This is a genomic window from Nocardiopsis sp. NPDC057823, from assembly GCF_042797335.1.
Taxonomy (GTDB): Bacteria; Actinomycetota; Actinomycetes; order Streptosporangiales; family Streptosporangiaceae; genus Nocardiopsis; species Nocardiopsis changdeensis.
This window is the reverse complement of record NZ_JBHVLR010000011.1, coordinates 55,972-159,245: the sequence shown is the minus strand read 5'-3', so window position 1 is coordinate 159,245 and position 103,274 is coordinate 55,972. Positions and strand designations below refer to the sequence as shown.

At 73.6% G+C, this 103,274-nt stretch carries 85 protein-coding genes and 2 pseudogenes (1 of these 87 running past the window's edge); 31 read left to right on the top strand and 56 right to left on the bottom strand.

Features of this window, described 5'->3' with window-relative positions; genetic code table 11:
• Positions 1 to 160: 160 nt before the first annotated feature.
• The 4 genes from pstS to trxA all read right to left on the bottom strand — a co-directional run bounded on the left by pstS (position 161) and on the right by trxA (position 4,014).
• Entirely contained in the window at positions 161 to 1,252 is a 1,092-nt protein-coding gene (gene pstS, locus ACFVNO_RS19030) for a phosphate ABC transporter substrate-binding protein PstS (protein ID WP_220564290.1), read from the bottom strand.
• Between the two features lie 371 nt (positions 1,253 to 1,623).
• Positions 1,624 to 2,409 (bottom strand): response regulator transcription factor, encoded by a 786-nt coding sequence (locus ACFVNO_RS19025; protein ID WP_220565451.1) that lies wholly within the window; start codon positions 2,407 to 2,409, stop codon positions 1,624 to 1,626.
• Positions 2,410 to 2,467: 58 nt separating this feature from the next.
• A complete protein-coding gene (gene pstB / locus ACFVNO_RS19020; protein ID WP_355257761.1) occupies positions 2,468 to 3,340 on the bottom strand; it encodes a phosphate ABC transporter ATP-binding protein PstB in 873 nt (290 codons plus the stop codon).
• A gap of 299 nt (positions 3,341 to 3,639) precedes the next feature.
• The gene (gene trxA / locus ACFVNO_RS19015) at positions 3,640 to 4,014 is read right to left on the bottom strand and encodes a thioredoxin (RefSeq protein ID WP_220564292.1); all 375 of its coding nucleotides are present in this window, start codon (positions 4,012 to 4,014) and stop codon (positions 3,640 to 3,642) included.
• Positions 4,015 to 4,242: 228 nt separating this feature from the next.
• Between trxA and ACFVNO_RS19010 the strand changes: the two genes are divergently transcribed.
• A complete protein-coding gene (locus tag ACFVNO_RS19010) occupies positions 4,243 to 4,605 on the top strand; it encodes a YidH family protein (protein ID WP_220564293.1) in 363 nt (120 codons plus the stop codon).
• Positions 4,602 to 4,976 carry a DUF202 domain-containing protein gene (locus ACFVNO_RS19005; RefSeq protein ID WP_355257756.1) on the top strand — a complete coding sequence of 125 codons (375 nt, stop codon included), beginning with the start codon at positions 4,602 to 4,604 and terminating at the stop codon, positions 4,974 to 4,976. The genes ACFVNO_RS19010 and ACFVNO_RS19005 overlap by 4 nt, the downstream gene beginning before the upstream one ends.
• A 466-nt stretch (positions 4,977 to 5,442) precedes the next feature.
• On the opposite strand, the gene ACFVNO_RS19000 is transcribed toward ACFVNO_RS19005, so the two are convergent.
• The 3 genes from ACFVNO_RS19000 to ACFVNO_RS18990 form a co-directional block, all read right to left on the bottom strand.
• Positions 5,443 to 6,426 (bottom strand): NAD(P)-dependent oxidoreductase, encoded by a 984-nt coding sequence (locus tag ACFVNO_RS19000; RefSeq protein WP_355257753.1) that lies wholly within the window; start codon positions 6,424 to 6,426, stop codon positions 5,443 to 5,445.
• 104 nt (positions 6,427 to 6,530) lie between these two features.
• Complete coding sequence (locus ACFVNO_RS18995) at positions 6,531 to 7,244, bottom strand: PIG-L deacetylase family protein (RefSeq protein ID WP_220564296.1); 714 nt, start codon at positions 7,242 to 7,244, stop codon at positions 6,531 to 6,533.
• Positions 7,245 to 7,364: 120 nt separating this feature from the next.
• A complete protein-coding gene (locus ACFVNO_RS18990; protein WP_378894289.1) occupies positions 7,365 to 8,066 on the bottom strand; it encodes a WbqC family protein in 702 nt (233 codons plus the stop codon).
• A 394-nt stretch (positions 8,067 to 8,460) separates the two neighbouring features.
• Between ACFVNO_RS18990 and ACFVNO_RS18985 the strand changes: the two genes are divergently transcribed.
• Together ACFVNO_RS18985 and ACFVNO_RS18980 are read left to right on the top strand one after the other, a co-directional pair.
• Positions 8,461 to 9,948: a glycosyltransferase gene (locus ACFVNO_RS18985; protein ID WP_355257749.1), complete on the top strand. Its 1,488-nt coding sequence runs from the start codon at positions 8,461 to 8,463 to the stop codon at positions 9,946 to 9,948.
• Positions 9,949 to 10,093: 145 nt separating this feature from the next.
• On the top strand, positions 10,094 to 10,504 hold the full coding sequence (locus ACFVNO_RS18980; protein WP_355257746.1) for a DUF3817 domain-containing protein: 411 nt from the start codon (positions 10,094 to 10,096) through the stop codon (positions 10,502 to 10,504).
• Here the strand turns inward: ACFVNO_RS18980 and ACFVNO_RS18975 are convergent.
• The 3 genes from ACFVNO_RS18975 to ACFVNO_RS18965 all read right to left on the bottom strand — a co-directional run bounded on the left by ACFVNO_RS18975 (position 10,480) and on the right by ACFVNO_RS18965 (position 12,527).
• Positions 10,480 to 11,310, bottom strand: coding sequence for an SURF1 family protein (locus ACFVNO_RS18975; protein ID WP_378894160.1), 831 nt, complete (start codon positions 11,308 to 11,310; stop codon positions 10,480 to 10,482). The genes ACFVNO_RS18980 and ACFVNO_RS18975 overlap by 25 nt on opposite strands.
• A gap of 395 nt (positions 11,311 to 11,705) precedes the next feature.
• Positions 11,706 to 11,891, bottom strand: a complete 186-nt coding sequence (locus ACFVNO_RS18970) for a hypothetical protein (protein WP_255646955.1) — start codon at positions 11,889 to 11,891, stop codon at positions 11,706 to 11,708.
• Between the two features lie 123 nt (positions 11,892 to 12,014).
• Positions 12,015 to 12,527, bottom strand: coding sequence for a DinB family protein (locus tag ACFVNO_RS18965; RefSeq protein WP_220564302.1), 513 nt, complete (start codon positions 12,525 to 12,527; stop codon positions 12,015 to 12,017).
• Between the two features lie 142 nt (positions 12,528 to 12,669).
• Here ACFVNO_RS18965 and ACFVNO_RS18960 point away from each other — a divergent pair, with 142 nt between their 5' ends.
• Positions 12,670 to 13,434 (top strand): alpha/beta fold hydrolase, encoded by a 765-nt coding sequence (locus ACFVNO_RS18960; protein WP_220564303.1) that lies wholly within the window; start codon positions 12,670 to 12,672, stop codon positions 13,432 to 13,434.
• A 1-nt stretch (position 13,435) separates the two neighbouring features.
• On the opposite strand, the gene ACFVNO_RS18955 is transcribed toward ACFVNO_RS18960, so the two are convergent.
• Positions 13,436 to 13,828 (bottom strand): VOC family protein, encoded by a 393-nt coding sequence (locus ACFVNO_RS18955; RefSeq protein ID WP_220564304.1) that lies wholly within the window; start codon positions 13,826 to 13,828, stop codon positions 13,436 to 13,438.
• A 299-nt stretch (positions 13,829 to 14,127) separates the two neighbouring features.
• Between ACFVNO_RS18955 and ACFVNO_RS18950 the strand changes: the two genes are divergently transcribed.
• The 5 genes from ACFVNO_RS18950 to ACFVNO_RS18930 are packed head-to-tail and all read left to right on the top strand — an operon-like array spanning position 14,128 to position 17,369.
• The gene (locus tag ACFVNO_RS18950) at positions 14,128 to 15,099 is read left to right on the top strand and encodes an ABC transporter ATP-binding protein (RefSeq protein ID WP_378894155.1); all 972 of its coding nucleotides are present in this window, start codon (positions 14,128 to 14,130) and stop codon (positions 15,097 to 15,099) included.
• Entirely contained in the window at positions 15,096 to 15,953 is an 858-nt protein-coding gene (locus ACFVNO_RS18945) for an ABC transporter permease (protein ID WP_355257738.1), read from the top strand. The genes ACFVNO_RS18950 and ACFVNO_RS18945 overlap by 4 nt, the downstream gene beginning before the upstream one ends.
• Positions 15,943 to 16,224: a helix-turn-helix transcriptional regulator gene (locus ACFVNO_RS18940; RefSeq protein ID WP_355257735.1), complete on the top strand. Its 282-nt coding sequence runs from the start codon at positions 15,943 to 15,945 to the stop codon at positions 16,222 to 16,224. Before ACFVNO_RS18945 ends, ACFVNO_RS18940 begins: the two co-directional genes overlap by 11 nt.
• Before the next feature lie 37 nt (positions 16,225 to 16,261).
• Entirely contained in the window at positions 16,262 to 16,801 is a 540-nt protein-coding gene (locus ACFVNO_RS18935; protein ID WP_355257733.1) for a hypothetical protein, read from the top strand.
• Between the two features lie 31 nt (positions 16,802 to 16,832).
• Positions 16,833 to 17,369 (top strand): hypothetical protein, encoded by a 537-nt coding sequence (locus ACFVNO_RS18930; protein WP_355257730.1) that lies wholly within the window; start codon positions 16,833 to 16,835, stop codon positions 17,367 to 17,369.
• A gap of 242 nt (positions 17,370 to 17,611) precedes the next feature.
• Here ACFVNO_RS18930 and ACFVNO_RS18925 read toward each other — a convergent pair whose 3' ends face one another.
• Entirely contained in the window at positions 17,612 to 18,274 is a 663-nt protein-coding gene (locus ACFVNO_RS18925) for a class II aldolase/adducin family protein (protein WP_378894149.1), read from the bottom strand.
• A gap of 320 nt (positions 18,275 to 18,594) precedes the next feature.
• On the opposite strand from ACFVNO_RS18925, the gene ACFVNO_RS18920 reads away from it, so the two are divergent.
• The 6 genes and pseudogenes from ACFVNO_RS18920 (at position 18,595) to ACFVNO_RS18895 (ending at position 28,327) form a co-directional block, all read left to right on the top strand.
• Positions 18,595 to 20,118: an aldehyde dehydrogenase family protein gene (locus tag ACFVNO_RS18920; protein WP_355257724.1), complete on the top strand. Its 1,524-nt coding sequence runs from the start codon at positions 18,595 to 18,597 to the stop codon at positions 20,116 to 20,118.
• Positions 20,119 to 20,180: 62 nt separating this feature from the next.
• Positions 20,181 to 21,746, top strand: a complete 1,566-nt coding sequence (locus ACFVNO_RS18915; RefSeq protein WP_378894145.1) for a GMC family oxidoreductase — start codon at positions 20,181 to 20,183, stop codon at positions 21,744 to 21,746.
• Positions 21,743 to 22,918: pseudogene (locus tag ACFVNO_RS18910) on the top strand (glycine betaine/L-proline ABC transporter ATP-binding protein); the annotation flags it as partial. The gene ACFVNO_RS18915 and the pseudogene ACFVNO_RS18910, both read left to right, overlap by 4 nt.
• A 394-nt stretch (positions 22,919 to 23,312) precedes the next feature.
• Positions 23,313 to 25,310: an ABC transporter permease gene (locus tag ACFVNO_RS18905; protein ID WP_378894142.1), complete on the top strand. Its 1,998-nt coding sequence runs from the start codon at positions 23,313 to 23,315 to the stop codon at positions 25,308 to 25,310.
• Positions 25,303 to 26,262 (top strand): ABC transporter substrate-binding protein, encoded by a 960-nt coding sequence (locus tag ACFVNO_RS18900; RefSeq protein WP_378894139.1) that lies wholly within the window; start codon positions 25,303 to 25,305, stop codon positions 26,260 to 26,262. Before ACFVNO_RS18905 ends, ACFVNO_RS18900 begins: the two co-directional genes overlap by 8 nt.
• 163 nt (positions 26,263 to 26,425) lie before the next feature.
• Complete coding sequence (locus tag ACFVNO_RS18895) at positions 26,426 to 28,327, top strand: endonuclease/exonuclease/phosphatase family protein (RefSeq protein WP_378894136.1); 1,902 nt, start codon at positions 26,426 to 26,428, stop codon at positions 28,325 to 28,327.
• Here ACFVNO_RS18895 and ACFVNO_RS18890 read toward each other — a convergent pair whose 3' ends face one another.
• The 6 genes from ACFVNO_RS18890 to purS all read right to left on the bottom strand — a co-directional run bounded on the left by ACFVNO_RS18890 (position 28,328) and on the right by purS (position 33,595).
• Positions 28,328 to 28,582: a hypothetical protein gene (locus ACFVNO_RS18890; RefSeq protein ID WP_378894133.1), complete on the bottom strand. Its 255-nt coding sequence runs from the start codon at positions 28,580 to 28,582 to the stop codon at positions 28,328 to 28,330.
• 121 nt (positions 28,583 to 28,703) lie between these two features.
• Positions 28,704 to 30,998, bottom strand: coding sequence for a phosphoribosylformylglycinamidine synthase subunit PurL (gene purL / locus ACFVNO_RS18885; protein ID WP_355257712.1), 2,295 nt, complete (start codon positions 30,996 to 30,998; stop codon positions 28,704 to 28,706).
• A gap of 78 nt (positions 30,999 to 31,076) precedes the next feature.
• A complete protein-coding gene (locus ACFVNO_RS18880; protein WP_355257709.1) occupies positions 31,077 to 31,595 on the bottom strand; it encodes a hypothetical protein in 519 nt (172 codons plus the stop codon).
• A 46-nt stretch (positions 31,596 to 31,641) separates the two neighbouring features.
• Complete coding sequence (purQ, locus tag ACFVNO_RS18875; RefSeq protein ID WP_378894129.1) at positions 31,642 to 32,337, bottom strand: phosphoribosylformylglycinamidine synthase subunit PurQ; 696 nt, start codon at positions 32,335 to 32,337, stop codon at positions 31,642 to 31,644.
• Positions 32,338 to 32,624: 287 nt separating this feature from the next.
• Positions 32,625 to 33,119 (bottom strand): ATP-binding protein, encoded by a 495-nt coding sequence (locus ACFVNO_RS18870; protein WP_220564318.1) that lies wholly within the window; start codon positions 33,117 to 33,119, stop codon positions 32,625 to 32,627.
• 230 nt (positions 33,120 to 33,349) lie between these two features.
• Entirely contained in the window at positions 33,350 to 33,595 is a 246-nt protein-coding gene (gene purS / locus ACFVNO_RS18865) for a phosphoribosylformylglycinamidine synthase subunit PurS (protein ID WP_220564319.1), read from the bottom strand.
• 376 nt (positions 33,596 to 33,971) lie between these two features.
• Between purS and ACFVNO_RS18860 the strand changes: the two genes are divergently transcribed.
• The 6 genes from ACFVNO_RS18860 to ACFVNO_RS18835 all read left to right on the top strand — a co-directional run bounded on the left by ACFVNO_RS18860 (position 33,972) and on the right by ACFVNO_RS18835 (position 40,284).
• Positions 33,972 to 34,577 carry a sigma-70 family RNA polymerase sigma factor gene (locus ACFVNO_RS18860; RefSeq protein ID WP_220565453.1) on the top strand — a complete coding sequence of 202 codons (606 nt, stop codon included), beginning with the start codon at positions 33,972 to 33,974 and terminating at the stop codon, positions 34,575 to 34,577.
• A gap of 409 nt (positions 34,578 to 34,986) precedes the next feature.
• Positions 34,987 to 36,093, top strand: coding sequence for a pyruvate dehydrogenase (acetyl-transferring) E1 component subunit alpha (pdhA, locus tag ACFVNO_RS18855; protein ID WP_220564320.1), 1,107 nt, complete (start codon positions 34,987 to 34,989; stop codon positions 36,091 to 36,093).
• Between the two features lie 3 nt (positions 36,094 to 36,096).
• Positions 36,097 to 37,074: an alpha-ketoacid dehydrogenase subunit beta gene (locus ACFVNO_RS18850; protein ID WP_355257699.1), complete on the top strand. Its 978-nt coding sequence runs from the start codon at positions 36,097 to 36,099 to the stop codon at positions 37,072 to 37,074.
• Between the two features lie 14 nt (positions 37,075 to 37,088).
• Positions 37,089 to 38,483, top strand: a complete 1,395-nt coding sequence (locus ACFVNO_RS18845; protein ID WP_355257696.1) for a dihydrolipoamide acetyltransferase family protein — start codon at positions 37,089 to 37,091, stop codon at positions 38,481 to 38,483.
• A gap of 240 nt (positions 38,484 to 38,723) precedes the next feature.
• The gene (locus ACFVNO_RS18840; RefSeq protein WP_220564323.1) at positions 38,724 to 39,131 is read left to right on the top strand and encodes a YciI family protein; all 408 of its coding nucleotides are present in this window, start codon (positions 38,724 to 38,726) and stop codon (positions 39,129 to 39,131) included.
• A 7-nt stretch (positions 39,132 to 39,138) separates the two neighbouring features.
• Entirely contained in the window at positions 39,139 to 40,284 is a 1,146-nt protein-coding gene (locus tag ACFVNO_RS18835) for an RNA polymerase sigma factor (RefSeq protein ID WP_355257692.1), read from the top strand.
• Between the two features lie 263 nt (positions 40,285 to 40,547).
• Here the strand turns inward: ACFVNO_RS18835 and ACFVNO_RS18830 are convergent, their stop codons facing one another.
• The 4 genes from ACFVNO_RS18830 to ACFVNO_RS18815 form a co-directional block, all read right to left on the bottom strand.
• Positions 40,548 to 42,443, bottom strand: a complete 1,896-nt coding sequence (locus ACFVNO_RS18830) for a serine hydrolase domain-containing protein (protein WP_378894120.1) — start codon at positions 42,441 to 42,443, stop codon at positions 40,548 to 40,550.
• Between the two features lie 223 nt (positions 42,444 to 42,666).
• A complete protein-coding gene (locus tag ACFVNO_RS18825; protein ID WP_378894117.1) occupies positions 42,667 to 43,743 on the bottom strand; it encodes a CU044_5270 family protein in 1,077 nt (358 codons plus the stop codon).
• Positions 43,731 to 44,285, bottom strand: coding sequence for an RNA polymerase sigma factor (locus tag ACFVNO_RS18820; RefSeq protein WP_378894114.1), 555 nt, complete (start codon positions 44,283 to 44,285; stop codon positions 43,731 to 43,733). The genes ACFVNO_RS18825 and ACFVNO_RS18820 overlap by 13 nt, the downstream gene beginning before the upstream one ends.
• A gap of 120 nt (positions 44,286 to 44,405) precedes the next feature.
• A complete protein-coding gene (locus tag ACFVNO_RS18815) occupies positions 44,406 to 45,335 on the bottom strand; it encodes an AEC family transporter (RefSeq protein WP_355257683.1) in 930 nt (309 codons plus the stop codon).
• A 120-nt stretch (positions 45,336 to 45,455) separates the two neighbouring features.
• On the opposite strand from ACFVNO_RS18815, the gene ACFVNO_RS18810 reads away from it, so the two are divergent.
• On the top strand, positions 45,456 to 46,793 hold the full coding sequence (locus tag ACFVNO_RS18810) for a PQQ-binding-like beta-propeller repeat protein (protein ID WP_355257680.1): 1,338 nt from the start codon (positions 45,456 to 45,458) through the stop codon (positions 46,791 to 46,793).
• Between the two features lie 64 nt (positions 46,794 to 46,857).
• Here ACFVNO_RS18810 and ACFVNO_RS18805 read toward each other — a convergent pair whose 3' ends face one another.
• The 6 genes and pseudogenes from ACFVNO_RS18805 to ACFVNO_RS18780 all read right to left on the bottom strand — a co-directional run bounded on the left by ACFVNO_RS18805 (position 46,858) and on the right by ACFVNO_RS18780 (position 51,943).
• Positions 46,858 to 47,757, bottom strand: a complete 900-nt coding sequence (locus ACFVNO_RS18805) for a hypothetical protein (RefSeq protein ID WP_378894299.1) — start codon at positions 47,755 to 47,757, stop codon at positions 46,858 to 46,860.
• Positions 47,758 to 48,963: 1,206 nt separating this feature from the next.
• Positions 48,964 to 49,647, bottom strand: a pseudogene (locus ACFVNO_RS18800) (protein kinase); the annotation flags it as partial.
• Between the two features lie 41 nt (positions 49,648 to 49,688).
• Positions 49,689 to 50,000, bottom strand: coding sequence for a hypothetical protein (locus tag ACFVNO_RS18795; protein ID WP_378894111.1), 312 nt, complete (start codon positions 49,998 to 50,000; stop codon positions 49,689 to 49,691).
• 14 nt (positions 50,001 to 50,014) lie between these two features.
• Positions 50,015 to 50,311 (bottom strand): WXG100 family type VII secretion target, encoded by a 297-nt coding sequence (locus tag ACFVNO_RS18790; RefSeq protein ID WP_220564331.1) that lies wholly within the window; start codon positions 50,309 to 50,311, stop codon positions 50,015 to 50,017.
• Between the two features lie 36 nt (positions 50,312 to 50,347).
• Positions 50,348 to 50,596, bottom strand: coding sequence for a hypothetical protein (locus tag ACFVNO_RS18785; RefSeq protein WP_255646960.1), 249 nt, complete (start codon positions 50,594 to 50,596; stop codon positions 50,348 to 50,350).
• 222 nt (positions 50,597 to 50,818) lie between these two features.
• Positions 50,819 to 51,943 carry a hypothetical protein gene (locus ACFVNO_RS18780; protein WP_378894106.1) on the bottom strand — a complete coding sequence of 375 codons (1,125 nt, stop codon included), beginning with the start codon at positions 51,941 to 51,943 and terminating at the stop codon, positions 50,819 to 50,821.
• A gap of 753 nt (positions 51,944 to 52,696) precedes the next feature.
• Here ACFVNO_RS18780 and ACFVNO_RS18775 point away from each other — a divergent pair.
• Positions 52,697 to 53,239, top strand: a complete 543-nt coding sequence (locus ACFVNO_RS18775) for a hypothetical protein (RefSeq protein WP_378894103.1) — start codon at positions 52,697 to 52,699, stop codon at positions 53,237 to 53,239.
• Between the two features lie 544 nt (positions 53,240 to 53,783).
• On the opposite strand, the gene eccCa is transcribed toward ACFVNO_RS18775, so the two are convergent.
• Complete coding sequence (gene eccCa, locus ACFVNO_RS18770) at positions 53,784 to 57,737, bottom strand: type VII secretion protein EccCa (RefSeq protein WP_378894285.1); 3,954 nt, start codon at positions 57,735 to 57,737, stop codon at positions 53,784 to 53,786.
• A 288-nt stretch (positions 57,738 to 58,025) separates the two neighbouring features.
• Between eccCa and eccD the strand changes: the two genes are divergently transcribed.
• Positions 58,026 to 59,360: a type VII secretion integral membrane protein EccD gene (eccD, locus tag ACFVNO_RS18765; protein WP_378894280.1), complete on the top strand. Its 1,335-nt coding sequence runs from the start codon at positions 58,026 to 58,028 to the stop codon at positions 59,358 to 59,360.
• On the opposite strand, the gene ACFVNO_RS18760 is transcribed toward eccD, so the two are convergent.
• The 6 genes from ACFVNO_RS18760 to ACFVNO_RS18735 form a co-directional block, all read right to left on the bottom strand.
• Positions 59,357 to 59,875 (bottom strand): hypothetical protein, encoded by a 519-nt coding sequence (locus ACFVNO_RS18760; RefSeq protein WP_355257666.1) that lies wholly within the window; start codon positions 59,873 to 59,875, stop codon positions 59,357 to 59,359. The genes eccD and ACFVNO_RS18760 overlap by 4 nt on opposite strands.
• 158 nt (positions 59,876 to 60,033) lie before the next feature.
• A complete protein-coding gene (locus ACFVNO_RS18755; protein ID WP_378894100.1) occupies positions 60,034 to 62,043 on the bottom strand; it encodes an acyl-ACP thioesterase in 2,010 nt (669 codons plus the stop codon).
• Positions 62,044 to 62,090: 47 nt separating this feature from the next.
• On the bottom strand, positions 62,091 to 64,145 hold the full coding sequence (locus ACFVNO_RS18750; RefSeq protein ID WP_378894097.1) for a WD40 repeat domain-containing serine/threonine protein kinase: 2,055 nt from the start codon (positions 64,143 to 64,145) through the stop codon (positions 62,091 to 62,093).
• Positions 64,146 to 64,155: 10 nt separating this feature from the next.
• Positions 64,156 to 66,285, bottom strand: coding sequence for a WD40 repeat domain-containing serine/threonine protein kinase (locus ACFVNO_RS18745; protein ID WP_378894095.1), 2,130 nt, complete (start codon positions 66,283 to 66,285; stop codon positions 64,156 to 64,158).
• Between the two features lie 112 nt (positions 66,286 to 66,397).
• Positions 66,398 to 68,455, bottom strand: coding sequence for a protein kinase (locus ACFVNO_RS18740; RefSeq protein WP_378894093.1), 2,058 nt, complete (start codon positions 68,453 to 68,455; stop codon positions 66,398 to 66,400).
• A 664-nt stretch (positions 68,456 to 69,119) separates the two neighbouring features.
• The gene (locus tag ACFVNO_RS18735) at positions 69,120 to 69,482 is read right to left on the bottom strand and encodes a hypothetical protein (RefSeq protein WP_220564341.1); all 363 of its coding nucleotides are present in this window, start codon (positions 69,480 to 69,482) and stop codon (positions 69,120 to 69,122) included.
• A 596-nt stretch (positions 69,483 to 70,078) separates the two neighbouring features.
• On the opposite strand from ACFVNO_RS18735, the gene ACFVNO_RS18730 reads away from it, so the two are divergent.
• From ACFVNO_RS18730 to ACFVNO_RS18720, 3 genes are all read left to right on the top strand, one after another.
• Positions 70,079 to 71,353: an MFS transporter gene (locus tag ACFVNO_RS18730; protein WP_355257650.1), complete on the top strand. Its 1,275-nt coding sequence runs from the start codon at positions 70,079 to 70,081 to the stop codon at positions 71,351 to 71,353.
• A 64-nt stretch (positions 71,354 to 71,417) separates the two neighbouring features.
• A complete protein-coding gene (locus ACFVNO_RS18725; protein WP_378894090.1) occupies positions 71,418 to 72,200 on the top strand; it encodes a GNAT family N-acetyltransferase in 783 nt (260 codons plus the stop codon).
• Between the two features lie 65 nt (positions 72,201 to 72,265).
• Positions 72,266 to 72,625 (top strand): VOC family protein, encoded by a 360-nt coding sequence (locus tag ACFVNO_RS18720; RefSeq protein WP_378894087.1) that lies wholly within the window; start codon positions 72,266 to 72,268, stop codon positions 72,623 to 72,625.
• Here the strand turns inward: ACFVNO_RS18720 and ACFVNO_RS18715 are convergent.
• From ACFVNO_RS18715 to ACFVNO_RS18650, 14 genes are all read right to left on the bottom strand, one after another.
• On the bottom strand, positions 72,622 to 73,233 hold the full coding sequence (locus ACFVNO_RS18715) for a hypothetical protein (RefSeq protein WP_378894084.1): 612 nt from the start codon (positions 73,231 to 73,233) through the stop codon (positions 72,622 to 72,624). The two genes, ACFVNO_RS18720 and ACFVNO_RS18715, sit on opposite strands and share 4 nt — an antisense overlap.
• A gap of 94 nt (positions 73,234 to 73,327) precedes the next feature.
• Entirely contained in the window at positions 73,328 to 75,145 is a 1,818-nt protein-coding gene (locus ACFVNO_RS18710; RefSeq protein WP_355257642.1) for an acyl-CoA dehydrogenase, read from the bottom strand.
• Between the two features lie 210 nt (positions 75,146 to 75,355).
• Positions 75,356 to 77,107, bottom strand: a complete 1,752-nt coding sequence (locus ACFVNO_RS18705) for a thiopeptide-type bacteriocin biosynthesis protein (protein WP_378894080.1) — start codon at positions 77,105 to 77,107, stop codon at positions 75,356 to 75,358.
• A 97-nt stretch (positions 77,108 to 77,204) separates the two neighbouring features.
• Positions 77,205 to 78,629: a hypothetical protein gene (locus tag ACFVNO_RS18700; RefSeq protein WP_378894077.1), complete on the bottom strand. Its 1,425-nt coding sequence runs from the start codon at positions 78,627 to 78,629 to the stop codon at positions 77,205 to 77,207.
• On the bottom strand, positions 78,626 to 80,413 hold the full coding sequence (locus ACFVNO_RS18695; protein ID WP_378894074.1) for a TOMM precursor leader peptide-binding protein: 1,788 nt from the start codon (positions 80,411 to 80,413) through the stop codon (positions 78,626 to 78,628). The genes ACFVNO_RS18700 and ACFVNO_RS18695 overlap by 4 nt, the downstream gene beginning before the upstream one ends.
• Positions 80,404 to 82,128: a hypothetical protein gene (locus tag ACFVNO_RS18690; RefSeq protein ID WP_378894071.1), complete on the bottom strand. Its 1,725-nt coding sequence runs from the start codon at positions 82,126 to 82,128 to the stop codon at positions 80,404 to 80,406. Before ACFVNO_RS18690 ends, ACFVNO_RS18695 begins: the two co-directional genes overlap by 10 nt.
• On the bottom strand, positions 82,121 to 83,257 hold the full coding sequence (locus tag ACFVNO_RS18685; protein WP_378894068.1) for a hypothetical protein: 1,137 nt from the start codon (positions 83,255 to 83,257) through the stop codon (positions 82,121 to 82,123). The genes ACFVNO_RS18690 and ACFVNO_RS18685 overlap by 8 nt, the downstream gene beginning before the upstream one ends.
• Positions 83,254 to 85,950 (bottom strand): lantibiotic dehydratase, encoded by a 2,697-nt coding sequence (locus tag ACFVNO_RS18680; RefSeq protein ID WP_378894065.1) that lies wholly within the window; start codon positions 85,948 to 85,950, stop codon positions 83,254 to 83,256. The genes ACFVNO_RS18685 and ACFVNO_RS18680 overlap by 4 nt, the downstream gene beginning before the upstream one ends.
• Positions 85,947 to 86,825 carry an ABC transporter permease gene (locus ACFVNO_RS18675; protein WP_220564353.1) on the bottom strand — a complete coding sequence of 293 codons (879 nt, stop codon included), beginning with the start codon at positions 86,823 to 86,825 and terminating at the stop codon, positions 85,947 to 85,949. The genes ACFVNO_RS18680 and ACFVNO_RS18675 overlap by 4 nt, the downstream gene beginning before the upstream one ends.
• Complete coding sequence (locus ACFVNO_RS18670; RefSeq protein ID WP_355257618.1) at positions 86,822 to 87,808, bottom strand: ABC transporter ATP-binding protein; 987 nt, start codon at positions 87,806 to 87,808, stop codon at positions 86,822 to 86,824. The genes ACFVNO_RS18675 and ACFVNO_RS18670 overlap by 4 nt, the downstream gene beginning before the upstream one ends.
• Positions 87,809 to 88,124: 316 nt before the next feature.
• Positions 88,125 to 88,301 carry a thiazolylpeptide-type bacteriocin gene (locus ACFVNO_RS18665; RefSeq protein ID WP_073380607.1) on the bottom strand — a complete coding sequence of 59 codons (177 nt, stop codon included), beginning with the start codon at positions 88,299 to 88,301 and terminating at the stop codon, positions 88,125 to 88,127.
• 293 nt (positions 88,302 to 88,594) lie between these two features.
• Positions 88,595 to 88,777: a thiazolylpeptide-type bacteriocin gene (locus tag ACFVNO_RS18660; protein ID WP_220564355.1), complete on the bottom strand. Its 183-nt coding sequence runs from the start codon at positions 88,775 to 88,777 to the stop codon at positions 88,595 to 88,597.
• Between the two features lie 216 nt (positions 88,778 to 88,993).
• The gene (locus tag ACFVNO_RS18655; RefSeq protein ID WP_355257613.1) at positions 88,994 to 89,404 is read right to left on the bottom strand and encodes a hypothetical protein; all 411 of its coding nucleotides are present in this window, start codon (positions 89,402 to 89,404) and stop codon (positions 88,994 to 88,996) included.
• Between the two features lie 179 nt (positions 89,405 to 89,583).
• Entirely contained in the window at positions 89,584 to 90,129 is a 546-nt protein-coding gene (locus ACFVNO_RS18650) for a GNAT family N-acetyltransferase (RefSeq protein WP_378894058.1), read from the bottom strand.
• Between the two features lie 303 nt (positions 90,130 to 90,432).
• Here ACFVNO_RS18650 and ACFVNO_RS18645 point away from each other — a divergent pair, with 303 nt between their 5' ends.
• From ACFVNO_RS18645 to ACFVNO_RS18635, 3 genes are all read left to right on the top strand, one after another.
• Positions 90,433 to 91,218, top strand: a complete 786-nt coding sequence (locus ACFVNO_RS18645) for an alpha/beta fold hydrolase (protein ID WP_355257607.1) — start codon at positions 90,433 to 90,435, stop codon at positions 91,216 to 91,218.
• A gap of 185 nt (positions 91,219 to 91,403) precedes the next feature.
• A complete protein-coding gene (locus ACFVNO_RS18640) occupies positions 91,404 to 92,288 on the top strand; it encodes a LysR family transcriptional regulator (RefSeq protein WP_378894054.1) in 885 nt (294 codons plus the stop codon).
• A gap of 92 nt (positions 92,289 to 92,380) precedes the next feature.
• Entirely contained in the window at positions 92,381 to 92,836 is a 456-nt protein-coding gene (locus ACFVNO_RS18635; protein WP_378894051.1) for a VOC family protein, read from the top strand.
• Positions 92,837 to 92,930: 94 nt separating this feature from the next.
• Here ACFVNO_RS18635 and ACFVNO_RS18630 read toward each other — a convergent pair whose 3' ends face one another.
• The 7 genes from ACFVNO_RS18630 to ACFVNO_RS18600 form a co-directional block, all read right to left on the bottom strand.
• On the bottom strand, positions 92,931 to 93,827 hold the full coding sequence (locus ACFVNO_RS18630; RefSeq protein ID WP_378894048.1) for a macrolide 2'-phosphotransferase: 897 nt from the start codon (positions 93,825 to 93,827) through the stop codon (positions 92,931 to 92,933).
• Positions 93,828 to 93,929: 102 nt separating this feature from the next.
• Positions 93,930 to 95,576 carry a DUF6745 domain-containing protein gene (locus ACFVNO_RS18625; protein ID WP_378894045.1) on the bottom strand — a complete coding sequence of 549 codons (1,647 nt, stop codon included), beginning with the start codon at positions 95,574 to 95,576 and terminating at the stop codon, positions 93,930 to 93,932.
• Positions 95,577 to 95,714: 138 nt separating this feature from the next.
• A complete protein-coding gene (locus ACFVNO_RS18620) occupies positions 95,715 to 96,695 on the bottom strand; it encodes an arsenic resistance protein (RefSeq protein WP_378894042.1) in 981 nt (326 codons plus the stop codon).
• Positions 96,696 to 96,699: 4 nt separating this feature from the next.
• A complete protein-coding gene (locus ACFVNO_RS18615) occupies positions 96,700 to 96,864 on the bottom strand; it encodes a MerR family DNA-binding transcriptional regulator (protein ID WP_378894039.1) in 165 nt (54 codons plus the stop codon).
• 59 nt (positions 96,865 to 96,923) lie between these two features.
• Positions 96,924 to 97,346: a hypothetical protein gene (locus ACFVNO_RS18610; RefSeq protein WP_378894036.1), complete on the bottom strand. Its 423-nt coding sequence runs from the start codon at positions 97,344 to 97,346 to the stop codon at positions 96,924 to 96,926.
• A gap of 87 nt (positions 97,347 to 97,433) precedes the next feature.
• Entirely contained in the window at positions 97,434 to 102,422 is a 4,989-nt protein-coding gene (locus ACFVNO_RS18605) for a DNA repair ATPase (RefSeq protein ID WP_378894033.1), read from the bottom strand.
• 11 nt (positions 102,423 to 102,433) lie between these two features.
• Positions 102,434 to 103,274, bottom strand: partial view of a flotillin family protein gene (locus tag ACFVNO_RS18600; RefSeq protein ID WP_355257580.1) — the final stretch only. The gene runs 1,244 nt beyond the window's last position; 841 of the gene's 2,085 nt are visible here — the last part of the coding sequence; the start codon falls outside the window, past its right edge; it ends in the stop codon at positions 102,434 to 102,436.

Here is a 103,274-nt window from a genome sequence, read left to right as displayed (position 1 = left end):
CTTGTGTGGTGTTTTTTTTTTTTATTCCCCCCCCCCCCCCCCCCGGGGGGGGGGGGGGGGTGGGGGGGGGGGGGGGGGGGGGGGGGGGGGGCCCCCCCCCCCCCCGCGGAGGGTCTCCGGGAGGGGGAGGGGAACCTCGCGCCTCGGGGAGGGGGCCGCGCTAGTTGGCGGAGTTGGTCTTCTCCAGCTCGGCGACGACGCGGTCGGTCAGGGCCTCGCCCAGGGGGGCGTAGCCCAGCTCGCCGGCGAGGTCGCGGGCGCTCTGGTCGGTCAGCGCCCAGGTCCAGAAGTCGATGATCGCGTCGGCGTTGGCCTGCTCGTAGCCGCAGGTGTAGGTGAAGATCCAGTTGGAGCCGGCGATCGGGTAGCCGTCACCGCCGACGTTGTCGATCGCGAACTGGAAGTTGTCCGGGACCTCGACCTCCTCGGAGGCGGCCATGGTGGCCTCCAGGGTGGGCTCGATCGGGGTGCCGTCCTCGTTCACGATGTGGGCGACGGCCAGTCCGGCCTCCTGGGCGTAGGACTGGTTGACGTAGCCGATACCGCCGGGGTTCTGGGTGATGCCCTGGGTGACGCCGTCGTTCTGCTGGCCGCCGACCAGGCCGTCGGCCCAGTCGAGCTCCTTGCCCTCGCCGTACTCGTCGGCCCAGGACTCGACCTCGGTGGACAGGTAGTGGCTGAACACGTAGGTGGTGCCGGAGCTGTCGGAGCGGTGGACCGGGATGATCTCGTCGCTCGGCAGTTCCATGTCGGGGTTGAGCTCGGCGATCGCCGGGTCGTCGAAGGTGGTGATCTCGCGGGAGTAGATCCCGGCGATCGTCTCGGCGTCCAGGACCAGGCCGTCCAGGGCCTCGTTGCTGAACGCGATGACCACGGCGCCGAAGACCACCGGGAACTGGACGGCCTCGCAGCTGCGGGCCTCCTGGGCGGCGGCCAGGTCCTCGTCGTCCAGGGGCTCCTCGGAGGAGCCGAAGTCGACGGTCTGCTCCAGGAACTGCTCCACACCGGCACCGGAGCCGACGCTCTGGTAGTTGATCTGGACGCCGGGCTGGACGTCCTGGTTGTAGGTGTAGATCAGGTCCTGGAAGAGCGGGTCGGGGAAGCTGGCGCCCGCGCCGGTCAGCGAAGCGCTGAGCTGCTCGGCGGCAGCGTCACCGCCGGTGTCACCACCGGTGTCGCCTCCGCCGCCGCACGCAGTGGCGAGCAGGGGGATGGCCGCCAGGACGGCGAGCTTGGAACGCCCGTTGCGCATGTCGAAGTTCTCCTCGTTGAATCACCGCTGTCGGGGCTGACGTGAAACGACGTTAAACGCGGAGAAAGTCGTGTCGCCATCGAAATGGCAGACCTTCGGTGGAAGTCGGGTGAATGGAGGGTGAATGGTGGTCACATTCCGGTAACGAGCGGCGTGTGATGGTTCTGTGTCCGGGGTGTCGCCGTGGCGAATCCCACTGTGATGACCTGCGGGTATGCCAAGTAGAGCGGGGAGTGCGGGGTCATCGCGCCGATATTGGGGATTTTTCGATCATTCACTTTCGCGTGCGTCTTCGAGAGAAGTGACGCGAACATGAACAAGGGGTCGCCCCGGACGTGCCGGGGGACCCTTGGAGAAAGTTCAGAGCATGCTTATCCGCCGTTCGCAGTGTCCAATCGGTAGCCGATTCCGCGCACGGTGTGGATGAACCTCGGACGGGCCTCGGAGTCACCCAGCTTGTGACGCAGCCGGCGGATGTGCACGGCGATGGTGTTGTTCACCGGGGGCAGCGGCTTGTGCCAGACCTCGGTCCACAGCTCCTCGCGGCTGACCACCCGGCCGTGGTGGCGCAGCAGGAAGTCCATGATCCCGAACTCCCGAAGCGCCAGGTCCACCGGATGGCCGTCCACGAACAGCCGGTGCCCCAGGGCGTCCAGCTCCAGGGCGCCCGAGCGCAGCGACGTGCCGGGGCCGGAGACGTGCTCCAGGGAGTGGTGGCCGTCCACCCCCGGCAGCGAGCCGCGCAGCAGCGCGGCCAGCTCCGGGATGCGGTAGGGCCGGTTGACGCAGGCGGTGGCCCCGGCGGCCAGCGCGCGCAGCGCGCGCTGGGAGTCGCCGGGGCCCACTCCGATGAGGATCGGGATGTCGGTCGCGCGCCGGGTCACCCGCACCAGCGTCTCCAGGTCGACCTCGGGCGGGGTGGCGCTGGTGACGATCGTGTCCGGGCGCAGCAGCCCCACCCGCAGCAGGGCCTCGGCCCCGTCGACGCACACGGTGATGTCCACGTCGTGGCCGCTGAGCGAGAGCACCAGCTGGTGCGACTGCTCCGACTCCGGCTCCACCAGCAGGACCCGCAGCGGGCCTTCCGCGCGCTCCACCGCGTCGTCCGGGGCGCCCGCGGGACGGGGGACGGACGTGGAGGCGGGGAGCGCGGTCATGGTCATGGTTCCACTTCGTCGGGGAGGGCGTGTCGAAGAGGTCTGCGGGGCTTTCCGATCAGCCGAAGCGGCCGGAGATGTAGTCCTCGGTGCGCTGGTCGGCCGGCTTGCTGAAGATGGTGGCGGTCTCGTCGAACTCCACCAGGCTGCCGTAGCGCTCGCCCTTCTCGTCGACGCCCGCGGTGAAGAACGCGGTGCGGTCGGAGACGCGCGCGGCCTGCTGCATGTTGTGGGTGACGATGACGATCGTGTACTCGGCCGCCAGCTCGTACATCAGGTCCTCGATCTTGAGCGTGGCGATCGGGTCCAGTGCCGAGCACGGCTCGTCCATGAGGATGACCTCGGGGTTCACCGCGACGGTCCGCGCGATGCAGAGGCGCTGCTGCTGGCCGCCGGAGAGGGCGAAGGCGCTCTCCTTGAGCTTGTCCTTGACCTCGTCCCACAGGGCGGCCTTGGTGAGGGTCTCCTCGACCAGGTCGTCCATGTTGCCGCGCATGCCGTTGATGCGGGGTCCGTAGGCGACGTTGTCGTAGATCGACTTGGGGAACGGGTTGGGCTTCTGGAAGACCATCCCGATGCGCCGGCGGACCTCGATGGGGTCGACGTGCGGGGCGTACAGGTCCTCGCCGTGGTACTCGACCTTACCCTCGACGCGGGCGCCGGGGATGAGGTCGTTCATCCGGTTGAGCGTCCGCAGCACCGTGCTCTTGCCGCAGCCGGAGGGGCCGATCATCGCGGTGATCTGGCGCGGGCCGACCTTGAGGTCGACGTCGCGCACGGCCTTGTTGGAGCCGTAGTAGATGGAGAGGCCGGAGACGTCGAAGACGGGGTCTCCCAGCCCGGGCACCTCGCGGTTGTACCGGACGGTGTCGGGGGCGACTCCGCGACCGGAGTCGGTGCCACGAGTGGACGCGGTGTTGCTGATGGACATGGTGCCACTTCCGGGTCGGACGGTGCTTGCGGGCTCATGGGGGGTGAACCGCCGGGGCGCGGTCGAACCCATGCAAATATGTCCGGGTGAAGTGACGGTGAACGATCCCCGTGGCACGGATGAACGTGGGCGGTGGACTCGGATGTGTGATGACGCGGACCGTTGCCCGCCGGTCACCGAACCGCACGGATCGGTTCCGCGGAGTCGGATCCGGCCTGGTGAGCGGCCGGACGGGTCCGGACACGGCGGTGCCCCGGCCGCGGGGCCGGGGCACCGGTGCTCTGCGCGGGGCCGCCCGGTCAGGCGCCCGCTTCGCCGGACTGCTCGGCGATCTTCTGCCTGACCTCTTCCATGTCCAGCTCGCGGGCCTGGGTGATCAGGCTCTCCAGCGCCTCCGACGGCAGGGCGCCCGGCTCGCTGTAGATGACGGTCTGGTCCCGCACGATCATCAGGGTCGGGATGGACTGGATCTTGAACTCGAAGGCCAGCTCGCGCTGGGCCTCGGTGTCCACCTTGGCGTGCACGATGTCGGCGTTCTTCACCGAGGACTGCTCGAAGACCGGGGCGAACTGCCGGCAGGGACCGCACCAGTCCGCCCAGAAGTCGATGAGGACGAAGTCGTTGTCCTTCAGCGTGTCCGCGAAGTTGTCCTTGGTGAGTTCGACGGTGGCCACGGAATCTCCTGCATCTGTCGGTGTCGGACGGACCGGTCGGACCGGGCCGTCCTCCTCTTGGTGGACTACAGCGATCGTGCCCACTCGTTTGTTCCACATGCTCGCAGGGAGTACCCGGAGTCCGGACTGAACTGGAAGTTTCCTACACAACACGTGGTCAATACCTGTTTGGGTGGAAAGTGAAGATGGGGCTACGGTGGCGGGACAGGAGAGAAGAGGGGGACTCCGATGGGTGCTGACACGGCCGACGCGGACACCAAAGAGGGTGGAGACCCCGTCGACTACCGCTTCACCCTGGCCAACGAGCGCACCTTCCTCGCCTGGGTGCGCACCGCGCTGGCCCTGCTGGCCGGAGCGGTGGCCGTCCTGCACCTGCTCCCCCTGGGCTGGGACGCGGGGCCGCGCACGGTGGTCGGCCTGACCCTGGCCGTCCTGGCCGCGGTCATCACCGTCTACGCCCCGATGCGCTGGTACCGGGTCCAGCGCATCATGCGCGACGGCGGCACCCTGAGGATGAGCGTGCTGCCGCTGCTGACCACGTTCGCGGTGGGGCTGGTGTGCCTGGTGGTGCTTTTGGGGCATCTGTTGTGAGCAGTCCGATCGACCGGGAGGACCCGGGCCTACAGCCCGAGCGCACCCTGCTCGCGTGGCAGCGCACCCTGATCCTGCTGGTGGTGGTGGGGCTGCTGTTCCTGCGCGGCGAGCTGACCACCGGGGCGAACCCGATCCCCCAGGCGCCGCCCGTGGTCCGGATGGCGCTGATGATCGCCTTCCTGTTCGTCGCCGCCATCGTGGGCCTGCACCTGTGGCTGCGCTGGCGCCGCAGCCGCGAGGGCCTGCGCGATCCCGCCGGCACCGGCGGGCCGCCGCGCGCGGTGTCCGCGCCCTGGGCCATGGTCCTGCTGTGCGCGTCCGTCCTGGTGCTGGCCCTCGTCCAGATCGCGGCGGTGCTCGCCGGCTGACCGTGTCCCCGGTGCTCCCGTTCCGCGTGTCCGTGCCGGTGGCGGCCGGTGCCCGGGCTGCGACGGCGCGATGTGTGTCCCGGGTCGTGGCCGCGTCCTGCGCGTCCGCGCGCCCTCCGTGACCGGTGGCGGGTCGGCGTCAGTGTCAGTGTCTGCGGTCCGTCCGAGGACCGGACGGGGTCCCGGCGGGAGGGGCCACCGTCACGGCCCGTCCGCACCGCGGTCGGCCGCCGGTCCCGGAGGGCCGGGGCCCGTGCCTGCGGGCGGACGATCGTGTTCGCACGGTACGGGCGGTCGCCGCCCCCTGCGGGGCGCCGTCGTCTCTGCCGTCTCCCCGGGGCAGGGGGGAGAGCGGACCCCCTCGGCGGGGAGGTCTCCATGAGCGGGGATGGAGTGGGACGCCCTCGGCGGGCGAGAGGCGGGAGGTGTCCGCTCCGGACCCGGACCGGGCGGGAGCGGGCCGGTGCTAGGCGGGCTGCGGGACGGTGTCCTGCGCCCGGCGGTGCTCCACGATCGAGTTGATGATGGCGTTGAGGTCGCGGGTCGGCTCGTAGCCGATCAGGTCCTTGGCCAGCGAGGTGTCGGGGTAGCGGCGCTGCATGTCCTCGTAGCCCTCGCCGTAGGCCTCGTCGTAGTCGATGTAGACGATCTCGCTGTCCGAGCCGGTCAGCTCCACGACGCGGTCGGCCAGCCCCTTGATGGACACCTCCTCGTGCCCGCCCAGGTTGACCGCCCGGTTGTAGGCCGCCGGGGTGTCCATCAGCTCCAGCATGCCGGGCACCACGTCGAACACCGAGCCGAAGCAGCGGCGCTGCGTCCCGGTGCCGTAGACGGTGATGGGCCGGCCCGCGAGCGCCTGGTCGACGAACCGGGGCACGACCATGCCGTAGCGGCCGGTCTGGCGGGGCCCCACCACGTTGAAGAAGCGGGTGATCACGCACGGGACGCCGGACTCGGAGCCGTGCACGTAGGCCACCAGCTCGTCCAGCCCCTTGGCCGCGGCGTAGGACCAGCGGCTCTTGGTCGGCGAGCCGTAGATCCGGTCGTCGTCCTCCTTGAGCCCGTCGGCGTCGTTCTTGCCGTAGACCTCGCTGGTGGACGCGACCATGTAGGGCACCCGGTGGCGGACCGCGGCCTCCACCACGTTCTCGGTGCCGTGCAGGTTGATCCGCAGCGACCTCAGCGGCGCGTCGACGATGTTGTAGACGCCCACCGCCGCTGCCAGGTGGAACACCGTGTCGGCCTGCGAGACCAGGTCGTCGACCAGGTCCCGGTCCAGGATGTCCCCTTGTACGAAGCGGAACCCGGGTGAGCCCTCCAGTTGGACCAGGTTCTGTAGGGACCCGGTCGAAAGGTCGTCCAGGACGACCACCTCGTGCCCCTGTGCGACGAGGCGGTCGCACAGGTGGGAGCCGATGAAGCCGGCTCCTCCGGTGACCACAGCCTTCATGGTTTCCCCTCCATTTTCAGGCGTTGACTTGTTTCTTCACTGGGGAGATGACGCGAAATGGGATGGGTGGGGGGTTCCGGTGCCGGGGCGGGGCCCGGCGCCGCTCAGGCCAGACAGCGCAGGATGTGGAAGCCCTCGCCGAAGGCGACGCCGGCCTGCATGCCCCGCAGGACGGCCAGGCTGCGCAGGGTCAACTCCGAGCGGGTGTGCGGGTGCCGGTGGCTCTGCGACCCGTACAGCTCCATGCCGAGGAGTTTGTCCCCCACCTCCTTCTCGGACAGTTCCACGATGAGGTTGGGCGAGGGCGCCTGCTCCAGCCGCCACTGGTCGGCGGCCTCCTCGTAGGCGAGCACCAGGCGGGGGTGGTGGCGCAGCTCCCTGTCGGACGGGCGCAGGGCGGTGTGCACCGCCTCGGCCGTGGCCTGGTGGTCCTGGTTGTAGCTGGTCCGGTGGGGGGCGATGACCACGGTCGGGCGCAGCCGCGAGACGGCCAGCGGGCTGGTGCTCTCGATGATCTGGGTGAGCTCCACGCGGGGGACGGCGTCCAGCCTCAGGTGGTACTCGTCGCCGGGCAGCGCCATGTGCCAGTCGTCCCAGCGGAAGTGGTCGGCGACCTTCTTGATCTCCGCGTAGCGCTCCTCCGCGGTGGAGAAACCCTTCGGCGACTGGTCTGCGGTGTCCCCGACGGTCATGAACTGCACGAAGACCTCGGCGCCCTCGGCCTTGGCCTTGCTCATGAGGCCGCCGCAGCCGAGCGTCTCGTCGTCCGGGTGTGGTGCGAAGACCAGGATGCGTTCCTGGGACCAGTCCGTCGTCATGCTGGTTTCCCGTCCTTTACCGAGTGTTGGGGGCGCGCGCCCGCGAGCGGTGCGACTGCGGGGTGCCCCGGGTGACACGGCGGCCGCGGTGCCGCCACGGGGAGATCGGCTCGTGTGAGATCAGCTCTGTGCTCTCGCCCGACGGAGGATCTCCAGGGCGTCCGGACCCGCGTTGAGCAGCAGGTCGATCGCCGACAGCCGGGGGGCGAAGTCCTCGGGCTCCCGCTGGTGCTGGCGGTAGACCGGGTGCCGGAACCCCTGCCACTCGACGTCGATCCCGTAGCGGAGCAGGATCTGCGGGTCGAGGTAGCCCCGGGCCCCGTCGCCGGACAGCAGGACGTCCGCTCCGGTCTTCGCGCAGATCTGGGCCAGCAGCTCGGTCTTGCGGCCGGGGAAGTCACCGATCTCGCTCGCGCGCAGGACCGGCGTGTCGATGCCGAATCCGCGCATCACCATCCGCGTCGTGGCGATGGCCAGGGTCGCGAGGTCGTCCCACTCGGTCTCGTACAGGTGGGCGATTTCTTCCTTGTACTCGTTCCAGTAGGGCGTCTTGGGGTAACAGTGTTCTGCCAGTGCCTTGAGGTGCTTTGCCCTCCATTTCTGGTTGTTGTCAATCTCTTTGTCCAGAATGCGGTCGTCTCGACTGCCCTGGGTCACGGGAACCGTCAATAGCACCGGGCGGCCACGTCCGGCCACATAGTTCCGGTTCTGCCATCCGCGGCGCTCGAACTGCACCGTGTCGAGGAAGACGAAGAGGTCGCAACGGTCGAGTTTGTCGACCGTTCCCAGCCAGGGCAGGTAGTGCGGCTGGTGGATCGCCACCCGGACGCGTCGGCCCGGGGAGGTGTCCCGGCCGGTCAGCGGGCCGGAGCCGGGTTCTCGATCCGAGGCGGCGGGAGCAGGATCGGGTGATGGGGAAGCAGGGTCGCCGATCACGCCGGGCACTCTCCTTGTCTCCGTCCGTCTCGGAACACGTGGGCCCCCGCGTATCGGGGCCGTCCGGGGATAAACCGACGGCGCGTGCGCCCCCGGTCCCCGATCTCAAATATCTTCTAATGGGTACCACTTCACGCAAGCCCGTGTATACGATTTCCGTGGCCTACATAGGACGCGAACTCGGGTGAACCCCTCCAGGTGGCAGGGCGTCAACCTAACGCCGACTTAGCGGGTTATTGTCGGTCCGAAACCGCTGACTTTCGGGAGGGGTCCCAAGGCTGTGCGTATCGTGCGTTTCGTCGGCGGCCTGCTGATCGGGCTCATCGCCCTGGCACTTGCCGCCGCGCTCTTCGTCTTCTGGCTCGACTTCGCGACCGACATGGCCGCCGCGGCCGGACTCGGCCCCGTCGGGTACGTGTTCCTGTGGCTCGCCTTCGGCGCCAACCTTCTGCTCTGGACCGCCGTCGGGCTGCTGCGCCTGGGGGACGACTCCGTCCGCGCCGTGCTGCGGCGCGGCACCGCGGCCGACGAACGCCGGGCCGTCCGCTCCCGCGAGCGCGTCCTCGTCGGCGCCGGCGGCCCCTCCGGGGACGCCGGGACCGAGGGCGACCACGCCCCGGAGGCCGGGGACGGCCCCCGGGACGCCACCATCGCCGTGGTCATCCCCGCCCACAACGAGGAACCGGTCATCCACGGGGCCATCGGCTCGGCGCTGGGCCTGTTCCCCCGGTGGGACATCTACGTCGTGTCGGACTCCTCCAAGGACTCCACCGCCGAGATCGCCGCCAAGACCGGCGTCAACGTCCTGGAGCTGCTCACCAACCGCGGCAAGGCCGGGGCCATCGAGGCCGTCATCGAGGAGTTCGCGCTCACCGAGAACTACGACGGCGTGCTCATCCTCGACGCCGACACCGAGCTCGACAAGGGGTACGTCGACGGGGTCCGGCGCCAGCTGCGCGACCCCAAGGTCGCCGCCGTCGCCGGGTTCGTGGTGTCGGAGTGGAAGCCGCGGGAGCGGACCTTCGTCGGCCGGATGATCTCCGCCTACCGCGACCGCCTGTACTTCATGCTCCAGTACTTCATGCGGTTCGGGCAGACCTGGCGCGGCACCAACGCGTCGTTCATCGTCCCCGGCTTCGCCAGCGTGTACCGCAGCGAGGCGCTGCGGGAGATCGAGGTCAACCCCGAGGGCCTGGTCATCGAGGACTTCAACATGACGTTCGAGGTGCAGCACAAGCGCCTGGGGCGGATCTCGATGCGGCCGGACACCAAGGCCTACAGCCAGGACCCGTTCACGTTCTCCGACTACCGCAAGCAGGTGGGCCGGTGGACGCTGGGGTTCTGGCAGACGGTGCGCAGGCACGGGATCTGGCCCAGCACGTTCTGGGTGTTCCTCGGGCTGTACATCCTCGAGGTCGTGGTGGTCTCGGTCATCCTGCTGCTGACCACGGTCATCGCCGTGTTCGTCCTGATCGGCACCATCGCCGGGGAGGCGTTCGTGTCGGTGCCCCTCGTGGGGACGTCGTTCACGGCGGTCACGGCGTTCCTGCCGCTGACGGCGCTGGCCATGGGCCTGCTCATCCCCGACTACATGCTCACCTGCGTCATGGCCGCGATCCGGCGGCGGCCGTCGTACCTCGTGTACGGGCTGCTGTTCTTCCCGATCCGGGTGGTGGACGCCTTCATCACGCTCCGGATGATCCCGCGGGCCTGGACCGCCCGGTCGGACGGCCGGTGGGCCAGCCCCGACCGCGTCTCGAAGAAGTGACACCGTGCGGCGCGGGGGCGCCGCGCGGTGTGGGGGACGGCACGTGGCACCCCGGGGACGGCCGGTTTCGGACAGCGTTTAGCCTCGGGAAAGGGCCCCGGATCTCCGCGGGGTGCGAGACCGTCCGAGTGGGTGTGGAGCAACGGTGGACAAGAGCCGTGTGTCGTTGGGGTTGTACCGGGTGCTGGCCTATGTGACCGGTGTCTTCCTGCTGGGCCTGACCTTCGTGGCCATGCCCGCCAAGTACCTCATCGGGGAGACCGCGCGGTTCTCCCTGATGCCGGCGCCGTTCGGCCTGGACCACTGGTTCGGGCCCGAGTCGCCGCTGATGCTGTTCATCGCCATGCCGCACGGCTACATCTACATGGTGTACGTGCTGGTGGTGCTGTGGGTCGCCCTGGACCGCCGCTGGAGCGCGCCCAAGACGCTCGGTGTGGTGCTGGCCGGCACCATCCCGATCCTCGGCTTCGTGGTCGAGCACCGTGTCGTGAAGGCGGAGAAGGCGAAGGAGGCCGGGGCGGCCGCCCCGGCTCAGGAGCCCGCCGCCGCCGGCTGATCCCCGGGCCGTTCCCCCGGACCCGCGGCCTCCTCCGACCGGGCCCCCTCTGCCTCGGAGGGGGCCTTCGTGTCGTCGGACACCCGCGCGTCCGCCAGCTCGCGCCGCATCAGCAGGACCCAGAACACCAGCGCGGAGACGCCGAACATCGCCCACTGGAAGGTGTAGCTCAGGCTGCGCCAGTTGACCGTGAACCCGGTGGGCGGCTCGGGCGGCGGCACCGGCGTGAGGCCCTCGGCCGCCGGGTCGCCCTCGGGCAGGATGACGTACCCCTCGTAGAGGGGGTGGTCCCACTCGTTGACCAGCAGCGAGGTGGCGATCCGCTCCACCGTCCCGTCCTCGGTGGCGACCGGGGTGAACCCGCCGTCGGAGACCGGCGGCAGCAGCCAGCCGGTGACGGTCACCTCCCCGCCCGGGACCTCGGGGGCCGCGGCGCCCTCGGGGATCCAGCCGCGGTCGACGGTGACGGCCGCGCCGTCGTCGGTGACCAGCGGCAGGATGACGTCGTGGCCGCGGGCGCCGTCCTCGGTGCGCGGCACCAGCAGCGTCTCCTCGGGGGAGTAGCGTCCGGTGACGGTGACCGCCGTGTTGGCGAAGGTCTCCGGGTGCATGTACTCGCCGGGTTCGAGGAGGTCGTCCAGCGGCACGGCGCCGGCGAGGTCCTCCACCGGGTTGGTGATGACCTCGCGGTCCGGCTCGAAGGCGCGGACGAACTGCCAGGCGGTGCCGGCGACGCACACCGCGGCGACCAGGAGGATGCCGAGGTGGATGCCGAGCCATCGGGGACGGAGCAGCGGTGATCTCACCCGACCAGGCTATGTGCGCCTCCGGAGGAGTCGGTCATGACCCCGGGTTGACACTGCACGCGGTGGCTTGGGCCGGTATCGACGGAGGAATGGCGATCACTTTAAGTAAGTTCTCGTGACAGAGGGTTGTCTACCGAGGTCGGGGTGGGTAGTGTCTCTATCAACGCGGAACGACAAAGTCGCTCCGGGGCCCCAGGGCCGCCGAGCGCACCGAGCCGCCCGCGTGCGGACCTTCCAGGCCGCGACTCCAGGGGGGAGGAGTCGCAGGCCGCTTCCCAGGCGAGGGGCGCTTCCGTACTTTGAGGGGGGATGCGGAAGCGGCCCTCGCCGCCTTCGTGCGGCGGGGTGCGCCTTCGGGCGCACCCCGTACGCATGCCCGGGGTCACCGCCCGGGGTCACTGTGCGGCGGTCGCGGCGCGGCGGGCCTGGGGGAGCGTGTAGGCGAGGGCGACGCCGAAGCAGGCGGAGAGGGTGACGCCCAGCAGCAGGTCGGTGAGGACGGCGGCGAAGCCCATGCCGACCGCCAGTCCGAGGGAGAGTCCGAGGGTCCAGTCCGGGGAGGTGCTCTGTGTCTTCGTCATGTGCACCATCCTCGCCGCCGGGCCGCGGGGCCGGTAGGCGCCGTTGTCACCGGCCCGGGATGACGGTTGTCACCCCGGGCGCCGGCATCCCTCACATGTCCTGTTCGGGGGCGGTGCGGGGGCTCAGCCCATGGTCTTCTGGCCGTCGAAGGACTCGCGGATGATGTCGGCGTGGCCGCAGTGCTGGGCGGTCTCTCGGAGGATGTGCAGGAGCACGTCGCGGACCGACCAGGAGGCGCCCTGCTCGAACCACGGGGCCTCCGGGAGCGGGTGGCTCTTCTCCAGGTCGGGCAGGGAGAGGACGTACTCCTCGGTCGCGGCCGCGACGAGGTCGTAGCGGGCGAGGGTGCCCTCCAGGGTCTCGCCGTCCAGCAGGTTGAAGCTGTCGGCCTGCTCCTGCCAGGAGGCCGGGTCCTCGTAGTCGACCGGCTCGGCGGGCGGGCCGTCCTGGGCGAACCGGATCCAGTTCTCCTCCATCTGCGTCACGTGCTTGACCAGGCCCGCCAGCGTCAGCTCGCTGTCGGTGGTGCGCCGGGTGGCCTGGTGGTCGTCCAGCCCCCTGACCGCGAACCGCAGGAAGTCGCGCTGGTCCGCGAGCATCTTCAGGATGGAGGTGCGCTCGGTGTCCGTCGCCATCGTGGCCGCCTTCTCTCTTCGCCGTCTCGGTGGTACCACCCTAGAAAGCGTGGAGGTCAGGTTCTGTCCTCCACCGGCGGCGGATACCGGTGGCCTCCCGGCGCTTGCGGATACCCTGGCGTTCTGGCGACCCGGAGGCCCCATGACCATTCCGCTCCAGTACCGGATCGACGGACCGCGGCACGCGCCCGTCGTGCTGCTCGTGCCGCCGTTCGGCACCACCATGTCGGTGTGGGAGCCGCAGATGCCCGAGCTGACCCGCAACCGCCGGGTCCTGCGGATCGACCACCGCGGCCACGGCTCCTCGCCGGCCGCGGCCGGCTCGTGCGGCATCGAGGACCTCGCGCTGGACGTGCTGGCGCTGCTGGAGAAGCTGGACCTGGCACGGGTGTCGGCGGTGGGCGCCGGGTTCGCCGCCTCGCTGGTGGTGTGGATCGCCGCCAACTCGCCGCGCACCCTGGAGCGGATCGCCCTGCTGGCCGCGGCGCCGCGCACGCCCCCCGCGCACCGGTGGAGCCGGCTGGCGGATCGGGCGCGCGAGGCCGGGATGGAGTCGGTGCTGGCCGACGTGTCGCTGCCGTGGTTCACCCCCGACATGGGGCGGGAGCGCCCCGACGTGGTGGAGCGGTTCACCGACGAGCTGGGCCGGATCGACCCGGCGACGTTCGCCTCGGTGTGCGACGCGGTGCACGCGATGGACCAGCGGCACCTGGTCGCGGGCGTGCGGGTGCCCGCCCTGGTCGTGTCGGCCGCGCACGATCCCCTGCTGCCGCCCGGGCACGGGCGCAGGCTCGCCGACGGCATCGCCGACTCCCGGTTCGAGGTCGTCGCGGGAGCCGCGCACCTGCTCGGTGTGGAGCGGGCGGACCGGGTCAACGAGCTGCTGGTGGAGCACGTGGCCCCGTGACTCAGATGAGCGGGCGGCTGACCTCCAGCAGGTAGCCGTCCGGGTCGCGGAAGTGGGCGGCGCGGATCCCCCACGCCGTCCAGTCGCGCGGCGCCATCACCTGGCGCGCCCCGGCGGCGACCAGCCGGGCGGCGGTGGCGTCCACGTCGTCCACCTCGAACACCACGGCCATGCGGTCCTGGTGGGGCAGTCCGGGGTCGGCCGTGTCGGTCTCCAGCGCCTCGGCCATGACCTCGCGCTGGTTGAGCGCCAGGCGGGTGGTGGAGTCCACGTCGAACTCGGCGTAGCGGCTGTGCTCGTCACCGCGCAGCACGGGGAGCTTGAGCACGTCGGAGTAGAACCGGAAGCAGGCTTCGTAGTCGTCGACCAGTAGGCGGATGTAGCTGCAGCGCATCTCGGGGGCCTCCCAGCGGGGTCTGCGGTCGTCGGCACCAGTGTGGCGCCTCGGGGTGACGCCCTTCCTGAGTATCCGTACCCGGTTTCCGGGTCCAGGGGGGTGCCGACACGGTGGCGGGGGGATTTCCCGCTGCCGTCCGGATGCGGCCACGTCCCTGCGCCGAACTGTGCCTTCGCCGGGGATAGTCCATGTGCGGCGGTCCGTACCATCTCTACTTTCATATGTAGTGCTTGTTCTGTCTGATGTAGTACATGTACTATCAACCGCAGTAGAGAGACGATGAAGGAGGTGCGGCCATGGCGGAAGCCGGTGTGCGATCGGTGGCCCGAGAGGTGTCGTACGGGACCCCCGAGCCGGCCGCGATCACCGTTCGCGGCCTGCGCATGAACTACGGGGCCACCGAGGTCCTGCGCGGTGTCGACCTGACCGCCCGCCGCGGCGAGGTCGTCGCCCTGCTCGGCCCCAACGGGGCCGGCAAGACCACCACCGTCGAGATCCTGGAGGGCTTCCGGGCCCGTTCCGCCGGCGAGGTCGAGGTGCTCGGCTCGGACCCGGCCCGAGGCGACGAGCGCTGGCGGTCCCGGATCGGCGTGGTCATGCAGTCCTGGCGCGACCACGCCGCCTGGAGGGTGCGCGACCTCGTCGACCACTTCGGCCGCTTCCACGCCCCCTACTCCGAGCCCGGCCGCCCGCGCCCCTACGACACCGACGAACTGCTGGAGTCCCTGGGCCTGGCCGAGCACGCCCACAAGCGGCTGCGCACCCTCTCCGGCGGCCAGCGGCGCCGCGTCGACGTCGCTCTGGGCCTGGTCGGCCGCCCCGAGCTGCTCTTCCTCGACGAGCCCACCACCGGCCTGGACCCCCAGGCCCGGCGCGACTTCCACGAGCTGGTCCACCGGCTCACCGACGAGGACGACACCACCGTCCTGCTCACCACCCACGACCTGGCCGAGGCGGAGAAGCTCGCCGACCGCGTCCTCATCCTCGCGGGCGGGCGCATCGTCGCCGACGGCAGCGCAGACCGGCTCTCCTCCCTGGTCGGCATGCAGAGCGAGGTCACCTGGAGCGTCGGCGGGGAGCGCCACGTGCACGCCACCGACGCCCCGGCCCGGCACATCGCCGAGCTGTACCGGGTGCACGGGGACGGGATCACCGACCTCAAGGTCCTGCGCCCCTCGCTGGAGGAGGTCTACCTGGACCTGGTCCAGCGCTCCGAGTCCGGCGACGCCGAGCGCGCCGCCGCCGAGTTCGCCGAGGAGATCCGATGAACCCCACCGCCCACGCCGTCCGCACCGGGTTCTCGCGCGGCTGGACCGAGTTCAAGAACTCGTTCGCCAACGCGGGCGAGGTGATCGGCGGCTACTTCGCGATGCCCCTCGTCTTCGTCGCCCTCACCCTGTTCGTGGGGGACGACACGGTGGAGGGCGCGGACGTCCCGGTCGCCGCGATGATGATGACCGGCGGCGTGACGATGCTGCTGCTCATGCTCGGCACCGCCACGGTCGCCCAGGTCATCGGCAGCGAACGCGAGGACGGGACCCTGCTGCGGGCCCGCGTCGCGCCCAACGGGATGGTCGGCTACGCGGTGGCCAAGACCTGGCACCTCGTCACCATGTCCGCGGCCGCCATGGCGTTCATGCTGCTGCCCGGCCTCCTCCTCGTCGACGGGTTCGCCGTCCAGGGGGTGTCCGGCGTGTTCACCCTGCTCTGGGTGTCGCTGCTGTCCATGACCGCCCTCGCGCCGATCGGCGCGATCATCGGGGCCACCCTGAGCAACCCGCGCACCGGCGTCGGCGTGATCATGCTGCCCGTCATGGGGCTGACCATGGTCTCCGGGGTCATGTTCCCGATCTCGGTGATGCCCTCCTGGCTCCAGACGCTCGCCCAGGTCTTCCCCGTCTACTGGTCCGGCATGGGCGTGCGCGCCGCGCTGCTCCCCGAGGCCCACGCCGCAGCCGAGCTCGCGGGGACCTGGCAGCTGCCGCAAGCCGCCGGGGTTCTGGCACTGTGGTCCGTGGTCGGGTTCGTGGCCGCGCAGTGGGTGCTGCGCCGGATGACCCGCAAGACGTCGGGATCGAGGGTCCAGCAGGCCCGGGAGAAGGCGATGCAGCGTGCCTACTGAGGAGAAGAAGGGCGGGGGCGGCCGCCGCGGCAGGGCGGCGGCCGGACCGGCCGAGGCCATCTACAACCGCATCGCGATGCTGCGGGCGGAGCGGGACGTCTCGCGGCGCCAGCTCGCCGAGGCGCTCGGGGTGCACTACCAGACGGTGGGCTACCTGGAGCGGGGCGAGTACAGCCCCAGCCTCCACCTGGCCCTGAGGATCGCCCGCTACTTCGAGGTCCCGGTGGAGGTCGTGTTCTCCACCGAGCCGTTCCCCCGCATCGGCGGTTGAGCCGCCGCACCCGACCGCACCACCACGAAGGATCGCCATGTTCATCGGACAGCCGAACAGCCGGACCCAGGAGCGCATCCGCTCCATGATCGAGAACCCGCGGCGCCGGGCGTTCTGGGCGGCGCGCTCGCGCCGCCGCGCGGCGGTGGCCGTCTTCGTCGCCCTCACCCTGGCGGCGGCCCTCTTCCTCGCCCTGCCCCTGGTCGTCGGCGCCTCGCTGTCGTTCGCCGGGATCGCCGGGTTCGTCGGGCTGCTGCTCGTGAGCGCGGTGCTGTCGACCCACATCAACATCGCCGCCCGCTGGGTGGTGGGCTACCACGGCCTGGACGAGTTCCAGCGGGCGGAGATGGACCGGGCCACCCGCCTCGGCCACCACGTGACGGCCGCCCTGGCGACCCTGCTGGTCGCGGTGACCGCCGGGTTCGCCACGGCGGCGCCCGGAACGGACATGGGGGCCGAGCTGCCGCTGGCCGTGCTGGCGCCGCTGGTGGTGGTCACCACGATGGCCCACGCCGCGTTCCCGGCCTGCTACCTGGCCTGGACCCGCCCCGACGAGCTCCCCGACGACGAGGACTGACGGCCGGGACCCCGGCGCGAAAAGGAGCACCATGAACACCCCCCGCCGTTCTGCCGACCTGTCCGACACGATCCTTCTCGAGAAGCTCGAGGAGCCCGGTGCCCGGGCCGTCTGGGCCCGCCGTTCCACCCGCCTGCGCCTGGTCGCGCTGGTTCTGGCCCTGACCCTGCTCGGCACGGCCGCGTTCGCCGTCATGGTGACCGCGCGGACGGGCGCGCTCGTCATCGCTTCGGCGCTGGCGCTGATCGTTGTGCTGGCCCTCCACACGTCCTTCGCTCAGCGGTTGAACGCCGGAGCCCGCGTGCTCAGGGGCTACGAGCGGGTGGTGGACGAGCGCCAGCGCGCGGAGATCGACCACGCCCGAGCCCTGGGCCACACGGTGACCGGTCGGGCGATGGCGGCCCTGGTGATGCTGGGCGGGATCGCCCACCTGGTCGCCGGGGACGTCCTGGGCGCGGTGGTGGAGGTGCCGGTCGGCCTGGCCGCCGCAGTCGCGTGGGTCGTGCTGGCGCTTCACAACCTTTTCCCCGCCTGCCATCTGGCCTGGGTCCAGCCCGATGAGGAGTGACGGATTTCCCCGTCAGCGCCTTGCCGCGTGGCGCCGACCGGTAGAACGGGTGCTGTGCGCGTATTCACCGAGGCCGAAGCCTCGAAGTGCTTCTGGGACCTGCTCGCAGCGGTGGAGGGCGGGGAGGTTGTGACCGTCACCCGTGAGGGCCGTCCCGTCGCCGAGATGTCGAAATACCGTCGGTGTGCGCTCACCGCCGGATCCGCGGAGCGACCTGGCGGGGAGCGCACGGACGGGGCCGGTCACCAGATGTCGGGGCCGGCCCAGCCGTAGGTGTCGCGGTGGGAGACGGCGGCGAGCTCGTCCTCGGAGAGGACGCGGGGCTCGCCGAGCCGGCGGGCGCGCAGGTAGGCGGCGCACAGCCAGTCGAGCAGGCGCAGGTTCTCCAGGGCGTGCTCCAGGCCCCGGCCCAGGGCGACCCCGCCGTGGTCGGCCAGCAGCGCGGCGTCGCGGCCCTTGAGGGCCTTGACCGCCTGGTCGGCGATGTCGCCGCTGCCGTAGAGGGTGTACGGGGTCACCGCGATCGCCCCGCCCAGGGCCGCGGCGCGGTGGTGGATCGGCGGCAGTTCGGCCAGCACCGAGGACACGGCGACGGTGTCGGCCGTGAACGCGTTGACCACGGCGCTCGTCTCCCGCCCGTGGTCGGCGGTCCGCCGGTGCACGGCCATGTGCAGGGTGGTCTCGGCCGCCGGGTCGCGGCGGCCCTCCAGCATCCGGTCGTCCAGCGCCATCACCGGGCAGTCGGCGGGCTGGACCTGGTCCAGGGGGACCCCGTGCGGGGTGACGACGACCAGGTCCCCGTTGCGGACGCTGAGGGTGGCGGATTCGCCGGGGGCGATACCGGGGAGTGCGGCGAGGGTCCGGGCGGCCAGGCAGACGTCCCGTCGTTCCTGCTCCAACAACATCTGGCGACTTCCTCGAGGGTGCGCGGTCGGACCCTGGGCGGGCCGTCGGTGCCGGACGCCCGTGAGCCGGGCGAACCACTTAGGTACACCTAAATGTACGTCAAAGTCTCTTCCCCGTATTCCCCAGGCCCGGGCGTGGGCTCCGCCCCCGACCGCCGCGGCGTGTGGTTCCTTACGCCTGGGTCACGTGGTGCGGACCACGGGTGACGACGCCTCTTGCGGTCATTCGCGCTGTTCAGGGCCTGTTCGTGGGCATTGTGACGCAGGTGCCCCATGGGGAGAGGTTGTTTGTGACCAGCGAACGAGGGCACACCGGGCCCGTGAACGAACGGCATGACACCCTCCCCGAGGCGCCCTACCTGGCGCCCCCGGGCTCGACCCGCGCCACCAGCATCCACATCGACGGGCAGTGGCGGGCCGCCCGCGACGGCCGGGTGCGGGAGATCATCGACCCCGCCGACGCGTCGGTGCTGACCGTCGTCAGCGAGGGCGGCCGGGCCGACACCGAGGACGCGATCGCCGCCGCCGGGCGGGCCTTCGCCGGCCCGTGGCGCGGCACCGCGGCGGGCGAGCGCGCCCGCCTGCTGGAGCGCATCGCCGACCTCCTCCAGCGGGACCGGGCCGACATCGCCCTGGCGGAGTCCCTCGACACCGGCAAGACGGTGGAGGAGGGCGGCATCGACGTCGACGACGTCACCGGGGTCTTCCGCTACTACGCGGGCCTGGCCGACAAGGACGCCGGCCGCCTGGTGTCCGCGCCCGAGGGGGTGCAGAGCCGGATCGTGTACGAACCCGTCGGCGTCTGCGGCCTCATCACCCCGTGGAACTACCCGCTGCTCCAGCTCTCCTGGAAGCTCGCCCCGGCCCTGGCCGCCGGGAACACCTGCGTGATCAAGCCCACCGAGGTCACCCCCGTCACCAGCCTCAAGCTCATGGAGCTGGTGGTGGAGGCGGGCGTCCCCGCCGGGGTCGTCAACCTGGTCACCGGCAGCGGGCCCGAGGCGGGCGCGCCCCTGTCGGAGCACCCCGGCGTGGACCTGGTGTCCTTCACCGGCGGCCTGGCCACCGGCCGGCTGATCATGGCCGCCGCCGCGCCCACGGTCAAGAGGGTCGCGCTGGAACTGGGCGGCAAGAACCCCAACATCGTCTTCCCGGACGTGGACCTGGACACCGCCGTGGACCATGCCCTCTCCGCCGCGTTCTTCCACTCCGGCCAGGTCTGCTCGGCCGGGGCCCGGCTCATCGTGCACGAGGACGTCCACGACGCCTTCACCGCCGAGCTGGCCCGCCGCGCCGACGCCATCCGCATCGGTCGCGGCCAGGACGAGGGGGTGCGCTGCGGCCCGCTGGTGTCGGAGCGGCACCGCGCCAAGGTCGAGGCCGCCGTCGCCCGCGGCGTCGAGGAGGGCGCGCGCATCATCGCGGGAGGCAAGCGCCCCGACGAGCCCGGGCTCCGGGACGGCTACTTCTACCGCCCCACCGTGTTCGTCGACTGCGACCGCTCCATGGACATCGTGCAGACCGAGGTGTTCGGCCCGGTCGTCACCGTCGAGCGCTTCCGCACCGAGGAGGAGGCGATCGCCCTGGGCAACGACACCGACTACGGGCTCTCCGGCGGCGTGTGGACGGACGACACCGCGCGCGGCGAGCGCGTGGCGGCGGCCCTGCGCCACGGCACCGTCTGGATCAACGACTACGGCCCCTACTTCCCCGGAGCCGAGTGGGGAGGCTTCGGCCGCAGCGGCATCGGCCGCGAACTCGGCCCGTCCGGGCTCGCCGAGTACCGGGAGGCCAAGCACATCTACCGCAACCTGGCACCCGAACCGCAGCGCTGGTTCGGCTGACCGCGAAGGCACGGGCCGGTTTCCCCGCCATCCCCCGGCAGAACAACGAGAGGAATCACGCCGTGTCCCACGACCGGACCTACGACTACGTGATCGTCGGCGGCGGCACCGCGGGGTCGGTGCTCGCCGACCGCCTCACCGAGGACCCCGACACCACCGTCTGCCTGATCGAGGGCGGCCCCGACGACCGGGACCTGGAGCACGTGCTCCGCCTGCGCGACTGGCTGGGCGTCCTCGACGGCGACCTCGACCTGAAGTACACGACCACCGAGCAGCCCCGCGGCAACTCGCACATCCTCCACTCGCGGGCCCGCGTGCTGGGCGGGTGCTCCTCCCACAACACGCTCATCAGCTTCCGGCCCTTCGCCGAGGACCTCGACGACTGGGTGGCCGCCGGGGCCGAGGGCTGGGACAACGCCACCGTGCAGTCCTACGCCGACCGGATCAAGTGCAACATCGTCCCGGTCGCCGACAAGGACCGCAACACCATGGTCCGCGACTGGGTGGAGTCCGCGGCGAAGGCCGCCGGGGTCCCGGTCGTCGAGGACTTCAACGCGCTGACCTCGCACGGCGGTGGGTTCTCCGGGGGCGCCGGGTTCCTGTCCATCGCCTACGACCCCTACACCGGGTACCGCTCCTCGGCGTCGGTCGCCTACCTGCACCCGGTCATGGACGTGCGCGACAACCTCACCGTCCTATTGGAGACCTGGGTGGACAGGGTCGTCCTGGACGGGGACCGCGCCACCGGGGTGGAGGCGACGGACGGGGACGGGACCCGTGTCTCGGTGTCGGCGCGGCGCGAGGTGATCCTGTGCGCGGGCGCCGTCGACACGCCCCGGCTGCTGCTGCTCTCCGGCATCGGCGACACCGCGCACCTGCGCGAGGTCGGGGTGGAACCCCGCCACGACCTGCCGGGCGTGGGCGAGAACCTGCTCGACCACCCCGAGTCGATCATCATGTGGAGGACGAGCAGGCCGGTCCCGCGGAACACGGTGATGCACTCCGACGCCGCGCTGTTCGTCCGGCGCGACGGCTCCGATCCGCGCCCGGACCTGATGTTCCACATCTACCAGGTCCCCTTCGACGACAACACGAAGCGGCTGGGCTACACCTCCCCGCCCGACGGATACGCGGTCTGCATGACCCCGAACATCCCGCGCTCGCGCTCGCGCGGCCGCCTCTACCTGACCAGCGCGGACCCCCGGGACAAGCCCGCCCTGGACTTCCGGTACTTCACCGACCCCGACGGCTACGACGAGCGGACCATCGTCGACGGCCTCAAGCTCGCCCGGAGGGTGGCCGAGGCCGAGCCGTTCCGCTCCTGGATCGAGGCCGAGGTCGCCCCCGGCCCCGGGGTGCGGACCGACGAGGAGCTGTCGGAGTACGGCCGCCGCGCCGCCCACACCGTCTACCACCCGGCGGGCACCTGCCGGATGGGCGCCGCCGACGACCCGATGGCCGTGGTCGACCCGCGGCTGCGGGTGCGGGGCCTGCGCGGGCTGCGGATCGCCGACGCGTCCGTCTTCCCGACCCTGCCCACTCCCAACCCCATGGTCACGGTCCTGGCCCTGGGCGAGCGCGCCGCCGACCTGGTGCGCGAGGACCACCGCCGCGAGGAGGCCCGATGAGCGCCCCGACGACCGAACCCGCCACGCCGCCGGGCGGCGGGCGGGACGTCACCTTCTCCGTCCGCAACCTGTGGAAGATCTTCGGCAGGAACGCCGACACCGTCATCGGCAGCGGGCTGGAGCGGGCCGACCGGGACCGGATCAGGGAGGAGACCGGCTGCACCGTCGCTGTGCGCGACGTCTCCTTCGACGTCCGGCCCGGTGAGATCTTCGTGGTCATGGGCCTGTCCGGCTCGGGAAAGTCCACGCTCATCCGCTGCCTGACCCGCCTGATCGAGCCCACGTCGGGGCAGGTCCTGCTCGACGGCGAGGACATCGGCGAGGCCACCCCGCAGCGGCTGCGCGAGCTGCGCCGCCACAAGATCGCCATGGTCTTCCAGCACTTCGGGCTGCTGCCCAACCGCAGGATCATCGACAACGTGGCCTACGGCCTGGAGGTGCGCGGCATGGCGCGCCCCGAACGCTACGAGCGGGCCGAGCAGATGATCGGCATGGTCGGCCTGTCGGGCTACGAGGACTCCCGGCCGGGCGAGCTGTCCGGCGGCATGCAGCAGCGCGTCGGCCTGGCCCGCGCGCTGGCGGTGGACCCCGAGGTGCTGCTGTTCGACGAGCCGTTCAGCGCCCTGGACCCGCTCATCCGCCGCGACATGCAGCAGGAGGTCGTCCGGCTCCAGCGCGAGCTGGCCAAGACCTCGGTGTTCATCACCCACGACCTCCAGGAGGCGCTCAAGCTGGGCGACCGCATCGCCATCATGCGCGACGGCGAACTCGTCCAAGTGGGAACCCCGGAGGAGGTGGTGGGGCGGCCGGCCGACGCGTACGTCGCCGACTTCACCTCCGACGTCGCCCGCACCACCGTGCTCACGGCCCGCTGGCTGGTGCGCGACCCCTTCCCCGAGGAGAGCACCGACGGGCCGGTGACCGAACCCGGCACCGTGCTGGCGGAGGTGCTGCCGATGCTCGCCGCCAGCACCGCCCCGGTTCGGGTGGTGGAGGACGGCCGGCTGCTCGGCTACGTGGGCCGCGACGACGTGCTGCGCGCCATCGCCGAGGACCAGCTGGCCGACGCCTCCGTGGCCGCCGCCATCGAGGAGGAGACGGTGGGCGAGCTGTCCGAGGACCTCGTCGACCACGGCTCCGACAACCCCGCGGCCGACACCGCCCCGGACGGCCCGCATGGCCCCACCGGTCTTGGCGCCTCCGGTAGTCCTGTCGGACCCACCAGTCCAGGCGGGCCCGGTGGCCCAGGCGGGCCCGGTGGCCCCACCGATCCCGGTGGCCCCACCGATCCCGGTGGCCCCGATGACCCCCTTGGCTCTGGTGGCCTCACCGGCCCCGACGATCCTGGTGGCCCCGACCGCCTGGGAGGTCCCACCGACACCGGCGGCTCCGGCCGGTCGGGGGAAGGCGGTCCGGCAGGGGCCTCGGCGGTGCCGGCGCCTCCTGGGGCCCCGGCGGCCTCCGGCTCCCCGGACGGCCCGGAGGCCCCGGGCTCCCGGCGGGTCCCGCAGGCCCCGGCCGGGACCGACCCCGCGGGGCACGGGGGTCCCGCGCCGACCGGGTCGGGTGGCTGACATGGCCGTGACGACCCCGGCGGGGGGAGCCGGAGCGTCCGACCCGATGCTCCGGGAACGGGCGGGCCGGCCCCGGGCGTCCGCGCGCCGGGACCCGGCCGCGGCGCTGCGGTCCCCGTGGGTCCTGGCGCCGGCGGTGTTCGCCGTCCTGGTGGCGGGATACTGGGCGGCGCGCCTGGCCTGGGGCGGCGGACCCGGCTTCCCGACCGGCACCGGTGAGCGGTTCATGGCGTGGCTGGACGGGATCTACGCCTGGATCGTCGTCAACCGCAACGACAGCCCGCTGTTCCTGTACTTCTTCAACTACATCTCGGTGGGGCTGGGATCGGCCGTCGTGCTGATCAACCGGTTCCTGGAGTTCCTGACCTGGCCCGGGGTGACCGTGCTCGGCACCATCGTCGCCTGGCGGGTGGCCGGGTGGCGGATCGCGCTGCTGGTCCTGGCCACCTTCGGGGTGTTCGCCCTGACCGGGCTGTGGGACGAGTCGATGCGGACGCTGGCGCTGATCATCACCTCGGTGTCCATCGCCCTGCTGGTCGGCGTCCCGCTGGGCGTCCTGGCGGGGCGCAGTGACGGCTTCCACCGGGCGGTCCGGCCGGTGCTGGACTTCATGCAGATCATGCCGGCGTTCGCGTACCTGCTGCCGTTCGTGCTGCTGTTCGGCATCGGCGACCCGGCGGCGGCCGTGGTCACCGCGGTCTACGCGATCCCGCCCGCGGTGCGCATCACCGCCCTGGCCATCCGCGAGGTGCCCCGGGGCGCGATCGAGGCGACCACCTCGCTGGGGTCGACGCCCTGGCAGATCCTCACCAAGGTGCAGCTGCCCAGCGCCCGGCGCACCATCCTGCTGGGCGTCAACCAGACCATCATGCTGGCCGTGTCCATGGTCGTCATCGCGTCGGTCATCGGCGCGGGCGGCCTGGGCGACGCCATCTACCAGGCCCTCTCCAAGGTCAACGTGGGGCAGGCGCTCCAGGCCGGGCTGGCGATCGTCATGCTCGCCATCGCCATGGACCGGGTGACCGGCGCCGTCGGGCACGGCTCGCGGGGTGCGAACAGGCTTCCCGAGCGGTACCGGCTGCCGCTGCTGGGGGCCGACCTCGCCGTCCTCATCACCACCGTGGCGGTGTGCCGCCTGGTGGGGGTGGAGGGCTGGCCGCGCGACCTGTCCGTCGACATCAGCGGCCCGGTGAACGCCTTCGAGGACTGGCTCCAGGCGGTGGTCGGCCCGTTCACCACGGCGCTGGGCACGTGGACCCTGGACTGGGTGCTGGGCCCGCTGAGCGAGCTGCTGGGCGGCTCGCCCTGGTGGCTGGTGATCCTGTGCGCCACCGCGCTGGGGTGGGTCTTCGGGGGGTGGCGCGTCGCGCTGGTCTCCGCCGGGTCGTTCGCGGTCGTCGGCCTGCTCGGGGTGTGGGACAACGCCATGGACACGCTGTCCCAGGTGCTGGTGGCGTCGGTGCTCACCGTCGCGCTGGGCGTGGTCGTCGGGGTGCTGATGTCGCGCAGCGACGTGTTCGCCGCGATCCTGCGGCCCGTTCTGGACGCCATGCAGACCCTGCCGCCGTTCGTGTACCTCATCCCGGCGGTGGCGCTGTTCGGCATCGGGCGGGTGCCCGCCCTGGTGGCGGCGGTCATCTTCGCGCTGCCGCCGGTGATCCGGCTGGTCGACGACGGGATCCGGGGGGTGTCCCCGGCCTCGCTGGAGGCGGCCGCCTCCCAGGGCTCCACGCGGTGGCAGCTGCTGACCAAGGTCGAGCTTCCGCTGGCGCGCGGCTCGCTGCTGCTCGCCGTCAACCAGGGGCTCATCCTGGTGCTGTCCATGGTGGTCATGGGCGCCCTGGTGGGCGCCGGGTCGCTGGGCTTCGACGTGGTGTTCGGCCTGGCGCAGAACGAGCTGGGGCTGGGTCTGGCCTCGGGCCTGGCCATCGTGTGCCTGGGCCTGTTCCTGGACCGGGTCACCCAGGGAAGGAGGGTGCAGCGTGCGTAGGGGACCCCTCGTCAGGATCCTGGCGGCCGCGACCGCGGCGGCCCTGGTCTCCTCCTGCGCGGTGCGCACCGACCAGCTCGCCCGGGACCCGGGCACGGTGCGCATGGCGCTCAACGGCTGGGTGGGCTACGAGGCCAGCGCCGAGGTGCTCGCGTACATCCTCCGCGAGGAGATGGACTACCAGGTGCAGCTGGTCCGGGTGGACGAGCAGCCGTCCTGGCAGGCCATCGACCAGGGCGTCATCGACGTCATCGTGGAGAACTGGGGCCACGAGGACCTCATGGAGCTGTACGGCCCCGAGGGCAACGGCACCGCGGTCGACGGCGGCCCCAACGGCAACGAGGGCGTGATCGGCTGGTACGTGCCCGCCTACGTGGCGGAGGAGTACCCGGAGATCACCACGCTGGAGGGGCTGCGGGAGAACACCGACGTCTTCCGCACCGCCGAGACCGGGGACCGGGGGGAGTTCCTGGGCGGCGCGCCCGGGTTCGTCACCCAGGACCAGGGGATGATCAACGCCTTCGGTCTGGACCTGGAGATCGTGTTCGCCGGGTCCGAGCCCGCGCAGATCACCGAGGTGCGGCGGCGGTACGCGGCCAGGGAGCCGGTGCTCTTCTACTTCTACGACCCGCAGTGGCTCCAGGAGGAGCTGGACCTGGTCAAGATCGACCTGCCGGACCACGAGGAGGGCTGCGACGCCGACCCGGACTCGGTGCCCTGCGACTACCCGGCCTACGACCTGAACAAGATCTTCCGGGCCGGGTTCGTTGAGGAGAACGACCCCGCCTACCGGTTCCTCGACAACTGGACGTGGACCAACGCGGACCAGAACGAGGTGGCCCGGATGATCGCCGACGAGGGCCTGGACCCCACCGAGGCGGCCGAGATCTGGGTCCGGGAGAACCCGGACGTGTGGCGGCCGTGGCTCCCGGAGGGCTTCGGGAACCGCTGACCGCGGTGTGAGGGGCGGGTCGCGGTTGCGACGCGGCCCGGTCACGGCAGGCATGACGAGGGGTTTCGGGGGAATCGGGGTATTCGTGCCCCTTGCCCGTGCGAGCGCAGCACATGAGAATCATTCATGTTCGCTGGTGCGGGCGCCGACCCCCGGGAGGACCATGCGCTGGGACCGATTCGCCGTCGCGGTGGGAACGGTGCTGTTCCTGGACGCCCTGCGGGTGTTCCTGCCCTCGCTCACCACCCTCTTCGGGCGGGCGGGGGAGACCCCGGCCGAGCTGATGGGCCTGTACGCCCTCGCCTGGTTCCTGGCCCCCGTCCCCTTCGTCGCCGCGGCCCGGTACCTGGACCCCTGGCGTACCGCCCTGGCCGCGGGCGCCGTGCTCGCGGCCGGGCGCCTGGCCCTCCAGGCCACCGACGGCGGCGCGCCGCAGCTGTACCTGGCGTCGTTCCTGGTGGGCACCGGCACCGTGTGGCTGACCGCGTCCGCCATGACCGCCGTCGACCGGCCTCGGACCACCGGGCACGGGGTGATGGTCGGCGTCGTCACCGGCGTCGCCGCCACCGCCGTGATCCACACCCTCCTCAACACCGTCGACCTCGCTTGGCGCGACGGCCCCTGGGCCTGGGCCGGGGTGCTCGTCGAGGTCGCCCTGTTCGCCTGGGCCGCCGCCGGGACCCACCGGCACGGGTCGGGCCACACCGAGCCCCGGCCCGCACCCGCCCGGGCCTGGCTCGCCCTGGGCCCGCTGCTGTTCCTCTCCGGCCTGTACACCGCCAACCCGGCCGTGGGCGAGGTCATCGGCCAGACACCGGTGGCCGCCGCGCTCGTGGCCACCACCGCCGTCCTGTCCGTGATGGTCGCGGCCGACCCGCGCTGGTCCACCGGGCACCCGGCTGCCCCGTTCGCCGTCCTGGCCGGGGCACTCGCCGTCCTGGCGGCGTCGCCCACCGAGTTCGGCGGCGTCCCCGGAGTGTGGCCCGCCTGGGCGCTCGCCGCCCTGCCGATCGGCCAGCTCGCCCTGGCGGGCTGCGCCGGGTGGGCGGTCCACCGCACCGGCCGGCCGACGCGCGCGGCCACCGGGTGGGCGGCGTTCGGCGGGCTGTTCCTGCTGGCGGTCGCGGTCTTCGGGTTCTACGCCGCCTACGACCTGTACTACGACAACACCGCGGTGCCGTTCCTGGCCCTGGTGCCCCTCGCGATCGCCATGAGCGGCCGCGGCCCCGTCCCGGCCCGCGCCGGGCGCCCCTGGCTGACCGCGGGGGCGGCCGCGCTGGCCCTGGTGCTGACCGTCGCCGTGCCGTCCTGGCACGCGTCCTTCCGCGGCGGGGCGGAGCGGGCCCACGAACCCGTGTCGGGGCTGCGGCTGGCCGCCTACAACGTCCGCATGGGCTTCGGCATGGACGGGCGCTACGCCCTGCACGAGCAGATCGCGCTGCTCCGCCAGGACGTCCCCGACATCGTCGTGCTCAGCGAGGTCGACCGCGGGTGGCTGCTCAACGGCGGCCACGACGCGCTGTCCCTCACCGCCGAGCAGCTGGGCATGACGGCCTACTGGGCGCCCGCCGACGGGCCGCTGTGGGGCGACGCCCTGCTCACCTCCCGCGAGGTTACCGAGGTGCGCGGGCACGCCCTCACCCCCAGCGGGCCGACCGGCGCCCAGGCGCTGGAGGCCGTCGTGCGGTGGGACGGCGGCACCGAGGTCAGCGTGATCGCCACCCACGTGCAGCCGCGGACCTACGACTTCACCGCCGAGAGCGCCCGCGCCCAGCTGCACGACCTCGCGGCGATCGTCGAGGGGGCCCGGGCCGAGGGGCGGCCGGTGGTCCTGGCCGGGGACCTCAACATCGAGCCGGGGGACCCGGCGTGGTCGATCCTCACCGACGCGGGCCTGCACGACCCCTTCGACCGGCCCTTCAACACCATCCCGACCCTGGCGGGGGAGCCCGCCGAGATCGACCACATCCTCGTCACCGAGGAGTTCGCCGCGGCGAACCCGGACAACCCGGACGTGCCGTACTCCGACCACCGGATGGTCTCGGTCGACCTCGCGCTGGAGTGATCAGCGGTCGGGGCGCTCGTACCGCAGCCGCCGGGCCACCCAGTACACGTTCACGCAGGACGCCGCGAACCCGGCGGCCAGCACCACCACCAGCCACACGGGCGCGTCCATGACCACCGACGCCGCCGTGCCCGCCGCCAGCACCAGGCAGCCGAACACCGCCAGCACCAGCCGGAACCCCAACGCGCTCGCCGGGCGCTCCGGACTGCCCAGCGGTCCCTTCAACCGTCCCCGGCGCAACTTCTCGCGTCCCACGGCGACCACCTCCGGTCCTTACCACTACCCCTACCCCCGCCGGCCCCACACCCGGCCCCCGCACAACGCCGCGGGGGCGGGACACCGTGACGGTGTCCCGCCCCCGCGGGGCGAAGCGTTCCTACAGGTCGCCCAGGAGGGCGGGGAGGGCGGACTCGTAGGCCCCGCGCAGCTCGGCCAGCGGCACCTCCACGGCGCCGCCCGCGTGCGACACCACCAGGGCGTCGCCGCCCACGGTGCCGATCTGCTCCACCGGGACCCCGTGCCGGGCCGCCAGCGCCACGAACTCCTCCTCGTCGCCCGGGGCCACCGCCACGACCGCGCGGGCGCCGGACTCGCTGAACAGGGCGGTGAACACGTCCTCGGACACCGTCACCCGCACGCCCGTGCCGCCGCGCAGCGCCGACTCGGCCAGGGCCACGCCCAGGCCGCCGTCGGACAGGTCGTGGGCGGCCCGGGCCAGCCCGCGCTCGGCGGCCTCGGCCAGCACCTCGCCCAGCGCCGCCTCGGCGGTCAGGTCCACCCGCGGCGGCAGCCCGCCCAGGTGGCCGTGGACCGTGTCGGCCCACGCCGAGCCGCCGAACTCCGGCCGGGTCTCGCCGAGCAGGAACACCCGCGCGCCCTCGGAGTCGAACGCCGACTTCAGGCGGGTCCGCACGTCGTCGATGACGCCCAGCACGCCGATGACCGGGGTCGGGTTGATCGCCACGTCGCCGGTCTGGTTGTAGAAGCTCACGTTGCCGCCGGTCACCGGGGTGCCCAGCGCCTTGCAGGCGTCGGCCAGGCCGCGGGTGGACTCGGCGAACTGCCACATGACGCCCGGGTCCTCCGGCGAGCCGAAGTTGAGGCAGTTGGTCACCGCGAGCGGCCGGGCGCCGGTGGCCGCCACGTTGCGGTACGCCTCCGCGTACGCCAGCTGGGTGCCCGTGTACGGGTCCAGGCGGGTGTAGCGGCCGTTGCCGTCGGTCGACAGCGCCACGCCCCGGTGCGAGTCGTCGGCGATGCGGATCATCCCGGCGTCGTGCGGGGTCGACACCACGGTGTCGCCGCGCACGTAGCTGTCGTACTGCTGCGTCACCCAGCTCGGGTCGCCCACGCCCGGGGCGCCGAGCACCCGCAGCAGCTGCTCGCGCAGCTCCGCGTCGGTCGCGGGGCGGGGCAGGGCCCCGGCGTCGTCGGCCTGGAGCGCGTCCTGCGACTCCGGACGGGAGTAGGGGCGCTCGTAGACCGGGCCCTCGTCGGAGGCGGTCCGCGGCGGCATGTCCACCACGGTCTCCCCGTGCCAGGTCATGACCAGGCGCCCGCCGCGCTCGGCCTCCTCGTCGGTGACGTCGGTGACCTCGCCGATCTCGGTGGCCAGGATCTGCCACTTGTCGCAGATGGCCAGGAACTCGTCCATCTTGGCCGGCTCGACGATGGCCATCATGCGCTCCTGCGACTCGCTCATGAGGATCTCCTCGGGAGTGAGCCGCGGGTCGCGCAGCGGCACCCGGTCCAGCCGGATGTTCATGCCGCCGGTGCCGCCCGCCGCCAGTTCGGTGGTGGCGCAGGAGACGCCCGCCGCGCCCAGGTCCTGGATGCCCACGACCAGGTCCTTGGCGAACAGCTCCAGGCTGCACTCGATGAGCAGCTTCTCCATGAACGGGTCGCCGACCTGGACGCTGGGCCGCTTGGCGTGCGACTCGTCGTCGAAGGTGGCGCTGGCCAGCACCGACGCGCCGCCGATGCCGTCGGGGCCGGTGGTGGAGCCGAACAGCACCACCTTGTTGCCGGGGCCGGGCGCCTGCGCCAGCTTGATGTCCTCGTGCTTCATCACGCCCACGCACAGGGCGTTGACCAGCGGGTTGCCGATGTAGCCGGGGCCGAAGCCGATCTCGCCGCCGATGTTGGGCAGGCCCAGGCAGTTGCCGTAGAAGGAGATGCCCGAGACCACGCCCGGCAGCACCCGCTTGGTGTCGTCGGCGTCGGCCGGGCCGAACCGCAGCGCGTCCATGACCGCCACCGGGCGGGCGCCCATGGTGAGGATGTCGCGGACGATGCCGCCCACGCCGGTGGCCGCGCCCTGGTGCGGCTCCACGTAGGAGGGGTGGTTGTGCGACTCGATCTTGAAGGTCACCGCGCGGCCGTCGCCGACGTCGACCACACCGGCGTTCTCGCCCATGCCGACCAGCAGGGCGTCGCTCTGGGGGGCCTTCTCGCCGAACTGGCGCAGGTGCACCTTGGACGACTTGTACGAGCAGTGCTCGCTCCACATGACCGAGTAGATGGCCAGCTCGGAGGAGGTGGGGCGGCGGCCCAGGATCTCGCGGACCCGCTCGTACTCATCCTTCGCCATGCCCAGTTCGGCGTACGGCTGAGGCGTGTCCGGGCTGCTCTGCGCCACGGCGACGGTGTCGAGACGAGGTACTTCAGACATGCGTGGTTCCGTTCGGGATGTGCTGGTGTGAGCCGGGCCGCGGCGTCCGCCGACCGGCGCGGAAGGTCGTGGGCGGGGTCATCGGGTGAGGTCCGCGTAGCGGAGCATCAGCACCGCGGGGTCCCCCGCGTTGCCCGTGGAGGAGTCGGCGATCATGACGGTCTCGTCGGTCAGCACGGTCTGCTCCGGCGGCACGTCCTCGGGCGACTCGGCGCCCTCGGGGAGCATGATCTTCCAGTCCCGGTCCAGCAGGTGGTCGTAGACCTCCTGGACGGTGGCCCGGGCGTCCTCGGTGACCTCCTCGTCCTCGGTGAGCACGGTGACCAGCCGGGCGCAGCCCTCCTGCCGGCAGTACACGTCGGTCTCCGGGTCGGAGACGTAGGCCAGGCCGGGAGGAGGGTCGCCGAGCGACGAGGCCTCGGGCACGTCGGGCGCCTGGGCGGGCGGGGCCGTGCCCTCCTGCCCGGTCTGCTGCGCACCGGGCGGTACGGCGCCCAGCGAGTTGAACAGGCCGACGGCGGCCGACACCACCAGGCCCACGACGACGATGGAGGCGAGTACGTACATCGTGGTCCGGGAGCGCAGGAGCGCCATCATCGCGAGGATCGTCCCCTTGTCGGTGTGCGGTGGGACCGGGCCGGGCTCAGACGCCGGCCGGGCTCTTGGCGCCCAGGTGGGCGAGGATCGAGGTGAAGAAGCCCAGGCCCTCGGTGGAGGGGCCGGTCAGCGCCTCCACGGCGTGCTCCGGGTGCGGCATGAGGCCGACGACGTTGCCGTGCTCGTTGGTGATCCCGGCGATGCCGCGGCGGGAGCCGTTGGGGTTGGATCCGGCGTACCGGACCACGACCCGGTTCTCCGCCTCCAGGGCGTCGAGGGTGGTCTCGTCGGCGACGTAGCTGCCCTCGCCGCTCTTGAGGACGACCAGGATCTCCTGCCCCCCGGCGTAGTCGCCGGTCCAGGCGGTGGCGGTGTTCTCCACCCGCAGCCTCTGCTCGCGGTTGACGAAGCGCAGGGTGGAGTTGCGGGTGAGCGCGCCCGGCAGCAGGTGGCTCTCGCACAGGATCTGGAAGCCGTTGCAGATGCCCAGGACCGGCAGGGCCCCGGAGCGGGCGGCCGGGACGAGCTCGGACATCAGCGGCGCGAAGCGGGCGATGGCGCCGCAGCGCAGGTAGTCGCCGTAGGAGAAGCCCCCGGGGAGGACGACCGCGTCGACTCCCCTGAGGTCGGCGTCCGCGTGCCACAGGGCGACGGGCTCCGCGCCCGCCAGCGCGACGGCGCGCGCGGCGTCCTTGTCGTCGAGGGAACCGGGGAAGGTGACGACGCCCACACGGGCTGTCATGAGCACACTCCGAGTCGTTGGTCGGGTCCCTCCCCGCGGCTGCGGGGAGTTTCGGCGAGGAGGCTGGCGGCGCCTGTCCGGCCCCGAGGGGGGCACCGCGTCCGCACTTGGCAGCGTACCCGCTCACCTGTGCTCGGGTACGACCCTCACCCCTGTTCCGCGACTCCCGTTCGTACGATTCTCCCGATTCCAGCGGCTCGGGAGGGCCCGCGGGTGTACGACCCGACAGGTGCCGTGGTGTGCGACACAGTGGCGGCGGGGATGCCGGCGGGTCCTCCCGGGACCCCTCAGACCCGGTCCAGGGCCAGGGCGCCGAACTGTGCGGGGACGCCCCCGGCCGCGGCGCCCTCGGGGTCCGCGTCGCAGTTGGCCCGGCGTTTGCGCAGGAGCACGGTGATCCGCGGCTCCCCCTCGAAGGACACCTCGTCCATGAGGCGGCGCATCAACAGAATGCCCCTACCCGATTCTGAGTCCAGTCCGGGTAGGGGCGGCGGGCGTTCCGAGGCGAAACGGGCGGCGAGCGCTTCGGGGTCCGGCGCTCTCCCGGTATGGGAGATGCGGACCTCGCACCAATGCCGGTCGATCTCGGCGTCCACCCGGTAATCGGAGGAGGGACCCCCGTGCTCCACGGCGTTGGCGCAGGCCTCGGAGGAGGCCAGCAGGAAGTCGTCGACACAGTCCCGGCACATTCCGGCCCGGAACAGGAGTGTTCCGAGGATGTCGCGTACGACCGCGACCGTGTACGCCCGCCGCGGCAGGGAGATCGAGAAGACGGCGTCCATGAAATAACACCTCTCGTGCTCCGTCGTCGGTCATGGGCCCGGCACGTCAAGGAACCTTCCCGAGGGCGGCGGACGTAAAACGACCGGCGGCGCCCTCATGGGACGCCGCCGGTCTTTACATTGCACATCCGGCGCTAAGGGCACTTCTCGCGCTTTTGGGCGAAGGCCGTTAATCCGGCATCTCCGTCCGCTGCCGTGAAGCGCGGCGCGGGGCCGCGGGGCCGGGAGGGTCAGGAGGCCACGTGGACCCGGAAGTCCTCGATCACGGTGTTGGCGAGCAGGGTCTCGGCCAGGCGGCGGACGTCGGCCAGCTTGGCCTCGTCGACCTCCCCCTCGACCTCGACCTCGAAGCGCTTGCCCTGGCGGACCTGTTCGATCCCCTCGAAACCCAGGCGCGAGCAGGCGCCGGCGATCGCCTGGCCCTGCGGGTCCAGGATCTCGGGCTTGAGCATGACGTCAACAACGACGCGGGCCACAGGGTCCTCCACAAGAGAAATGGGTGTGCCGCCCTCCTCGTCCGCTCCCGGCTCCCCGGCCGGGCGGACGCCTCTCCGTACTGCTCGGAGCGGGCGACGCCAGAGTACGGCACGCGCGGGGGCCGCCGGTGCGGGTGAGTCCTTCGTCACCCCGGCCCGCCGCGTGGCCGGAACCGGCCGGGGAATACCCGGAGCGCCTGCGGGTAGTGGGATCCGGGGATGTTTACCGCAACCTGAACCCCGCAAGCGAGTGTTTCGGTACGTTCGTGACTCGGATCACCACGATTGATGTCATCATTGAGAGCACAAGGTGGCGTCTAACAGGGTGGAAGTGATCGTCCGGTCGTCCTGAGGGGGAATCTTGACGACTATCGAAATGGAACCGATCGCCGCGCGGAACAGTGACGGGCAGGAGCCCGAAGAGGCTTTGGACTTCGCCACCGCCGTCACGCCGTTCGCGGACCAGCTCTATCCCACGGCCCTGCGGATGACCCGCAATCCGGCCGACGCAGAAGACCTCGTCCAAGAGACGTTCGCCAAGGCCTTCGCCAATTTCCACCAGTTCCGCGCCGGCACCAATCTGCGTGCCTGGCTCTACCGGATCTTGACCAACACCTTCATCAACAGCTACCGCAAGAAGCAGCGCGAGCCGCGCCAGGAGACCACCGACGAGATCAAGGACTGGCAGCTCGCCGCCGCCGAGGCGCACACGTCCTCGGGCATGCGGTCGGCCGAGAACGAGGTCCTGGACCACCTGCCCGACTCCGACATCAAGCAGGCGCTCGCGCGGCTGCCGGAGGAGTTCCAGGAGGTCATCTACCTCGTCGACATCGAGGGCTACGCCTACAAGGAGGTGGCCGAGCGCATGGGCACCCCGCTGGGGACCGTGATGTCCCGGCTGCACCGCGCCCGGCGCCAGCTCCGCGAGATGCTGGCCGACTACGCGCGCGACCGCGGCATGCGGGTCCCCGCCGCCCGCTGACCGCGCCTCTTCGGAACGGCACCGCGCGGGAGGGCTGGAACCCCGCCCCCGCCCGGCGCCGAGGTCCGCGACCCCGCCCCCCGGAGGGTTTTCGGACCGACCGCTCCGCCACGCTCCGTGGCCGGACCCGGCCGCCCGTCGCTCCGCGGCCGGACGTTGCGCAAGCCGACGACAAAGTCGTCGGAAGACCTTGTACATGCTAGGAAGCCCTGCTAATCGGGCTGGTCCGGCATCGGGGAACATGGATCCGCGGCGTAAAAGGTGATGGCCGGGTCTTGCGCTCGCCAGGGTGAGTTCTGTCACCATATGGTGAGGTCCGCCGTACACCCATCACCCCGGGTGCACGTGCGGCGATCCGGCCGATCAGCGCCCACCCGCGCGAAACCGGCCCCGAGTACCGAGGAGCGACGTGTCGGACACCACCGTGCACGAGGAACCGGAGCTCATCCAGCTCCTGACACCGGAAGGGGAACTGACGGGGCACCCCGACTACCCCCTGGAGATCACCGCGGACGAGATCCGCGACCTGTACCGGGACCTGGTCCTGGTGCGCCGCTTCGACGGCGAGGCCGTCTCCCTGCAGCGCCAGGGGGAGCTGGGCCTGTGGGCCTCGCTCCTGGGCCAGGAGGCCGCCCAGATCGGCTCCGGCCGCGCCCTGCGCGGGACCGACATGGCCTTCCCCTCCTACCGCGAGCACGGCGTCGCCTGGTGCCGCGGCGTGGAGCCCAAGGAACTGCTCGGCATGTTCCGGGGCGTCACCAACGGCGGCTGGGACCCCCACGAGCACGGATTCCACCTCTACACGATCGTCATCGGCAGCCAGGCCCTGCACGCCACCGGCTACGCCATGGGCGTGCAGCGCGACGGCGCCGTCGGCGAGGACGGCACCGCCGTCATCACCTACTTCGGCGACGGGGCCACCAGCCAGGGCGACACCAACGAGGCGTTCAACTTCGCCTCGGTGAACAACGCCCCCGTGGTCTTCTTCTGCCAGAACAACCAGTGGGCCATCTCCGAGCCGCTGGAGCGCCAGGCCCGCGTGCCCATCTACAAGCGCGCCTCCGGCTTCGGCTTCCCCGGCCTGCGCGTGGACGGCAACGACGTGCTGGCGGTCCTGGCCGTCACCCGGGCCGCGCTGGACAACGCCCGCGAGGGCAACGGGCCCACCCTGGTCGAGGCGTTCACCTACCGCATGGGCGCCCACACCACCAACGACGACCCGACCCGGTACCGCAACGCGGCCGAGCTGGACGAGTGGAAGGCCAAGGACCCGATCCTGCGGGTGCGCCGGTACCTGGAGAACAACGGGCTGGCCGACGAGGAGTTCTTCGCCTCGGTCGACGCCGAGGCCGACGCCCTGGGCGAGAAGGTCCGCACCCAGTGCCGGAGCCTGCCCGACCCCGAGCCGCTGGACATCTTCCACGAGGTGTACGCCGAGCCCAACGTCCACATCGACCGCCAGCGCGCGGAGTACGCCGATTACCTGGCCTCCTTCGAGGCGGAAGGGGTCCGATAGGCCATGACCAACCTCACCATCGGCAAGGCCATCAACGCCGGCCTGCGCGCGGCCATGGAGCACGACCCCAAGGTCCTCGTCATGGGCGAGGACGTCGGCCGGCTCGGCGGCGTCTTCCGGGTGACCGACGGCCTGCACAAGGACTTCGGCGCCGACCGGGTCATCGACACCCCCCTCGCGGAGTCGGGCATCGTCGGCACCGCCATCGGCATGGCGCTGCGCGGCTACCGCCCCGTGGTGGAGATCCAGTTCGACGGGTTCTTCTTCCCGGCGGCCAACCAGACCTTCACCCAGCTCGCCAAGATGCGCCGCCGCTCCGCGGGCGCCCTCAGCGTGCCCCTGGTCATGCGCATCCCCTACGGCGGCGGCATCGGCGCCGTGGAGCACCACAGCGAGTCGCCCGAGTCGTACTTCCTGCACACCGCGGGCCTGCGCGTGATCAGCGTCGCCAACGCCGTGGACGCCTACTGGATGATCCAGCAGGCGATCCGCAGCGAGGACCCGGTGATCTTCCTGGAGCCCAAGCGGCGCTACTACGAGAAGGCCGAGGTGGACACCGAGGCGTCCATCGCCGAGGCCGCCCCCATGGGCGCGGCCCGGGTCGCCCGCCCCGGCACCGACGTCACCCTGCTCGCCTACGGGCCCATGGTCAAGACCGCCCTCCAGGCGGCCGAGGCCGACACCGACCACTCCATCGAGGTCATCGACCTGCGGTCGCTGGCCCCCGTGGACTACCCGACCGTCGTCGAGTCCGTCAAGAAGACGGGCCGCCTGGTGGTCGCCCACGAGGCCACGCTCACCGGCGGGCCGGGCGCGGAGATCGCCGCCCGGATCACCGAGGAGTGCTTCTACCACCTGGAGTCCCCGGTCATCCGCGTCGCCGCGTTCGACACCCCCTACCCGCAGTCGCGGCTGGAGGAGTACTACCTGCCGGACCTGGACCGGGTCCTGGACGGGGTCGACCGGGCGTTCGCGTACTAGGGGATCAGGGACACATGGCGATTCAGAAGAACGCCCCCGCGGTGGGCGGCGTGCACTCGTTCAAACTGCCCGACGTGGGCGAAGGCCTGGTCGACGCGGAGATCCTCACCTGGTTCGTCAAGCCCGGTGACGTGATCGAGGTCAACCAGAACATCTGCGAGATCGAGACGGCCAAGGCGGTCGTCGAGCTGCCGAGCCCCTTTGCGGGCACGGTCAAGGAGCTGCTGGTCGAGGAGGGGCAGACGGTGGACGTCGGCACGGTGATCATCACCGTGGACGACGGCACCGGCGGCGGTGACGACGCCGCGGCCCCGGCCGAGGAGGAGCGGGAGAAGCCGCTGGTGGGCTACGGCGAGAAGGCCGCCGCCACCCAGCGCCGCGCCCGCCGCCGCCCGGCCTCCTCCGGCCCGGTCTCCCCGGCCCCGGCGGCCAGGCCGGCCGCCGCCCCGGCCCCGCCGGTCGCGGTGGCCCCCGCTCCCGTGGCCTCGCAGGGCCGCCCGCTGGCCAAGCCGCCGGTGCGCAAGCTCGCCAAGGACCTGGGGGTGAACCTGGCGACGGTCGTCCCCAGCGGCGCGGGCGGGATCATCACCCGCGACGACGTCCACGCGGCGGCCCAGGGCGTGCAGGCCGCCCCGGAACCGGCCGCCGCGCCCCAGGAGGCGCCCGCGGCCGCCGCGGCGCCCGCCGGGTCGGTGGACCGGTCCGCGCGGGAGCGGCGGGTCCCGATCAAGGGCGTGCGCAAGGCGACCGCGGCGGCGATGGTGGGCAGCGCGTTCACCGCGCCGCACGTCACCGAGTTCCTCCAGGTGGACGTCACCCGCACCATGAAGGCGGTCGCGCGGCTGCGCGAGCACCCCGACTTCGCGGGTGTGCGGGTGTCGCCGCTGCTCATGGTCGCCAAGGCGCTGCTGCTGGCGATCAGGCGCAACCCGGACGTCAACGCGTCCTGGGACGAGGCGAACCAGGAGATCGTGGTCAAGGACTACGTGAACCTGGGGATCGCGGCCGCCACCGAGCGCGGACTGGTGGTGCCCAACATCAAGGACGCCGGGGCCAAGACGCTGCCGCAGCTGGCGGTCGCGCTCAAGGAGCTCACCGAGACCGCCCGCGCGGGCAAGGTGACCCCGGCGGACATGTCCGGCGGCACGGTCACGATCACCAACGTGGGCGTGTTCGGAGTGGACGCGGGCACCCCGATCCTCAACCCGGGCGAGGCGGCGATCCTGGCCTTCGGCCAGATCCGCGACATGCCGTGGGTGCACAAGGGCAAGCTGAAGATCCGCAAGGTCACGACGCTGTCGCTGTCCTTCGACCACCGGCTGGTCGACGGGGAGCTCGGCTCGAAGGTGCTGCGCGATGTCGGCGCCGCGCTGGAGGACCCGGAGTTGACCTCGCTCGCCTGGGGGTAGTCTCCTGTGAACCGCACCGTCGGGGCTGACGGTGCGACGTGGCCCCCGGGGGAGACCCCGGGGGCCGCACTGTTCTCCGGGGCCTCTTCCCGGGGCATCGCGGCGCACGGCGGCGGGGGCGGGCGGGTCCGGGGATTTTTTTCGGGAACGGTCCGCACGGGATGTCGAGGATCCGCGGGCGGCTCCGTCCCCGGGGCGGAGGCGGCCGGAGGGGCCGCACCGGAACAGAGGAGAGAGACCATGGCCAAGTACCTGCTGCTCAAGCACTACCGGGGCGCCCCGGCGGCGGTCAACGACGTGCCCATGGACCGGTGGACCCCGGAGGAGATCGCGGCCCACGTGCGGTACATGGACGACTTCGCCGCCCGGCTGGAGGAGACCGGGGAGTACGTCGACAGCCAGGCGCTCTCCCCCGAGGGCGTGTTCGTCCGCTACGACGGCGAGGGCCGGCCGCCGGTCACCGACGGGCCGTTCGCCGAGACCAAGGACCTCATCGCCGGCTGGATGGTGATCGACGTCGACAGCCACGAGCGCGCCGTCGAGCTGGCCGGGGAGCTGTCGGCCGCCCCCGGCGCGGGCGGGCGGCCGATCCACGAGTGGCTCGAGCTGCGCCCGTTCCTGGGCGCGGCGCCCACCGTCACGGAGTGACGCCGGAGTGGACGGGACACTGCTCCGGAGCCTCACCCCGGGCGTGATCGGCATCCTCGTCCGCCGCGGAGCCGACTTCGCGGCGGCCGAGGACGCCGTGCAGGACGCCCTGGTCGAAGCGGTCCGGGCCTGGCCGGACGACCCGCCGCGGGACCCGAAGGGCTGGCTGGTCACCGTGGCCTGGCGCAGGTTCCTCGACGCGGCCCGGGCGGACACCTCCCGCCGCCGGAGGGAGGACCTCGTCGACGGGGAGCCGGAGCCCGGGCCCGTGTCCGGAGTGGACGACACGCTCTGGCTGTACTTCCTGTGCGCCCACCCGTCGCTGACGCCGTCGTCCGCGGTCGCGCTCACGCTGCGGGCCGTCGGCGGGCTGACCACCCGCCAGATCGCCCGGGCCTACCTGGTGCCCGAGGCGACCATGGCGCAGCGCATCAGCCGTGCCAAGCGCACCGTCGCCGGCGCGCGGTTCGACCGGCCCGGCGATGTCGCCACGGTGCTGCGCGTCCTCTACCTGGTCTTCAACGAGGGCTACTCCGGCGACGTCGACCTCGCCGCGGAGGCGATCCGGCTCACCCGGGGGCTCGCGGCCGCGGTGGACCACCCCGAGGTGTCCGGGCTGCTCGCGCTCATGCTGCTCCACCACGCCCGGCGCGCCGCCCGGACGGACGCCGACGGCGCCCTGGTGCCGCTCGCCGAGCAGGACCGGGGCCGGTGGGACACCGCGCTGATCGCCGAGGGGGTGGGGATCCTCCAGGCGGCCCTGGCCCGGGACCGGCTGGGCGGGTTCCAGGCCCAGGCGGCCGTCGCGGCGCTCCACGCCGACGCGCCCACCGCCGAGGAGACCGACTGGGTGCAGATCGTCGAGTGGTACGACGAGCTCGTGCGCCTGACCGACAGCCCGGTCGTCCGCCTCAACCGGGCGGTGGCCGTCGGCGAGGCCGACGGGCCGCGCGCCGGGCTGGCGGCGCTCGCGGAACTGGACGACTCGCTGCCCCGCCACACCGCCGTGGCGGCGTACCTCCGCGAACGCGACGGGGACCTGGCGGAGGCGGCCCGCCTGTACGCGGAGGCGGCGCGGCGGGCGACCGATCTGGCCGAGCGGGACCACCTGACGCGCTGCGCGGCCCGGATCAACACCCGCCTGCGCGGCTGACGGGCCGGTGCCGGGGCGCGGTGGTCCGGGTGGTCGTGCGGGGCGCAGGGGGCTCCGGTTCCCGGGGGTGTGGTGGCGCGATGCTCCCGGTGGGAGAGCGGCAGTGGGGGCGGGACGCGCGGGGGGCCGGTGCGCCGTGCGCACCGGCCCCGCCCGCGAGGCGGGATCCGCCCCCCAAGGGGGAGGGGGGCGGATCCACTACTGCTGTTGTTCCCCGGCGTGTCGGCCCGGACACCTTCGGTTTCCGCGGTGTCCGGATCGGCTCAGAACGGGAGGGCCACCATCCCGTACACCGCACCGGTCGCGGCCAGCGCGAGCCCGGCCAGGGCCGCCAGCGGCAGGTGCACCCGGGAGAACGGCCGCAGCCACCCGCGCACCAGGCAGACGCCCACGGACACCGCGGACACCAGCGCCAGCACCGCCGTCACCGTCATCGGCAGCGTGAGGGCCGGGGAGCCCTCGGACAGCCAGACCTGGGCCCGGTTCAGGTCCGTCACCCCGTAGACCAGCAGCCCCGCCGCCGTGGCGGCGGCCAGCGCGGTCGAGGTCAGCAGCATACGCGTGGCCAGCGTGAACCCGTTCCCGGACCGCTGGACCGGGACCAGGACCGTGGCCAGCACCAGCAGCGCCACTCCGGCGACGACCAGGTGCAGGGAGGGGGAGCCCAGGGGGCCGGTGCGGGTGTACACGCTGGTCGGGTTCATGTCGGTGGCGATCGCCGCCACCTCGCCGTCGCGTTCGACGAACGCCAGGAGGTCCTCGCCGTTCTCGGCGGCGAACACCCCCTCGGACACCGGCAGCCAGCGGTCGTCCACGGCCAGGGCCCCGCTCACCGACAGCGTCCCGTCGCCCGCGTCGCGGACCGTCACGTTGTCGAACAGCGCCACCAGCCGGGCCGGGCCCGAGGCCGCCAGGCGGGAGGTGATGTAAGAGCCCTCGTAGGCGCCCAGGTCGGCGTCCGGGTCGGGCCGCCCCTCGGGGAGGGACTGGGGCGCGAAGGTGTCGGCGAACGCGCCGACCACCGCCATGCGCAGGTCGACCAGCGGGTTCGCCCCCGCCGCGTCGTCGCCGTTGACCGCGACGAACACACCCGCGTCGAGACCGGGCACCACCGCGTACCCCGTGTGGACCCCCGCCAGGTCGCCCCCGTGGCCGATGAGCGGGACCTCTCCCGCCCGCCACTGGTAGGTGCCGTAGCCCATCCCGGTGGTCTCCGGGTGCATCTCGGCGTGCCGCTCCAGCATCGCCTCGGCCACGCCCGGGGCCAGGGCCTGCTCCCCGTCGATCCGCCCGCCGTCCAGCAGCGCCTCCATGAAGCGGGCCATGTCGCCGACGGTGGTCACCGCCGCCCCCGCCGGGACGTCCCCGATGAAGGCGTCCCCGGCCGGGGTCCCGTCCGCCAGGTGCGAGGTCACCAGCGGCCGGTCGGCGCGGACGTCGGCGAGCTGCTCGAAGGAGGTGTCCTCCATGCCCAGCGGTGTGAACACGGTCCGCCGGACGTACTCCTCGAACGGGACCCCCGACACCTCCTGCACGACGTACCCCGCCAGCGCGATCCCGTAGTTGGAGTAGCCGGTGTACTCGCCCGGGGCGAACAGCCGCTCCGGGACGGCGGTGCGCACGACCTCGTCGAGGGGCGTGCCCTCCTCCGCGCCGAGGCGTTCGACCACCTCGGCGAACCCCGCGGTGTGGGTGAGCAGGTCGTGCAGGGTCACCGTGGGGCCGGTCAGGCGGGCCTCCTCGGGCAGGTACGCGTTGACGTCCTCGGTCAGGTCCAGGCGCCCCTCGCCGGCCAGGGTGAGCACGGCGGCCGCGGTGAACGACTTGGCCACGGACGCGGTGGGGAACAGGTGCTCCTCCGCGTCCAGCGGGGTGCCCTCTGCCAGGTCGGCGTACCCGTGGGCGGCGGTGGCGACCTGCTCGCCGTCCAGGACGACGGTCACGGCCGCGCCGGGGGAGCCGTACTCCTCCAGGAGTTCGGCCACACGGGTGTCGGTGAACTCGCGGGCGGTCTCCGGGGTCAGGGGAGTGGCCTCGACGGGGGCCGCCGGGGCCGCGGGGGCGGCGGCGCGGGCCGCCGGGGCGGCCGCTGCCGTGATGGCGGGCGCGGTGATCAGGAGGGCGGCCGCGCAGAGTGCGGCGGCGCTTCGGCCGGGCATGGTGACCTCTCGTCAGGGGGTTCCTCTCCCCTCGAAACTAGGGTTCGGACCCCTGCGGGCACACGGGCGCCGACCACCCGAACCGGGGTGGAGCGGGCTCCACCACCGGAGGGGGAGCCGGGGCCCGGAACGCCCCCGACGGGCCGGTTCCGGGCCGGAACCGGCGGCCGAGGCCCGCCCCCGCGGCGGGGGCGGGCCTCACGGTCCGGGGCGGTGCCGGGCGCTAGGGGCGGGCGCCGACCTCCCCGACCCAGCCCGACCAGACGTAGCCGACCTGCTCGGCGGTCAGCGGGTAGGACAGGCCGTAGTCCTCGGCGGAGCCGAGGGCGGGGTCCTCCGCCAGCAGGGTGGTGTCGCGGTACAGCAGCGCCCCGTTCCCGGCGTCGTAGAGGAAGCGGTACTCCGACACGGTCGCCCCGTCCTCCACCTCCACGGAGAACAGCTCTCCCTCACGGCCCAGCTGGTCGGTGGCGGTGCCCAGGTGCTCCAGACCGTCCAGCCCGGCGAGCACGCGCTGCACGGCCGCCTCCTCCGGGCCGGCCAGCGGCCGGGTCCCGTACAGGAACTCCACGGCGTTCACGATCCCGGCCGGGGAACCGTCCTCCGGGCCCTCCCCGAGCCCGGCGAGCACGTCCGCCAGGGCGTCCGGGTCGGTGGGCAGCTCGGCGGGCCAGACCAGGGAGGGGTGCAGGGTCTCCTCGGAGGACTCGCTCCCCTGCTCCAGGAACCGCTCGTGGTCGGCCTCCTCGCCGCCCTTGTCCAGCGGCGGCTGCGGGTGGGCGTCCGACCGGTGCTCCCCGCCCGGGCCCGTCCACTCGTTCCACTCGTAGGGGACGTACCGGTAGCCGTGGGTCTCGTCGGGGTCGTCGTCCCCGGCGTTGGCGGTGAGCCGGATCAGCTGTGTCCCCGTGGTGGAGACGAAGGCGACGTCCCCCGAGCCCGGGGCCGGGCCGCGCTCCCCGGCGACCTCGGCCAGGGCGAGCAGGGCGTCGGTCCCGTCGACCGGGTCGCCGCCGACGACCTCGATCGGCTCGGGCGGGGCGGCGTAGGCGGCGGGGATGCCGCCCGGCTCGTCGGCGGGCAGGAGCAGGGTTCCGGCGCCCACGGCCAGGGCCGCGGCGGCGGCTCCGGCGGCCAGGACGGGGATGCGGCGCCACAGGGGTCGGGACACGGCGGGGGACTCCTCGATTCGGGCGATGGCGTTGGCGCGGGCCCGGTGGCGGGCCTCGGGGGCGGGGGCGGCGCCCGCTGCGGGGTCGGCGCCGTTCAGAGCGGAGCGCAGAGCGGTCAGGTCGTCCATGCCGCCTCCTTCGGGGCGTGGTCGGCGGGGTGTTCGTTCATGTGGGCGGTGAGTTTCTTACGGGCCCGGTGCAGCCGGGCGCGGGCGGTGACGTGGGTGCAGCCGACGACCCGGGCCGCCTGGCGGCAGTCGAGCCCCTCCCAGGTCACGAGCATCACGAGTTCGCGTTCCGGCTCCGTCAGCCGGGCCAGGGCGGCCAGGGCCCCGGCGCGTTCGACCACCCGGTCGGCGTCGTCGGCGTGGACCGCCGAACCGGGTTGCCGGCCCAGGGACTCGGCGATCAGGTCCTGCCGGTGGTCCTTGCGCAGGTGGGCCAGGGTGATCCGGCGTGCGCAGGCGTACAGCCAGGGCAGTTCGCGCCCGGGCGGCAGGCGCTCGGCGCGGCGCCAGGCCACGGCGAACGCCTCGGAGGCGACATCGTCGGCGTGGTCCGGGCCCACCCGGCGCCGTGCGTAGCGGTAGACGGCGTCGTAGTGCTCCTCGAACATGGCGTTGAAGTCGCGCTGGCCGGAGTATGCGTCCCCGGCCGTGCCGCGTCTCATCGGCGTACCTCCCGTCCTCTCACCTGGATGTGTCGGGGGAGGGGGCGGGTGTTAGGGCGCGGTGCGGACTTTTTTCCGGCCGGTCCGGCGGGGGCGGTCCGGCAGGGGCGGGCCCCGGCGTCAGCCCAGCAGGAAGGTCACCGCGAAGAGCACCGGGACCGTCGCGAACGTGGAGATCAGCACGGTGTCGCGGACGGTGTCGACCTCGACGCCGAAGCGCAGGGAGTAGGTGAACACGTTCTGGGCCGTGGGCAGCGCCGCCAGCACCACCACCGCGAACAGGTCCGGGCCGGACAGGCCGAAGGCCAGGGCGCCCAGCGCCCACGCCACGAGGGGCTGCACGACGGATTTCAGGGCCACCGCGAACAGCACGGAGCCGCGCTGGGGGCCGCGCCCGGGCATGCCGGAGCCGTGCAGGGAGATGCCGAACGCGAGCAGCATCGCCGGGACCGCCATACCGCCGATCAGCTCGAACGGCTCCAGGAACGGGGCGGGCGGCGACCATCCCACCGCCGAGACCGTCACCCCGGCCAGGGAGGCCAGCAGCAGCGGGTTGCGCACGGGGGTGCTCAGGGCACGGCGCAGCACCGGGCCCGCGCCGCGGACGTCGCCGCCGGACAGGTCCAGCACGGTCACGGCGACCGGGGCCATGACCAGCATCTGCGTCAGCAGGATCGGGGCCACCAGGGAGGCGTCGCCCAGGACGTAGGAGGCGATGGGCAGGCCCAGGTTCCCGGCGTTCACGTAGGAGGAGGTCAGTGCGGACATGGTGGTGCGGGATACGCCCCAGCGGCGCAGCAGGCCGGCCGCGACCACGACGAGGACCACGGCCGCGACGCTCAGGGCGCTCACCACGACCTTGCCCGACCACAGCACCGACAGGTCGGTGTCGAGCAGGATCGTGAACATCAGCGCGGGGCCGGCCACGTAGAAGGCCAGGGCGCTGAGCACGTCGCGGGCGCCGTTGCCCAGGAGCGAGAGGCGTCCCAGCATGTAGCCGATGACGACGACGGTGGTGATGACGCCGAAACCGGTGACCACGCCGGACACGGCACCTCCAAGGGCTCGGGGACCTTTGGACGGTACCCCCGTACCGGGGAGGGCTGCCAGGGTGCGGGTCACACCGGCTACGCTCTACCGCACTCCCCACCCGTCCGGAAGGCGGTCCCCGTGGTCATCCGGAGAACCCGTGCCGCGGCCCTGTGCGCGGCCGCCGCGGCGATCGTGTGCGCCGCGGCCCCTTCTCCGCACCCGGACCCGGTGGACCGCGCCTCCCCTGGCGGGCCGGTGTACCGTCCCCGGGAGGTCGGCACGGTGTCGGAGGTCGCCTGGGAGTGGTCCGCTCCCGAGGGCCGGGGGCTCCACCGGGTGCTGGCCGGGGTCTCCGGCGCCCTGATGGTGCTCGACGACGGCGTCATCGCCCTGGCGGGGGACACCGGTGCGGAACTGTGGCACCACCGGGAGCGGGGCCGGCGCGTGGCGCGGGCCGCCGTCACCCCCGACCGGGAGACCCTGCTGCTGGCCTACGCGGGCCACGGCTTCCGGGACGTGCTGGCGCTGTCCACCGGGACCGGAGAGATCGTCGGCGCGTACCGGGAGGACGGGGGCCGGGGGGACGGGGGCCGCGAGGAGGGGGACCTCGGGGAGGAACACCTCACCGACGGTCTGCGGGTCTCGGTCCGGGGCGAGGGCGCGGCGGTCACGGTGACCGCGCGCTCCCTGTTCGACGGCGGGCGGGCCTGGTCCCACGGGGTGGACCCGCCGGTCCCCGACCCGGAGGCCTTCCACCACGGGGACGTCGCCGTCACCCCCGGGGCGGTGGCCGTCACCGGCACCTTCACGGACGGGGACGGGGACCACACGGCCGTCGCGGTCGCGCTGGAACCGGATACCGGTCGGGTCCTGTGGGAGCGGGAGCACGGGTTCACCGACCACACGGCGGCCGTCCCGGAGCTGACCGCCTCGCCGGACGGCGCGGTGCTGATGTGGGAGCTGCCGTACACCGACCCGGGCGGGCGGCTGCTCCACCGGCTGCTGGAACCGGCCACGGGGGAGGAGGTCCCGGGGACCTTCCTGCACGACGTGGAGCGCCGCCGGGTCGCCTTCGGGGCGGACGGGTACGTGGACCACGCCTGGGACACCGACACGGACGAGGTCGAGTACCGGTACGTGGGCTTCGACGGCACCGTGCGGGAGGAGGTCACCGCACCGGCCCGCCCGGGGGAGTCGGAGACCCACCGGGGGTGGCGGCTGTCCGACGGGGTGCTGCGCCTGCACTTCGTGGAGGGGCCCGACTCCGTCCGCGGGCCGGTGACCGCGGAGGTCCTCTCCTGGGACGGCGGGGTGCGCAGGATCCCGCTGGGCCCGGCAGCGGACGGGACCCGGCCGGAGCCCGGGCCCCACGCCTATCGCGCGGGCCCGGTCGCCGTCCGGGTACCGGGGGCCGTCCTGGTCACGGAGGACACCGAGCGGTGGCGCGGGCCCGGACGGGTCGTCGCGCTGCGCTGACCCGCACGCGGCGCCGCGCGGCGGGGCGGTGTGCGCCGGGGCGGTGCGTGTCCGCGGGGCACGCCTACCCGCGGGGCGAGGGCGGGGCCGAGGGCTCCGCCTCCTCTTCCTCCCGTGCCTCCTCCTCGGCTTCGCGCTCGGCCTCCTCCTCCGCCTCGCGGGCGGCCTCCCGGGCCGCCTCGCGCGCGGTGCAGACCTCGGCGGCGGGGGCGGAGGAGCCGTCCACCGCGATGACGGTGAAGCAGTACTCCATCACCGTGTCCTCGGTGAGGACCTGTGCGGACACCACCCCGGGGCCGGTGCGGGCCAGGGTCGCGGGGTCGTGTCCCCGGGGGCCGCCCAGGACGAAGAAGGACGCGGTGCCGCCGCTGTTGTCGGTCCAGGTGAGCATGACGTTGCCGAGGTTGTCCTGGAGGGCGACGGCGGTGGGGGCGGCCACCTCCGGCGGGGCGCTGGGCGAGACGGCCTCGTCGGCGGGCTCCTCGGACGGCCGCGGCTCCTCGGCGGGCTCCGCGGCGGCCGTCGTCTCCGCCGCGGGCCGCGGCGCCGCGGACGCGAACACGCCGGAGACGGCGGTGACCAGCAGGATGCCGCAGACCGAGACGGCGATGTGCAGGTGGCGGCGCCACCGGGAGGGGGTGTCGTCGAAGACGGCGGGGAGCCGGCCGGCGGTGTCCTCCTCCTGCTCGATCGTGTCGACGGGCAGGAAGGAGGCCCAGCCGTCGCCCGTCCAGCCCTCCAGCCGCGACCAGGCGCGCAGCGGTGAGATCTCCTCGCCGCGCAGCTTGGCCATCATGATCTCGGCGGTCCCGCCGGCATCGACGGCGGGCAGCCTGCTCCCCTCCAGGCCGGTCGGCGCGGCGGGCGGGGCGGGGTTCCACGCGGCCGCCGGGTGCGGGCCGGACGGCGGCGCGTACGCCGGATGCGGGCCCGTACCCGGGGCCGTGCTCTCGGGCGGCCGCACGGGGTACCCGCCGCCCGGGACGCCGGGAGGTGGGGGTGTCGCGGCGTCCCACGCGGCCGCCGGGTGCGGACCCGAGGGAGCCGCCGCGGGCGCGGACGGCGGGGTGTGGGACGCGCCGGAGGGGCCCGGCGGCCGTCCTCCCGAAGCCGGTCCGTGCCCGGGATGCGGGCCGGAAGGGGCTGTCGCGGAGTGCGGTCCGGACACGGGAGGCGCGGGCATGCCCGGGGCGGTGGGGGGCTCGGACCCCCACGCGGCCGCCGCGGGCTGCGCCCCGGAGGGGGTGTACGCGGGGCGCGCGCCCGAAGGCGTGTGCGCCCCGGGAGCGCCCGGCCCCGGAGGCTCCACGGTGTGGCCGGTGGCCGGTGCGGCGGTTGCGTCCCACGTGGCCGCTGGGGGCTGCGCGCCAGAGGGGCCGGGGGACGGGGCGGTGTGCGGCTGTGCCTCGGAGGGCGTACCGCCCGGGGCCGGTGTGGCGTGGGGTGCTTCCGAGAACCACGAGGCGGCAGTGGGGTGCGCGCCGGAGGGCGCGCCCGGTGCTGGTGGTGCGGGTGGCTGTGCCGGTGCGGGAGCGCCGGTGGGGGGCGTTTCGGGGTTCCATGCGGCGGCCGGGGGCTGTACTCCGGAGGGTGCCGAGGCGGATGCGTCCCATGCGGCTGCGGCAGGGTGCGCGCCGGAGGGTGCCGGGGCGGTTGTGTCCCATGTGGCTGAGGCGGGGTGGGCGCCGGAGAGGGAGCCCGGTGCGGGAGCACCGGTGGAGGGCATCTCGGGGGGCCACGCGGTGGCCGCGGGCTGTACCCCGGAGGGTGCTGAGGCGGTTGCGTCCCAAGTGGCCGCGGCGGGGTGCGCGCCGGAGGGGGCGGTTGGCTGTGCGGGTGCGGGAGCGCTGGTGGAGGGGAGCTCAGGGTTCCACGCGGCGGCCGGGGGCTGTACCCCGGAGGGTGCTGAGGCGGTCGCATCCCAAGTGGCCGCGGCGGGGTGCGCGCCGGAGGGGGCGGTTGGCTGTGCGGGTGCGGGAGCGCTGGTGGAGGGGGGCTCAGGGTTCCACGAGGCGGCCGCGGGCTGCACCCCGGAGGGGGTGGTGTGCGGCTGGGGCTCGGGGGTCGGGCGGGGGGATCGGGCCTGCTCGAAGGCGTTGGCGAAGGCCGCCGCGCTCGGGTAGCGCTCGCCGGGGTCCTTGGCCAGCGCGCGGGTGAGCACTCCGCGCAGCTTGCGGGACACGTCGTTCCGAGGGACCGGCCGCACCTCGTGGGTGAGCACGCGCTCCGCGTACGTGCGCGGGTCGAACGACCCCTCCGCGAACGGCGGCCGCCCCACCAGCAGCGTCCACACCGTGGACGCCAGCTGGTACACGTCCGACGCCGGGGTGCGGGGCTCGCCGCGCAGCGCCTCCGGCGAGGCGTGCAGGAACGACTCCGCCCGCGGGTCGGGCGGCGGCGGGGCCTCCCCCGGGCGGTGCACCGCACCGAACCCCGTCAGCACCGGGGTGCGCCCCGCGCGCAGCACGTTCCCCGGGCACACGTCCCCGTGCAGCATCCCCCGCCGGTGCATCGCCTCCAGCGCCTCCGCGATCCGGCGCGCGACCGCCGCCGCCTCCTGCACCGGCGCCGGTCCCTTGCTCGCCAGCAGCTCCGCGAACGAGCCGTCCGGGTAGAACGGCAGCGCCACGAAGAAGTTCCCGTCCGCGGTGCTCCCCGCGTCCAGCAGGGGCACCACGCCGGGCACGCCGCTGAGGTCGCGCAGCCGTTCGAGCTCGGTCCGCCCGCGGTTCGACGGCATCACCTTGAGCACGACGTCGGCCCCGCTGGTGGACCGGGTCGCGCGCACGATACGGGCTCGACGCCCCTGCGTCAACGGGACCGGCGTCTCGTACCCGGGCGCCCATGAGGACATGAGAGGAAGGACCCCCTAGGTGTGGGTGGACGGGCGGCGGGTCAGGGCCGCGCGGACGTCTCCTGGGCGTTCGCGCCCCACCCGCGTTCTTCGTTGACCTCCTGCTGTCTGCCGAAGGCCCCCACCAGGGCGATGACGCCGCAGATCAGCGCGACGAGGATGAGTCCGCCGATCACCGCGGGCCACACCTGCTGGCGCCGCCGCCAGTAGCGGCTGGACCCGTACAGCAGCGCCGACCGCAGCTGGCGGTGGCGCAGCGCGTCCGCCTGGAGGACGTACTTCTCCTCGTCGGGCGTGTAGTGGAACGCCTCGGGGAGCTGCGGCTCCGGGTCGGTAGGGGGAGGGGTGGACATCGTCGCCGAGCCTACTAGAACAGACCGTCCAGGTACCGGGTGAGCTTGCTGTAGTTGTCCGCGGTGTCACTGGTGGCCGCGATCAGCGTCGCGAACGCCGCGTTCACCTCGGAGAAGTGGGTGTCGAACTCCTGCGCCTTGCTCTGGAACTGCGGGCTGCCCGACCCCTCCCACTTGCTCACGGTGGACTCGGACTGCTCGTGGATCTGGCTCATGATCGCGGTGAACCGGCCCAGGTGCGCCTGCTGGTCCTCGGCCAGGCCCTGGATACCGGCGACGTCGCCGTAGACGTCGAAGTTGGAGGCTCCCATGGGGTACGCCCTTTCTCGGAAAAGAGGGAACGGGGGTCAGGCGTTGATCGGCCGGGAAAGCCCGCCGAGGTCGGCGGCGGACTGGCCGAGGACGTCACTCGATTCCTGGTCGGTGAGGTTGAACTGGCTCTGCCCCTCGTTCAACTTGATGCCGTTCTGGCCGCACCAGGTCATGAGCTCTTCGAAGCGCTCGGAGAGGGCCTGCTTGGCGTCGTTGAAGTCCTTGAGGGACTGGCCCTGGAGGACGTTGGCGTCCTGGCTCATGTCGTCGATGAGCTGCCCCATCTGGGTCCGGAGATTGTCGGATTCCTGTCCGAGCTGTTCTCCGCCGCTTGCGAGGGCATCGTGATTCTCAATACCGACGTGTGACATCGTGACCTTTCCGGTTGTTCGGGGGCGGGGGTTCCTCCGGGTGGCTTTTCGGCCACCGTGAGAAAGGAGGGGACGATACGGACGATAGTAAATTCCGGGCCTGAGGGTCAACGCGGGGCGGACATCCGAAATGTCTCATTCTGTGGGGCTTTCCGTGGGGACCGGAGTGCGCACCCACCGCACGGCCAGCGGCCACCCGTCCATGGACGCGTCGTGGAACCGGGGGAACAGCTCCTCGGTTCCGGCGACCTCCCCGTCCTCGCCCAGGTCGACCCGGAACCAGGCGGCGGGCGTCTGCACCAGGGCCGCGTCGCGCTCCGCCGGCAGCGCGTACTGCTCGACGGGCCCGTCGGCGTCCTCCAGGACCCGGGCGGCGGTGTGCGCCTGTCCGTCGACGGACACCAGGTAGGCGCCCGCGGCGGGCTCGCCGGCGGTGGCGGCGGACCGCAGCAGGGCGGTCCCCGAACCCCAGACGGGCGCGTCGTCGAAGCTCTGCCAGGGGACGCCGTCGATGGTCAGGGTCGCGTTGACGACGCTGCCGGAGGTCTCGCGCACCACGAGGTTCCCGCCGCCGCTCACGGTGCGGGTCTGCACGCTGTCGCGGATGTGCAGGGCCCCGTCCGGGGTGAGCGACCAGTCGCTGGGCCGCCGGTTCTCGCCCAGCGGCAGGCTGCCCTCCTGGTTGGGGGTGCCCGCGGGGGCGTCCAGGGGCACCGACAGCACCCGGGGCGGGTTGGCGTCGGCGGGGTTGTCGGAGACGAACCACAGGCGGTCGCCGTGCACGGCCGGCGCGGACAGCACCTCCCCGGCGGGCGGGGTGATGCTCTCCACCGGCAGGTAGAAGAACGCGGAGGGCTCCTCCCCCTCGGTGGGCTCGGCCGTGGGCGGGGTCTCCTCGGAGTCCGTGAGGACGGCGACGTGGACGGCGTTGGGCTCGCGGGTGGCGTACACGTAGTACGCCCAGTCCTCGGAGAAGCGCGCGTGCACGGGCGGCGCGGTGGCCATGGGGTCGACGGAGCCGTCGGGCAGGTCGAACCGGTGCAGGGGGCGCCCCGTCTCCGCGTCGTGGAAGACCAGGGCCTGGTCGGCCTCGGGATCGCCGCCCTCGTAGCCTCGGTGCACGAGGGCCAGGCCGACGGGTCCCTCCTCGGCGAGGTCCTCGACGGTCTCGGGGGTGTCCTCGCCGGGTTCGTCCGCCGCTGTGCCTGTGCAGGCGGTGAGCGCGAGCAGGCACACGGTCAGAGCCAGGGTGCGCCGCATGGGGGACTGCCTTTCGGGGGAACGGTGCCGGGTTCCGAGCGTGCGGGGGGTGGGATGCCCCTAGGAAGATTACGGTTCGACCGGTGACAAAACGTTCACCGGGGGGACTCGGAATGGAACGCGGTACCCGCGAGCACGAGGTGACGGGCCGGATCCGGTGCGCTCCGATGGCCGGTTCCGGCCACCGTCGGTGCCGGCGTCCCCTGCCCGGGGCGGAGTCCTGGGACTTTCAGCCGAGGTGTTCCACGGGCCCGTCCTCCTGTCGGAACGGCCGCCCCCTTCGGCCGCCAGAGCGCTCCCGGTACCCCGTCAGGCGGCCTCCCGCTTCCGTTCGTCGCCGCGCATCGACGGCGGACGACCGGGGTGGCGGGTCGAAGGGGCACCGAAGCGGCCTCCGCGTCGACCGTGGGTGCCCGGATGTGCCGACCGCCGCAGTCCGGCGGCAGTCCATCCCGGGTCGATGGGGGCCGGCCCGCCCGTGGGGCGGGTGCAAGGCGGAGGGTGGTGCGGTATCTATTGTCGAATCTGTTCAGAGGGAGGTCGTGTCCGGGATTTCCGAGCAAAGCATCGCCCGAAAGAATCACGGGGAGAGGTTCATATATTAAAACTATTAACTCTTTTTGAAGCGAATTCGAAAACGGTGGAAGTCGGTCCGTTTTGGAGGGCTGTCCGTTCTGGGGTGTCGATGATGATTTGACTGAAATTCTTTTGCTGGAGCTCCGCGGTTCATGGGGTGCTGTGAGAATTATGGTGATGGGAGGTTCGGTGGTGGTCAGAATGAGTCGGGCTCCTAGGGCGGGTTCTGTTGTCCTCGCTTTCTTTGTTCTGGCGCCTTTGATGGGATGTTCGAACTCCGTTGATACTTCGGCTTCCGAAGCGGCAGAGGATGCTGAGCCGTGGCATGGTCCGGATTGGGTGCATCGGGCGGTTCGTCTTGCTGTATTGGATCGCATGATCCTCGAGCAGGGTGAGGACGGAGTCCTCGGGTCTTCCGGAGAAGATTACGAAATTTTGGTCGAGCATGGAATCCTGACAGAAGAACAGGATGGATACCGGGTGGAGCAAGACCCTGGAAAGTGGTCTCCTTGGGAGGAGGTGTGGTCTGATGTGGACTCGATAGACGACTCCCTTGCCGGAATTTTGGAAGCCAACACCATTGATTGGTGCGGAGAAGAACAGAATGCGTTCGATTTTGCCCGATCATACAAGGATCGATTCTCTGGCGAGTTCGATTCGCAGGAGGAGTATCGCGAGAGTATCGCCGAATACGTCGACTGCGGTGATGGGCGCTTGTGAAATCCGCTGAACCGTGTTCTCTCGGGAATGGCCGAGGGCATGGCACATACTTCTTCCCGTGGTGTCGGCTCTCCTACTTCGTGCGTTGACGCTTGTGCTGCGTAAGGGGGAAGGGATTCCTCACGTGGGCCTGGCCGGATCGGATCGGGCGTGGTAGGCCGTGCGGGCGTTCACAGTAGAGCGGTTGTACGTCGAATGAACGGATGTGCTCCCGGGCGGGGCCGGGGCTCGGGCGAGGGGCGGGGCGATGAGCGGGGACGGTCAGTCCCCGCGGTGAAGGGTCGGACGACACGGGGCCCTGCCAGTGCGGGTGGACGACGGCTTGTACGCCTTCGCGCGGACGGACAGGGTGATCCGGTGTGCCGTGGCGCGGCCCCGGCCGCGACTTCGCCGGGGCCGTTCCGGTAGGGCCTGAGAGCCCTTCGGAGCCGGGGAGGCCGCGGGGAGGACACCACCGGATGCCGGCCTGCGGGAGCGGACGGACCGGAACCGTGGCCGGTTCCGGCCAGGCGGGCGCGGGGAGGCGGGGCCTCCCCGCGCGGGGTCAGGCCGGGGGTTCGCTCCAGCCGACCTGGAGGAGGTCGGGGCGCTGGCCGCGGCGGGCCAGCAGGGCGCGGCCCGGGGGGAGCTGGCGGGAGGCGGTGCCGTTGGAGAGGCGGCCCTCCATGCGGTCGCCGGAGAACAGCACGCCCGGGCTGGCCATGTCGTTGAGCGCCTGGAGCACCGGTTCGAACAGGGCGCGGGCCGCGCCGCCGGTGCGGCGGGCCGCGATGACGTGCAGGCCGAGGTCGGCGCCCTGGGGGATGAACGGGGCCAGCGGCGCCAGCGGGTTGGACCGCGACCCCGTCATGTCCATGTCGTCCACGACGACGTACAGGTCCAGGCCCTTCCACCAGCTGCGCTCGCGCAGCTGCTTGGGGGTGACGTCCGGGCCGGGCAGGCGCTCCTTGAGCGACCCGGCGAGGTTCCTGGCGACCGCGTTCGTCTGCTCGGTGGTGGTGCAGTACGCCAGCAGGTACTCCTCCGGCACCAGCTCCAGGTGGCTGCGCCGGAAGTCCACCATGACGATGCCGATCTCCTTGGCCGGCCGCCGCATGATCTGCTTGACCAGCCCGCGCAGCAGGGCGCTCTTGCCGCTCTGCGGGTCGCCGAACACCACCAGGTGCGGGTCGCGGGTGAGGTCGGTGGTGGCCGGGGCCAGGGTGCTCTCGGCCATGCCCAGCACCAGCTCCAGGCGGCGGCCCCGGGGGGCGCGGCGGCCCTTGAGCAGGTCGTCCAGCTCCACCCGGGCGGGCAGGGTCTTGACGCCCTGCACCGCACCCTGGGGCCATCGCTCGCCGACGCGGGCGATGAGGTCGGCCAGTCCCTCGGACAGGTCGGCGTCGGTCGCCGACCCGTCCACCCGGGGCAGCGCCACGTGGGTGTGGTGCTCGGCGGCGGTCAGGCCGCGGCCCGGGGTGTCCTTGGGGACCTCGTCGGCGACCTTGCGGCCGATCCCCGAGTCCATGGGGTCGCTGAGCCGCAGCTCGAACCGGCCGCCGAAGAGCGCCTGGAGCCGGGACCGCACCTGGGAGGACGCGGCCCCGGTGAGGATGGTGTGCACGCCCAGGGAGGGGCCCCGGGTGGCGATGTCCATGAGGAACTCGTCGGCCTCGTCGAAGGTGTCCCGGACCGACGACCAGCCGTCGATCATCAGGAACACGTCGCCCGAGACGCTCTCGGGCACCTTCCCCTCGGCGCGCGCCCGGCGCAGCGCCGCGGGGGAGTCCAGCTTGTACTTGCGGAACGCCCGCTGGCGCCGGTCGAGCTGGGCGCGCACGTCCACCAGCACCCGCTGCACCTTCTCGGGGTCGGCGCGACCGGCCACGCCCGCCACGTGCGGCAGCCCGTCGAGCGACTGGAGCCCGCCGCCGCCGAAGTCGATGGCGTACACGACGACCCGGCCCGGCGGGTACCGCCAGGCGAGGGAGGCGACCAGGGTGCGCAGCATCGTCGACTTGCCGGACTGGGGCCCGCCCAGGATCACCACGTTGCCCTCGCCGCCGGTGAAGTCCAGCTCCGCGGGCACGGTGCGCTGCTCGCGCGGGATGTCGGTGAGCCCGAACACGGCGCGCATCTCCTCGGCCGGCGGCTCGGTGCCCGGCCCCGTCGGGACCCTGCTCCCGCCGTCCGCGCCTTCCACGCCGTCCTCACCGTTCTCGCCGCCCTCGCCCAGTGCGGCGAGCACGGTGTCGAGGGTGAGCAGCTCGGGCAGCGGCGGCAGCCACACCGGCCGCACCGGCGCCGCCCCGGAGGCGACCAGCCGGTCCACGATGACCTGGAGGATGGTCCGCTTCTCCGCCTTGGGCGCCTCCTGGCGGCCCTTGAGCGAGCCGATCAGGGAGTCCACCAGGGACCCGGCGCCGGTGACCTTGTCCAGGCCGTTGTAGGACAGCAGCGGCAGCACCGGCTCGTGCTCGTCCTTCTCCTCCTGCGCGGGCGGCTCGTAGGGCCCCGACACCATGGCGGCCTTGAACCGCTCGAACACCGAGGTGTCCACCTTCAGGTACCCGGAGCCGGGCTCGGGCGGCAGGTGGTAGGCGTCGCCCACCCCGATCGCCTCGCGGCTCTCCGCCTCGGAGAACGTGCGCAGGCCGATCCGGTAGGACAGGTGCGACTCCAGCCCCTTGATCTTCCCGGACTCCAGGCGCTGGGTGGCCAGCAGCAGGTGCACGCCGATCGACCGGCCGATGCGTCCGATCGCCACGAACAGCTCGGCGAAGTCCGGGTGGGCGGTGAGCAGCTCGGAGAACTCGTCGATGATGATGAGCAGGTGCGGCAGCGGCTCCAGCGAGGGGTCGCCCTCCCTGGCCGCCTCGTAGGCGTGCAGGTTGGGCAGGTTCCCGGCGTCCTTGAGGATCTGCTGGCGGCGCACCAGCTCGCCGAAGGTGGCCTCGCGGAACCGGGCCACCAGCGAGTCGTCGTCGGCCAGGTTGGTGATGAGCCCGGAGCTGTGCGGCAGCCGGTCGGTGTCGGCGAAGGTCGCGCCGCCCTTGAAGTCCACCAGCAGCAGTGCCAGGTTCTCCGGCGAATGGTTGATGACCAGCGACGCCACCATGGTCCGCAGCATCTCGGACTTGCCGGAGCCGGTGGCACCGACCACCAGCCCGTGCGGGCCCATGCCGCCGAACGCCGCCTCCTTCAGGTCCAGCAGCACCGTGTTGCCGCCGGGCCCGATCCCGATGGGCACCCGCAGGTAGTCGCCGGTGCTGCGGCGCGCCCAGGTGCGGCGGGTGTCGAGGTGGGCGACGTCGGGCACGCCGAGGATCTCGGGCAGGCCGACGGTGGAGTGCATGGCGTCGTCGCCGTCGGAGGCGGCGATGCCGTAGGGCGCCAGGAGGCGGGACAGGGTGGTGAGGTGGGCGACGCCGGCCCGGTCCGCCCTGCCCTCCAGGGGCGGGTGGAGGGGGTCCCCGTCCTCGGTGGCGAGCCCGTCGCCGTCCTGAGTCAGGACCCCGTCGGCGTCGATGCGCAGGCGCAGGTCGACCGCCTCGGGCTCCTCGCGCTTGTCGGAGACCAGGGCGATGACGTGGATGCCCAGGTCGGCCAGGGAGGCCACCGGGGGTTCGGCGGCCAGCCCGGACAGGGTGGACTGGTGCTCTCCGTCGAGGACCACTACCAGCCGCTGCGTGCCCGGGCCCGGCGGGCGTCCGCGCCGCCGTTGCAGGTCCACGGTGCGGCGTTCGATCTCGTCGGCGAGGAGTTCGGCGGCCTGCACCGTGTTCCCGGCGACGAACCGGGCGGGCATGGGCCCGTCCTTGGCGTCCTCGAACGTGTTGTGCGGCAGCCACTTGAGCCACTCCCACCGGTCGCGCAGCCGCTGGTCGCGGACCACGCCCACCCGCAGGTCGTGCGGGGAGTGGAACACCGCGAGCTGGGCGAGGAGCGCCCGGACCAGGGAGCGCCCGGCGGCCCGGTCGCCGATCACCGAGACCACGCCGTACTCGCGCAGCGGCAGCACCAGCGGCATCTCGGGCACGTCCGCGTAGAGGTCGATGAGCTGGTCGGCGGCGCCCTGGCAGACGGGGTCGTAGACGATGAGCGGGGAGGAGGTGTCGACCTTCAGCTTGAGCCGCCGGGCCAGCGGCCGGGTGCCCGTGCCCAGGCGCGCGTCGAGGAAGTCGGGGTCGGTGGCGCGCCGCTCCCAGCGCCGGGCGCGCGACCGCGCCGGCTCGGTGAGCAGGTCGGGGGCGGGGTGGCGGAACGCGTTGTCGGCCCGCTGGGTCGAGGCGACGTCCCGGACGATCTCGCGCAGCTGGTCCAGGTAGTCGAGGTAGCGTTCGCGCTGCTCGCGGATGCGCTTGCGGGGGCCGTTGTGCTGGGCGACGAACATGATGATGCCCACGACCACGCTGGCGAGCATGATCATGACCCCGGCGACGGCCATCAGCGGGCGGTGACCCATGGTGATCGACATCAGCAGCGACCCCGAACCGGTGATGATCGGCATGATGATCATGGCACCGGAACTCGACGCGGGCGCGTTCTCGGGCATCTGCGGAGGGGCTGCGATGACCAGCGGGGACGTCCCGGGGGCGGGGGGAACGCTGCGGGCAGGCCGGGGGACCGTCCTCGTCGCCACGGGCACCTCTCTTCCGTCCACCTACAGGGGGCTGGTGTCTGGGTGACTACGCTAGGCATGATCTCGCGAACGCCGCGAATCGCCTAATTTCACTTCAGTCCAGCCCCCGACCGGTCATGACGCCGCACAAGGCGTCCGAGCCGAGACGACGAAGGAACGATGGGTGTGAGTGGATACTGCCGGGTGACCGTCACCGGTCCGGAACGCTGGGCGGATCTGGCCCTGCCCGGGACGGTGCCCGTGGCCGCGCTGATGCCGCGCATCGTCGAGGTCTGCGCCCCCGACGACGGGTCACTGGAACCCGCGGCCTGGACGCTCACCACCGTCGACGGCGCCCCCGTCCACCCGGACGAGCCCCTGGAGGGGGCCGGGGTGCACGACGGCGACGTGCTGCTGCTGGAACGGCGCACCGCTCTGGGGAGACCCGCGCACGTGGACGACGTGCGCGGGGCGGTCGAGGACCGGATCGACGCGACGGCGCGGATCTGGAACCCCACCACGACCTTCGCGTTCGGCCTGCTGGCCGCCGTGATCGGGCCGCTGGCGGTGCTCGGGCCGGCGATGCGCCTGTACCCGTCGCCCTGGCACCTGGCCGTGGCGGTGCTGGGCACCCTGTTCGCGATCGGCGCGATGGTGATGGCCGCCCGGCGGCCGCTGCCCGCCGTCGCGCACGTGCTGCTCGCCGCCTCCTGCGTGTGGGGCGGGGTGGCGGCGGCGACCGCCGCCGGGCTGGTCACCCGCTCCGAGCCCCTGGTGACACTGGCGTTCGCGCTGGTCGGCGCGCTGCTGGTGGCGGCGGTGGGCTGGGCGCTGCACGAGACGGGCCTGCCCTACATCGCCGGACTGGGCGTCGTGGCGCTGGCGGCCGCGGTGCTGGTCGTGGTGGGCATCTTCGTGTCGCCCGTGTACGGGGCGCGGTCGATGGGGATCCTGCTGGCGCTGTGCGTGGGCGTGCTGCCGCGGGTGGCGATGGTGATGGGCGGGCTGTCGGGACTCGACTACGAGGTGGGCCGTTCGGGGCAGGTCGCCACCGAGCGGTTCGAGGACACCTTCACCAACAGCGACCGGCTGCTTCTGGGCATCGTGACGGGCGCGGCGGTGTCGGGGGGCGCGGTCGTGGTCCTGCTCGGGGTGCTCGCCGAAGGGCTGCCGGACCTGCTGCTGTGCGGTCTGCTGTCGACGCTGCTGGTGCTGCGCTCGCGCCTGTTCGACCGGATCCGGCACGTGCTGCCGCTGCGCCTGGCCGGCCTGGTCGGGTTCGGCGCGACCGGGTTCGCGGTGGCCGGGGAGTACGGGTTCCTCGCCGCCTGGCTGCCGGGGGCCGCGCTGCTCGCGGGCGTGGTCCTGGCCTCGCTGAGCTGGGTGCGTCTGACCGACGTGCCGCGCGCGTCGCTGCGCCGCCTCCTGAACTGGACGGAGATCCTGGTGGTCATCGCGATGTCCGGGGTCTTCGCCTGGGCGATGGGGCTGTTCGGCCTGGTCGCCCGCATGACCGGCTAGTCCGTGACCCGGGGCGGTGCCGCCGCTTCGGACCGGTCCCGGGCCGGAGGCTCCTCCCCGTGCTCCCGGGCGGCCGCCCCCGCGGCGGCGCCCTCGGTGAGGGCGGCGATCCGGCGGCGCCGCCGCACCTCGCGCAGGGACACCCCGACGATGCGGGTGGCCACCACCGCGCCGATCACCGCCAGCGGCAGGACCAGCGCCGTCACCGGCTGCCGGATCCCCTCGTAGCGGGCGCCGGAGCCGTCCAGCACCAGGAACCCGGCCGGGCGCGCCCGTACGGCGCCGACCCCGCCCGCACCGTCGCCCCCGGTGGCCAGGAACCGCCCCGAGCCGCCGCCCATGAGCGTCAGCGACGCCACCCGGGCCACCGGGACGACCGTCGTCGCCCCGTCGGAGACCGGCGCGCCGAACACGGTCTCGACGCGCGCCGAGCCGCCGGTGCGCTCGATCAGGCCGGACAGGGCGGCCACGGCCGGGTGGCGTGCGGCACGGCGCGCCGCTGCGGATTCCGACATGTTCGTTCGTCCCCCCGGGAGTGAAAGCGGTCTTTCACGCTATAACGCCCATCGCCGCGCCGGGCGGAATCCCCGGCCCCTGGCGCGTTCCGGCCAACCGGAGCCGCCGCGCCCGGCCCGCCACGCCCGGACCCCCGTCGCCGGCCCGCCGGCCCCGGTCAGAAGAGCGGCTCGCCGGGCTCGAAGGTGTCCGGGTCCACCGGGACCACCCGGTCCTCGGGGGTGATGACCACCAGGGCCTCCCCGTCCGGGTGCTCCGCCGCGCGCCGGAACCGGAGCGGGTCCTCGGCGCCGGCCAGCAGGTCCTCGCCGCTGCGGACGTCCCACACGTACGAGGTGTGCTCGGCGGTCTGGTCCCCCTCCGCCCCGGTGAAGACGTACCAGTCCGCGTAGAGCCGCTCCCCGTCGGGGGAGAACCCCAGGTGCCCCAGCTCGGCCCTCGTCCCGGCGTCGGCGAACCCGCCCATCGTGAACGACCGCACCTCGCGGCGCCGCGCGTAGTCCCACCACACCAGCCGGTCCCCGGAGACGAACACCACCTCGTCGGTGCCGGGGACCACGAGGAAGTCCGGCTCGGTCAGGTCCCGGACGGTGTGCAGCTCCTCGCCGCTGCGCACGTCCCACACCGTCAGCTGCGAGGCGTCGGCCGTGATGATCCGCTCCGAGTCGGGCATGGACGCCGTGATGACGGAGTCCTCGACCGCCTGACCCACCGGCTCCCCGGTGGCGGTGTCCACCAGGCCCACGTGGGGCTCCTGCATGCGGGCGTCGACGAAGACCGTCATCAGCGAGCCGTCGGGGCTGAACCCGACCTCCCGGACCGACTCCGGCTCGTCCACCCACACCCCGTCGGGGCCGCTGGGGCCGCGCTGCGGGCCCAGGTGCTCGACGGTCGTCCCGGACGGCAGGTCGAACGAGGTCGCCATGGTCACCGGCGTGTCCACGCCGTCGAGTTCGCGCTCCACCCCGGCCGCCACCAGGCAGCCCGTCGGGGAGAACACCGGGGCCGTCGGCCCGGACACCCCGGCCAGCCGGGCCACCTCCTCCCGGGTGTCCCAGTCCCAGATGCTCAGCCCCTCGGTGGTGAGCACCGCCAGCAGCTCCCCGGAGGGGTCGAAGGACAGCGCCCAGGCCGGGGCCCGCTCCCCGGACAGCCGGTCCTCCGGGGCGGGGTAGGCGACCCCCTCCGAACAGGGGGAGCCCTCGGACATCACCGGGGCTGCGGGCTCCTCCTCCCGGCCCGCGTCCCGCCAGGCCCACACGCCGGCGGACGCGACGGCGGCCAGCGCCACCGCGCCGGCCGCCAGCGCGACGGCCCGCCGCGGGCGCGGCCGCGGGTCCGTGGCGGCAGGGGCGTCCCCGGCGGCCTCGACCAGCGCCCGCTGCTCCCCGGCCCGGGCGCGCACCGCCGCCAGCACCTCCCGCGGCCAGGGGTCGGCCGCGCGCGGCCCGCCGAGCATCCGCACCAGGTCGGCGGTGCCGGGCCGCAGCACCGGGCTGTTGCGCAGGCACGCCTCCACCAGGCCGCGCAGTTGCAGCGGTACCCGGGGCAGCCCGGCGGGGCCCTCCAGGCCGCTCGCGGCGTACGACACCGTGGCCGCCCATGAGAACACGTCGGTGCCCGGGCCGGTCCCGCCCTCGGGGGCGGCGAAGGAGGGGTGCGGCGCCCGCAGGTCCACACCGGCGACCGCCCACTCCAGGCCGGGGTCGGCCAGCAGGGCCCGTTCGGTGGTGACCAGCACCCCGGCCGGCCACAGCGACCCGTGCGCCCGGCCCGCCGCGTGCACGTCGTCGAGCGCCAGCGCCAGGTGCAGGGCGAGCGCGTGCAGAGCGTCCGTGGACAGCGGCCCGACCTCGGCCACCAGGTCGGGGAGCCCCATGCCGTAGGGGTGCTCCACCGCCGCCCACGGCACCGCGCCGCGCAGGTCGGCGGCCAGCACCGTGCACACACGGTCGCTCTCCAGCCGGTACCCGGCCTCCACCAGCTCTCCGAACGCCGCGCGGAACCGGGCGTCGGTGGCGTGCTCGGAGCGCACCACGCGCACGGCCGCGGGCGGCCCGCCCGGGGCGGAGGCCAGGTAGATGCGCGCGTAGGCGTCCTCGCCCAGCCGGGAGTGGAGCCGGTAGGGGCCGACGGAGGGCGGGTCGTGCGGGTGCAGGGGCTGCATGGTCCTTCAGAGGGTCTCCGGGAGCGGGGCGGGGCGGCCGGCGGGGATCAGCCGATGCGGTCGATCAGCCTCATGCGGGCGGGGTCGATCACCCAGACGGGCGCGTTGCCGATGGGGACGGCGGCGAGCACCTCGTCGTCGGGGTGCACGGTGAGCCACTCGATGAACCCCTCGTCGCCGTCCTCGGTGATCTCCCGCCCGGTGGACAGCTCCCACACCTTGGTCCCGAACAGCGGCAGGTCGTCCTCGGTGATGAAGAAGTCCGACCCCTTGTAGTTGGCGTACACCCGGTCGGCCGTCGGGTTCACGGCGACCTCTTCCAGAGAGCCGCCCTCGGGGACCTCCGCGGTGAACTCCCCGAGCCGCTCCCCGTCGGGCAGGGAGGTGCGGACGATCCGCCCGTCCTGGGTGACGTGGAACATCTCCGATCCGGAGAACGCGATGTTGGAGCCCAGCGTGGACCGCACCCCCTCCAGGCGCAGGACCTCCTCGCGGGTGCCGGCCTCCCACAGGATCAGCACCCCGTTGTGGTCCACGCCGACGACGTGCCCGCCGCCGGGGGTCGTCCGTATCTCGTCGGCGGGGCCCGGCCCCTTGTAGAGGCCGGTGGCCTCGCCGGTCTCCAGGTCCAGCTCGATCACGGCGGCGTCCGACCCCCAGTCCGAGTACAGCAGGGACCCGCCGTCGGCGGCGAACGCCACCGTCTCGGCGTCGGTGCCCTCCTGGAGGACCCGGTGCTCCCCGGTCTCGACCGTGATGACGTGGACCCCGTCGGAGTCGGCGTAGGCGATGCGGCAGCCGTCGGGGGACACCACCGGGACGGCCCCGAAGCCGTCCGTCTCGATGCCGATGAGGCCCAGCTCGGTCTTCTCCCGCCAGTCCCACAGGGCGATGCCGCTGTCGCCCCCGGCCACCATGACGTCGCCGTCGGGCGAGAACACCGGGGTGAGCATCTGTGAACCGGGGGCCCGGGGGTGTTCCCGGGCGGCGTCGGCGTACTCGGGGGCGATGTGCTCGGCCAGGTCGCACCGCTCGCGGGAGCCGGGGCGCTCCTCGGGCCCCCCGTCCTCGCCCGGCGACGACACGGCGGCCCAGGTGCCGACCCCGCCGGCCAGGGCCAGCGCGGTGGCGGCCGCGCCCGCGGCCAGGAGCCGGCGGCGCCGCCGGGACCGCTCCAGCGCGCTCCTGTCCAGCGGGTGGGCGTACACGGACGACTCCACGGCCTCCCGGTACTCGCGGGCCGTGGCCTCCAGGAGCGCCGCGGCGGGCGGCGGCAGCCAGTCCGCGGCGGAGGCCGCGGGCGGGGCCGGGCCGCCCAGCACCTCCAGGACCTCGCCCGTGGTGGGCCGCAGGGCCGGGTCCTTCTCCAGGCAGGCGGTGACCAGCGGCCGCAGGGAGTCGGGCACCCCGGTCAGCACCGGGTCGTGGTGGGTGATCCGGTACAGCACCGCCGACGGGTGGCCCTCGCCGAAGGGGCCGCTGCCGGTGAGGGCGTAGACCAGTACGCCGCCCAGCGCGAACACGTCGGACACGGTCCCGCCGGGCTCGTTCCGCACGTTCTCCGGCGCCATGTACCCGGGGGTGCCGATGATCCGGCCGTCCTCGCCGTGGGCGTCCCCCAGCGCGCCCGCGATGCCGAAGTCGATCACCTGCGGGCCGGACGCGGACACCATCACGTTGCCGGGCTTGAGGTCGCGGTGCACAGCCCCGTCCGCGTGCACCCGGCCCAGCGCCTCGGCGATCCCCCGGCCCAGGAACCGGACCGCCTCCTCGGTGAGCGGGCCGGTGAGCTGCACCAGGTCGTGCAGGGAGGGCCCCATGACGTACTCGGTGGCCATCCACGGCGTCTGCCCGGCCGGATCGGCGTCCAGCACCCGGGGGGTGTAGGGGCCGTGCACACGGCGGGCCAGGTCCAGTTCGCGTGCGAACCGGCCTCGGAAGTCGGGGTCGTAGGCGTACTCGGCGCGCACCGCCTTGACGGCGGCGACGGTGCCGTCGGGGCCGGTGCCCAGGTAGACACGGCCCATGCCGCCCACCCCGAGCAGCGCCCGGATCCGGTAGGGGCCGACATCGCGCGGGTCGCCGAGGGTCAGTGGTCGCATGACGGGCTCCTCAGGTCAGCTCGGCCACGGTGGCGTACTCGCCGTCGAGGATCAGGATCCGGCCCCCGCCGTCCGCGACGACCGCCAGGTGCTCCCCGTCGGGGTGGGCCGCCAGCGGCGCGTACACCGGCACGTCGGTATCGCGCACCAGCTCCCCTGTGGCCGGGTCCCAGGCACTGCCCCGGTCCTCGGCCCACCCGAAGGCGGCGCCGTACAGCAGGCCGCCGTCGTGGGAGTAGCCGAGCCCGGTGATGGAGCCGTGCGCCTCGGACGGGGCGTCCATGGTGCGCAGCACTGCCCCGGTGGCGATGTCGACGGTCCGGACCTCCCCCTCCCGGTTGTGGACCGCCATGGTCCGGCCGTCGGGGGACAGGGCCGCGTAGCCGATCACCCCCTGCTCCCCCGGCAGGGTGTGGACGACCTCGCCGGTCTCCGCGTCCCAGACGGTCACGTCGGAGGGGTCGTCGCCCCAGTCCGTGACGACGCCCACCAGGTACGCGTCGCCGACGGCGAACTCCAGTTCGCTGAGCGCCCCGTCCACCGGGATCTCCAGGTCGCCGGGGTCCCCGGTCTCCACGTCCCAGATCTGGATGAGCCGGTCGTTGTCCGGGTTCCCGCCCTCGGCGGCCAGCACGGCCACCCGGGACCCGTCGGCGGTGAAGGCCGGCATGTCGTAGAAGCCCCGGTCCTGGTTGTCGTAGCCGATCCGGGTGATCTCCTCGCCGGTCTCGGCGTCCCACAGCATGACGTACTCGTCGTTGAGGCCGAAGCCGACGGCGGTCAGGCCGTCGGGGCGCAGGTCCGCGGCCTCGGGGGCGGGGGAGGCCAGGGTCCGGACCAGCTCCTGGCCGCGCCAGTCCCAGACCGAGACCCCGGAGATCCCGAAGACGTACAGGGTGTCCCCGTCCTCGGAGAACACCATGTCGTAGATCCAGCCGGCCAGCGGGGACTCCCCGCCCTCCGACGGTTCGGCGGACGGGCTCCCCGACGGTTCGGCGGCGGCCGTGGCGGAGGGGTCCGCCCCCGGTCCCCCGGCCGGCGACCCGCGTTCGGGCAGGGTCAGGGCCAGCGCGGTGCCGCCCAGCAGGACCGCCGCCGCGGCCGCCGCCGACACCGCGGTGATCCGGCGGCGTGTGCGGTCCCGGCCGCCGGGCCCGGACGGGGACCCGGGCCCGGTGCCGGGCAGGACCGCCTCCGGCCCGGGCACGGACGGAGGGGGCGGCGCCATCTCCTCGGTGGTGCGCTCGGCCTCCTCCACGGACCGGGCCCGGTCCTTCCGGAGGTCGATCTGCTCGGTCACCGGCGAGGGCAGCCAGCCGTGCTCGACGGAGGGCAGCGGCAGCTCCGCCAGCCCGGCGAGGATGTCGGCGGCCTCCGGGCGCGCGTCCGGGTCCTTGGCCAGGCAGCGGGCGAGCATGTCGCGCAGCGGCCCCTCGGGGGCGGCCGCCAGGTTCGGCACCCCGGTCATCACGCGCCGCAGCACCCCGCCGACCGGGCCCCCGCCGAAGGGCGGTTCGCCGCTCGCCGCGAACAGCACCGTCCCGGCCAGGGAGAACACGTCGCTCTTGGGGGAGACGCCCTCGCCCACCACCTGCTCGGGCGAGGTGTAGGCGGGGGTGCCGAAGGTCTGCCCGGTGCGGGTCAGCACCGTGCCCTCCACCGCGCGGGCGATGCCGAAGTCGATCACCTGCGGCCCGCGCGGGGACAGCAGTACGTTGCTCGGCTTGAGGTCGCGGTGCATCAGCCCCGCCTCGTGGATGGTCCCCAGCGCCCGGGCCAGGCCCAGGGTGAGGACCAGCAGCGACTCCGGGGGGAACGGCGCACCGGACAGCACCGCCTCCTTGAGGGTCGGCCCCGGGACGTACTCGGTGGCCATCCACGGCACGTCCGTCTCGGTGTCGGCGTCCACCACGGCGGGGGTGAACGGCCCGCGCACCCGGCCCGCGGTGCGCACCTCGCGGGAGAACCGCTTGCGGAACAGCAGGTCGTGGGCCAGTTCCTCGCGGACCACCTTGAGCGCGGACAGATGGCCGTCCGGGGTCCGGGCCAGGTAGACCCTGCCCATGCCGCCCTCGCCCAGGCGGGCGAGCAGGCGGTGGGGCCCGATGCGCTGCGGATCGTCGGGGGACAGTGGTCGCACGGCGGACACGTTCCTCACGGGTGCGGGGTACGGGGGCGGAGAGGGTCCTCCGTCAATGTAGCGGTCCCGTGATGAACCGTTCGAGGAGTGCCCGAACCGGGACCCCGGGTGATCACCCGGCCAGCAGGCCCATGAGCGTCATTTCCATGTCGTACACGGCGATATCACCGGTCTCCTGGCGCACGCCCGCCACCCGCGACCCGTCCGGCGAGATCGCGACGGGGAACAGCGCGGGCGGCGTCCACTGGGTGTCCTCCGGCGCGCCGCTCGCGAAGTCCCACACCGCCATGCCCGCCTCGTCGGTCCCCGGGCCCAGCAGGGCGGCGATGACCAGGTCCGAGGAGGCGCTGTAGACCACGTCGACGGGGACGCCTTGGCCCTGGTCCGGGACGAACTCGCGCACCTCCCGGTCCGTGCTCGGGTCCACCAGCAGCACCCGGTCGCCGCGGGGCACCAGTACCCCCCCGTCCCCGGGGACCACGTCGAACGCGCCCGCCCCCGCGCCGCTGCGGTCCCGCACGACGCCGATCCGGTGCTCCCCGGAGGTGCGCCAGGCGACGACCCCGCCGCCGGACTCCCCGGCCGCGACGGTCCGCCCGTCGCGTGTGTACCGCACGTCGGCCAGGGCGCCCGATCCGGAGAGCGAACCGGTCTCCTCCCAGGACACGGTGTCGTACAGGTGCAGGTAGCCGTGCCCGGGGCCGCCGTCCGTGGCCAGGGCCAGCTCCCCGCCGTCGGGGCTGAACGCCGCCGCCAGCACCTGCCGCTCCGCGGCCACCGTCCGGTTCCGCCCGGTGGCCAGGTCGGTGACCAGGGCGCCCTGCCGGGAGGCCTGGGCCACCAGGCAGCCGTCCGGGCTGAAGGCCGCCGGGGCGGGCGGCAGCAGCGCGCGGTCGTTGGGCAGGTGCGCCACGGCCAGGGAGGAGCGCCAGTCCCACAGGGTGACCCCGTCGTTGGTGGCCACGGCCAGGGTCGCGCCGTCCGGGGAGAACGACAGCTCCACCAGGGTGTCGGCGGAGAAGTCCACCTGCGGGTCCTCGGGCGGGGGCAGGCTCTCCGCGACGCCGTCGCGCAGGGGGCAGGACGAGGCCGCGGGCCCGGAGCCGCCCCGCGGGCCGGAGAGCGTGTACACGCCCGCCACCCCGATCAGCAGCAGGACCGCGAGCACCGCGCACAGCCGCAGCAGGACGCGACCGCGCCGCCGGGGCCCGGGGGCGGCGGTCACGGGGAAGGGGTCGAACCCGGGCCGGGGCAGCGGCCCCAGGACGGGAGCGGCCACGGAGCGGTAGGACTCCTCCGCCCGGGTGACCGCCGCGCGGCTCCGGGGCGGCAGCCAGCCGGGTTCCGGGGGCTCCTCGGGCAGCGGCCCGCCCAGCTCGTCCAGCAGCCGCGCCGCCGTCGGCCGGTTCTCCGGGAGCTTGTCCAGACAGGCTCCGACCAGGTCGCGCAGCGCGTCCGGGAGGCCGGACAGGTCCGGGGGCTCGCGCAGCACCCGGCGGACCACCGCGGCCGGGTCGTCGGCCCCGGACACGGGCCCCGCGTCGAAGGGGGCGCGGCCGGTGGCGGCGAACAACAGGACCGAGCCCAGCGAGAACAGGTCCCCGGCCGGCAGCACGGTGCGCCCGGCCAGGTATTCGGGCGCGGTGTAGGCGGGCGGTCGGGCCTCCCGGAGCGCGGCGGAGTCCGCCAGGGCGCGGCCGATGCCCAGGCCGATCAGCCGCGGTCCGGCGGCGTCCACGAGCACGTGCGCCGGGGACAGGTCGCGGTGGACGCACCCCTGGCCGTGCAGCCGTTCCAGGGCCTCGGCCAGGCCCCGGGCCAGGAGGAGCAGGGAGGGCTCGGGCAGGGGCCCGCCGCCGCGGACGAGGTCGCGCAGGCAGGGGCCGGCGACGAAGCCGGTGGCCACCCAGGGGTGTTCCGCGGACAGGTCGTGGCCCAGCAGGGGAGGGGTGAAGCGGCCGCGCACGAGGGCGGCCTCGGCGGCGTCGCGGGCGAAACCGGTGCGGAACCCGGGGTCGGCGGCGAAGTCCCGGCGTACGGCGCGCACCGCGGCGGGGCGGCCGTCGGGGGAGACGCCCAGGTACACGGCGCCCAGATCGCCGGAACCGAGATGGGCGATCAGGCGGAAACCACCGAGGCGGTCGGGCTCGTCGGGGGTGAGGGGGCGCATGGGTCCTCTGGGGGGTCCAGGGGTGGGTGAGGACGCGGTCGGGGCGAGAGGGGTAGGGGACACCTTAGTCCGTTGTCGGCGTCGTTAGGGCACGATTCGGGACCAAGGTCGCCCTTGATGCTGTTTCCCGTACCTCGTCCGCCTATGCGGCTGATCGTCGCCGATCTCCTGGGTGCTCTGGGGCGGAAGAGAAGAAAGTCCTTGAATGAGTGGACCGCCCCGGTATCGCGACGCCGCGGACCCCGGGACGGTGGACCCTCGGGGTGGCTCGGGGGCCGGGTCGGGCCGGAGCTGTGCCCGCCGTCGGCCCGGGCAGGTGGGCCCGGGGCCGGTGGACTCTCGGGGTGGTCCGGGGTGCCGGGCCGGGGCGGCGGTGCGCCCATGCCGGGGAGGCCGGGGCCGGTGGGTCCGGGGCAGGTGGACCCGGGACGGTGGACCTTCGGGGTGGTTCGGGGCGCCGGGCCGGGGGTGCGTCCGCCGCCGGGGAGGCCGGGCCCGAAAGGGCGGACGGGCGGCCGTGTGGGCGGGAGCCGGGGCGGGGGGAACAGCACGACGGCCGACCCACCGTGCGGTGGGTCGGCCGTGGAAGTCCTAGGGGGCGCGGTGCGCCCTGCCGTGGCTCACCCCGTGTCCGCCGGGCGCGGGCCCGGGTGCGGGGCGGCGGTCAGGCGGCGACCGGCTGGGAGCGGTACGACGGCTCCGGGGGGAGGGCGACCGGGTTGAGCTTCTCGGCGGCGCCGACCGGGTCGCTGGCCGGGTGCGACATGGTGCCGCCCTGGAAGAGGTCGTTCCAGAAGAAACGGCCGTCGCGGCACCACACGTTGACGTCGTGCTTCACCGACATGACGGCCATGTCCGAGGTTCCGGACCAGTAGAACTGGCGGGAGGTGGAGGCGGAGAGTTCGCCCAGCAGGGCCGTGATCGCGCGCTGTGCGCAGAAGGCGTGGCGGGGCTTGTGCTTGACCCGTCTGGCAAGTGCCGACTTCACCCGGGAGGCCCGGGGGTTGTTCAGTCGCCAGTGACTCAAGGTCGTCTCCAGTGTCTCGGTTGCCGCGGTCATGGCCTGTGTGGCGGTTGCGGCCACGTCGCCGCGGTTCGAGGGCCGCCGTCCCGTCCTGGGGCGTTGACGGCTTCCCTCCACAAAGTTGGTGAGGTTCAGAGGTTGTCGTTACCTCGTAGTTATTCTTTGCGTTCCGGATGCTAGCAGCACCTCACCCCCGGCAGTCGAGAGTTCTGAGAGTGACCAATGTCACATTTAACGAAAGGGTCTCGACCACGTGTCGTATGAGACATGCAGGTCAGGCCATGTTTTTCGAACAAGTCTCCGAGGCACTGGATGGCGATTACTCATCGGTAATCCCGGGTCGCCTGTCGGGAGAGTCACCCGGTTCCGGGACTCCTGGTGCGCCGACCATTGCTCTGTGTCACTTTGCCCGGCTTGCATGTCCTTGACCCTTGGAGCGGTCGCCTTTGCCCCGTCCGGGGGGATGCGGCGCCTTTCGCCGGGATGAGGGCCGACCGCCGACGGCGCGGCGTTCCGGGACCGTCCGCACCCCCGGTGTGGGGACGGGTCGCCGCACTGGAGGAGACTGGAATGGTCAGACCTCTACGAGAGAAGTGCCCGTGACCCAGACTCAGACATCCGGTGACAGGACGAAGGAGACGGCCGTTCCCGCAGAGCCCTCGGGCGGCGCCCGCGCCTGGGTGGTGTGGGGCGTCGCCGTGATCGGTTACTTCCTGGCGATGGTCCACCGCAACGGCCTGGGCGTCGCCGCCCTGGAGGCGCAGACGCGCTTCGACGTCGGGCCCGCGGTGCTCTCGCTGCTGCCGATGCTCCAGCTCCTCGTCTACGTCCTGCTCCAGGTGCCCACGGGTCTGCTCGCGGACCGCCTCGGCCCCCGCTTCACCCTAGTCATCGGCATGGTCGCGATGGCGGGCGGCTCCTGCCTGTTCGCGCTGGCCCCGGGCATCGAGGCCGCGATCGCCGGGCGCTTCCTCATCGGACTGGGCGACGCCCTGGTCTTCCTCAACGTCATCCGCCTGGCCGCGCTGTGGTTCCCGCGCTCCCGCTACGCCCTCGTCAGCGGGCTGACGGGCGTGGTCGGCGGCACCGGCCAGGTCGCCAGCGCCGCGCCCCTGGCCTGGGCGCTGGGCGGGGTCGGCTGGGTCGCGGCGTTCCTCACCACCACCGGGCTCACCCTGCTGGTCGCGCTGCTCGTGCTGGCGGTCGTGCGCGACCGTCCGGAGGGCGCGGCCGGGCACTCCACCGTCATCGACCCCATCCCCGTGTGGGCGGCGCTCAAGGAGGCCCTGTCCGCGCGCGGGCCGCGCATCGGCATGGCGCACCACGCGGCGATCATGGCGCCCTTCACGATGATGATGGTGCTGTGGGGCTACCCCTTCCTCGTCACCGGGCTGGGGCTGGCCGAGGGCACCGCCGCCCTCACCCTCACCGCGCTGGCCGCCGGGGCGCTGTGGACGGCCCCGCTGGTGGGCGCGCTGGTCGGCCGCAGGCCGGCGCTGCGCGGAGGGCTGGCCCTCACCCTGGTCTCCGTCATCGGCCTGGGCCTCGTGCTGCTGGTCGCCTGGCCCGGCGGGGTGCCCACGGGGGTCGGACTGGCGGTCATGGCGGTGTGCGCGGTCGGGCAGACGCTGGCGCCCACCATCTCCTTCGACTACGCGCGCGACGGGATCCCCGCGGGGCGCACCGGGGTCGCCTCCGGACTGGTCAACATGAGCGGGTTCACCACGGCGGTGGCGTGCACCGTGGCGGCCGGGGCGATCCTCCAGGCGCTGCCGCCGGGGCCGGACGCGTTCCGACTGGCGTTCCTGCCGATCTGCGCGACGACGCTGCTGTCGGGCGGCGTGCTCGCCGCCCTCGTCCTGCGCCGCCGCTGAGGGCGGCCGGGGCGCGCGGGGAAAGCACGTGCGCGGGACGCCGGGGGCGGAGAGGATGTCCGTCATGCTCGCCTTCTACGACGCGCACGTGCGCGCCCTGCCCGACCCCCTGCCCGCCGGTGTCACCGCCGAACACGACGGGCCGCTGGTGCGGCTCCTCGGCGGCCACCGGGGGTTCGTCGCCGCTCCCGCGGACCTCCGGGTGGACGGGGCCGACCTGGACCGGCTCATCGCCCGCCAGCGGGACCGCTTCGCCGGGCTCGGGCAGGCGGTGGAGTGGAAGACCCACGGCCACGACCTGCCCGCCGACCTGACCGACCGGCTGCGCGCCGCGGGGTTCGAGCCGGAGGAAGAGGAGACGGTCATGATCGCCCCGGCGGAGGACGTCGCCGCCGAGCCCGTGCCGCCCGAGGGGGTCGTGCTGCGCCGGGTGGAGGAGCGGGCCGACCTGGAGCGCATCGCCGCCTTCCAGGGCCGCGTGTGGGGGGACGACCGGTCCTGGGTGGCGGACGACCTCGCCGCGCAGCTCGCCGCGAACCCCCGGGGCACCGTCGTCCTGGTGGCGGAGGCCGGGGAGGAGGTCGTGTGCGCCGCGCGCCTGGAGGCCCGCCCGGAGGAGGGGCACGCGGGCCTGTGGGGCGGCTCCACGCTCCCGGAGTGGCGCGGCCGGGGGATCTACCGGGCGACCGTCGCCGAGCGCGCCCGCCTGGCGGTCGCCATGGGCGTCCGCTACCTCCAGGTCGACGCCTCCCCCGACAGCGCCCCCATCCTGCGCCGCCTGGGCTTCACCGCCGTCACCACCACGACCCCCTACGTCTGGACGCCCCCGGCCGCCGACGGCCGGTAGGAGGGCCCGGCGCCGGGGCGTGGCGGGGGCGCGGGAAGGTCGGCGGGATGGCGGAGGATGGGCGCATGACGTCACCACAGCACCACCGCATCGACTACATCGAGCTCCCCGCCGACGACCTGGAGGCCTCCAAGCGCTTCTACGCCGAGGCGTTCGGGTGGGGGTTCAACGACTACGGCCCGAACTACGCGGGCATCCGGGGGCCCGGCGACCGGGAGGTCGGCGGGCTCAACCCGCAGGGGAGCGGACACCGCGGCGGCGGCCCCCTGGTGCTGCTGTTCTCCGACGACCTGGACGCCACGGCCGCGGCGGTCGAGCGCGCGGGAGGCAGCATCCTGGCGGGCCCCTACGCCTTCCCCGGCGGGCGGCGCTTCCACTTCGCCGACCCCGCGGGCAACGAACTCGGCGTCTGGGCCGAGTCCTAGAGCAGGCCAGCGGCGCGTAGCGACGCCAGGGCGCGGTCGGGGTCCAGGGCGGGGTCGTCCCCGCCCCGCAGGGCCCCGGCCAGCGCCCGCACGGCCGCCTCGTCCGCGGTCCCCCGCTCCAGGCGGTCGAGGAAGGCCAGGACGGCCTCCTCGGTCTCCCGGCCCTCGACCGGCGTCTGCGCGAGCACCCCCTCGGGGCCGCCGCCCGCCCAGGGCACCGACATGGCCAGCCCGTCGTCCTCGAGGTCGTCCGGGTAGGGCGCCCGCGCCCAGGCGCCGTCCTGCCACCAGTACAGGTAGCCGATGGTCATCCCGGCCGCCTCGTGCCTCAGCTCGTCCCACGGCAGCCACTCCGGGCCCCCGGCGAGGAAGTCCACCGGGTCGTCCCGCAGGTGTCCGTGGCTGCCGTCGGCGTCCTGGCCCCAGAAGAACGCGCGCCCGCCCGGCCGGCGGCCCAAAGACCACCACCAGGAGCCCCCGCCCCCGTCCGGGCACGACACCTCGCTCCCGTCGAAGGTGATGTCCGCGTCGAACAGGTGCAGCAGCACGGCGCGCGCCCACAGGCGGTCGGCCGGCAGGAGGTCCTCGGGCAGGCTCGGTCGGTGCATGCCGGGACTCTAGCGGGTGCCGACGACGCGGAAGGGGGCGGGGCCGTGCGGCCCCGCCCCCTTCGCGGTGGCGGTTTCGGTTCCGGGTCCGGACCTAGAAGGCGGACTCGGGGACCTCCATGAGGTCGTTGGTGACGTTCTCCGCGATGCGGCGCTCGGCGGCGATGCGCGGCAGGAACTGGTCGGCGAAGAAGCGCGCGGCGGCGATCTTGCCGGTGTAGAAGTCCTTGTCGTCGCCCTGGGCGCCGTCGATCTTGTTCAGCGCGACCTCGGCCTGGCGCAGCAGCAGCCAGCCCAGGACCACGTCGCCGAAGGCCATGAGCAGGCGGACCGAGTTGAGGCCCACCTTGTACAGCTCGCGCGGGTTCTCGGCGGCGCCCATCGCGTGGCCGACCATGACCTCGACGATCTTCTCGACGTTCTCGGTCGCCTCGAGGAGCAGCTTGCGCTCCTCCTTGAGCTGCCCGTTGCCCGCTTCGCTGTTGGCGAAGGCCTTGATCTCGCCCGCGAGGGTGCCCAGCGCCTGGCCGCCGTTCTTCAGGATCTTGCGGAAGAAGAAGTCCTGGGCCTGGATGGCGGTGGTGCCCTCGTAGAGGGTGTCGATCTTGGCGTCGCGGATGTACTGCTCGATCGGGTACTCCTGCAGGAAGCCGGAGCCGCCCAGGGTCTGCAGCGACTCGGCCAGCAGCGCGTAGGAGCGCTCGGAGCCGACACCCTTGACGATCGGGAGCAGGAGGTCGTTCATGGCCTCCAGCGCGGAGTGGTCCTCGCCCTTGGCCTTGGCGATTTGGATGGCGTCCTGCTGCGTGGCCGTCAGCGTGACCAGGGCGCGCATGGCCTCCACGTAGGACTTCTGCGTCATGAGGCTGCGGCGCACGTCCGGGTGGTGGGTGATGGTGACCTTCGGGGAGTCCTTGGCGCCGGCGAGGTCGTTGCCCTGCACGCGCTCCTTGGCGTACTCCAGGGCGTTGAGGTAGCCGGTGGACAGGGTGGCGATCGCCTTCGTCCCGACCATCATGCGCGCGTACTCGATGATGAGGAACATCTGGCGGATGCCGTCGTGCTTGTCGCCGACGAGGTAGCCGATGGCGGGGTGCTTGTCGCCGAAGGTCAGCTCGCAGGTGGTGGAGGCCTTCAGGCCCATCTTGTGCTCGACGTTGGTCACGTAGGCGCCGTTGCGCTCACCGAGGGAGCCGTCCTCGTTGACCAGGTACTTGGGGACGAGGAAGAGCGAGAGGCCCTTGGTGCCGGGGCCCGCGCCCTCGGGGCGCGCCAGCACCAGGTGGAAGATGTTCTCGGTCATGTCCTGCTCGGCCGAGGTGATGAAGCGCTTCACGCCCTCGATGTGCCAGGTGCCGTCGCCCTGGTCGGTGGCCTTGGTGCGGCCGGCGCCGACGTCGGAGCCCGCGTCGGGCTCGGTCAGCACCATGGTGGCGCCCCAGCCGCGCTCGATGGCGAGCCGGGCGAACTCCTTCTGCTTCTCGTTGCCCTCGGAGTAGAGGATGCTCGCGAAGCCCGGACCGGCGGAGTACATGTGGATGGACGGGTTGGCGCCCAGGATCAGCTCGGCCGCGGCCCACACGAGGGAACGGGGCGCGCCGAGGCCGTCGAGCTCCTGCGGGAGGTCGAGGTTGTACCAGCCGGCGTCCATGTAGGCCTGGTACGACTTCTTCAGGCTCTCGGGGATCCGGACGGTGTTGGTCTTGGGGTCGAAGACCGGGGGGTTGCGGTCCGCGTCCTCGAACGACTCGGCGACGACGCCGGTCGCGAGGCGGTTGACCTCGTCCAGGATCGTCCGCGCGGTCTCCTCGTCCAGCTCCTCGAACGGGCCCTGGCCCAGGATGTCCTGGCGGTTGAACAGCTCGAAGAGGTTGAACTGGATGTCGCGCAGGTTGCTCTTGTAATGCGTCATGGACAGCTCCGCTGTGTCCCTGGCCGCGGTGTCTGTACACGCGGATCTACCGACTAGTAACAAGTCAATGTTACTACCGAGTAGCGCTCTGCGCCAGTAGGGGGAGGAGGCTGTGTCCCGTCGGACAGGGGGATGTGGCGAAACGCCTGGTGGAACGGGGCGGACCGGACGGCCGGGGAGCGGTCGGGCGCCCGCGCCGGCGCGCGGCCCTCAGACGGCGCCCCCTCCGCCCACCGGGACCAGGGTCAGCACCACCCGGTCGATCCCGTCCAGGTGCAGCAGCGTGTGCGCCGCGTCGTCGGCGAACCCCGAGATCACCAGACTGCGCAGCCCCAGGGCGGTCGCGCACAGCGTCACGTTCTGCGCGATGTGCCCCGCCTCCTGGAACAGCAGCCGCAGCGCCCGCTGCCCGTACCCCGCCCGCAGCCGGCCGACATCGCCGACCAGGAACACGAACGCGCCCGCGCTCGCCGTCACCATGCCGGGCATCCCGTCCGCCGACGGGCGCAGGAAGGGGGACAGCGCCGTCAGCCGCTCCACCGGCACCGGCCCGTCCGCCCGCACCAGCACGTGCCCCTGCGGCCGGTAGCGGTAGGTGCCCGGCTCCAGGCCAGCCACGTCCCGCACCACCGCCCACACCTCGGTCGCGTACGCCCCGCCCGGGCTGGGGTGGTTGCGCGGCGGCCGGTGCCGCCCCGCCTCCCCGGCGCGTTCGGCGCTGATCCCGGCGGCGTGCCCCAGCAGTGACGACAGCTCCGCCAGGGTCGGTCCGGGCCCGTAGGCGCCGTGCGCGCTGGACCTGCGGGCCAGCACCTCGCTCAGCGGGGCGGTGAGCGGCGGCGGGGGAGGCAGCTCCGTGACGGGCGCCCAGGGGAAGGGGTCGTCGGCCGCGGGCCGTCCGTCGGGGGTGGCGGACGACGGGCGGGCCTCCGCCGGCTCTGCCGGGGGCGGGACCGGCCGGGGCAGCTGGGCCGTGGCGATGCCCTCGGCCCGGTACTTGGAGGCCTCCGCGTAGACCCGGTCCGGGGCGGCCGCCCCGTCCGCGAAGTAGTCCGGGGCCGCCTCCCAGCGCGGGTACGCCAGCGACACCAGCCAGACGATCCGCCGCTCGTCGTCGATGTCCAGCCCCAGCCGGTTGTGGTGCATGTGCAGCAGCGACCACACGATCCGGGTGAGGTCGTTGGCCAGCGGCCGCCCGGCGTGCAGCGCCCGCAGCCGGTCCACGGTCTCCCCGAGCGCCCGCGTCCACAGGTGGTGGGTGCTGCCGCCCTCCTGCGACACCAGCCGCTCCAGCACCGAACGCCGTTGCAGCCACTTGGCCGGGGCGGAGTGGAACAGCCGCTCCGCCTCCAGCCGGGGGGTGTCGCCGCCCCGCGCCACCTCCGCCGAGAAGTCCCAGGCGGCGTGGTAGCCGCGGGCCTGGCGCACCGCCTCCACGTCGCCCAGCCCCAGCACCCCGAACGCCAGCGACACCATGTCGGCGGCGACCGCCTGCCGCTGCCCGGCCCGGGGCGCGGCCCGCAGCACCGCCAGGGCGACGGCGGTGCTCGCGCAGAAGAAGTCCTCGCACACCTCCAGCGCGTCCGGGCCTCCGTAGCGCTCGGTCTCCGGCTCGTAGACCGCGTCGGCGACCTCGCCGTCGGCGTGCCAGTCGGAGTGGTCGGCCTGCGGCAGCCCCCGGTAGTAGGTGTCCGGGGCCAGGTCCAGGGCCGCGGCGGAGGTGCGGGCGGCCGCCGTTCGCATCCGGGCGGCGAACCCGCGCACCGCGTCGGGGTCGGCGTCCAGGAACCGCACCCGCAGGTGCGGGCCGCCCGCCCAGTAGCGGATGAAGAACCACGCCTTGGCGCCCCCGTCCGAGACCAGGGCGTCGGCGGCCGGGGCCAGGTGTTCGAGCAGGAACGCGTCGATGTCCTCGCGGCTGCGGTGGAGGTGGACGTACACGGCGGACCAGGTGCGGCTCATCGGGGTCCTTCGGGCTCGCGGCGAACGGGGGAGGGGGCCGGGTCAGAGCAGGAGGGCGCGCGTAGCGCTTCCGTTGGGGGTGGTGGAGGGCGACGGGTCAGAGCAGGAGGGCGCGCGTAGCGCTTCCGTTGAGGGTGGTGGAGGGCGACGGGTCGGGCAGGACGGCGTCCACGGGCAGGTCCAGGTAGGCGCCGCGCTCGGCGCGCACCCACAGCTGGTAGGCGGGGGTCGTGTCGGGTCCCAGCCCGAGCACGGCCGCCCATTCGGACTCCGTGTAGTTGCGCATGGGCCGGGCGCACAGCCCGCTCCCCGCGGCGGCCAGGCAGCCCCACTGGGCGATCCAGCCGAGCAGGGGGTGCAGGGCGGTCTGGGCGCGGTCGCCGAACGCCCGCGCCCACGGCCCGAAGTCCGCGGACAGGGTGTACCCCAGCGAGGAGGAGGCGTTGGTGTCCCCGGTGCGCGGCACCGGGCGGTCGGGTCCGGTGCCGCCGCCGGGGTACAGCTCGGCGGCGACCCGGTCGTCGACCCGGTCCCCGGCGAGCACGACCCGGTCCAGCCGCAGGGTGTCCGCGGGGGCGGCCGGGACCGCGGCGGCCAGTGCCGCCGCCAGGGCCGCGGTGACGCCGGCACCGTCCCCGGGGGACACGTACGCGCTGGTGACCAGGTTGGCGGTGGACACCCCGCTGGTCCGCGCGTCGAGCCAGTCCCGCAGGCCCGTCCCCGCCGCGGCGCGCGCCGCCACCGCCGCGGCCCGGGCGAGGGCCCCGGCGCCGACCTCCACCGCTCCGGTGGCACCCGCCGGTTCGGCCGCCGCGTCGTCGGCGCCGGCCGTTCCTCCGGCCTCCGCACCGGGCTCGGTGGTGAGCAGGGCGCAGGGGGCGAAGCCCTCGGGCACCGGGACCCCCGCGGGGGCGAACAGGGTGCGGGGGGCCAGTCCGGCGCGGGTCAGCGCCAGGCCCAGGGCCGCGGCCAGGTGGCCGCCCTCCAGCAGCGCCAGCGACGGCCGCAGCCGCCCGTACTCGGGCGGGTAGCGGCGGTGGTCCACCGCCACCGCGACCCGCGCCCCGGCCAGGGCGGCCTCCAGGTCGTCGGGCACCGGGGACCCGGCCCAGGGGTGCAGGGCGCAGGTGCGCGGGTCCATCCGCAGGCACCAGCCCCCATCCTCGGCGGACAGCAGGAAGACGTCGGCGCCGAACAGCCCGCGCGGCGAGGGGTAGGCGCGGTGCACCGGGTAGCGGTCGGCCGGGGAGACCCGGCGCACCCGCACCGCCTCCGCGCAGGCCGCCGCCAGGCGCGCCCCCGGGGACCAGCCGCCCCCGATCGCGGGCCCCGCGGCGTCCGCCGCGCGCAGCGCGGCCAGCGCTCCCCGCGCCGGCTCCGGCAGCGGCGCACCGGCCGCCGTCCGCAGCGCCGGATCGCCCAGCGTCCGGCCGAAGAACAGGGTCCGCACCGGTTCCACGTCCTTGTCGTGCGACTGCGCGTGGAACGCCGCCAGCGCCCGCGCCTCCTGCGCGGCCGTCACGGGAACGGGTGCGGGACCGGGTACACCTCGCCGGGTCGCTCCCACGGGACACCTCCCTCGAACAGGTCGGACGCCCGGGCCAGCCGTTCCAGGCCGCGCGTCCTGCGGTGGGTGTGGCCGAACGTCATCGGCAGCGCCCCCGGCACGATCACCTTGACCGACCGCACCCCGGCGGCCTCCGTGTACGGGGCGCTGCTCTGGTCCACGACGACCACGTCCAGGCCCAGGCCGTGCAGCACCGCCAGGTGTTCGCGCAGCACCGCGCCCAGGTCGGCCCCGGCGAACGAGGACGGCCCGCGGGCCGCGAACTCCTCCGCCGGCACCGTCCCGGACGGGTGCTCCAGGAACTCCCAGTGCGGACGGGCCTCCCACAGCCCGTGCATGCCGGTGTGGTCCTCCAAAGTCCTGACCAGGGTGAAGTCGTCCAGCATCGGGCGGCACCGCTCCACGCTCACCGACTCCCGCATGCGCACCCACTTGGGGTACATGAGCGCGTTGGTGGCGGTCTCCTCCACCGCCGCCATCAGCGCCCGGTGCGGGTCGGCATGGGTGCCGGTGGCCAGGCTCATCGCGGGCGCCAGCCCGGAGCGCACCGCCTCCTCGGGGGCGGTCACCGTCGCGAGCGCGGTGGGCACCCCCAGGTCGGAGGTGGCGTCCAGGACCCGCAGCCGCAGGCCCCGCTCGGCGAGCAGGTCCAGCAGGTGCACCAGGCCGGGGTGGTCTGCGGTGTCGACCTCGCGCAGCCGGGTCCGCGAGTACCAGGCCAGCAGGAAGGCATCGCGCTCGATCACCTCGTACAGCCCGTACAGGACGGCCTCGGCGAGGTCGCCGCCGACGGCGCAGCCGTTGGACGACTCGTACAGGAAGCGGGTGTCGGCGGTGCCCGCGTGCCAGAACGCCACGTGCTCGGGGACCAGCACCGGGCGGCGCTCCCGGGTGGACCACCCCCAGACCCAGTGGGTGGGGGTGTGGGGGGTGTAGGGGACCGGGTCGAAGGCGGGGTGGCCGTACCACTCGGGTTCGTGGAGCCCGAGCCGGGCGGGGTCGACGGCGTCCCCGGCCAGCGCGGCGTAGGAGCCCCACACGCGGGGCGCGCCGGTGTGGCGGTGGCCGCCGGTGACGCGCTCGACGCCCTCCAGCAGGGCGGGGACCTCGCTGTCGGTGAACCGGGTGGAGCGGCCGTAGCCGCCCTCGCGCCGGGTGTGGCCGGGGGCGACGGTCTCGCAGGTGACCAGGGACAGCGGGGACTCCTCGTCCCGGTACAGGTGGGCGGCGGGGCCGAAGCGGAAGTCCAGCAGCCGCTCGCGCAGCGCCTCGCGGTCCATCCGCCGCACCCTCAGCGCGTGCCCGGGGACCGGGCGCGGGGCGTCGAGGTCCAGTCCGCCGGGCACGCCCAGGCCCTCCCCGCCCGGGAAGCAGCGGGCGCACCGCGGGTGGGGGACGAAGGTGTGCCGGGTGACCTCGCCGGTGCGGCAGTCCAGCGCCCACAGCGCCCGCCGCAGGGCGCCGGGGTCGGCGGCCGCCGACCGGACCAGGGCGGCCCAGGCGTCCTCCCACAGGGGGAGGAGTTCGGGCTCGCCGCCCTCGGGGCAGGAGTCGCCCTCCAGGTCGCGCCGCCACAGCCCCGCGCACCGGGAGCACCCGGTCCCGTCGCCGACCCACGGCCCGACGACGGCCAGTCCGCCGCTCATCCCCAGGTGCAGCACCCCGTCCCCGGCCGCCAGGGTGAGGGGCTCCGCCAGGGTCGCCCCCGCCGGTGAGGGGATTTCGGTGGTCACGTCCATACGGCCACCGCCGAGTGCACGCCGTGGGCGGCCCAGGGGGCCGCGCCGCCGGGGGCGGCCACCTGGACGCGGCCGCTGTGGGCGGCCCAGGCGGACAGGGAGGCGGCCGCGTCGGGGGTGCGGGCGGCGTGGGCCGCCAGGCCGGGCAGGTCCTCGCCCTGGGCGGCGGCGACGGCGCGGAGCAGCGCCTCGCGCAGCGCCGCGTCCGGGTCGGCCGCCGCACCGGAGGCGAGCACCGCGGGCTCGGCGGGCGCGGATGTACCGGGGACGACCGATGTCGTGCCGGGGGAGGCGGCACCCTGACCGGCACCGGCGGGTGTGCCGGGGGCGGTGGGTGTCGTGCCGGGAGAGACGTCACCCCGGTCGGCGCTCGCGTGCGTGTCCGGGGCGGCGGTGCCGGCGGCGCGGACCTCGGCCCGCCACAGCCCGGCGCCCTCCAGTTCGTGGAAGCGGACGGTCGCGGCCACACCCGCCCGCAGCGTGAGCGCCGCCCACAGGCGGCGGGCGGCCGCGGACATCGGACCCGGCGGGTCGACCTCCTTCCACGGCACTCCCGCGCGCAGCACCAGGTCGCCGACCGCGTCGCCGACCGCCTCGGCGCGCGTCGACCCCAGGCCGCGGCCCGCGTCCCCGGGGGCGGACCCCCAGGCCACCGCGTGCAGCGAGCCGATCAGCGCGTCCAGCCGGGCCTGGGCGGTGGTGGTGCCGCAGCCGCTCGCCCCCCGGTGCCCGGTGCGGGCCAGTCCCACCGGGAGCTGGGGCAGGTCGCCCGGCGCGGGCTCGCCCACCGGGCCGAACACCCGGTCCCACAGGGGCGCGAGCGCGTCCAGCCGGTCGGTGGTCGGCGGCGCGGGCTCCGGCGCCGCCGGGAAGTCCTCGGTGCGCCCGGCGTCCAGCGGCGGCAGCAGCGGCAGCCGGTGGGGCTCGGAGACCAGTTCGTCGGTGGTCACCAGGAACTCCGGGCTCGCCGCCCCCGCCGCGCCCTCCGTCACCCGGGCCACGTGCGCCACCACGGACAGCGCCAGCTGCGCCGCCACCAGCGTGCGCGCCGCCTCCGAGCCCGGTGCGCCCGGGTCGGCCCCCGCGGGCTCGTCCAGCGCCGCGGCCCAGGCGCGCAGCGCGGCGAGCGCCTCCGGGGAGGCCGGGGCGTCGCGCGGCCCCGCCGCCCACACCCCGCGTTCGGCGACGATCACGTGCAGGGCCTCCGGGTGCCCCGGCACCGCGGACCGGACGGCGGCCAGCACCCCCGGTTCCGGCGGCCCGGTGTCGGCGGACACGTCGCGGAACCCCGCCCGGCCCAGGGCGCGGCGCACCGCGGCCTCCACCGGGACCGACTCCGCGCGCACCCGCACCGCCGTGCCCCCCAGCGCCCGCAGCGCCGCGAACGGCCGCGAGGTCAGCGCCTCCAGGTGCGGGTAGACGGCCTGCTCCGTCCCCTCCAGCTCATGCTCCTCCTCGGCCTCGCGCAGGAACCCGTGCTCCTCCAGCTGGTCGAGGACGCCGGTCAGCACCGGCCGCCCCTTCTCGGGGAACCCGCCGACCAGCGCCTCCCGGGTGAACCCCGAGCGCAGCACCGGCTCCAGCGCCCGCCAAACCGCGTCCGCCGGGGCGCCGCGCAGCACCACCGCGGTCGCGCCCATGCTGACGGCGACCCCCTCGGCGGCCAGCGACCGGGCCCGCACGGCCCTCTTCAACCGCAGCATCGGCTCAGGCACCGCCCCTCCACGGCAGGGTCGGCTTCAGTCCCGGGTCGCCCTGCTGGTGCTCCACCACCCGGCGCACCGTCTCCTCCCAGGTCTCGCCCACCACCTCCTGGGCGGCCTCGGTGAACAGGTACGCGATCGAGTACCGCTGGATCGGGGTCACCCCCATCAGCGGCAGCAGGTCGAAGAAGCAGTTGATGAGGAACCGGAACGCCGCGAACCCGTACCCGTCCCCCAGCCGCGTGAAGTCCAGCTTGCGGAACTCCCGGTGGAAGTCGCTGTAGGACCGCTCGTCCGACCCGCTCCACCGCACACGCACGTCGTCGCCGAACCGCGACGCCGCGGTCAGCCGGTCCTGGTGGGGGTAGGGCAGGATGTGGTCCCGCCGCGCCAGCTCCACCGCCTCGGGCAGCCACCGCCGCGTCCACTCCAGCCAGCCCGGTGCCGACGGGTCGGCGGCCCGCCCCTCGTGGATCGGGGCCAGCAGCGCCACCAGCTCCCCGCGCTGGGACCGGTAGGACTCCGCCAGCCGCGCCTGCGCGGTCCCGTCCGGGTCCGACCAGTGGAAGTACTCCTTCCAATGGGACAGGAACGCCTGGTACCCCGACCGCAGGCCCCACTCGGGGTACTGCGACGCGATGGCCCCCATCCCCGCGAACACGTGCGCGAACACACCCGTCCCGTCCACCCGGTCGGCGACCAGCCCCAGCCCGTCGGTGAGCACTCGCCCCTTGAGCGCGATCGCCTCCGGCCCGCGCAGGAACGTGTCCACCGGGTCGCCGTCCAGCCGCAGTACTGAGTTGTCCGGCTCCAGCGGCGTGTACGGGGGCTCCACCAGCTCCAGGCGCCCCAGCCGTTCGGAGAACGCCTCGTACCTGTCCGGGTCCAGCGCCGCCGCGGACGGCCGCCGCTCCAGGAACGACCGCGCCCGCGCCTCGGCCAGGTCCGCGGCGTCGGCCACCGCACCGTCCCGCCCGTCCAGGTACAGCACGCAGTGCGGGCCCAGCCGCCAGTGCAGGTGCAGCCACGCCGCGGTGATCCCCGGCCGGGCCGCCGCGTCCCGCGCGGCCGGGACCAGGCACTCGCCCAGCAGGGCCGCCTTGTCGCTGTCGTAGTAGGTCACTCGGAGTCCGACGGTCACGGGACCAGCCTCACTTCGCCTGGGGGATCGGCCGCCTCGGTGGCGGCGGGGACGACGGCCAGTTCGAGGAACACCTCGGTGGCGTGCCGGCCGCGCGGGCCGCTGAGCCCCGCGTCCGCCGGGTCCGGGGACATCTCCTCGACGAGCAGCAGCGGACCCAGGTGGTCGAGCCGCTTGGCGGCCGTGGCCGTGTGCAGCCTGCTCAGGAAGTCCATGTGCTGCGGCTTGGGCGCCATCGCGCGCTCCAGCGGGCCCAGCCGGGAGCCCTGGAGCGGGCGCGCGAACACCTGGTCGGGGATGCCGCGGGCCATCCGCATCGTGTTGACCCGCCGGTGCAGCTCCGCGGCGGACTCGCCGGGGCGGGCCGCCAGCTCCGCGGTCTCCAGCGCCCACCGTCGGCGGAACAGGGTGACGGACCCGGCGCGCACGCGCGGCACCGCGCCCGCGAACCCGTTTTCCTCCCAGCGGGCGTGCAGGTCCATCACCGTGTCTCCGAAGGAGAAGAACGGCGAGTCCGCGACCATCGCCACGAGCATCTCGTCGTAGGGCAGCGCGTGCGGGACCAGGAAACCCGTGTACAGCGGGTCGATCTCCCGGTCCGCCGCGTCCGCGGCGCCTGCGCCTGCGCCGGTGCCGCCGCGCCGCACCAGCCGCAGCCCGTCCGGGGTGTGCACCAGCGCCAGGTCGGCGGTGGCGGGGCCGGGCAGCAGCACCGGCTCGTCGCGCAGCGCCAGTTCCTCCCCGGCCAGCGGCGGTGCCAGGTTCGCGTTGAACCCCAGCGCCGACCGCATGTGGACGGTGGGGGTGCCGGGCGGGCCCGATCGCCGCACGTGCTCGGCGACCCGGTCGCGGGCCCGCGCCGGCAGAGCGGACAGGAACCGGCTGAAGTACCGGGCCCGCCCGCCGTACAGGTGGTTGAGGACGAGCCGGCCGCCGTCGGGCTGGCCGAACACCGCCAGGGAGCGGCGCGCCGTGAACTCGCGCTCGGGCAGGAGGCCGGCGATCTCGGCGACCACCGACGGATCGACCGCGGCCTCCTCCCCGGTGGACCGGGCCAGCTCGGCCAGGTGGTCGACCGCCCGGCGCCGGGCCGCCACCAGGCGGCGCAGGCCGTCGCCCGGGTCGGGGACGCCGTCCAGGTCCCCGGCCATCAACCGCTGGGTCAGGGGGAACGCGGCCCGCGCGTGCACCGCGAACCCGTCCAGGTCGTCGCAGCGCCCGCCCGCGCCGTAGCGGGACACGAACACGCTCTCCAGCGCGCCCGACAGCATCCGCTGGTCGTCCAGGGCGAACAGCAGCGGCATGATCCGCCGCAGGTCGGCCGTCCACTCCCGGGTCCACGCCCGCGGCACCGGGGCTCCCCGGGACACGTGGCAGTCCTCGACCAGGGGCGAGGAGGCGGCCTCCGGCGGTACCGGGTCGGCCCCCGGCGGGGTCACCGCCGCCGACCACAGGCGCGACAGGCGCGTCACCGACCGGGCGCGCTCGGCGCCGTCCGCCTCCGCGAACCCCTTGAGGACCTCCTCGGTGGCGTCGAACGCCTCCTCCATCCGCGCCGCCGTCCGGCCCGGCAGCCGCCGCACCAGGTCGTGCCAGCGCCGGTCGTACTCCGGGTCCTGCTCGGCGGCGGGCGCCCAGGGCACCAGCACCCCGGCGTCGATGAGTTTGGCGAGCACGTCCCGCAGCGCCTCCGGTGGCCGCCCCAGGTCCGCGGCCAGCCCCTCGCCCAGGACCCGCAGCACCACCGGCCGGGCCGCCCGCCGCTCCAGCGAGGAGAGCAGGGCGCCCCAGGCCCCGGCCAGGGGCAGGCGCACCTCCTCCTCGCCGAACGCCTCCGCCCGCGCGCCCGGCGAGGGCGGCGCCCAGCGGCGGCGGCGCACCAGCAGCCGGTCGCCCTCGCGGCGCGCCCCGCCGGTGAGCACCCACTCCAGCTCCGGGCGCGCCTCCGGGTCGGCGGCCAGCGCCCGCGCGGCCTGGCGCACCAGCAGCCGGCGCAGCCCCGCCACGGTGGTGGAGCGCAGCGGCTCCCCGTCCCGGGTCGGCGAGGACGGGTGCTCCAGGTCGTCGAAGTGCACGCCGGTGTACAGCGAGTACGGGCTCACCTTGACCGTGGACCGGGAGTGGTAGCGCACCAGGGCCGGCTCGGCCTTGCGCATCCGCTTGTTCGGGGCCCGGTCGGCCGGGACCGCGGCCCGCGCCGCCACCGCCCGGTGCAGGTCCGGGCTGGACAGCGCGGTGCTGCGGTCGGTGGCCGGGTCGCGCGCCCACGCGGCGAGCTCGGCGCGCTCCTCGGCCAGCGCGGCCGGGTGCGCGTCGTCCAGGGCGGCGGTGGCCGCCCGGGTCCGCTCCCAGCTGTCGGTCCACTCGCCCAGCGCGCCGATCCGCCAGGTCAGCGGATCGCCGACCAGGGGCGTGCGCGGCGGGCGCCGGTTGAAGACGTCGCGTTTGACGGCGAGCGCGGTCCGCCGGTCCGCCTCCTCCTCCAGCGTCGGGGCGAGCAGGTGGAGGGCCTCCAACAGGTGGTCGCGGATGCGTTCGCGGTGCGCCTCCTCGTCGGCGAGGGTGCGCAGCAGGTCCCGCTCCAGGTCGGCGCGGGCCGAACGCAGCGGGCGGTAGGGGTACAGGTTCACGCGGGAGACCAGGTACGGGCCCTCCACGTGCTCGAAGCGGTCGGCGGGACCGGGTGTGCTCACGCGCCCTCCGTGCCCGCGTCCGCGTCCTTGCGCTTGCCCGCGCCGAACCCGCGCGGCTCCCGCTCCGACGCCCACCGGAACCAGCGCAGCGCCACCACGGTGCCCAGCAGCGACCAGCCCAGCAGCAGCCACACCGACGGCCAGTCCCACAGCGGGCCGCCCTCCGACAGGGCCCCGTGCAGCAGCACCGTCAGCGGGCGCCCGGGCAGCACGTCCACGATCGCGCCCAGGGTGTCGCCCAGCGGCAGGATGATGAACCCGCCCGCCAGGAACGCGGTGGGGAAGAAGATGCCGTTGATCATCGGCACCGCGGCGTCGGCGTTGGGCGGCAGCAGGGAGGCCGCCGCGCCCAGCGGAGCCATGCACACGAACCCGAGTGCGACCGCCGCCAGCAGCAGCGGGACGCGCTCCGCCGGCACGCTCACGCCCATGAACACGCCGATCACGACGATCACCGCGAGCACGACGACCGTGGTCAGCAGGGTGTTGGCGAGGTAGGCGCCCATCACCGTGACCGGCTTGACCGGGGTGGTCCGGAAGCGCTTGAACAGCCCGTGGTGGCGGCGGATGGCCAGCCCGATCGCCACGTTCGCGAACGCCACCGACATCAGGGCGAAGCCCAGGACGCCGCCGAAGCTCAGGTTGGCCTGGGTGATGGAGTAGTCGCCCAGGTCCAGGACCGTGTCGGCCTCGGAGCGGAACGCGAACCCGAAGCCGAGGTAGAACATCACCGGCATCAGCACGATGAACGCCAGCGTGATCGGGGAGCGCCAGAACTCCTTGAGCTCCCCGTCGACGTGCAGCAGGAAGGTGCGCAGCCCGTTGGCGCGGGCGCCCGCGCGGCGTGCGGCGGGCGCGGTGTCGGTGGTGCTCATTCGGCCTTCCCCGAGGTGGTCTTCTCCGCGCCCGCGTCGAGCATCGCCAGGTAGGCGTCGTCGAGGGTGGGCGGCACGATGGTCAGCCCGCTGATGGTGGCCCTCTCCCGCTCCGCCCAGGCCTGGACGTCGCGGACCACGGAGTCCTGGTCGTCGGTGTGGATGCGCACCCGCCCGTTGACCAGGCTCGCCCCGGCGGGGAGGCGGTCGGCGCCGACGCCCGGGTCGGCGAACTCCACGACGGTGAACGCGGAGGAGGACCGGACCAGCTCGTCCGGGGTGCCCGAGGCGATGAAGGAGCCGTCGCGGATGACGTCCACCCGGTCGGCCAGCTCCTGCACCTCGGCCAGGTCGTGCGAGGTGAGGATGACGGTGGTGCCGCTGTCGCGCAGCCCCGCGACCAGGCCGCGGATGCGGCGGCGCGACACCGGGTCCAGGCCGGTGGTGGGCTCGTCGAGGAAGAGCAGCTCGGGGCGGCCGGTCAGGGCCAGGGCCAGGTCGAGGCGGCGGAGCTGGCCGCCGGAGAGGGACTTGACCAGGGCGCCGCGCTTCTCGGCGAGGTCGACCTGTTCGAGGATCTCGTCCAGGCCCACCGGGTCGGGGTAGTAGGAGGCGTGGCGGCGCAGGATGTCGCGCACGGACAGGCCGGGTTCGAGCATGGACTGCTGGAGGACCACGCTCATCCGGGTGCGCAGCCGGGCGAAGTCGCGGCGGTTCCCGGGATCGAGCCCCAGGACGGACAGCCGGCCGGAGGTGCGGCCGCGGTGGCCTTCCAGGATCTCGATGAGGGTGGTCTTCCCGGCGCCGTTGGGGCCGAGCAGGGCGGAGATCGTGCCGGTGGGCACCCGGTAGTCGATGCCGTGGAGGACTTCGCCCTTGCCGTAGTCCTTGGTGATGCCCGCGGCCTCGATGGCGTGTTCGGTGGGGACGTCTGCGGCGGCGGGCGCGGGGTCGCCGGTGCCGCCGGTGTCGCTGGGGTGCACGTGCTGCCCTCGGTGTTCTCGTGGGGTTCGCGGGTGGGGGCGGCCCCCCGACCGGTGGGGAACCGCCCTGGGTGCAGGGCTCGGACCGGATCCGGGTCCGGGTCAGCGCCGGGTCGGAAGCGGATGGTCGATCCGGTTGGAAACCGGACACCCGATCCGTATCGGCCTCGGATGGCCGATCCGCTTCAGAGCCGGATGGCCCGTCCGGATAGGAGCCGGATGGCCGATCCGGTTCCAGATCGGATAGCCGATCCGCTTCAGATCCGGATGACCGATCCGGATCGGGACCGGATGGCCGATCCGGTTCAGGGCCGGATCAGCCGCACGAACCCGAGGAGCAGCAGCTGCTGGAACCGCAGCACGAGGTGGAGGTGCAGCTGCTGGAGCCGCTGGTCGCGCCGGTCTCGGGGACGGCGACGGCCTCGCGGACGCTCATGACCTCCATGTCGGAGAAGTCGAGGTCGGGCAGTTCGATGGAGGGGGAGTCCTGCATGGGGGAACCTTTCGTGGAAGAGAAAACGTCACCCGTTCGTCCACGCTTTGACCGGTCGACCGGACGCGGCTTTTCCCTATCGGGTCGGTGGGTCTTTCCTTGCGGAGAGACCGTCCCCGGGCAAGGGGGTGGCCGAAAACGGTCAACGGGTTTATCGCTTGTGCAGCGTGAATGCTCGACGGGGGGTTTGGGAGTCGTGGAACGGGGGATGTGGAAAGGTCGCTCCGCACGTGGAGCGCGATCCGTCGGTCACACACCGGGACCCGGTCCCGGCATGTCGGCGGTGGGCGGGGTCAGCCGCAGGAACCGCCGGAGCAGCAGCTGCTGGAGCCGCAGCAGGAGGTGGAGGTGCAGCTGCTGGAGCCGCTGGTCGCGCCGGTCTCGGGGACGGCGACGGCCTCGCGGACGCTCATGACCTCCATATCGTCGAAGTTCAGCTCGGGCAGGTCGATGTCCAGAGCCGTGGATTCGGGCATGGTGAGCCCCTTCGTTCGTTTCGTGCGCGGTCCCCCGGGCGGCACGAAAATAACATGCGTCGCGGAAAGCGGATAGGGGCCGTATCGACCATTCTCCGTAGCGTGTCCTCGGGTTCGCGTTCCCGTAACAATGGAAAACGCCCGGGAGGGCGGTTCGGTATGGGGTCCCGAAAGGTCTGGAATTCCAAGGATTGTTTCCGGTGGGGTCCGCGGTGCTCAGCGGCGGTGTTCGGCGGGATCCGGGCGCACGGCTCCGGGCGCCGCCGGGCCCGCGCCCCGGTCGCCGTGCCGCCGGTCCGGGCCGGTCGGCGGGCGCGCCGCCAGGGCGCGGAAGAGGCGGAGGACGGCGGCGGACCCGCCCAGCCACAGGGCGAGGACGACCGGCAGGTTGAGGTCGTCCGTCCCCTCGAGGAGGGCGAGGGCCACCAGCAGCGCCGAGGAGGCCAGCGCGCACAGGAACGAGACCGGGTTCCGCAGCCGGAGGAAGGCGTACCAGAGCAGGAGGGGGGAGATCAGGCCCAGGGTCGCCAGGGAGACCAGGCCGGCCAGGGCCGGGCCGATCCACGCCCAGGCCGGGTCCGGGCCGGGGGGTCCGGGCCGCCGAACGGAGGAACCGTTGATGGCCATGGCCCCATGCTAGGCGCCGGACCCCCGGATCAGAAGGCCGTACCCGGCACCCGGGGTGTACGCCGGGGGTGCCGTGTCCGGCGCCCGGTGTGCGGGGTGCGGCCGGGGGCGTGAGCCGAGGCGGGTGCCCGGGGAGTGCTGCCCGGCGCCCGGGGGCGCCGGGGCGTGCATCCTGGGGATCAGGCGTTCTTCCACTCCGGGGCGAGGACCGACCAGATCTCGGTGTCGCGGCGGCTGCCCCGGTACAGGAAGTTGCCGCGCATGACACCCTCCCGGGTCATGCCCAGGCGGCGCGCCACCGCGATGCTCGCCGTGTTCTCGGTGTCCACGTGCCACTCGACGCGGTGCACCCCGCGCTCCTCGAACGCCCAGCCGATGAGCACCCGGGCGGCCCGGGTCACGAGCCCGCGGCCGGAGGCGGCGGGCTCCAGCCAGCAGCCGGCCTCGGCGGTGCCCTGGGAGGTGTCCAGCTGCGGCAGCAGCACGCCGCCGACGAGCTTCCCGTCCAGCCGGATCCCGCAGATGCGCCCGGTGTCGGCGGCGGTCCTGTCCGCGTACCGCTGGAGGTAGGCGCGGCTCGACTCCAGGTCGGTGACCAGGTCGGGCAGGCCGACGTAACGGCCGATGAACTCCCGCCCCCGGTCGATGTGGTCCAGGAACTCCTGGGCGTGCCAGGGTTCGAGCGGGCGCAGCTCGGCGCCGTCTCCGAGGGGTGTGCTGTACATCGGGCTCCTCGTCCGAAACGGTCAGCGGTGATAGGGGGCGGGCATGGTCGGGGGACCGGGCCAACCCTACGCGGGTCATATGAGAGGTTCCTCCTGATTTTCGGGAGGAAAGCGACGGGAGGACGGGCCCCACCGCACGGGTGCGGGAGGCGCGTCCGCAGCCCGCGGCCGGCCGCTCCGGCGGCGCCCCGTCGGGGGGCGTTCCCAGGCCGTCGACCGCGATGGCGTGCGCGCTTCCCGGCGCGGGCGCCGTGGTGTACTGTCCGGGACGGCTCGGCGGCGCTGCGAGGACGGGACACGGGTATGCCAACGGCGGAGATCAACGGCCACTCACTCTTCTACCGGGAGTACGGGGAGCCGTCGGCCCCGCCCCTGGTCATGGTCCACGGCCTCCACGGCGAATCGGGTGATCTGGCCCCGGTGGCGGAACGCCTGGCGGAATCCTTCCGGGTCGTCACGCCCGACATGCTGGGGCACGGCGAATCGGCGCACCCCGAGGAGTTCGTCCTGGAGGACCAGGGGCACGCGCTCAACGGGCTGATCGCGTCGTTGGGGTACGGCTCGGCCGCCGTTCTGGGCCATTCCATGGGGTCGTACGTCGCCGCGCAGGCCGCCGTCCTGGAACCCGCGCGGGTGTCGAAGCTGGTGCTGGTCGCACCGAAGGCGCACGGGTTGACGTCGTCGTCGGCGGCGTACGCCGAGCGCATGGGGTTCGACCTCGCCGGCGCGTCGGCCCGGGACGCCCTGGAGTTCATGGCGGGGGCGCTCTGGTCGCCGGACACCTCGGACGACCGGCGCACGCAGATCCTGCTGAGCCTGGGCTCCGACCCGGCGTCCCCCGAGGAGAAGGCCGCGGTGGAACGGTCCCTGGCCGGGTTCGACCTGCGGCCCCGCCTGGGCGGGATCACCTCCCCGACCCTGGTGGTCTCCGGCAGCGGCGACGGGCTGAACACCCCGGAGATGGGCCGGGAGGTGGCGGTGTCGATCCCCGACTTCCAGTTCCGGGTCTACGAGCACTCCGGCCACATGCTGCCGTACGAGGAGACCGACCGCCTCGTCGCGGACGTGACGCACTTCGTCCTGGGCTGAGCCCCGGCCCGCCGGTCGCGGGCGACCGGCCGGGCGGGGCGCGGAACGTTGAGCGCCCTTCGGGCCGGGAAGGCGCCGGCCGCGGGGCCGGCACCGGACCCGCCCGGGCGGGTGCGTCCGAGCGCCTGTCCTCCGAGCGGTCCGCGGCGGCGGTGCGATCGGCGGGCGTCGCTAACCTGTGGGCCATGGAACGGCGCGACATCGAGATCTTCCTGACCCTGGCCGAGGAGCTGCACTTCGCCCGCACGGCCGAGCGGCTGGGCGTCAGCGGCTCCCGGGTCAGCCAGACGATCAAGAAGCTGGAGCGCCGATTCGGTGTGACGCTCTTCCAGCGCACCAGCCGGCAGGTGGCGCTGACCCCCGTCGGCAGTGCGCTCCGAGAGGACGTGCAGGCCGGCTACCAGCGCATCCAGGAGGGCATCGCCAAGGCCGTCGCCGCCGGCCGGGGCTTCTCCGGGACCCTGCGGGTCGGCTTCTCCAGTCCGCTGGTGGGCGAGGCCGTCATGGCGGCCTCCGAGGCGTTCCGCGCCGAACACCCCGAATGCGAGGTGCGCATCCGCGAGGTGCACCTGTCGGACGCGTTCGGCATGCTGCGCGGCGGCGAACTGGACGTGCAGATAACGGAGCTGCCCGTACGCGAGGCCGATCTGGAGAGCGGTCCGGTGCTGCTGCGCGACGCCCGCATGCTGGCCGTGTCCTCCCGGCACCCCTTCGCGCGAAGGGACGGCGTGACCGTGGAGGACCTCACCAGGGACACCGTCCTCGTCCCCGCCGACGCGCCCGCGTACCTGCTGGACGTGCTCGTCCCCGCGCAGGCGCCCAGCGGGCGCCCCATCCGGCGGACACGGACGCTGACGTCGCGGCAGGAGCTGCTGACGCTGGTCAGCGGGGGCGCCGGGATGGCGGTGGTGGGCAGGCAGGCCACGCGCTACCACGCCCGGCCCGATATCGCCTACGTGCCCTTCGTCGACCTGCCGCCGATCGAGTACGGGCCGGTCTGGCCCGCCGCGGCCCGGACCGGCAGGGTGCGCTCGTTCGTCGAGCACCTGCGGGCGGAGCCCGATCGCTGACCCAGGGGTCAACGATCCTTTCGGAGATCGTCGTTGTTGCGGGTGGGCGGGCCGCCGAGGATGAAGGCACGACAACGGCGAAGGGAAGAACCATGACGAACCCGGTTCCCGAGGAGTACAAGGGCGGCGTCCCCTACCTCAACGTGCACGACGCCGAGGCGGCCATCGCCTTCTACCAGGAGGCCTTCGGCGCGGAGCTGAGGATCCGGATCCCACGGCAGGGCGGCAAGGTGGCCCATGCCGAGTTCCGGATCGGCGAGGCGGTGTTCATGCTGCGCGACGAGTACCCCGAGTACGACTTCCGCAGCCCGAGGACGCTCGGGGGCTCGCCGGTCAACCTGATGGTCTTCGTGCCGGACGTGGAGGCGCTCGCCGAGCGGGCCGCCGCCTCGGGGGCGCGGATCGTCCGGCCGGTGGAAATGCAGTTCCACGGCGACCTCCAGGTCGAGCTGGAGGACCCGTTCGGCCACTCCTGGTTCTTCGCCGGCCGCGTCGCCGAAATGAGCGCGCGGGAGCTCACGGAGACCGCGACGGCGGTGGGCCTCTGACCCGCCCGGATCCGCTGCGGCACCCGCCCGGGGGACCGCCCGTGCCGCCCGGGGGATCCCCCGGGCGGCACGCGGGCGCGGGGCGGGCGGCGTGTCAGGCTCCGGGGTTCAGCGCGGCGGCGGCCGCGGCGAGGTCGGCGCCGTCGCGCGTGGTCAGGGCGTACAGGGCGTGCCCGATGGGGGAGGCGTCCCACAGGTGCCTCGCCTGTGCGACCAGGCCGGGGTGGACGCGGCCGCCCGCCTCCCCGTACGCGGACACGGCGGCCCGCAGCATCTCCTCGCCCGCGGCCCCGTACTGGGCGGCCAGGTCGCGGGCCGGGTCGTCCACGCGGGCCGTGGTCCAGTCCAGGACGCCGGTGATCGTGCCGTCCCCGTCGAACAGGACGTGGGCGGGGTAGATCTCGCCGTGCGTCATCACCGTGGACGGGGGCCAGCAGGTGTCGTCCTCGAGCCAGTCCTGCCAGGCCCCGGCCAGGGCGGGCGCGACGGTGAACTCCTCGCGCACCCGCGCGATGTCCTCCGCCCACGACCGGCGCACCTGCGCCGGCGTGCGCACCTCGACCCCGGCGGCCCCGGCCCGCTCGGGGGTGATGGAGTGCAGGCGCGCCAGCAGGCGGCCCAGCCGCTCGGCGTAGCCGGGGTCGGCCGGGTCCATGTGCCACTCCGGCTCCCCGCCGGACAGGGTCAGCCCGGGGGAGCCGGGCAGCGCCGGGTAGGCGACCAGGTCGGGCCCGCGCACCTGCCAGTCCGGCACGGCGACGCCTCCGGCCGCCAGGGCCGGGGCCACCAGGTCCAGGACGCGGGCCTCCGCGGCCATGCCCGCCGAGACGTCCGCGCGCCGCGGCACGCGCAGCACCCACCGCCGCCCCTCGGTGTCGTCGGCCATCACGACCCGGTAGTCCAGGCCCGCCTCGTTCACGTCCGCGGACTCCGGGCGCAGCTCCAGCCCGTGGGCGGCGGCCAGGGCGATGACATCGTCGATCGTGCTCATGGGACCACGCTCTCATCCGCGCGCACCCCGTTTCCACGTCCGCGCCGCCCGGTCGCGCAGCCGTCCACGGGCCGGGACGCCCGTGCCCGGGGGAGCCCGCCCTCAGCCCCGGAACCCGTAGCCGTTGCCCTCCGCGGTCATGATCAGGGTGAGGGCCCCGGACATCGCCCGGGAGGCGGCCCGGCGCTCCTCCAGGAGCCCGGGGGTGTCCGGCGGGGCCAGGCCCAGGGCCTTCGCCGCGGGGCGCGGGTCGTCCTCGTCGGGGTCGTCGGGGTCGAGGTCGCGGAACCGCTCGGCGGCGAGGAGTTCCAGCGCCTCGACCAGGTCGCGGCCCAGGACCCGGAACCCGCCCTCGGAGTCGGCGTACAGGACGGGGCGCCGAGGCCCCTCACCGCACAGGAAGTAGGTGCCGCCCGCCCCCTCGTAGGCGAACGGCTCCAGGCGCCGGCCGCCGATGAGGTGGACCTCCTCGACGTGGGGGTCGCCGCCCCCGTACTGCTCGTCGAGGTCGGTGTACACGTCGAACGCGGCCAGGTGGTCCTCGGTATCGGAGTCCTCTCGGGCGCGGCGGAGCAGTTCCGGTTCCTCGGCGGGGCCGGTGAGCCAGCCCGCGGCGGCTGCCGGATCGCCGATGTCGGCGGGCACGAGGCCGGCGGTGCCGTCGGCGCCCACGACGACGCGCGCGGGGAGGCCGAGCACGGTCTCGGGCAGGTCGTACAGGGAGTGTGCGGAGTCCTCCGCGGCGGGGGGCAGGCCGAGGTCGGCGGCCATCCGCGCCCAGCCGAGCCGCTCGGCGGCGCACCTGCGCTGGTCGGGCACGCCGAAGCCGCGCACGGCCCCGGCGCCGAGCTCCGCGTCGGCCCGGGCCTGGATCTCGGCGTCGGAGGCGCCGGCGATGTCCGCGGCGGACCAGCCGGGGGAGATGAGGCTCGGCGGGACGAGGTGGGCGTGCCAGGCGTGCACCGAGAAGCCGTCCCCGAAGCGGACGGCGGGGCCGTGGGGGTGGTGGAGGCGGCCGCGGGCGTCGGTGTGGACCTCCACCGGGGGCGGGGTGAGGACCGCGACGTGCTCGAACGTCCACCACCAGCCCACCGCCGGGGCCAGGGCCGCCAGGGCGTCCAGCCCCTCGGCGTCGGCGTCCGCGGCGAGGTCGCGCAGCAGGAGCGAGGCCAGCACCGGGGCGGGGGCGACGGGCGTCCGGGCCTGCTGCTGGAGCGTCCGCCAGTGCCCGTCGGAGGCCGCCGGTCCGTCCGTGGCGGGGACGGGGAGTCCCAGGTCCCGGGAGAGCGCGGCACGGGTGTCGGCGAGGACCCGGTCGGAGAGGGCCGGGTCGGCGGGCTCGGCCGCCCGGGTCCGGAACTGCTCGCCGACCCAGTAGGAGTTCCAGGCCGGGGCCGGGACCAGCGCCTCCGCGGCCGTGAGGGCTCCGGATACGAGGTCCTGCGGCAGGTCCGGCTCCCAGAGCCGTTGCAGGAGGCCGTGGTCGGTGAGCGGGTCCGGGGTCGCCAGGGGCGCGCCGGCCCGGTCCCGCAGCGCCGCGTCGGACCTGAGGATGTGGACGGCGAGCAGCCCGGCGAGCGGGGACGCGCACCGGACGACGGCGGGCGGTGCCGCCCCCCGGCTCCGGTAGAGGTCGCCCACGGCGCGTTCCGCCGCGTCCGGGTCGGGATCGGCCGCGCGCTCCCGCCACCGCGCGGCCAGCCCCTCCAGGGTGCGGTGCTGCTCGTCGGTCAGTCCGTTCGCGGGCACGGTCACTCCTCGCATGGTCGGTGCCCTGTGTGACGGGCGGTGCCGCCCCCCGGTTCCGGACACGGCCACTCCGCCCCCGGCCTCGGCCGAAGCCCCCGGCGCGGGCCGGTCACCGTCGTGCGGACGGACCCGGGGGGCTCAGGGGGTGTGGGGTTCCGGGGTGGCAGGGGCCGGGCGGCGGGGGCGCACCAGCTGGGCGAGCAGGGCCAGCACCGGCAGCTCCACCAGCGGGCCGGCCACCAGGGCGACCGCGATCAGGGGCCGCTCGGGGAAGGCCGCGACCGCGATCGCCAGCGCGATGGGCGAGTTGCGGGCCGTGACGGTCATGGTCAGCGTGACCGCCCGGTCGGCCGACAGGCGCAGCACCCGGGACAGGCCCGTGGCGATCAGCGGCAGCGTCACGAAGAAGACCACCAGCGGGGGCAGCAGTGCGAGCAGGTCGGCGCCGTGCTCCAGGACCGTGCGCGACTGCCAGGCGAACATCGCGAACACGGCCGCGTACAGCAGCGGCAGCACCAGGTGCGAGGCCGGGCCGGTGACGCGGCGCTCGCGCCAGGCGGTTCCCCCGAACCGGGCCGAGGCCCACCGCAGCAGCATCGCCAGCGTCAGCGGGACCACGAGGACGAGCAGGACCGACTCGGCCAGTGTGGCGCCGTCGACCATGGCGGCCCGCCCGCCCAGCAGCAGCACGTACACCGGCAGCAGGAGCAGCTGGAGGACGAGGTTGACCGGCAGCAGGGCCGTGGCGATGCCGGTGTGCCCGCGCGCCATGGCGGTGAAGACCAGGTACCAGTCCGTGCACGGGGTCACCAGGAGCAGCAGCAGGCCGATGCGCAGGTCCGGCTCGCCGCCCAGCAGGCCCGCGCCCAGTGCCCAGGCCAGGGCCGGGGTGAACACGAAGTTGAGCACCAGACCGGCGGCGACCAGGGTCTTGGCGTGGCGGACCTCGCCCACGTGGGCGGCGTCCATCTGCACGAACACCGCGGTGAGCATCACCAGCAGGGCGGGCAGCACCGCGTGCCCGGCGACCGGGCCGACGGGCGGCAGCAGGCCCGCGGCCAGGCCCGCCAGGGCGGCCAGGGCCACGAACAGGCTCTGGAGGCGTTCGGCCGTGGACACCGGGTCAGCCCTCCTCGGCGGAACCGGGCCCCAGGGCGCCCAGCAGGCGGGCGGCCTCCCAGGCCGGGGAGCGCTGCGCCGGGAGCAGCCCCCTCTCCCCGTAGTAGCGGAGGGTGGTGGCCGCCACGCCGGAGCGTTCGGCCGGTTCGGAGACCCGCATCAACACCATGCGCACACGGTAGGCCTTCGAGCCGACTCGAAGGTCGAGCCGCCGGACGCGGAACGCGTTCAGGGCGTCCGGCCGTGCGCGCGGGCGAGGTAGTCGGTGAGGGGGACCGGGCGGCCGCGGGGGTGGTGGCGGGTGTGGAAGGCGTACTCGCCGATCGGCGTCGGGACGACCACCGCGCGGACCTCGGCGGAGGGCGCCACGACCGCGTCCAGGGCGCCGACCTCGGGGTACGCGACGAACGCGCAGGGCGTGGCCCGGCCGCCCCGGCGGAGCAGCACGACCGCGCCGTCCTCCCGGACCGCCTCGGCCCCGTGCAGGGCCTCCACGGTCCAGGCGCAGCCGCCCGAGCGGGGCAGGTACTCCCCGGCCATGCGGGCGACCACCTCGCCCACCCGTGTGTCGTCGGGCAGCTTCCACACCCGGGCGTGGGGTTCCACGTCGTCCCCCATCGACACGGAGTCCCGGTCCACGACCACTTTCATGCGCCGCCTCCCCGTTCGCCGTGTTCCCCCGGTGCGCCGCGGGGCCGGGCGCGTGCCCGGCCCCGCGGCCGTGTCCCCCGGACCGGGTCAGCCCCGGTCCAGGGCGCTGCCGATCTCGCCGACGCGGTCGGCGAGCAGCCCGATCGCGCCGATCGCCCGCGTCACCGGGTCGTCCTCGGCCCCGCCCAGGGCGCGGGAGCGGCGGAACGCCGCCTTGACCTCCGCCCAGCGGGCCTTCTGCTCCGGGGTCATGGTCCCCCGCAGCTCGGCCAGCTTGAGCAGGTTGGCCTCCGCCCCCGAGGTCAGCGTCTGCGCCTCGCCCAGGTAGTGGTCGTCGATGACGGCCTCCACCTCGGCGTCGTTCATCACCGGCACGATCTTCTCCGCCAGCCGGTTCATGTTCCGGTACGACCCCTGGAGGCGGAACGGCGGCTCGGTGCGGGCGTCCTCGGACTGGGCCGCGGAGGCGATGTACGCCTGGTTGTTGGCCAGCACCACCTCCTGGACGCGCAGCAGCTTGCGCAGCACCGACACGATCCGCTCGACCTCGACCGCCGAGTACGGGTGGCTCATCCGGTCGACGGTCACCGACTCGTCCCCCTGCGCCATGCGCACGAACCGGTAGACGTCCTCCCGGTCCCGGGTGGACAGCGGCGCCAGCGTCGGGTTGGAGGTGAGGGCGTTCTCGATGTAGCTCAGCGAGAACAGCTCCTCCTTGCCCGACAGCACGTCGCCCAGGTTGTACACGTCGGCGCGGTTGGCCAGCATGTCCGGGATCCGGAACCGCTTGCCCTGCTCGGTGTACGGGTTGCCGGCCATGCAGACCGCGAACCGCTTGCCGCGCAGGTCGTAGGTGCGGGTCCGCCCGTTCCAGACGCCCTCCATCCTGCGCTGCCCGTCGCACAGCGAGATGAACTTCTGGAGCAGCTCCGGGTTGGTGTGCTGGATGTCGTCCAGGTACAGCATCGTGTTGTTGCCCATCTCCAGGGCGAAGGAGATCTTCTCGACCTCCTGCCGGGAGGTGGCGTCGGGCGCCTCCGCCGGGTCCAGGGAGGTGACCCCGTGCCCCAGGGCGGGCCCGTTGACCTTGACGAACACCAGCCCCAGCCGGCTGGCCACGTACTCCATGAGCGTGGTCTTGCCGTAGCCCGGAGGGGAGATGAGCAGCAGCAGGCCGCTCTGGTCGGTGCGCTTGTCGTCGCCCGCGGCGCCCAGCTGCTTGGCGAGGTTGTCCCCGATCAGCGGCAGGTACGCCTCGTCCAGCAGCCGGTTGCGGACGAACCCGCTCATCACCTTGGGCTTGTACTCCTCCAGCCGCAGCCGGTCGCGCTCGGCGGCCACCAGGGCGTTGCGCCGCTTCTGGAAGTCCCGGTAGGCGGGCACCTCCTCCAGCCGGAACCGGCGGGTGCGCGGCAGGATCTCGTCGAGCCGCACGTCCAGGGACCGGTCCCGGATCCGGGGGTGCGAGCCGAGCAGGCCGGTGACGGTCTCGTGCACCGCCGCGGAGGACTCGTACCGGTCCACCCCGGCGAGCGCGATCGCCGCCGCCTCGGGCAGGTCGCCGGGGTCGACGTCGTCGCGGGTGGCCGCGTACGCCTCCAGCCACGCGCCGACCAGCTGGTGCCGGGCGGCCAGGTCGTCGCCGAGCCCGCGCAGGTCCTCCTCGAAGGACTTGCGGGTGGTCTCCCGGGTGCTGCCCAGCGCCCGGGAGAACCGGTCCAGCAGTGTGCGCGCCCCCGAACCGGACACGAAGCCGCGCTCGGCGGGGCCGTCGGCGGCCAGCTCCTCGAACAGGTAGTCGCCGACCAGGTCCAGGTCGGCGTCCTGGTACAGCCCCGTGTCGGTGAGGAACGCGTCCACGGCCCCGGCCAGCTCGGTGCGCAGCGCGTCGGCGGCGGTCGAGCGCCGGGCCCCGAACACCGCGCGGGCGCGGGCCAGCGACGCCGCCCGGGTCGCCCAGGAGGTCCGCCGGCCCTGGTCGGCGCCGAACGCCCAGAACAGCTGGGCGACCGCGCGCGTGCGCCCCGGGTAGCGCAGCAGCCCGGCGCCGGCGCGCAGGCGCAGCAGGGACGACAGGATCTTCGCGGCGTCGTGGTCGTGCACGCCCCGCTCGTAGCCCTCGTCGTAGCGGGACTCGGCCGCCTCGCGGACCAGGGCCGGGAGCGAGGACCCGTTCTCGGGGTGCAGTTCGGCCTCGTGCAGCCGGGCCAGCCCGTCCGCGCTCTCCTCGGCCGCCGCCAGGATCGACGTGGCCAGGTACTCGGCCCGGTACACCTCGGGGCTCTCCGACACCAGCAGGCGGTCCCACAGGTGCCGGGTCCGCGCGAACTCCGGGTCGGTCACCGGCTCCCGGAAGTCGGTGCCGGTGACCGCCACCGCCATCTCCCCCTGGAAGGGGGTGAGGGTGAGGTCGATCGGCTGGGAGTTGATCGCGAACCGGTGCCTGCCCAGCCGGATGGTGTCGCCGTCGTACAGGTCGGTGCGGTCCCGGAGGGACCGCCCCGCCTCCTGGCGGGCGGCGAGGATGCGGCCCTGGAGCTCCTCGGCGCGCACGGTGTCGCCGAGTTCGCGCATCTCGTCGGCGGTGCGGCGCAGCCGCGCCACCATCGCGTCGGAGGCGAAGTAGGTGTTGACGTCCTCCAGGGTGGACAGCGACGCCACCCTGCGGTGCACGCCCTCCAGCACGCGTTCGGCGGAGGCCGCCAGCCGGTCGGCGCGGCGGGCCCGCTCGTCCACCAGCGACTGCTTGCGGGTGGAGAACGCCTCGTACACGTCCTCGCGCTTGTCCGAGAGCTCCCCGAGGAAGTCCTCGAACTCGGCGAACCGCGACTCCAGGTTCTCCAGCTGGAGCATGATCCGCCCCAGCTGCTCGTCGCAGCGCTCGGGGGTGTCGGCGGCCGCCAGCGCCCCCGTGACGGCCTGCCCGAGCAGCGCGAACTCGGCCGCGAACTCGGCCCGGCCCTCCAGGGCCAGCAGCTCCTTGCGGCGGGCCTCCAGGGTGGCGCGGGCCCGGTTGATCCCGGCCAGCACCTCGCTGATCCGCTCCAGGATGCGGGTGCGCACCTGGGCATCGCCGATCTCCAGCGACCCGATGACCTCGGTGACCGTCTGGAGCCCCTCGGTCTGCGCGGCGATCCGCTCGCCCACGGCGGTGGCGGCGCTGACCGCTTCGAGGGTCTCGGCCTCCTCCACCAGCCGCTCCACATCGGAGTGGTAGCCGGCGAAGGCGTCCTCCTGCTCCAGGAACGCCACGGTGCGGCGGCCCACGGAGCCGATCTCCTCCTCCAGGGACCGGTCCAGCCCGGCGAGCAGGTCGGCGTCCACGTAGCGCATCTCGCCCAGCGTGGCCGCCTGCCCCTGGGCGCGGCGCAGCTCGGTGAGCCGGGTGATCCAGCCCTCCGCGGACCGGGGGGCCTCCCCCCGGGAGGTGCGGATGAGCGCCGTCGCCCTCTCCTGCGCCGCGGCCAGCGCCTCGGCGGCCTGGGCGGTGAGCGCCTGGACGGTCTCGAACTCCTCCAGCACCCGCTCGGCGGTGGCGCGCACCTGGGCGAGGGGGGCGGCCAGGTCGCCCAGCTCCTCCTCGCCCAGCCAGTGGAACCGGTCCGACACCCGGCGGCAGGCGGCGATGAGCGCCTCGAACACCTCGGTGGAGGGGCTCATGTCCTGGGCCATCCGCGCCACGGACAAGCAGTCCGACACGCCCCGCACCAGCTCGGCGTTGCCGATCCGCTCCAGTGGGCCGCTGCCCACGGGCTGGGCGGCGGCGTACTCGTCGGACACGAACGGGGTCTGCCACACCTGCATGGGGTGGACCCGGGTGGGCTCGCCCGACGTCTCCCGGAACACCGTCATGGTGCCGTCGTCGAACAGCGAGTACCCGTGGCAGACGATCGGGTTGGCGACCTCCTTGCGGATGGTGTTGTACGGCAGCAGCAGGCTGCGGCCGTCCGCCCGCGAGTGGAAGACGTACAGCACGTCCTCGCCGTTGGGCGAGCGCACCACCCGCTCGAACTCCAGGTCGGTGACGTCGGTGTCGAACGTCCGCGCCACGCCGGTGGACAGGTAGTAGCCGCCGGGGAAGATCAGGCCCTGGTCGTCGGGAAGGCGCTGGCAGGACTGCCCGATCCCGTCGAGGCGCAGGACGTCCTTGGTGTGCCGGTTGAAGACCAGGTGCCGCCACACGGTCTCGTTGTAGGGCCGGATCCGCAGCAGGATGAGCGGCCCCACCTCGGCGTGGAACACCGAGGCGTCGGCCAGGCTCTGCAGCGCCTCGTCCACGGGCTCGCTGTAGACGCCCTCGCCGACCTCGGTGTTGTTCTCGATCTTGATGGTGAGGTCGCCGCCGACCGTCTCCACGAACAGCTCGTCGAGGATCGAGATGTGCGGGTGGCGGCCCAGGACGTGGTCCTCGCGGGTGGCCTCCACCCACGAGAACTCGTGCGAGGGCGGGAAGACGTGGTCGCGTTCGCCGCGCTCGTCGAGGTAGGCGATCTCGCCGGTGGGCGCGACCGTCCACCGCAGCACCCGCACGTCCTCCGTCTGCGGGCCGATCTGGAACACGGCCAGCAGCCGGTCCTCGACCTTGCGCAGCTGGAGGAGGCGGGCGTCGCGGTAGTAGCGGTAGAGCTGACCGAAGTCCTGCCGGAACCGCGCGTCCTCCAGCAGACCCGGAAGAGTCCCGGCGGGCGCGTCGGCGAAGGAGAACCCGTCGCCGTCGTGCTCGTAGCGGTGCAGCGAGAACACGTCGGAGACGTGCGTCTCCCGCTGCATGCCGATGAAGACGTTGTAGCCGAACAGGATGGTGTCACCGGTGCCGCCCCCGACGGAGCCGCCCACGCTGACGATGTCCCGCGGCGTGCAGTTGTGCTCGGTGCGGATCCGCTCGGTGCCGAGCAGGGTCAGCTCGGTGCCGCCGAACACCTCCAGCCGGCGGGTGTTCAGTTCCTCTGTACGGCGGGCCAGCTCACCGGTCTGCTCGCGGAGCCGGGCGCGGAGCACCTCGTAGGTGCCCGCGTCCAGCTCCTGCTCGTCGACGGTGTCCGGCCCGGGGCCTGCGGTCTCGGGGGCCTCGGTCACGGACGGCTACCTCACTGCTTCACGGCGTTGGCGGGGGCGAGCGCGGTCACCGGCAGCTGGTCCAGGCCCATGGAGCGGGCCGTGGACAGCAGGCCGTTGAGCTTGCCGTTGTCGCCCTGGCCGCCGTTGATGAGCTGGAGCAGCAGGGCGGACACGGTGAGGTTCTTGACGTCCTCGGTGTCCAGCGACGACACGACCTTCTTGATGTCGCGGACGAAGTCGCCCTCGCCGTTCAGCCAGCTGCCGCCCAGCGCCTGCATCGTCTCGGAGCTGCCGACGAAGCCGTCCACGGCCTTGCCCAGGCCGATGGAGTTGACCATGCGGTCGAAGAAGGCGCCGTCGCCGCCGACGATGTTGATGTCGGCGTTCTCCAGGCCGGTGGCCAGCACGGTGGCCTGGGCCTCCGCGACCTGGCGGTGGACGTCGATCCCGGCCAGGCGGACCTCCTTCTCGGCCTCCAGGCGCAGGCGGTACTCCTCGTGCTCGCGGCTGACCTGGTCCAGGGCGGCCATGGCCCCGGCCTTGTCGGTGAGGCCCGCGGCCTCGGCGCGCAGCTTGGCCTCGATGCCCTCGGCCTCGGCGAGCATCTTCGCCTGGACGGCCCTGGCCTCGGCCTCGGCCTTGAGGCGGGAGACCTCGGCCTCGGCGGTGCCGACCTTCTCGATGGCCGCGGCGTCCTGCTCGCGGACCTGGACGTCGGCCAGGCCCTGGGCGGCGGCCTCGGCCTGGATGCCCTCGGCGAGGCGGATCTTGGCGCGGGTGTCGAGCTCGGCGGCCTGCTGGCGGGCCTCGGCGAGGGTCAGCTCCTCGGCGGCCCTGTGCTTGGCCGCGGCCTCGGCGGCCTCGGCGGCC

Excerpts from the sequence above, each read along its gene's own strand:
- pstS (WP_220564290.1), bottom strand. The coding sequence starts at position 1,252 with ATGCGCAACGGGCGTTCCAAGCTCGCCGTCCTGGCGGCCATCCCCCTG.
- ACFVNO_RS19025 (WP_220565451.1), bottom strand. The coding sequence starts at position 2,409 with ATGACCGCGCTCCCCGCCTCCACGTCCGTCCCCCGTCCCGCGGGCGCC.
- pstB (WP_355257761.1), bottom strand. The coding sequence starts at position 3,340 with ATGTCCATCAGCAACACCGCGTCCACTCGTGGCACCGACTCCGGTCGC.
- ACFVNO_RS19010 (WP_220564293.1), top strand. The coding sequence starts at position 4,243 with ATGGGTGCTGACACGGCCGACGCGGACACCAAAGAGGGTGGAGACCCC.
- ACFVNO_RS19000 (WP_355257753.1), bottom strand. The coding sequence starts at position 6,426 with ATGAAGGCTGTGGTCACCGGAGGAGCCGGCTTCATCGGCTCCCACCTG.
- ACFVNO_RS18995 (WP_220564296.1), bottom strand. The coding sequence starts at position 7,244 with ATGACGACGGACTGGTCCCAGGAACGCATCCTGGTCTTCGCACCACAC.
- ACFVNO_RS18970 (WP_255646955.1), bottom strand. The coding sequence starts at position 11,891 with ATGACGAAGACACAGAGCACCTCCCCGGACTGGACCCTCGGACTCTCC.
- ACFVNO_RS18965 (WP_220564302.1), bottom strand. The coding sequence starts at position 12,527 with ATGGCGACGGACACCGAGCGCACCTCCATCCTGAAGATGCTCGCGGAC.
- ACFVNO_RS18960 (WP_220564303.1), top strand. The coding sequence starts at position 12,670 with ATGACCATTCCGCTCCAGTACCGGATCGACGGACCGCGGCACGCGCCC.
- ACFVNO_RS18955 (WP_220564304.1), bottom strand. The coding sequence starts at position 13,828 with ATGCGCTGCAGCTACATCCGCCTACTGGTCGACGACTACGAAGCCTGC.
- ACFVNO_RS18950 (WP_378894155.1), top strand. The coding sequence starts at position 14,128 with ATGGCGGAAGCCGGTGTGCGATCGGTGGCCCGAGAGGTGTCGTACGGG.
- ACFVNO_RS18945 (WP_355257738.1), top strand. The coding sequence starts at position 15,096 with ATGAACCCCACCGCCCACGCCGTCCGCACCGGGTTCTCGCGCGGCTGG.
- ACFVNO_RS18935 (WP_355257733.1), top strand. The coding sequence starts at position 16,262 with ATGTTCATCGGACAGCCGAACAGCCGGACCCAGGAGCGCATCCGCTCC.
- ACFVNO_RS18930 (WP_355257730.1), top strand. The coding sequence starts at position 16,833 with ATGAACACCCCCCGCCGTTCTGCCGACCTGTCCGACACGATCCTTCTC.
- ACFVNO_RS18925 (WP_378894149.1), bottom strand. The coding sequence starts at position 18,274 with ATGTTGTTGGAGCAGGAACGACGGGACGTCTGCCTGGCCGCCCGGACC.
- ACFVNO_RS18895 (WP_378894136.1), top strand. The coding sequence starts at position 26,426 with ATGCGCTGGGACCGATTCGCCGTCGCGGTGGGAACGGTGCTGTTCCTG.
- purL (WP_355257712.1), bottom strand. The coding sequence starts at position 30,998 with ATGTCTGAAGTACCTCGTCTCGACACCGTCGCCGTGGCGCAGAGCAGC.
- ACFVNO_RS18880 (WP_355257709.1), bottom strand. The coding sequence starts at position 31,595 with ATGATGGCGCTCCTGCGCTCCCGGACCACGATGTACGTACTCGCCTCC.
- purQ (WP_378894129.1), bottom strand. The coding sequence starts at position 32,337 with ATGACAGCCCGTGTGGGCGTCGTCACCTTCCCCGGTTCCCTCGACGAC.
- ACFVNO_RS18870 (WP_220564318.1), bottom strand. The coding sequence starts at position 33,119 with ATGGACGCCGTCTTCTCGATCTCCCTGCCGCGGCGGGCGTACACGGTC.
- ACFVNO_RS18860 (WP_220565453.1), top strand. The coding sequence starts at position 33,972 with ATGGAACCGATCGCCGCGCGGAACAGTGACGGGCAGGAGCCCGAAGAG.
- ACFVNO_RS18850 (WP_355257699.1), top strand. The coding sequence starts at position 36,097 with ATGACCAACCTCACCATCGGCAAGGCCATCAACGCCGGCCTGCGCGCG.
- ACFVNO_RS18845 (WP_355257696.1), top strand. The coding sequence starts at position 37,089 with ATGGCGATTCAGAAGAACGCCCCCGCGGTGGGCGGCGTGCACTCGTTC.
- ACFVNO_RS18840 (WP_220564323.1), top strand. The coding sequence starts at position 38,724 with ATGGCCAAGTACCTGCTGCTCAAGCACTACCGGGGCGCCCCGGCGGCG.
- ACFVNO_RS18830 (WP_378894120.1), bottom strand. The coding sequence starts at position 42,443 with ATGCCCGGCCGAAGCGCCGCCGCACTCTGCGCGGCCGCCCTCCTGATC.
- ACFVNO_RS18825 (WP_378894117.1), bottom strand. The coding sequence starts at position 43,743 with ATGGACGACCTGACCGCTCTGCGCTCCGCTCTGAACGGCGCCGACCCC.
- ACFVNO_RS18820 (WP_378894114.1), bottom strand. The coding sequence starts at position 44,285 with ATGAGACGCGGCACGGCCGGGGACGCATACTCCGGCCAGCGCGACTTC.
- ACFVNO_RS18795 (WP_378894111.1), bottom strand. The coding sequence starts at position 50,000 with ATGTCCACCCCTCCCCCTACCGACCCGGAGCCGCAGCTCCCCGAGGCG.
- ACFVNO_RS18790 (WP_220564331.1), bottom strand. The coding sequence starts at position 50,311 with ATGGGAGCCTCCAACTTCGACGTCTACGGCGACGTCGCCGGTATCCAG.
- ACFVNO_RS18785 (WP_255646960.1), bottom strand. The coding sequence starts at position 50,596 with ATGGGGCAGCTCATCGACGACATGAGCCAGGACGCCAACGTCCTCCAG.
- ACFVNO_RS18780 (WP_378894106.1), bottom strand. The coding sequence starts at position 51,943 with ATGCGGCGCACCCTGGCTCTGACCGTGTGCCTGCTCGCGCTCACCGCC.
- ACFVNO_RS18775 (WP_378894103.1), top strand. The coding sequence starts at position 52,697 with ATGGGAGGTTCGGTGGTGGTCAGAATGAGTCGGGCTCCTAGGGCGGGT.
- eccCa (WP_378894285.1), bottom strand. The coding sequence starts at position 57,737 with ATGATCATCATGCCGATCATCACCGGTTCGGGGTCGCTGCTGATGTCG.
- ACFVNO_RS18760 (WP_355257666.1), bottom strand. The coding sequence starts at position 59,875 with ATGTCGGAATCCGCAGCGGCGCGCCGTGCCGCACGCCACCCGGCCGTG.
- ACFVNO_RS18755 (WP_378894100.1), bottom strand. The coding sequence starts at position 62,043 with ATGCAGCCCCTGCACCCGCACGACCCGCCCTCCGTCGGCCCCTACCGG.
- ACFVNO_RS18750 (WP_378894097.1), bottom strand. The coding sequence starts at position 64,145 with ATGCGACCACTGACCCTCGGCGACCCGCGCGATGTCGGCCCCTACCGG.
- ACFVNO_RS18740 (WP_378894093.1), bottom strand. The coding sequence starts at position 68,455 with ATGCGCCCCCTCACCCCCGACGAGCCCGACCGCCTCGGTGGTTTCCGC.
- ACFVNO_RS18725 (WP_378894090.1), top strand. The coding sequence starts at position 71,418 with ATGCTCGCCTTCTACGACGCGCACGTGCGCGCCCTGCCCGACCCCCTG.
- ACFVNO_RS18720 (WP_378894087.1), top strand. The coding sequence starts at position 72,266 with ATGACGTCACCACAGCACCACCGCATCGACTACATCGAGCTCCCCGCC.
- ACFVNO_RS18715 (WP_378894084.1), bottom strand. The coding sequence starts at position 73,233 with ATGCACCGACCGAGCCTGCCCGAGGACCTCCTGCCGGCCGACCGCCTG.
- ACFVNO_RS18710 (WP_355257642.1), bottom strand. The coding sequence starts at position 75,145 with ATGACGCATTACAAGAGCAACCTGCGCGACATCCAGTTCAACCTCTTC.
- ACFVNO_RS18705 (WP_378894080.1), bottom strand. The coding sequence starts at position 77,107 with ATGAGCCGCACCTGGTCCGCCGTGTACGTCCACCTCCACCGCAGCCGC.
- ACFVNO_RS18695 (WP_378894074.1), bottom strand. The coding sequence starts at position 80,413 with ATGGACGTGACCACCGAAATCCCCTCACCGGCGGGGGCGACCCTGGCG.
- ACFVNO_RS18675 (WP_220564353.1), bottom strand. The coding sequence starts at position 86,825 with ATGAGCACCACCGACACCGCGCCCGCCGCACGCCGCGCGGGCGCCCGC.
- ACFVNO_RS18665 (WP_073380607.1), bottom strand. The coding sequence starts at position 88,301 with ATGCAGGACTCCCCCTCCATCGAACTGCCCGACCTCGACTTCTCCGAC.
- ACFVNO_RS18660 (WP_220564355.1), bottom strand. The coding sequence starts at position 88,777 with ATGCCCGAATCCACGGCTCTGGACATCGACCTGCCCGAGCTGAACTTC.
- ACFVNO_RS18655 (WP_355257613.1), bottom strand. The coding sequence starts at position 89,404 with ATGGCCATCAACGGTTCCTCCGTTCGGCGGCCCGGACCCCCCGGCCCG.
- ACFVNO_RS18650 (WP_378894058.1), bottom strand. The coding sequence starts at position 90,129 with ATGTACAGCACACCCCTCGGAGACGGCGCCGAGCTGCGCCCGCTCGAA.
- ACFVNO_RS18645 (WP_355257607.1), top strand. The coding sequence starts at position 90,433 with ATGCCAACGGCGGAGATCAACGGCCACTCACTCTTCTACCGGGAGTAC.
- ACFVNO_RS18640 (WP_378894054.1), top strand. The coding sequence starts at position 91,404 with ATGGAACGGCGCGACATCGAGATCTTCCTGACCCTGGCCGAGGAGCTG.
- ACFVNO_RS18635 (WP_378894051.1), top strand. The coding sequence starts at position 92,381 with ATGACGAACCCGGTTCCCGAGGAGTACAAGGGCGGCGTCCCCTACCTC.
- ACFVNO_RS18630 (WP_378894048.1), bottom strand. The coding sequence starts at position 93,827 with ATGAGCACGATCGACGATGTCATCGCCCTGGCCGCCGCCCACGGGCTG.
- ACFVNO_RS18615 (WP_378894039.1), bottom strand. The coding sequence starts at position 96,864 with ATGGTGTTGATGCGGGTCTCCGAACCGGCCGAACGCTCCGGCGTGGCG.
- ACFVNO_RS18610 (WP_378894036.1), bottom strand. The coding sequence starts at position 97,346 with ATGAAAGTGGTCGTGGACCGGGACTCCGTGTCGATGGGGGACGACGTG.